Source organism: Microcoleus sp. FACHB-831, from assembly GCF_014695585.1.
Classification (GTDB): domain Bacteria; phylum Cyanobacteriota; class Cyanobacteriia; order Cyanobacteriales; family FACHB-T130; genus FACHB-831.
On sequence record NZ_JACJON010000036.1, the window covers coordinates 57,672 to 173,014 of the forward strand.

At 46.2% G+C, this 115,343-nt stretch carries 111 protein-coding genes and 1 tRNA gene (2 of these 112 cut by a window edge); 66 read left to right on the plus strand and 46 right to left on the minus strand.

Going from position 1 to position 115,343, the window contains the following annotated elements; translation table 11 throughout:
* Both H6F77_RS08280 and H6F77_RS08285 read right to left on the minus strand, forming a co-directional pair.
* Positions 1 to 15: the start of a ferredoxin thioredoxin reductase catalytic beta subunit gene (locus H6F77_RS08280; RefSeq protein WP_190487204.1), read on the minus strand. Its footprint begins 348 nt before the window's first position; the window shows 15 of its 363 coding nt (coding positions 1-15); it begins with the start codon at positions 13 to 15; the stop codon falls past the left edge of the window.
* Between the two features lie 134 nt (positions 16 to 149).
* The gene (locus tag H6F77_RS08285) at positions 150 to 1,313 is read right to left on the minus strand and encodes a DUF58 domain-containing protein (protein ID WP_190487206.1); all 1,164 of its coding nucleotides are present in this window, start codon (positions 1,311 to 1,313) and stop codon (positions 150 to 152) included.
* Positions 1,314 to 1,539: 226 nt separating this feature from the next.
* Here H6F77_RS08285 and H6F77_RS08290 point away from each other — a divergent pair, with 226 nt between their 5' ends.
* Complete coding sequence (locus H6F77_RS08290; RefSeq protein ID WP_190487208.1) at positions 1,540 to 2,757, plus strand: type IV pilus twitching motility protein PilT; 1,218 nt, start codon at positions 1,540 to 1,542, stop codon at positions 2,755 to 2,757.
* A 206-nt stretch (positions 2,758 to 2,963) separates the two neighbouring features.
* Positions 2,964 to 3,908, plus strand: a complete 945-nt coding sequence (locus H6F77_RS08295; RefSeq protein ID WP_190487210.1) for a S1C family serine protease — start codon at positions 2,964 to 2,966, stop codon at positions 3,906 to 3,908.
* Between the two features lie 249 nt (positions 3,909 to 4,157).
* On the opposite strand, the gene typA is transcribed toward H6F77_RS08295, so the two are convergent.
* Both typA and H6F77_RS08305 read right to left on the minus strand, forming a co-directional pair.
* Positions 4,158 to 5,948, minus strand: coding sequence for a translational GTPase TypA (typA, locus tag H6F77_RS08300; RefSeq protein ID WP_190487212.1), 1,791 nt, complete (start codon positions 5,946 to 5,948; stop codon positions 4,158 to 4,160).
* Between the two features lie 301 nt (positions 5,949 to 6,249).
* On the minus strand, positions 6,250 to 6,690 hold the full coding sequence (locus H6F77_RS08305) for a hypothetical protein (protein WP_190487214.1): 441 nt from the start codon (positions 6,688 to 6,690) through the stop codon (positions 6,250 to 6,252).
* Positions 6,691 to 6,810: 120 nt separating this feature from the next.
* Between H6F77_RS08305 and H6F77_RS08310 the strand changes: the two genes are divergently transcribed.
* The 6 genes from H6F77_RS08310 (at position 6,811) to H6F77_RS08335 (ending at position 10,179) form a co-directional block, all read left to right on the plus strand.
* Positions 6,811 to 7,032 (plus strand): helix-turn-helix domain-containing protein, encoded by a 222-nt coding sequence (locus H6F77_RS08310; RefSeq protein WP_190487216.1) that lies wholly within the window; start codon positions 6,811 to 6,813, stop codon positions 7,030 to 7,032.
* Positions 7,033 to 7,239: 207 nt separating this feature from the next.
* On the plus strand, positions 7,240 to 7,461 hold the full coding sequence (locus H6F77_RS08315; RefSeq protein ID WP_190487218.1) for a helix-turn-helix domain-containing protein: 222 nt from the start codon (positions 7,240 to 7,242) through the stop codon (positions 7,459 to 7,461).
* A gap of 92 nt (positions 7,462 to 7,553) precedes the next feature.
* The gene (locus H6F77_RS08320) at positions 7,554 to 7,802 is read left to right on the plus strand and encodes a hypothetical protein (protein ID WP_190487518.1); all 249 of its coding nucleotides are present in this window, start codon (positions 7,554 to 7,556) and stop codon (positions 7,800 to 7,802) included.
* Positions 7,771 to 7,959 (plus strand): hypothetical protein, encoded by a 189-nt coding sequence (locus H6F77_RS08325; RefSeq protein WP_190487220.1) that lies wholly within the window; start codon positions 7,771 to 7,773, stop codon positions 7,957 to 7,959. Before H6F77_RS08320 ends, H6F77_RS08325 begins: the two co-directional genes overlap by 32 nt.
* Before the next feature lie 166 nt (positions 7,960 to 8,125).
* Positions 8,126 to 9,514, plus strand: coding sequence for a serine/threonine-protein kinase (locus tag H6F77_RS08330; RefSeq protein ID WP_190487222.1), 1,389 nt, complete (start codon positions 8,126 to 8,128; stop codon positions 9,512 to 9,514).
* Between the two features lie 92 nt (positions 9,515 to 9,606).
* On the plus strand, positions 9,607 to 10,179 hold the full coding sequence (locus tag H6F77_RS08335; protein WP_190487224.1) for an HD domain-containing protein: 573 nt from the start codon (positions 9,607 to 9,609) through the stop codon (positions 10,177 to 10,179).
* Between the two features lie 66 nt (positions 10,180 to 10,245).
* On the opposite strand, the gene H6F77_RS08340 is transcribed toward H6F77_RS08335, so the two are convergent.
* Positions 10,246 to 10,659 carry a DUF6335 family protein gene (locus H6F77_RS08340; protein ID WP_190487226.1) on the minus strand — a complete coding sequence of 138 codons (414 nt, stop codon included), beginning with the start codon at positions 10,657 to 10,659 and terminating at the stop codon, positions 10,246 to 10,248.
* Positions 10,660 to 11,097: 438 nt separating this feature from the next.
* On the opposite strand from H6F77_RS08340, the gene H6F77_RS08345 reads away from it, so the two are divergent.
* From H6F77_RS08345 to H6F77_RS08385, 9 genes are all read left to right on the plus strand, one after another.
* Positions 11,098 to 11,535 (plus strand): DUF2267 domain-containing protein, encoded by a 438-nt coding sequence (locus H6F77_RS08345; RefSeq protein ID WP_199321233.1) that lies wholly within the window; start codon positions 11,098 to 11,100, stop codon positions 11,533 to 11,535.
* Positions 11,536 to 11,585: 50 nt separating this feature from the next.
* Positions 11,586 to 12,677 carry a DJ-1/PfpI/YhbO family deglycase/protease gene (locus H6F77_RS08350; RefSeq protein ID WP_190487228.1) on the plus strand — a complete coding sequence of 364 codons (1,092 nt, stop codon included), beginning with the start codon at positions 11,586 to 11,588 and terminating at the stop codon, positions 12,675 to 12,677.
* Positions 12,678 to 12,721: 44 nt separating this feature from the next.
* Positions 12,722 to 13,597, plus strand: coding sequence for an SDR family NAD(P)-dependent oxidoreductase (locus tag H6F77_RS08355; protein WP_190487230.1), 876 nt, complete (start codon positions 12,722 to 12,724; stop codon positions 13,595 to 13,597).
* A 125-nt stretch (positions 13,598 to 13,722) separates the two neighbouring features.
* The gene (locus H6F77_RS08360) at positions 13,723 to 14,451 is read left to right on the plus strand and encodes an SRPBCC family protein (protein ID WP_190487232.1); all 729 of its coding nucleotides are present in this window, start codon (positions 13,723 to 13,725) and stop codon (positions 14,449 to 14,451) included.
* A 158-nt stretch (positions 14,452 to 14,609) separates the two neighbouring features.
* Entirely contained in the window at positions 14,610 to 15,779 is a 1,170-nt protein-coding gene (locus H6F77_RS08365; protein WP_190487234.1) for a zinc-dependent alcohol dehydrogenase, read from the plus strand.
* A gap of 86 nt (positions 15,780 to 15,865) precedes the next feature.
* Entirely contained in the window at positions 15,866 to 17,035 is a 1,170-nt protein-coding gene (locus H6F77_RS08370; protein ID WP_190487236.1) for a zinc-dependent alcohol dehydrogenase, read from the plus strand.
* 387 nt (positions 17,036 to 17,422) lie between these two features.
* On the plus strand, positions 17,423 to 17,764 hold the full coding sequence (locus H6F77_RS08375) for a cupin domain-containing protein (protein ID WP_190487238.1): 342 nt from the start codon (positions 17,423 to 17,425) through the stop codon (positions 17,762 to 17,764).
* 316 nt (positions 17,765 to 18,080) lie between these two features.
* Positions 18,081 to 19,007: a manganese catalase gene (locus H6F77_RS08380; protein ID WP_190487240.1), complete on the plus strand. Its 927-nt coding sequence runs from the start codon at positions 18,081 to 18,083 to the stop codon at positions 19,005 to 19,007.
* A 440-nt stretch (positions 19,008 to 19,447) separates the two neighbouring features.
* Positions 19,448 to 21,187, plus strand: a complete 1,740-nt coding sequence (locus H6F77_RS08385) for a hybrid sensor histidine kinase/response regulator (RefSeq protein ID WP_190487242.1) — start codon at positions 19,448 to 19,450, stop codon at positions 21,185 to 21,187.
* 108 nt (positions 21,188 to 21,295) lie between these two features.
* Here the strand turns inward: H6F77_RS08385 and H6F77_RS08390 are convergent, their stop codons facing one another.
* The 3 genes from H6F77_RS08390 to H6F77_RS08400 all read right to left on the minus strand — a co-directional run bounded on the left by H6F77_RS08390 (position 21,296) and on the right by H6F77_RS08400 (position 26,064).
* The gene (locus H6F77_RS08390; protein ID WP_190487244.1) at positions 21,296 to 23,281 is read right to left on the minus strand and encodes a hybrid sensor histidine kinase/response regulator; all 1,986 of its coding nucleotides are present in this window, start codon (positions 23,279 to 23,281) and stop codon (positions 21,296 to 21,298) included.
* A 22-nt stretch (positions 23,282 to 23,303) separates the two neighbouring features.
* The gene (locus tag H6F77_RS08395; protein ID WP_375335926.1) at positions 23,304 to 23,771 is read right to left on the minus strand and encodes a response regulator; all 468 of its coding nucleotides are present in this window, start codon (positions 23,769 to 23,771) and stop codon (positions 23,304 to 23,306) included.
* A 109-nt stretch (positions 23,772 to 23,880) separates the two neighbouring features.
* Positions 23,881 to 26,064, minus strand: a complete 2,184-nt coding sequence (locus H6F77_RS08400) for a PAS domain S-box protein (RefSeq protein WP_190487246.1) — start codon at positions 26,062 to 26,064, stop codon at positions 23,881 to 23,883.
* Positions 26,065 to 26,305: 241 nt separating this feature from the next.
* Between H6F77_RS08400 and H6F77_RS08405 the strand changes: the two genes are divergently transcribed.
* From H6F77_RS08405 to H6F77_RS08425, 5 genes are all read left to right on the plus strand, one after another.
* A complete protein-coding gene (locus H6F77_RS08405; protein ID WP_190487248.1) occupies positions 26,306 to 26,527 on the plus strand; it encodes a hypothetical protein in 222 nt (73 codons plus the stop codon).
* A gap of 157 nt (positions 26,528 to 26,684) precedes the next feature.
* Complete coding sequence (locus H6F77_RS08410; protein ID WP_190487250.1) at positions 26,685 to 27,413, plus strand: class I SAM-dependent DNA methyltransferase; 729 nt, start codon at positions 26,685 to 26,687, stop codon at positions 27,411 to 27,413.
* 416 nt (positions 27,414 to 27,829) lie between these two features.
* Positions 27,830 to 29,860, plus strand: coding sequence for a hypothetical protein (locus tag H6F77_RS08415; protein ID WP_190487252.1), 2,031 nt, complete (start codon positions 27,830 to 27,832; stop codon positions 29,858 to 29,860).
* 53 nt (positions 29,861 to 29,913) lie between these two features.
* Entirely contained in the window at positions 29,914 to 30,576 is a 663-nt protein-coding gene (locus H6F77_RS08420) for an HAD family hydrolase (protein ID WP_190487254.1), read from the plus strand.
* 451 nt (positions 30,577 to 31,027) lie between these two features.
* Entirely contained in the window at positions 31,028 to 31,210 is a 183-nt protein-coding gene (locus tag H6F77_RS08425; protein WP_190487256.1) for a hypothetical protein, read from the plus strand.
* A gap of 200 nt (positions 31,211 to 31,410) precedes the next feature.
* Here the strand turns inward: H6F77_RS08425 and pdxH are convergent, their stop codons facing one another.
* Positions 31,411 to 32,055: a pyridoxamine 5'-phosphate oxidase gene (pdxH, locus tag H6F77_RS08430; protein WP_190487258.1), complete on the minus strand. Its 645-nt coding sequence runs from the start codon at positions 32,053 to 32,055 to the stop codon at positions 31,411 to 31,413.
* Positions 32,056 to 32,139: 84 nt separating this feature from the next.
* Between pdxH and H6F77_RS08435 the strand changes: the two genes are divergently transcribed.
* From H6F77_RS08435 to H6F77_RS08450, 4 genes are all read left to right on the plus strand, one after another.
* A complete protein-coding gene (locus H6F77_RS08435) occupies positions 32,140 to 33,288 on the plus strand; it encodes an AI-2E family transporter (RefSeq protein WP_242022006.1) in 1,149 nt (382 codons plus the stop codon).
* Between the two features lie 166 nt (positions 33,289 to 33,454).
* Positions 33,455 to 33,838, plus strand: a complete 384-nt coding sequence (locus H6F77_RS08440; protein ID WP_199321234.1) for a LapA family protein — start codon at positions 33,455 to 33,457, stop codon at positions 33,836 to 33,838.
* Positions 33,839 to 33,853: 15 nt separating this feature from the next.
* Positions 33,854 to 34,657: a segregation/condensation protein A gene (locus H6F77_RS08445; RefSeq protein WP_190487260.1), complete on the plus strand. Its 804-nt coding sequence runs from the start codon at positions 33,854 to 33,856 to the stop codon at positions 34,655 to 34,657.
* A gap of 182 nt (positions 34,658 to 34,839) precedes the next feature.
* A complete protein-coding gene (locus tag H6F77_RS08450) occupies positions 34,840 to 36,012 on the plus strand; it encodes a nucleotidyltransferase family protein (RefSeq protein WP_190487262.1) in 1,173 nt (390 codons plus the stop codon).
* Between the two features lie 318 nt (positions 36,013 to 36,330).
* Here the strand turns inward: H6F77_RS08450 and speA are convergent, their stop codons facing one another.
* Positions 36,331 to 38,259, minus strand: coding sequence for a biosynthetic arginine decarboxylase (speA, locus tag H6F77_RS08455; protein ID WP_199321246.1), 1,929 nt, complete (start codon positions 38,257 to 38,259; stop codon positions 36,331 to 36,333).
* 430 nt (positions 38,260 to 38,689) lie between these two features.
* Here speA and H6F77_RS08460 point away from each other — a divergent pair, with 430 nt between their 5' ends.
* Complete coding sequence (locus tag H6F77_RS08460) at positions 38,690 to 39,304, plus strand: hypothetical protein (protein ID WP_190487266.1); 615 nt, start codon at positions 38,690 to 38,692, stop codon at positions 39,302 to 39,304.
* Positions 39,305 to 39,409: 105 nt separating this feature from the next.
* A complete protein-coding gene (locus H6F77_RS28295; RefSeq protein ID WP_255515702.1) occupies positions 39,410 to 39,532 on the plus strand; it encodes a hypothetical protein in 123 nt (40 codons plus the stop codon).
* A 12-nt stretch (positions 39,533 to 39,544) separates the two neighbouring features.
* Here H6F77_RS28295 and H6F77_RS08465 read toward each other — a convergent pair whose 3' ends face one another.
* From H6F77_RS08465 to H6F77_RS08475, 3 genes are all read right to left on the minus strand, one after another.
* Entirely contained in the window at positions 39,545 to 42,025 is a 2,481-nt protein-coding gene (locus tag H6F77_RS08465) for a CHAT domain-containing protein (RefSeq protein ID WP_190487268.1), read from the minus strand.
* 400 nt (positions 42,026 to 42,425) lie between these two features.
* The gene (locus H6F77_RS08470; RefSeq protein WP_190487270.1) at positions 42,426 to 42,656 is read right to left on the minus strand and encodes a hypothetical protein; all 231 of its coding nucleotides are present in this window, start codon (positions 42,654 to 42,656) and stop codon (positions 42,426 to 42,428) included.
* Positions 42,653 to 44,449, minus strand: coding sequence for a S8 family peptidase (locus H6F77_RS08475; protein ID WP_190487272.1), 1,797 nt, complete (start codon positions 44,447 to 44,449; stop codon positions 42,653 to 42,655). The genes H6F77_RS08470 and H6F77_RS08475 overlap by 4 nt, the downstream gene beginning before the upstream one ends.
* Positions 44,450 to 44,614: 165 nt before the next feature.
* Here H6F77_RS08475 and H6F77_RS08480 point away from each other — a divergent pair, with 165 nt between their 5' ends.
* From H6F77_RS08480 to H6F77_RS08500, 5 genes are all read left to right on the plus strand, one after another.
* Positions 44,615 to 45,046 carry a hypothetical protein gene (locus tag H6F77_RS08480; protein WP_190487274.1) on the plus strand — a complete coding sequence of 144 codons (432 nt, stop codon included), beginning with the start codon at positions 44,615 to 44,617 and terminating at the stop codon, positions 45,044 to 45,046.
* Positions 45,047 to 45,872: 826 nt separating this feature from the next.
* The gene (locus tag H6F77_RS08485; RefSeq protein ID WP_190487276.1) at positions 45,873 to 46,382 is read left to right on the plus strand and encodes a hypothetical protein; all 510 of its coding nucleotides are present in this window, start codon (positions 45,873 to 45,875) and stop codon (positions 46,380 to 46,382) included.
* Positions 46,383 to 46,505: 123 nt separating this feature from the next.
* Complete coding sequence (locus H6F77_RS08490) at positions 46,506 to 46,898, plus strand: translation initiation factor (protein WP_190487278.1); 393 nt, start codon at positions 46,506 to 46,508, stop codon at positions 46,896 to 46,898.
* Positions 46,899 to 47,637: 739 nt separating this feature from the next.
* Positions 47,638 to 48,216, plus strand: a complete 579-nt coding sequence (locus tag H6F77_RS08495; RefSeq protein WP_190487279.1) for a hypothetical protein — start codon at positions 47,638 to 47,640, stop codon at positions 48,214 to 48,216.
* Positions 48,217 to 48,454: 238 nt separating this feature from the next.
* On the plus strand, positions 48,455 to 48,973 hold the full coding sequence (locus H6F77_RS08500) for a L,D-transpeptidase (RefSeq protein ID WP_190487281.1): 519 nt from the start codon (positions 48,455 to 48,457) through the stop codon (positions 48,971 to 48,973).
* 231 nt (positions 48,974 to 49,204) lie between these two features.
* Here the strand turns inward: H6F77_RS08500 and hemW are convergent, their stop codons facing one another.
* Positions 49,205 to 50,464 (minus strand): radical SAM family heme chaperone HemW, encoded by a 1,260-nt coding sequence (hemW, locus tag H6F77_RS08505; RefSeq protein WP_190487283.1) that lies wholly within the window; start codon positions 50,462 to 50,464, stop codon positions 49,205 to 49,207.
* A 122-nt stretch (positions 50,465 to 50,586) separates the two neighbouring features.
* On the minus strand, positions 50,587 to 50,709 hold the full coding sequence (locus H6F77_RS28300) for a hypothetical protein (RefSeq protein WP_255515703.1): 123 nt from the start codon (positions 50,707 to 50,709) through the stop codon (positions 50,587 to 50,589).
* A gap of 95 nt (positions 50,710 to 50,804) precedes the next feature.
* Between H6F77_RS28300 and H6F77_RS08510 the strand changes: the two genes are divergently transcribed.
* Together H6F77_RS08510 and H6F77_RS08515 are read left to right on the plus strand one after the other, a co-directional pair.
* Entirely contained in the window at positions 50,805 to 51,884 is a 1,080-nt protein-coding gene (locus tag H6F77_RS08510; protein ID WP_190487285.1) for a PIN/TRAM domain-containing protein, read from the plus strand.
* A gap of 4 nt (positions 51,885 to 51,888) precedes the next feature.
* Complete coding sequence (locus tag H6F77_RS08515; protein WP_190487287.1) at positions 51,889 to 52,077, plus strand: DUF8622 domain-containing protein; 189 nt, start codon at positions 51,889 to 51,891, stop codon at positions 52,075 to 52,077.
* Between the two features lie 37 nt (positions 52,078 to 52,114).
* Here H6F77_RS08515 and H6F77_RS08520 read toward each other — a convergent pair whose 3' ends face one another.
* Complete coding sequence (locus H6F77_RS08520; RefSeq protein WP_190487288.1) at positions 52,115 to 53,356, minus strand: vWA domain-containing protein; 1,242 nt, start codon at positions 53,354 to 53,356, stop codon at positions 52,115 to 52,117.
* A gap of 212 nt (positions 53,357 to 53,568) precedes the next feature.
* Between H6F77_RS08520 and H6F77_RS08525 the strand changes: the two genes are divergently transcribed.
* The 3 genes from H6F77_RS08525 to H6F77_RS08535 all read left to right on the plus strand — a co-directional run bounded on the left by H6F77_RS08525 (position 53,569) and on the right by H6F77_RS08535 (position 55,723).
* Positions 53,569 to 54,228 carry an ATP-dependent Clp protease proteolytic subunit gene (locus H6F77_RS08525; RefSeq protein ID WP_190487290.1) on the plus strand — a complete coding sequence of 220 codons (660 nt, stop codon included), beginning with the start codon at positions 53,569 to 53,571 and terminating at the stop codon, positions 54,226 to 54,228.
* Between the two features lie 88 nt (positions 54,229 to 54,316).
* The gene (locus H6F77_RS08530; RefSeq protein WP_190487292.1) at positions 54,317 to 54,910 is read left to right on the plus strand and encodes an ATP-dependent Clp protease proteolytic subunit; all 594 of its coding nucleotides are present in this window, start codon (positions 54,317 to 54,319) and stop codon (positions 54,908 to 54,910) included.
* A 204-nt stretch (positions 54,911 to 55,114) separates the two neighbouring features.
* Positions 55,115 to 55,723: a J domain-containing protein gene (locus H6F77_RS08535; RefSeq protein WP_190487499.1), complete on the plus strand. Its 609-nt coding sequence runs from the start codon at positions 55,115 to 55,117 to the stop codon at positions 55,721 to 55,723.
* A 44-nt stretch (positions 55,724 to 55,767) separates the two neighbouring features.
* Here H6F77_RS08535 and H6F77_RS08540 read toward each other — a convergent pair whose 3' ends face one another.
* A complete protein-coding gene (locus tag H6F77_RS08540) occupies positions 55,768 to 57,906 on the minus strand; it encodes a PAS domain S-box protein (protein ID WP_190487294.1) in 2,139 nt (712 codons plus the stop codon).
* 270 nt (positions 57,907 to 58,176) lie between these two features.
* Here H6F77_RS08540 and H6F77_RS08545 point away from each other — a divergent pair, with 270 nt between their 5' ends.
* The 4 genes from H6F77_RS08545 (at position 58,177) to H6F77_RS08560 (ending at position 60,632) form a co-directional block, all read left to right on the plus strand.
* Positions 58,177 to 58,854 carry a response regulator transcription factor gene (locus H6F77_RS08545; RefSeq protein ID WP_190487296.1) on the plus strand — a complete coding sequence of 226 codons (678 nt, stop codon included), beginning with the start codon at positions 58,177 to 58,179 and terminating at the stop codon, positions 58,852 to 58,854.
* Positions 58,855 to 59,142: 288 nt separating this feature from the next.
* A complete protein-coding gene (locus tag H6F77_RS08550) occupies positions 59,143 to 59,541 on the plus strand; it encodes a response regulator (RefSeq protein WP_190487298.1) in 399 nt (132 codons plus the stop codon).
* An 89-nt stretch (positions 59,542 to 59,630) separates the two neighbouring features.
* On the plus strand, positions 59,631 to 60,323 hold the full coding sequence (locus H6F77_RS08555) for a pentapeptide repeat-containing protein (RefSeq protein ID WP_190487300.1): 693 nt from the start codon (positions 59,631 to 59,633) through the stop codon (positions 60,321 to 60,323).
* 21 nt (positions 60,324 to 60,344) lie between these two features.
* The gene (locus H6F77_RS08560; RefSeq protein ID WP_190487302.1) at positions 60,345 to 60,632 is read left to right on the plus strand and encodes a hypothetical protein; all 288 of its coding nucleotides are present in this window, start codon (positions 60,345 to 60,347) and stop codon (positions 60,630 to 60,632) included.
* A 176-nt stretch (positions 60,633 to 60,808) separates the two neighbouring features.
* On the opposite strand, the gene H6F77_RS08565 is transcribed toward H6F77_RS08560, so the two are convergent.
* From H6F77_RS08565 to H6F77_RS08575, 3 genes are all read right to left on the minus strand, one after another.
* Positions 60,809 to 61,207: a helix-turn-helix domain-containing protein gene (locus H6F77_RS08565; RefSeq protein WP_190487304.1), complete on the minus strand. Its 399-nt coding sequence runs from the start codon at positions 61,205 to 61,207 to the stop codon at positions 60,809 to 60,811.
* Positions 61,191 to 61,490, minus strand: coding sequence for a type II toxin-antitoxin system HigB family toxin (locus H6F77_RS08570; protein WP_190487307.1), 300 nt, complete (start codon positions 61,488 to 61,490; stop codon positions 61,191 to 61,193). The genes H6F77_RS08565 and H6F77_RS08570 overlap by 17 nt, the downstream gene beginning before the upstream one ends.
* A 198-nt stretch (positions 61,491 to 61,688) precedes the next feature.
* Complete coding sequence (locus H6F77_RS08575; RefSeq protein WP_190487309.1) at positions 61,689 to 61,838, minus strand: hypothetical protein; 150 nt, start codon at positions 61,836 to 61,838, stop codon at positions 61,689 to 61,691.
* 276 nt (positions 61,839 to 62,114) lie between these two features.
* Here H6F77_RS08575 and infC point away from each other — a divergent pair, with 276 nt between their 5' ends.
* Positions 62,115 to 62,582 (plus strand): translation initiation factor IF-3, encoded by a 468-nt coding sequence (gene infC, locus H6F77_RS08580; RefSeq protein ID WP_309228820.1) that lies wholly within the window; start codon positions 62,115 to 62,117, stop codon positions 62,580 to 62,582.
* A gap of 113 nt (positions 62,583 to 62,695) precedes the next feature.
* Here the strand turns inward: infC and H6F77_RS08585 are convergent, their stop codons facing one another.
* Positions 62,696 to 62,923, minus strand: coding sequence for a hypothetical protein (locus tag H6F77_RS08585; protein WP_190487311.1), 228 nt, complete (start codon positions 62,921 to 62,923; stop codon positions 62,696 to 62,698).
* Positions 62,924 to 62,968: 45 nt separating this feature from the next.
* On the opposite strand from H6F77_RS08585, the gene H6F77_RS08590 reads away from it, so the two are divergent.
* Both H6F77_RS08590 and H6F77_RS08595 read left to right on the plus strand, forming a co-directional pair.
* Positions 62,969 to 63,199 carry a hypothetical protein gene (locus tag H6F77_RS08590; protein WP_206753451.1) on the plus strand — a complete coding sequence of 77 codons (231 nt, stop codon included), beginning with the start codon at positions 62,969 to 62,971 and terminating at the stop codon, positions 63,197 to 63,199.
* Positions 63,192 to 63,875: a pre-peptidase C-terminal domain-containing protein gene (locus tag H6F77_RS08595; protein WP_190487315.1), complete on the plus strand. Its 684-nt coding sequence runs from the start codon at positions 63,192 to 63,194 to the stop codon at positions 63,873 to 63,875. The genes H6F77_RS08590 and H6F77_RS08595 overlap by 8 nt, the downstream gene beginning before the upstream one ends.
* 85 nt (positions 63,876 to 63,960) lie before the next feature.
* On the opposite strand, the gene H6F77_RS08600 is transcribed toward H6F77_RS08595, so the two are convergent.
* Positions 63,961 to 66,066, minus strand: coding sequence for a WD40 domain-containing protein (locus tag H6F77_RS08600; RefSeq protein WP_190487316.1), 2,106 nt, complete (start codon positions 66,064 to 66,066; stop codon positions 63,961 to 63,963).
* A 22-nt stretch (positions 66,067 to 66,088) separates the two neighbouring features.
* The gene (locus H6F77_RS08605; protein ID WP_190487318.1) at positions 66,089 to 67,144 is read right to left on the minus strand and encodes a DUF1822 family protein; all 1,056 of its coding nucleotides are present in this window, start codon (positions 67,142 to 67,144) and stop codon (positions 66,089 to 66,091) included.
* Positions 67,145 to 67,339: 195 nt separating this feature from the next.
* Between H6F77_RS08605 and H6F77_RS08610 the strand changes: the two genes are divergently transcribed.
* Entirely contained in the window at positions 67,340 to 67,552 is a 213-nt protein-coding gene (locus tag H6F77_RS08610; protein WP_190487320.1) for a hypothetical protein, read from the plus strand.
* A gap of 100 nt (positions 67,553 to 67,652) precedes the next feature.
* On the opposite strand, the gene H6F77_RS08615 is transcribed toward H6F77_RS08610, so the two are convergent.
* Both H6F77_RS08615 and H6F77_RS08620 read right to left on the minus strand, forming a co-directional pair.
* Positions 67,653 to 69,032: a serine/threonine-protein kinase gene (locus H6F77_RS08615; RefSeq protein WP_190487323.1), complete on the minus strand. Its 1,380-nt coding sequence runs from the start codon at positions 69,030 to 69,032 to the stop codon at positions 67,653 to 67,655.
* A complete protein-coding gene (locus tag H6F77_RS08620) occupies positions 69,010 to 70,296 on the minus strand; it encodes a helix-turn-helix domain-containing protein (RefSeq protein WP_190487325.1) in 1,287 nt (428 codons plus the stop codon). Before H6F77_RS08620 ends, H6F77_RS08615 begins: the two co-directional genes overlap by 23 nt.
* 136 nt (positions 70,297 to 70,432) lie before the next feature.
* Here H6F77_RS08620 and H6F77_RS08625 point away from each other — a divergent pair, with 136 nt between their 5' ends.
* From H6F77_RS08625 to H6F77_RS08635, 3 genes are all read left to right on the plus strand, one after another.
* Positions 70,433 to 70,783 (plus strand): DUF6232 family protein, encoded by a 351-nt coding sequence (locus H6F77_RS08625; protein WP_190487327.1) that lies wholly within the window; start codon positions 70,433 to 70,435, stop codon positions 70,781 to 70,783.
* 48 nt (positions 70,784 to 70,831) lie between these two features.
* Complete coding sequence (locus tag H6F77_RS08630; RefSeq protein ID WP_190487329.1) at positions 70,832 to 71,059, plus strand: hypothetical protein; 228 nt, start codon at positions 70,832 to 70,834, stop codon at positions 71,057 to 71,059.
* Positions 71,060 to 71,216: 157 nt separating this feature from the next.
* Complete coding sequence (locus tag H6F77_RS08635) at positions 71,217 to 71,660, plus strand: hypothetical protein (protein WP_190487331.1); 444 nt, start codon at positions 71,217 to 71,219, stop codon at positions 71,658 to 71,660.
* A 185-nt stretch (positions 71,661 to 71,845) separates the two neighbouring features.
* On the opposite strand, the gene ndhD1 is transcribed toward H6F77_RS08635, so the two are convergent.
* The 4 genes from ndhD1 to H6F77_RS08655 form a co-directional block, all read right to left on the minus strand.
* Positions 71,846 to 73,420, minus strand: coding sequence for a photosynthetic/respiratory NAD(P)H-quinone oxidoreductase subunit D1 (gene ndhD1, locus H6F77_RS08640; RefSeq protein WP_190487502.1), 1,575 nt, complete (start codon positions 73,418 to 73,420; stop codon positions 71,846 to 71,848).
* A gap of 146 nt (positions 73,421 to 73,566) precedes the next feature.
* Positions 73,567 to 75,654, minus strand: coding sequence for an NAD(P)H-quinone oxidoreductase subunit 5 (locus tag H6F77_RS08645; protein WP_190487333.1), 2,088 nt, complete (start codon positions 75,652 to 75,654; stop codon positions 73,567 to 73,569).
* A 278-nt stretch (positions 75,655 to 75,932) separates the two neighbouring features.
* Complete coding sequence (locus H6F77_RS08650; protein ID WP_190487335.1) at positions 75,933 to 76,274, minus strand: thioredoxin family protein; 342 nt, start codon at positions 76,272 to 76,274, stop codon at positions 75,933 to 75,935.
* 86 nt (positions 76,275 to 76,360) lie between these two features.
* Positions 76,361 to 77,077, minus strand: a complete 717-nt coding sequence (locus H6F77_RS08655) for an NnrU family protein (protein ID WP_190487337.1) — start codon at positions 77,075 to 77,077, stop codon at positions 76,361 to 76,363.
* Between the two features lie 206 nt (positions 77,078 to 77,283).
* On the opposite strand from H6F77_RS08655, the gene H6F77_RS08660 reads away from it, so the two are divergent.
* From H6F77_RS08660 to H6F77_RS08680, 5 genes are all read left to right on the plus strand, one after another.
* The gene (locus H6F77_RS08660) at positions 77,284 to 78,306 is read left to right on the plus strand and encodes a LysR family transcriptional regulator (RefSeq protein WP_190487339.1); all 1,023 of its coding nucleotides are present in this window, start codon (positions 77,284 to 77,286) and stop codon (positions 78,304 to 78,306) included.
* Positions 78,307 to 78,498: 192 nt separating this feature from the next.
* On the plus strand, positions 78,499 to 79,950 hold the full coding sequence (locus tag H6F77_RS08665; protein WP_190487340.1) for a serine/threonine-protein kinase: 1,452 nt from the start codon (positions 78,499 to 78,501) through the stop codon (positions 79,948 to 79,950).
* Between the two features lie 27 nt (positions 79,951 to 79,977).
* Entirely contained in the window at positions 79,978 to 81,408 is a 1,431-nt protein-coding gene (locus tag H6F77_RS08670) for an ABC transporter substrate-binding protein (protein WP_190487343.1), read from the plus strand.
* 33 nt (positions 81,409 to 81,441) lie between these two features.
* On the plus strand, positions 81,442 to 82,419 hold the full coding sequence (locus H6F77_RS08675; RefSeq protein WP_190487345.1) for a PstS family phosphate ABC transporter substrate-binding protein: 978 nt from the start codon (positions 81,442 to 81,444) through the stop codon (positions 82,417 to 82,419).
* A 142-nt stretch (positions 82,420 to 82,561) separates the two neighbouring features.
* Positions 82,562 to 83,611 (plus strand): PstS family phosphate ABC transporter substrate-binding protein, encoded by a 1,050-nt coding sequence (locus tag H6F77_RS08680; protein WP_190487347.1) that lies wholly within the window; start codon positions 82,562 to 82,564, stop codon positions 83,609 to 83,611.
* Here H6F77_RS08680 and H6F77_RS08685 read toward each other — a convergent pair.
* The gene (locus H6F77_RS08685; RefSeq protein ID WP_190487348.1) at positions 83,608 to 84,303 is read right to left on the minus strand and encodes a Crp/Fnr family transcriptional regulator; all 696 of its coding nucleotides are present in this window, start codon (positions 84,301 to 84,303) and stop codon (positions 83,608 to 83,610) included. The genes H6F77_RS08680 and H6F77_RS08685 overlap by 4 nt on opposite strands.
* Positions 84,304 to 84,344: 41 nt before the next feature.
* Between H6F77_RS08685 and H6F77_RS08690 the strand changes: the two genes are divergently transcribed.
* On the plus strand, positions 84,345 to 85,256 hold the full coding sequence (locus tag H6F77_RS08690; protein WP_190487351.1) for a hypothetical protein: 912 nt from the start codon (positions 84,345 to 84,347) through the stop codon (positions 85,254 to 85,256).
* A 230-nt stretch (positions 85,257 to 85,486) separates the two neighbouring features.
* Here H6F77_RS08690 and H6F77_RS08695 read toward each other — a convergent pair whose 3' ends face one another.
* Entirely contained in the window at positions 85,487 to 86,359 is an 873-nt protein-coding gene (locus H6F77_RS08695) for a Cof-type HAD-IIB family hydrolase (protein WP_190487352.1), read from the minus strand.
* 144 nt (positions 86,360 to 86,503) lie between these two features.
* Here H6F77_RS08695 and H6F77_RS08700 point away from each other — a divergent pair, with 144 nt between their 5' ends.
* The 5 genes from H6F77_RS08700 to H6F77_RS08720 all read left to right on the plus strand — a co-directional run bounded on the left by H6F77_RS08700 (position 86,504) and on the right by H6F77_RS08720 (position 92,459).
* Entirely contained in the window at positions 86,504 to 87,475 is a 972-nt protein-coding gene (locus H6F77_RS08700) for a cation diffusion facilitator family transporter (RefSeq protein WP_242022007.1), read from the plus strand.
* 54 nt (positions 87,476 to 87,529) lie between these two features.
* On the plus strand, positions 87,530 to 90,490 hold the full coding sequence (gene polA, locus H6F77_RS08705; RefSeq protein WP_190487361.1) for a DNA polymerase I: 2,961 nt from the start codon (positions 87,530 to 87,532) through the stop codon (positions 90,488 to 90,490).
* A gap of 26 nt (positions 90,491 to 90,516) precedes the next feature.
* Positions 90,517 to 91,449, plus strand: a complete 933-nt coding sequence (locus H6F77_RS08710; protein WP_190487363.1) for a DUF4351 domain-containing protein — start codon at positions 90,517 to 90,519, stop codon at positions 91,447 to 91,449.
* Positions 91,446 to 91,715, plus strand: a complete 270-nt coding sequence (locus H6F77_RS08715) for a DUF4351 domain-containing protein (RefSeq protein ID WP_190487365.1) — start codon at positions 91,446 to 91,448, stop codon at positions 91,713 to 91,715. Before H6F77_RS08710 ends, H6F77_RS08715 begins: the two co-directional genes overlap by 4 nt.
* A gap of 171 nt (positions 91,716 to 91,886) precedes the next feature.
* Complete coding sequence (locus tag H6F77_RS08720; protein WP_190487367.1) at positions 91,887 to 92,459, plus strand: thermonuclease family protein; 573 nt, start codon at positions 91,887 to 91,889, stop codon at positions 92,457 to 92,459.
* A gap of 64 nt (positions 92,460 to 92,523) precedes the next feature.
* Here the strand turns inward: H6F77_RS08720 and H6F77_RS08725 are convergent, their stop codons facing one another.
* A complete protein-coding gene (locus H6F77_RS08725; RefSeq protein ID WP_190487369.1) occupies positions 92,524 to 92,787 on the minus strand; it encodes a LapA family protein in 264 nt (87 codons plus the stop codon).
* 77 nt (positions 92,788 to 92,864) lie between these two features.
* Positions 92,865 to 94,304, minus strand: a complete 1,440-nt coding sequence (locus tag H6F77_RS08730) for a phosphoglucomutase/phosphomannomutase family protein (RefSeq protein WP_190487371.1) — start codon at positions 94,302 to 94,304, stop codon at positions 92,865 to 92,867.
* 255 nt (positions 94,305 to 94,559) lie between these two features.
* On the opposite strand from H6F77_RS08730, the gene H6F77_RS08735 reads away from it, so the two are divergent.
* The 4 genes from H6F77_RS08735 to tsaB all read left to right on the plus strand — a co-directional run bounded on the left by H6F77_RS08735 (position 94,560) and on the right by tsaB (position 98,617).
* Positions 94,560 to 95,111 carry an Npun_F5560 family protein gene (locus tag H6F77_RS08735; RefSeq protein WP_190487373.1) on the plus strand — a complete coding sequence of 184 codons (552 nt, stop codon included), beginning with the start codon at positions 94,560 to 94,562 and terminating at the stop codon, positions 95,109 to 95,111.
* On the plus strand, positions 95,104 to 95,811 hold the full coding sequence (locus H6F77_RS08740; protein ID WP_190487375.1) for a hypothetical protein: 708 nt from the start codon (positions 95,104 to 95,106) through the stop codon (positions 95,809 to 95,811). Before H6F77_RS08735 ends, H6F77_RS08740 begins: the two co-directional genes overlap by 8 nt.
* Positions 95,812 to 95,939: 128 nt before the next feature.
* Complete coding sequence (locus H6F77_RS08745) at positions 95,940 to 97,790, plus strand: serine/threonine-protein kinase (protein ID WP_190487377.1); 1,851 nt, start codon at positions 95,940 to 95,942, stop codon at positions 97,788 to 97,790.
* Between the two features lie 140 nt (positions 97,791 to 97,930).
* A complete protein-coding gene (tsaB, locus tag H6F77_RS08750; protein ID WP_190487379.1) occupies positions 97,931 to 98,617 on the plus strand; it encodes a tRNA (adenosine(37)-N6)-threonylcarbamoyltransferase complex dimerization subunit type 1 TsaB in 687 nt (228 codons plus the stop codon).
* A gap of 1 nt (position 98,618) precedes the next feature.
* On the opposite strand, the gene H6F77_RS08755 is transcribed toward tsaB, so the two are convergent.
* The 4 genes from H6F77_RS08755 to H6F77_RS08770 form a co-directional block, all read right to left on the minus strand.
* Positions 98,619 to 98,957 (minus strand): hypothetical protein, encoded by a 339-nt coding sequence (locus H6F77_RS08755; protein WP_190487381.1) that lies wholly within the window; start codon positions 98,955 to 98,957, stop codon positions 98,619 to 98,621.
* Positions 98,958 to 99,311: 354 nt separating this feature from the next.
* Positions 99,312 to 101,132 carry an iron uptake porin gene (locus tag H6F77_RS08760; RefSeq protein ID WP_199321238.1) on the minus strand — a complete coding sequence of 607 codons (1,821 nt, stop codon included), beginning with the start codon at positions 101,130 to 101,132 and terminating at the stop codon, positions 99,312 to 99,314.
* A gap of 253 nt (positions 101,133 to 101,385) precedes the next feature.
* Complete coding sequence (locus tag H6F77_RS08765; protein WP_190487383.1) at positions 101,386 to 102,621, minus strand: ABC transporter permease; 1,236 nt, start codon at positions 102,619 to 102,621, stop codon at positions 101,386 to 101,388.
* 81 nt (positions 102,622 to 102,702) lie between these two features.
* Positions 102,703 to 103,575, minus strand: a complete 873-nt coding sequence (locus tag H6F77_RS08770) for an Npun_R2479 family HD domain-containing metalloprotein (protein ID WP_190487385.1) — start codon at positions 103,573 to 103,575, stop codon at positions 102,703 to 102,705.
* Between the two features lie 501 nt (positions 103,576 to 104,076).
* Here H6F77_RS08770 and H6F77_RS08775 point away from each other — a divergent pair.
* Positions 104,077 to 104,148: transfer RNA gene (locus H6F77_RS08775), tRNA-Gly, on the plus strand.
* A 21-nt stretch (positions 104,149 to 104,169) separates the two neighbouring features.
* Here the strand turns inward: H6F77_RS08775 and H6F77_RS08780 are convergent.
* The 4 genes from H6F77_RS08780 to H6F77_RS08795 form a co-directional block, all read right to left on the minus strand.
* On the minus strand, positions 104,170 to 106,188 hold the full coding sequence (locus tag H6F77_RS08780; RefSeq protein WP_190487394.1) for a sensor domain-containing diguanylate cyclase: 2,019 nt from the start codon (positions 106,186 to 106,188) through the stop codon (positions 104,170 to 104,172).
* Positions 106,185 to 106,796: a chemotaxis protein CheC gene (locus H6F77_RS08785; RefSeq protein WP_190487402.1), complete on the minus strand. Its 612-nt coding sequence runs from the start codon at positions 106,794 to 106,796 to the stop codon at positions 106,185 to 106,187. The genes H6F77_RS08780 and H6F77_RS08785 overlap by 4 nt, the downstream gene beginning before the upstream one ends.
* Positions 106,793 to 107,170 (minus strand): response regulator, encoded by a 378-nt coding sequence (locus tag H6F77_RS08790; protein WP_190487404.1) that lies wholly within the window; start codon positions 107,168 to 107,170, stop codon positions 106,793 to 106,795. The genes H6F77_RS08785 and H6F77_RS08790 overlap by 4 nt, the downstream gene beginning before the upstream one ends.
* Before the next feature lie 333 nt (positions 107,171 to 107,503).
* Positions 107,504 to 108,211, minus strand: a complete 708-nt coding sequence (locus H6F77_RS08795) for a uracil-DNA glycosylase family protein (RefSeq protein ID WP_190487405.1) — start codon at positions 108,209 to 108,211, stop codon at positions 107,504 to 107,506.
* Positions 108,212 to 108,399: 188 nt separating this feature from the next.
* Here H6F77_RS08795 and H6F77_RS08800 point away from each other — a divergent pair, with 188 nt between their 5' ends.
* Entirely contained in the window at positions 108,400 to 109,971 is a 1,572-nt protein-coding gene (locus tag H6F77_RS08800) for a Na+/H+ antiporter (protein WP_190487406.1), read from the plus strand.
* Between the two features lie 95 nt (positions 109,972 to 110,066).
* Here the strand turns inward: H6F77_RS08800 and H6F77_RS08805 are convergent, their stop codons facing one another.
* The 5 genes from H6F77_RS08805 to ribBA form a co-directional block, all read right to left on the minus strand.
* Complete coding sequence (locus tag H6F77_RS08805; RefSeq protein WP_190487407.1) at positions 110,067 to 111,485, minus strand: FHA domain-containing protein; 1,419 nt, start codon at positions 111,483 to 111,485, stop codon at positions 110,067 to 110,069.
* Positions 111,486 to 111,540: 55 nt separating this feature from the next.
* Complete coding sequence (locus H6F77_RS08810) at positions 111,541 to 113,046, minus strand: phytoene desaturase family protein (protein WP_190487408.1); 1,506 nt, start codon at positions 113,044 to 113,046, stop codon at positions 111,541 to 111,543.
* Positions 113,047 to 113,097: 51 nt separating this feature from the next.
* Positions 113,098 to 113,802 (minus strand): pentapeptide repeat-containing protein, encoded by a 705-nt coding sequence (locus H6F77_RS08815; RefSeq protein ID WP_190487409.1) that lies wholly within the window; start codon positions 113,800 to 113,802, stop codon positions 113,098 to 113,100.
* A 94-nt stretch (positions 113,803 to 113,896) separates the two neighbouring features.
* The gene (locus H6F77_RS08820) at positions 113,897 to 114,955 is read right to left on the minus strand and encodes a tetratricopeptide repeat protein (RefSeq protein ID WP_190487410.1); all 1,059 of its coding nucleotides are present in this window, start codon (positions 114,953 to 114,955) and stop codon (positions 113,897 to 113,899) included.
* Between the two features lie 67 nt (positions 114,956 to 115,022).
* Positions 115,023 to 115,343, minus strand: the final stretch of a protein-coding gene (ribBA, locus tag H6F77_RS08825) for a bifunctional 3,4-dihydroxy-2-butanone-4-phosphate synthase/GTP cyclohydrolase II (protein WP_190487411.1). It continues 1,359 nt past the right edge of the window; 321 of the gene's 1,680 nt are visible here — the last part of the coding sequence; its start codon lies off the right edge, out of view — the gene reads right to left on this strand; the stop codon is at positions 115,023 to 115,025.

Here is a 115,343-nt window from a genome sequence, read left to right on the forward strand (position 1 = left end):
CTCTGTTGGGTTCATGGGGGCTGGCTATAGGGACTTGAAAACGTGTTTATGCATTTTAACTCAAGGCTTTTCCCGATTGTAATCATCTGGGATCGGCGCCAGGGAAGTAGCTGGACAAGATGCCGGAGACACAAGATATAAGCTAGAAATTATATCCCACTCCCGCGGGATTGTAGTTGAAGCTGAAGCGGCTGTTCAGTCTTGATGACAAGGCCAGAGGAGTATTGATTTACAAGTTTGGCTGATTCATCAGGCAAAGCTTGAGGCCATAGCATCCAGCGACTACCTGTGGGTAGGGAGTTTAAACTACCAGGATTTTGAGTTAGCCAGATTAAAGGTAGGTTTGGAGTAGCTCCGGCAGAGCCTTCTTCTCCGGCGCGTGTCGCTGCTAAGGTTTCTAAGACGACACGGTTGCCCTGCAATAACCCTGTGGAAGCTGTCCATAGTTTAACGTTTAACTGCTGCCGACAAGCATAGAAGTACATAGAGGCTGCGGCAATTACGGCTTGTTCAAAATCCTCCGTAGGCCAGATAGCAGCGCTGTCGAGACAGATGATAATTTCTTGACCGCTGGTGAAGACTTCTAACTCGCGTACTTTTAGTTCGCCGTAGCGAGCGCTGGTGCGCCAGTGGATTAAACGTGTAGGATCCCCTATACGGTAGGGGCGAAGTGCTTTGGTGAGGCCAACGGTTGCTGCTTGGGACTGGCGATCGCGGCTGGAAAATTGGGCGCTATCTTCTCGCCCGATTTCATCCACTATGGGGCAGTGGCTAAGGGGTAAAACTGTGGGATAGACAATTGCTGTGGCTGGTACTTCGCGACTCCGCCGACACCAGAACAATCCTACAGGTGCGGCTGTTCTCACCTGAACTGCGTGCCATCGGTAAATACCCCGCCGCTCGGTCGGTTGCTCGTATACCCAGTTATGGGTGCTATAGGGGGGGATGTTTTCTATAGCCGTTTGCACGGGTTTGCCCAAGACGTAGGGCAGGACATCTTGTATTTGCAGCAGGGTTTTGGGCTGGTTGGTGGAATTTTCGATTTCGATTTCAACGGTCAGCTTGTCGCCTGCGGTGACGGGTAGGATGGAGTGACGGCGTACCGTGAGGTTGCGGAGGCTGCGAACTGGCAGAACCGCTGCAATTCCTAGAAGGGCAAAAGTGATGCCGCCGAGGGCATAGAGCCAGCCAACCATTGTATTAACTGCGGCTGCAATAAAACATACGGCGATCGCTCCTAAAAGCCAGCCCGCGTATGCTGGCGTACAAGCGCGAGTTTCTAGCCAATCAGCAATGCGATTAAAGATGCTCATAAAACTTGATAGTACCCCTGTATACCCTTCAGCACCTTAACAAAACTACCCCCGCCAAACCATGAGCAATTCTATCAACGGATAGTTATTGTTAAAATCAAGTGAATTCACGCATGATTCTAGACAAACTTTTCATCATCCGGGCAAGTAGACTGTGTTATTACTAATTCATTACTGAATAGCCATCCGTTGCAGTTAACCAGGGGTTTAGGAAAAGAGGGACAAAATGGATAAAATAAACGCCGCCACACCGCTTCAGGCTCAGGCTCATCCTTCTAATAGACCGCCAATGCCGCCCCCGCCGCCGCAAGCGCAGCAAAGGCAACAACCAACTGCCACCCCCGCAACTTCGATTAAGCAGATGGTTAAAGATGCCTTTACTGCAAAGGCATCTGACATTCATATTCGAGTTGGACAGGTTCCCAGGTTTCGGATTCGGGGTCAGATGACAACGGCTGAAAGTCAGCCGAAAACCACGCCAGAAATCTTTGAATATTATTTGCACGAGATTCTGACGCCAATTCAAAGAAAAAACTTTGCAGAAACCAAGGAACTGGATACGGCGATATTTTATCCCGGCTTCGTGCGTTGCCGGGTGAATTGTTTTGACTCCCTGACGGGCGGCGCGATGGTGCTGCGGTTGATCAGCCTGAACATCCCTAGTATTGATGATTTGGCGTTACCGCAAGTGCTAAAAGAAATTATTAGCAAGCCCCAAGGACTAATTTTAGTCACAGGTCCAACGGGTTCGGGTAAATCAACGACGATGGCAGCGATGATTCGTCATCTAAACGAGAACGTATCAAAGCACATCGTTACGATTGAAGACCCGATTGAATTCGTTCACAGCTCGCAACAATGCTTGGTTAGCCAGCGGGAAGTAGGTTTGCACACGCGGGAATTTCATGATGCGCTACGGGCAGTGTTGCGGGAAGATCCTGACGTAATTCTGATTGGGGAAATGCGCGATCGCATCACCATTAATACAGCCCTGCAAGCCGCCCAAACCGGACACTTGGTTTTAGGTACTCTACACACCCGTAGCGCCATCAACTCAATAAACCGCTTGTTGAATATGTACAGCGCAGACGAACAAGACGTCATGCGGATACAGATCACCGATTCCCTAGTGGCTGTAGTTGCACAACTGCTGCTACCAACTACGGATAGTCGGCGCGTAGCAGTCCATGACATCTTAGTTAATACACCTGCTATGCGCGAGTACTTGCTCAAGGGTAACGAGGATGAAGCATTCCGGATGATGGAAAGCGACACCCACGAGGGCATGCAGATTATGAACCAAGCGCTGTACGAACTACTGCTCGCTGGTAGGATCACCATTGAGGAAGCTGAAAAAGCATCCCTCGATCCAAGCGACCTGGATCGCCGCATTCGCACCGGAGGAATTGACGCCGCTGGCTCGGCGCGGGACTGGATGATGTAATATCAATTGCTCGTTGTTCATCAATGGTCAAGAGTTGCTAATTAGGCATAGAAATAGTGCAACTCAACCCTCCCTCTAAGGACTAAACATAACGGGGATTAGGAAATACTTCCAGTCCCCATTTTCTTTATGTAGGAACGCACCTCACGAGGCTGCGTCAGAATAGAAAGTAAGTTCTAAGTTAGACGACTTGAGTTTCTCCTCTTATGAGACTTGAACGCTTGCTGGTGTCTGCTTTTTCTACTTGTTTGATGTGCGTTCCTCTGGCAGTCAGCGTTCCTATTAAACCTGCACTCGCCCAATTTAGGGGTGAAGAACAGATAGGCATCGATGTCTACAAAATCGTTAGCCCTGCTGTTGTCACCATTAGCGTAGGTGAAGGTATAGGTTCTGGCAGTATTATTAGCCCTGAAGGGCTTGTTATAACTAATTTCCACGTTGTTCGGGCAGCTAGAGGCGGTCAAGTTGCCGTAAGAACAAGCAATGGCAAACGTTACGCAGGCCAGGTAATAGGGGCTGATCCGAATAATGATTTGGCTCTGGTGCGAATGGCAACGCAAGAGCGTTTTCCTACCGTGCGTCTGGCAAATTCGGCTGGCATTCAGGTAGGCCAACGGGTTTATGCTATTGGCAGTCCCTTCGGATTGTCGGGAACGTTTACCACAGGCATTCTTAGTCGCGTCGGTCGCAATGGAGATTTGCAAACGGATGCAGCAATCAATCCAGGTAATTCGGGCGGTCCGCTATTAAATTCACGCGGGGAATTGATTGGCGTAAACAAGGCTATTTTAAGCGCTGGAGGACAGGGAAATATTGGGATTGGGTTTGCTACAAGTGCGGTTATTGCTAGAGATTTTATTCAACAAAACCGTAACCGAAAAATCCCCGATTCAATAGCTATGCGTCGAGCGCCTTCGGGGCCACGCTTGGGGGTTAGTGTTGATTCTGGGAGCATGGTGATTGTAAACATAGAACCAGGTTCAATTGCTGCGAACTTGGGATTTCGACCCGGAGATCAGCTAGTAGCTATCAATGGTCGGCGTCTAACAAGTGTTGACCAATTGCAGGCGTTTTTGGAAACACGTCCGAGTTCAGCTATTTTTACTGTGGCTCGAAATCGCCGCTTAGGAAATGTTCGCGTGCGGTTTTAAAACTAGCAAAAGCGTGGAGCGTCCCAGCAGGCAAAGGATAAAGGCAAAAGTCAAAAAAAAGAATTTGTAGCCGTTTTTAGCCGCAATAATTAGCAGCGCTTTGATGTGCCCTTAAGCCTGGAAGTGCTTAAATTTTGCGAACAGCGGAGCCAAATATAATTTGATATTTAATTTGCCATACTCAAATAAAAAAGCCCGCATATGCGGGCTTTTTTAATATACAAGTTTCAACCTGCGCGATGCACGGGTTTAACGCTTGGCTAGCTTCTTCGTGACTTTCCGCAGACGAATTGACTTAGGCGTAACTTCCACCAATTCATCGGGGCCGATGTATTCCAAAGCACGCTCCAAACTCATATCTACTGGGGCTTGCAACTGCACCAACTCTTCACCGCCAGAGGCGCGGTGGTTTGTCAGCTGTTTGGCCTTGCAGAGGTTGAGTTCCAAGTCTTGAGGACGGTTGTTTTCGCCCACAATCATCCCCCTGTAAATCTTCGTACCAGGGGTAATAAAGAATACACCCCGGTCTTCAGCATTTTGGAGTGCGTAGTAGGTAGCGACTCCCTCTTCAAAGGAAATCAACACACCGTTGCGACGCGCTGAAATATCTCCGCTGAGGGGGCGATAGTCGAGGAAGCTGTGGTTCATAATCCCGTCGCCCCTTGTCAGTCGCATGAATTCACCCCGGAATCCCACCAAGCCACGCGCCGGAATTACAAATTCTAACTGGGTGCGACCGTTGCTGCCAATTAGCATATCCTGCATTTCGCCTTTGCGCTGCCCCAAACGTTCGATACAGCTACCTGCTGCATCTTGGGGAACATCGAGTACCAAGCACTCGAAGGGTTCGCAGGGTTGACCGCTGACTTCGCGGTAGATAACTTGTGGCTGAGATACCTGAAACTCATAGCCTTCGCGGCGCATGTTTTCAATTAGGATACCCAGGTGCAATTCACCGCGTCCTGAGACGAGGAATTTATCGGGGGAGTCGGTTTCTTCGACGCGCAAGGCGACGTTGGTTTCTAGTTCGCGGAACAAGCGATCGCGCACTTGTCTGGAAGTAACCAATGTCCCTTCCTGTCCGCAAAATGGCGAATCGTTGACGCTGAAGGTCATCTGCAAAGTGGGTTCATCCACTTTAATCAGCGGCAATGCTTGGGGTTCATCTGGACAAGTAATCGTCTCGCCAATGTTGGCATCAGCAAAGCCCGCTACTGCCACAATATTCCCCGCCGAAGCTTCTTGCAACTCAATGCGCTTCAGGCCTTCAAAGCCCATCAACTTACTAACTTTGGTCTTAACAATCGCGCCGCTTTCAGTCACCAAAGCAGCTTGTTGCCCAGCTTTGATAGTGCCGTTGTGGATTCTACCAATTACAATCCGCCCCACGTACTCAGAATAATCCAAGGTTGTGACTTGCAGTTGCAGCGGCTTGTTGGGGTCGCCGACTGGTGGTGGTACGTGGCGGAGAATTGCCTCAAACAGAGGCTGCATATCTGTCGCCTCACCCTCCAATTCTGCTTTAGCATAACCTGCTAAACCGGAGGCAAATAAATAGGGAAAGTCGCACTGATCTTCGTCTGCGCCTAGTTCTAGGAACAGATCCAAGACTTTATCTATAGCCTTGTAGGGTTCTGCTTGGGGACGGTCGATTTTATTGACGACTACGATAGGACGCAATCCCTTTTCTAGGGCTTTTTTCAGCACAAATCGCGTCTGAGGCATGGGGCCTTCGTTGGCATCTACAATTAGCAGACAGCCATCAACCATGCCCAACACCCGTTCGACTTCGCCGCCAAAATCGGCGTGTCCGGGGGTATCTACAATATTTACCAGCGTTTCTTTGTAGCGAACGGCTGTGTTTTTAGACAGAATTGTAATGCCCCGCTCCCGCTCAATGGCGTTGGAGTCCATAACGCAATCTGGAACTTCTTCCCCTTCGCGGAAGATGCCGGATTGTTTGAGAAGGGCATCAACGAGGGTGGTTTTACCGTGATCGACGTGGGCAATAATCGCAACGTTGCGGATCGGGAGGGACATAAAGACTGAGGTCTGAGTTTTTATACTGGGTGGGGGGATTCAATAACAGAATTTTTGCCAGAGTCTTAAGTCTGTAAAGAATCCTTAATAATTTTAGCTTATTATCAACGCTCTTGGGGCAGATAACGATCGCGATCGCATGCTAAAAAATAAATTTTAGCTTTGCTAGCAACTAGCATCATGTCTACGAAAAATTCACCATAGTAGTTCGCGTTCTTTTATGGTGGCGGAATTGCTACTCTTGGGCTGAGAATCTTAAGCTATAAAATTCAGCAGTCTGGGATGCTTAATGCTGCTGAGTTTAAAAATGTGCAAATGCGTATTTCTCGGCTGCATAAAAGCTAGCTAGTCTTTGTAGGCATGTGTTGGATAGCCCAAATTTGATCGCCGTTACCAGTCCTTTCCATCTGTACATTTCTTCTATGGTGCGCGATCGCCTAAACATCAAAGCATAGAACCCTACCCAAAATTCTGGCGCTTTGTGTCCGTTCTGTTTCCAGCGCTTGCGCCACGCAACCATATCTTTACCTTTGGGGGGCGCTACTTCTAATATTGGTGGAATGTCGGCGTAGCTGACAAATGTAGTTAGTCCTTCTGCTACAACTAACAGCACGTAACGCCAGAAGCGTATTTCCCGAATCTGTTCTATCTTTACCTTCAGGTGTAAAGCGATCGCGTCAGCTGTAACAAACCTCGACAGTTCGGGCAGTACTTCCGATTCATAGATAAATTTTGGTAACATAGTAGGTGCATCCCACTTTATGGGACTTTTTGTTTTACTAAGCGATCGCCCTACAGTTTTCCACGCCGTTGGGCGATCGCTTTTTAACTTATATACTAGATTAGTTGTTATATCAACTGTATGTCAAGAGGCGGATTGGTCAGGTTGCGAATTAAAGAGTTTGCCGCTAAAGAGGGGTGGACGCTTAAGGAAGTTTCCGATCGTTCAGGAGTCCCCTACGGCACGGTGAAAACTTACGCAGTTTCTTCGGGAATGGCGATGGCTGATGTTAGTGCATTATGCAAGTTGGCTCGTGCGTTTGATGTATTAATTGAAGACTTGGTTGAAGTTATTAGGGAGTAACAGCATGCATAATGGCGATCGCTCAGGTAGTTAGGAAAATCGCCAGCTCCCGCAGTACCCTTGATTGATAGATAAATTTTGGTAACATAGTAGGTGCATCCCACTTTATGGGACTTTTGTTTTACTAAGCGTTCGTCCACTGGTCTGCTAAACTGAAGGGCGATCGCTTTTCAATATCTAAAATATTTTAGTTTAAATTTAAACTCTATGTCAAGATCGGAATTAGTAAAATTGCGGATTAGAGAGTTTGCCGCTAAAGAAGGCTGGACGCTAAAGGAGCTTTCAGAACGTTCCGGGGTGTCGTACAGCACGATAAAAACTTATGCAGTTTCACAGGGAATGGTGATGGCTGACTTAGCAGCGCTACGCAAGTTAGCTCGCACGTTTGATGTGTTAATTGAAGATTTGTTAGAAGCGGTGGAAGAGTAGAAATTAGTCGGCGATCGCGCCTGAAGCGGGGAGTATTTCAGACTGTATAAAAATTCAGTTAAGCATCAGGAATTATTGTACTGAATGCAAGTATGTCGCACGCTAAAATTATTACCGAACTTACTCCCGAACAAGAAGCGTTGATTCCAGTTTATCGGGAAAAATGGAGAGAGATGGCTATCGCCTATCGCTTCGCTACCGCCCTCTCTACAGAACCAATAGCTCGTCAAAAAGCCAAAGAAGCATTAATTTTAGTTATTTTTCAGGCTATAACCAAAATAAACTTAAGCCTCTTTAGAAACAAGTATTATGACATTGAATCCAAGCATAGAAGAAATTAAAGCCGCCATCTTCTATCTGGCAGTCTCGGAAATTGTTGCGCTAATGGCAGATATTGAAGAAAGAGTTGAGACAGCTAGAATGATGCAACTAGCAGAGACAGGATTTCAGGAGTGGAACGATCGCGAGGAAGATATCTACAATTTAAAACTTGCTTGAGGGGATGGACATCAATAAGATTTTAGTAGCGATGTCGGAGATAATTGTGCCCTCAGCAGCGATCGCCGCTGAGATTTGGGGCTAAAATGCGATCGCGCTGGGCATACCCAAGTTGCTTCCTTCAGACTGTGGCACAATTAACGCTAGCCTCTCAAATTCGCGAACAATGGCTTGGGAAACTGGGCAAAATTTACACGGTGGTAGGTACATCATTGAAACGCCTCTAGGCGTTGGTGGTGTTGGCATCACCTATCTAGCCAGGGATAGAAAAGGCAATCGAGTTGTCATCAAGACACTGAAAGACGAAGTGCTGGACAATCCAGAAATGTCATCGTTTCGGGAGAAATTTCAGCAAGATTTCCGAGATGAGGCGTTACGTCTAGCCTTGTGCAGACACCCCCATATCGTGCAGATTGACAACGCATTCCATGTAGGCTCGCTACCCTGCATGGCGATGGAATATATTGAAGGCGAAGATTTATGGAAGCGCGTTAACAAGTTGGGCGTGCTGACAGAATTAGAAGCATTACACTACATACATCAGATTGGCGAAGCGCTGACAATAGTACACGATAAAGGCTTGCTGCATCGAGATGTCAAACCGCACAACATCCTGGTGCGATTGGATAAATCAGAAGCAGTTTTGATTGATTTTGGTATTGCACGGGAGTTTATTCCGGATCTTACCCAGCTTCACACCCAAGCACTAACGCACGGCTTTGCACCCATCGAACAGTATGCAGAAGAAGCGAAGCGGGGAGAATATACAGATGTGTATGCGCTAGCAGCAACACTGTATCATTTGCTAACAAGAAAAGTGCCGACTCCTGCATTTGCGAGAGCTGCTAAAGTTCAGCTTGATGCACCGAATAAAATCAATCCTAATATTAGCGATCGCGTAAATCAGGCAATTCTCAAAGGCATGGAGTTTGAAGCCGAGAATCGCCCTCAGTCAGTACAAGAATGGTTGCAATTATTAGAATTAGAAGCAAGCAGCCTTGAAGAAGAAGGCGATACTTTACCTCTACCAACTATTGAACCACCACCAACGACGCAAATTACTTGTTTCCCCCCAACAGTTGTCACTAAAAAAGTTAACGCTGACGATCTTAATTCAGAGGTAGGGATAGATTACTCTACACTGCAAGATTTACTAGCAGCTGGCAAGTGGGAAGAAGCAGATTTAGAAACTGCTGCTGTCATGCTGAAAGTAGCCAGGAGGGAAAAAGCAGGCTGGCTAGATTGCGAACACATGGAGAATTTTCCTGCTGAAGATTTAAGCACGATCGATCGCTTGTGGGTGAAATATAGCAACGGACGCTATGGCTTTAGCGTACAAAAATGCATCTATGAAGCGTGTGGAAAAGATTATGTTTTATTTGGCGATCGCGTCGGCTGGCGATTTAAAGGAAATTGGCTGTGGTGGAACGAGCTAACTTTCACATCTTATGCTCCCCCAGGACATCTTCCCGGTTGGCGGGTTGGCGGTTCCGGAGGTGTTTGGGGATGCTTTGTTACTGGTAGCGGTTTTCTACTTTCGCGACAAGATTTATAGGTTTTTGGTAATAGGTAATAGAGATTGCTCCGCTATTGTTAGCAACACTTCGCGATTAATAATTACCCGGTTTCCATCCCTGATTTCCTATTATGCTGACACAACGGTTTACTGAAGCGCTTACTTATGCAACCGAACTACACGCGAAGCAAATTCGTAAGGGTTCGGGAGTTCCTTATATATCTCATTTGTTAGGAGTGGCTAGTATAGCGCTGGAACATGGAGCAAATGAAGATGAGGCGATCGCTGCTCTACTTCATGATGCCATTGAAGACCAAGGCGGTGCAGCAACAAGAGAAGAAATTTGCCGCAGATTTGGCGATGTAGTGACAGAAATTGTCGATGGCTGCACCGATACGGACATTACACCAAAACCACCTTGGCGACAGCGCAAAGAAACTTATATCGCACACATTCCGACTGCTTCAGCTTCAGTACGTCTTGTTTCGTGTGCCGATAAATTGCACAACGCCCGTTCAATTCTTAATGATTATCGTATCTTGGGCGATTCACTTTGGGAACGCTTCAAAGGAGGGAAAGAAGGAACGCTTTGGTATTATCGCGCTATGGTAGAGGCATTTCGCATAGCGGGTTCTACGCCTCTAGTTGAAGAATTAGAGCGGGTGGTGGTAGAAGTAGAAAAATTAAGCAGCGATCGCCATTAATAACTAACAAATAAAGATTGTAGTGTCATTAATGCTTAAAACATAATGACACTACCGCTAGGGATACTATTCCCTGCGATCGCTATAATCTTCAGACGACGTAGGATCTAATTCCCAGCGGCTATCGTCACGCTGTTCTAAGATTTCATTGGTGCGAAGAAAGGCGCGATCGTCCATTTCCAACCCCACAGCTTTTTCCAATTCTTCAGTTACGTTTTGATCGGGAGTCGCAACGGTTCCACCAACTGCTTCATCCCCAACCGCATCTGCTTGTTCCCAAGCTGCATCAAGATCGCCGCCAGTAAGTGAAGGACTGGTGGATGTGTATAGCTCCAATTCATCCCGCAACATCTTGGAATCCCGATTATTTTGCGGCGCTTTAGGGACACCAGTTTCAACAGCAGTATTTTCCTGCGGCGGAGCCTCCTGGTTAAGTTCGTCGGCTTGCTTTTTAGTTTGTTGATCTGGTTTAGCGGCCATAATGGTTAATCCCTATTAGTATTTCCACATATGCAAAGTATCTAATTGGGAAGTAATGAGAAATCCTCAAATAGGTGGAAAAGGCTGGGGTTATTCAAGCAATTTTCTCATTTAATCAGGCATTATTAATTGCGACTTTATTTTACTTCACTATTTTTAATCTTCTTATAGCCTTTAGAGTGAATTACAGCTATAACTTTGGAGGTAAGTATAGCTATCAATATCTCTGTCTGTGGGTGAAAGCAGACCCTTGGAGCGAATGCATAGTCTTATGTTAAGAGGCTATTTGTGCGTCTGCTAGTGATTGCCAAATATTGCGCGATACACAAAAAAGCAGGCATCAACAGCAGCGATCGCGCCTTAAGTCTGTAAAGGTTCGTTTACAGCTAACCCCTGTGTCAACTATTTGGACACCAAGCCGTTTCCTAATGGGGTTTGATGACGAAGCAGGTAGATTGTTGCGTGTTTGTAGAACCAATGCAGGCCGTTTTAGGAGGGACAGATAGATTGAAATACGATCAGTTCATAAAACACGTTCGGACAGTTGCCCAGCGGACTTATCGTGAGGAGGCGGAGTGCGCCACGATAGCCACCTTGGAAACAATTAGAGACCGCATAGTTGGAGACGAAGCCAAAGACTTAGCTTCACAACTGCTAGCAGAACTGAAACAGTATTTGCACGGACGAGAGGGCGAAAACGGTAAATTCTTTTCTCTCGAAGAGTTAGTTAAGCGCGTAAGTGAGAAAGAAAAAATTCATATTCCGGCTGTATTCAGAGTTCTGCAACAAGCAATTACGCCAGGGAAGTTTGTCGATTTTAAGGCTAATTTTTCAGAGGATTACGCCGATATGTTCGCAGCTTTGAGCAAAGTTTAAAGCTGAATAGGAAAAACATATTTTAAAAAAGTTGATTAAGAGGAAAAATAATGGCACAATCTAACAATCAAGACACAAAAAAAAGAGTAGCCATTCTCATCGAGAACGGCGTTGAAGATGATGAGTTTCAAGTACCTTATAAAGGGCTACAAATGGCCGGAATTGAGGTAGTTGTACTCGGTTCTCGCACGAATGAAAACTATGCGGGCAAACAGGGCAAAGTGGCAATGAAAGCCGATGGCACGACAACAGAAGCGATCGCTTCTGATTTCGATGCTGTTATTATCCCAGGTGGCTATGCTCCAGACATGATGCGGACTAACCCAAATACAGTGCGTTTCGTACAAGAAGCAATGGAGCAAGGAAAAATCGTTGCTGCTGTTTGTCACGGCCCGCAAGTTTTAATTGAAGGCGATTTGCTAAGGGGCAAACAAGCCACAGGATTTATATCAATTCGCAAGGACATTATAAATGCTGGCGCTAACTATATAGATGAGCCATTAGTAGTTGATGGCAACCTGATAACTTCCCGTCAGCCTGGAGATTTAGCAATTTTCACTACAGCAATTCTCAGCCGTCTCGGTTATGGTGGGAAAGAAGTTGAAATGCCCCATGAGAGCGATGTTAGTGCTGAATGGTGGAAGCTAGCTAATACTTGGGGTGGGTCAACAAAGGGGGACATTGTTAAAGGTTTAAACACTGCACTTGCTGGTGAAAGATATTCGCGAGAAGCATTTACCAGCTATGCTGAAAAAACAACAGATGCGGAGTTGAAATCTTTTCTCCAAGACATGATTACCAACAAAGAGCAGCACATCCTCAAGTTGGAATCGCGGCTTAACTCTTTAGGCGAACAACCATCCATACCCGCCCAAAATGCTGATAAATATGCCAAGCTAAAAAATTCGCTACAGGGAACTGATGAAACATTCCTAATGCGTAGCACGCTAGGCGATTTACAGACGGGTATTGTAGACGTGAATAACCTGCGGAATAAATTCACAGATCCAGTAGCGACTGCAATTTTCAGTGAGATTGAAATCGATCTGTGCAAGTACGAACAGTGTCTAGCGCACCTTTATAAGGCGCGGTTAGGAGCAAAACCTGCCAAACCAACATCTGCTCCTGCTGTGAAAATGTAAGTTTGTAGCCCGGTATTACCGGGCTAATAATATGAGGTTTAAAGATGAGTAGAAGATTGGAAGGAAAAGTTGCCATTATCACTGGTGCTGGCACGGGAATTGGAGAAGCGATCGCGCACAAATTTGCTAAAGAAGGCGCTACTGTTATTGTCAGCGGTCTGCCCGACGATCCCATAAATAAGGTAGCAGAAGCGATTAAGCAATATGGCGGCCATGCTATGGCTTACGGGGGTGATGTGTCAGAAGAAACACACGCTCAAGCTTGTATAAAAGTTGCCATTGACTACTTTGGACGGCTGGACATCTTAGTAAATAATGCGGGTGTTTTCCTGGCGACTGCGGAAACTCAGGACTATCCGATAGACGTATTCGATCAAACAATTCGGATGAACATCCGTTCTGCGTTTTTGATGACCAAATACGCCCTGCCTTACCTGCAACAAACACGCGGTAATATTGTTTCTGCTGGCTCAGAAGCTGGTTTTAACGGACTTTCTCAGAACTCACCCTACGGCGGAACAAAAGGCTGGATGCATTCCTTTATGAAAGGAGTTGCTGTCGAGCAAGCAAAATATGGTATCCGCGCTAACTGCGTTTGTCCCGGTCCAATTGATACCGCTTGGACGCATAAAGAAACGGGGCCAATGGATTCCAAAATGGAGAAAATGCTGATTAATGCTACTCCAATGGCGCGACGCGGTACGCCGGAAGAAATGGCAAATGTTTATGCATTTATTGCCTCCGATGAAGCTAGTTATGTCACTGGTGCATTGTGGCTAGCTGATGGAGGTGTTACGGTTGCTAAAGGAGCAGTAGGCGAAGAAACACCGCAGAATCTCCGTAATGAACCGCAGGGGGAATTGCGTCTAGATCATGCTCAGGAAGGGTTAGAGAACAAAGATTTTCAAACAATTCGCTAAGGCGAAATTAGCCTAAAACTGCCTATTAACGCGATCGCTTGTTGGTCAGAGTTGGGATTAATAAAAATCTACTTTGCCGAACAGCGCCAATCATACAAATCCAAAATTCAGAATCCAAAATCGATATGACATCAACACCACAGGATAAAAGTAGCAATCAACCCAGTCAAAGCGGAAGTAGCAATGTCAGCGATGCCGAACGTTGGGCGTCGTTAATTGGTGGCGGCGCAATGGTGCTTTATGGTTTATCTCGCGGCTCTCTTCGTGGTGCTTTAACCGCGCTTGCAGGCGGAGGTTTAGCATATCACGGTGCGACTGGAGAAAAAAGTTTACCTGAAACTATAAAGGGCACAATACAGGACAAAGCGGGCATGAACCAAAGTATCAAAGTTGAAAAAACATTAACGATTAACAAGTCGCCAGAAGAACTTTATAACTTCTGGCACGACTTTGAGAACTTGCCCACATTTATGAAGCATCTCAAATCGGTGAAAGTTTACGATCAGAAGCGATCGCACTGGGTTGCAACTGCGCCGATGGGTGCTAGCGTCGAGTGGGATGCTGACATCATTAACGACCAACCAAACAAATTGATTGCGTGGGCTTCAGTTGAAGGCGCAGATGTTGATAACTCAGGTTTTGTGCGCTTTACACCAGCACCCGCAGATCGCGGTACTGAAGTAAAAGTTGTCATCGAATATAACCCCCCTGGCGGTGCAGTAACAGCAGCGATCGCCAAACTCTTCGGCGAAGAACCAGAACAGCAACTTGGAGACGATCTGCGCCGCTTCAAAATGCTCATGGAAGCTGGGGAAATTGCCACAACAGAAGGGCAACCCTCCGGTCGAAAGTAACAATTCCATTTCGCTTTAAGTTAGTAACAGATCCGCTTTAAACCCCCTCTCGTTCCCAGGCGCAGCCTGGGAATGTTGAGTGTTGGGGGAGCGTTATCTGGCGGCTTAAAGCAAAAACTTTATAATCCAAAATCCAAAATCTAAAATACAAAATCGAGATGAAAGCAGTTTGCTGGCACGGCGCTAACGATGTGAGGGTAGAAACGGTTCCAGATCCGAAAATACTCAACCCCCGCGATGCCATTCTTAAAATTACATCAACGGCAATTTGTGGTTCTGACTTACATATTTACGGCGGCTACATCCCTACAACGCAGCCTGGTGATATTATCGGTCACGAATTCATGGGGGAAATTGTCGAAGTTGGTAGCAAAGTAAAGAATTTACAAGTAGGCGATCGCGTAGTAGTTCCTTCCACAATCGGCTGCGGTCATTGCAACTACTGCTCCCGCGCTATGTGGTCGCTGTGCGATAACGCTAACCCCAACGCTTTCATACAAGAAGCATTGTTCGGGTTTCCTACATCAGCAATTTACGGTTACTCTCACGCATTCGGCGGTTATGCAGGCGCTCAAGCTGAATATGTGCGCGTACCTTTTGCCGATGTTGGTGTTGTCAAAGTCCCCAAAGACTTGCCCGACGAAAAGCTTTTATTCATCTCCGATGCCATCCCCACTGGTTACATGGGCGCGGAATTATGCGATATTCAACCAGGCGATACCGTAGCAGTTTGGGGCTGCGGTGCGGTCGGTCAATTTGCGATGATTAGCGCCTATATGATGGGTGCTGAAAAAGTTATAGCAATCGATCGCTTCCCAGAACGTCTGCAATTAGCTAAGGAATTTGCTAAAGCCGAAGTTATTAACTACGAAGAAGTTGATGCAGGCGAAGCGCTTAAAGAAATGACGGGCGGAAGAGGGCCAGATGCGTGTATTGATGCAGTCGGTTTAGAAGCGCACGGCGTTGGTTTGGAAGATATGTATGACCAAACAAAGCAGAAATTGCGCTTAGAAACAGACCGTCCCCACGTACTGCGGCAAATGATGGTTGCTTGTCGCAAAGGTGGCACGCTTTCTATCATGGGCGTTTACAGCGGCTTTGTTGACAAAATGCCTTTTGGTGCAGCCTTTAATAAAGGGTTGACATTCAGAATGGGTCAAATGCACGGGCAGAAATATATGCACAAGTTGCTGGATTTAGTTTTGGATGGAAAACTCGATCCCTCGCAGGTTGTTACTCATCAATTACCCTTAGAAGAAGCCGCGCACGGGTACAAAATTTTTCAACAAAAACAAGATAAATGCATCAAAGTTGTACTCAAACCATGATGCATTTTAGATTTTGCCCTTGAGGAGAAACTCCGCAGGGGCTGTTTTGGACGGAATTAGCAACTAAACTTAAGGAGAACAATTTAATGAGAGCACTTTGCTGGCATGGGGCGAATGATGTACGGGTTGATACAGTACCAGATCCAAAAATACTCAACCCCCGCGATGCAATTATCAAAATTACTTCAACGGCAATTTGTGGCTCGGATTTGCATATTTACGATGGCTTCATCCCCTCAATGCAATCAGGCGATATCCTCGGCCATGAATTCATGGGTGAAGTTGTTGAATTAGGCAGTTCAGTTAAGAATGTAAAAGTGGGCGATCGCGTTGTCGTTCCCTTCACAATTTCTTGCGGTAGTTGCTTCTTCTGCAATCGCGATTTATGGTCGCTATGCGATAACTCCAACCCCAACGGTTGGATGGCTGAAAAACTTTACGGTCATTCACCATCAGGGTTGTTTGGTTACTCCCACTTGTTCGGCGGTTACGCAGGCGGTCAAGCAGAATATGCCCGCGTACCATTTGCAGATGTCGGTTTGTTCAAAATTCCAGATGGATTGACAGACGATCAAGTATTGTTTCTAACTGACATTTTTCCCACCGGATATATGGCAGCAGAAAACTGCAATATTAAACCCGGCGATACAGTAGCAGTTTGGGGTTGCGGGCCAGTAGGACAGTTCGCTATTAAGAGTGCATTCATGCTAGGCGCACACCGCGTTATTGCTATCGATCGCATTCCCGAACGCTTGCAAATGGCTAAGGAACAATGCGGCGCGGAAGTCCTCAACTATGAAGAAATTGAGGTTGGTGAAGCACTCAAAGAAATGACTGGCGGACGCGGGCCAGATTCTTGTCTTGATGCAGTCGGAATGGAAGCGCACGGCACGGATGCTATGGCGTTTTACGACAAGGTAAAGCAAGCAGTGCGTTTAGAAACAGACAGACCTACAGCATTGCGGCAATTAATGGTTGCTTGTGGTAAAGGCGGTCATGTATCTTTAGCGGGTGTTTATGGTGGCTTCCTGGATAAGATTCCTATGGGTGCAGCTTTTAATAAAGGCTTGACATTCAAGATGGGACAAACGCACGTTCATCGATACTTGCAACCGTTACTCGATCGCATTCAAAACGGTGAAATCGATCCTTCCTTTGTGATTACTCACAAACTCAGCTTGGAAGAAGCACCGCACGGTTACGAGATTTTTAAGAACAAAAAGGAAAACTGCATTAAGGTTGTTCTTAAACCCTAAAGTTAACCTATCAACAAGGTAGCCCGGCAGTGCCGGGCTACTATTACAAAATGCCAAATCGATATGAAAGCAGTTTGCTGGTTTGGCAATAACGGGTGATACGGGGAAACGGTTCCCGATCCAATATGTCTATAATGGCTTCGTTCCCATAACGAAACCTGTTGACATTATCGGTCAAGATTTCATAAGGAAAGTGGTCGAACTTGGTTGCAAAGTGAGTATGTATATCACTCACTCCCTAAGTCTAGAATACGTGCTGCAAGCCTACGAGATGTTTAAGCACAAACAAAACGACTGCATCAAGGTTGATACTGAAACGGTCAACTATTTTCGATTGAATTTGCAATCTAAAAGTTGACCTACTAATAAATGCAAAAGGAGACAAATATGGCTGATACAACTGTAATGAAAGTAGATTCTAACCATTCTCCCAAGGGTGAATTGGGTCAGAAGTATCTCGCGTCAGGGAAAACTGTTTCCATGCGCCTTTGGGAAGACGAGGAACCAGACGAACCTAAAGAACCAGCAGCGCGGGATTATGAAACTGTTGGTTACGTTATCAAAGGTCGTGCCGAGTTGCACAGTGAGGGTCAAGTAATTTTGCTAGAACCTGGCAACTCTTGGACAGTACCAAAAGGCGCATCTCACACATACAAAATCCTGGAAACTTTTACGGCAGTTGAGGCAACATCTCCACCCGCCCAAGTTCACGGACGCGACGAGAATTAAGCTGCCGTTTTCAAACTAGGCTGTAAGCAATAATACTTGAAAACCCCGTTTTATTAAATAAAACGGGGTTTTTTATTAGGGCGATCGCGGCAGCTATATCTAGAATCTAAAAATTTACTATTTCATCAGCAAATAGATACCGTTCCCTAAGTCAATAGGCACAAAATATAGGTTGAAAGCACTCCTACTACAGGCTGAGGTATGTTCTTGATTTAAACAGTTAGCTAGGAAGAGGATGAAGATTACTCAAATGAAAAAAAAAGATTTGCTACATTTGAGAACTTCAGAAAACCAAATTTAATTTAAGGAAATTTCAATGTTTTATCACAAAAAGCCACTGCAATACTTTACTCCCCCGGAGAGTCCCGATCCAGTCTACGCCAAAAAAATTCAAGAACTCATCGGCGGTACTTTTGGTGAAATGACCGTAATGATGCAGTACTTATTTCAGGGTTGGAACTGTCGCGGCCCTGCCAAGTATAAGGATATGCTGCTTGATGTAGGTACTGAAGAAATCGGGCATATCGAAATGCTGGCGACAATGATTGCCCATTTGCTCGATAAAGCGCCGATAAAAATGCAAGAAGATGGCGCTAAAGATCCGATTGTTGGTGCAGTAATGGGTGGCTCAAATCCGCGAGATGTGATTGCAGCGGCGATGAACCCACAGCACGCAATTGTATCTGGTTTAGGTGCTACTGCTAGCGATAGCGTTGGCTATCCTTGGAACGGTCGTTTCATCGTCGCCAGCGGCAATTTGTTGGCAGATTTCCGTTCTAATCTGCATGCTGAATCGCAGGGAAGATTGCAAGCAGTGCGAATGTATGAAATGTCAAACGATCCTGGGGTGAAAGATACCCTCAGTTTTATGATCGCCCGCGACACCATGCACCAAAATTTGTGGTTAGCTGCCATTGAAGATCTGCAAGATTCAGGACTAGAAGACACTCCAGTTCCATCTTCCTTCCCACAAGAATTGGAGAAGCAGGAGTTTTCTTATCAGTTCTGGAATCACTCTGAGGGAACTGATAGTGCCGAAGGTCGTTGGGCTAAGGGCAAATCGATAGATGGTAAGGGTGAGTTTGAGTATGTGGCGAATCCCCAACCGTTAGGGCCAGAACCACAACCACCGCAGCCAGATCCGCGCTTGCACGGCACGGCTAAAACCCCGCAACCTCCTACCACTGATAAACCGAATTTAATCGAGCGCATCGGTGATATGCTTACTGGCGACAATGAGTAAAGTTGCCTGTCATAAAGCCTGAGCAAGATTAATATATCAAACCGACTGCAATGCAGTCGGTTTGTCATTTTTACTATCGCGATCGCAGGAAATTTAAGCTTTTCCAGATTTAATTAATCTATAGGCACTGGCCAAAAAATTTAAGGGTAGCTTTTCTTTATTTTGCTTTTAGATCCTTCGCTGCTATGGACGCTTTGCGCTTTTAACGTAGCTTTAGTGCGATCGCTCTCTTAAAGCTACAAAATCTCAAGTTTTATTCAAATATTCCAGCTTAGAGAAAAAGTTAGAATTTTTTTGGTTTCCTCTGCGTTCCTTGGGAATTTTTACGCAGTAAAATTACTCATTGGCTGAATTACTCAAAATTTCAGTCCCGGGATAGGTGAATAGAAACCTTAATAGCTGGGACTGTAAGAAAAGTGCTTAAAGACTAATCAACAACCATGTCCCAGAGCTGTCCGGAGCTGAGATTCGATAGAGACGCTCCCAGAATGGAAGATAAGACAAAAAGTGAACTCATCGATGAATTAGTGGCATTGCGCCAACGTGTTGCCTCATTGGAAAAACTAGAAATCCAATATCAGCAATCAGAGCAGGCTTTGCGAGGAAGCGAAGAACGCTTCCTCTTGTTGCTGGAAAACGTTAAGGACTACGCAATTTTCTTCCTCGACCCGGAGGGAACTATTATTCGCTGGGGCGCAGGCGCAGAAGAAATTTTAGGCTATCAGGAAGCAGAAATTCTGGGCAAATCTGGCTCAATTATTTTTACACCTGAAGACATAGAGCGCGGCGATGACCGCAAAGAACGAATAAAGGCACTTACAGAAGGTCGGGCTGAGAACGAACGCTGGCACGTCCGTAAAGACGGCAGACGTTTCTGGGGTAGTGGTATTGTCACCGCATTGCGAGATGAGAGCGGACAACTGCAAGGCTTGACGAAAATCATGCGCGACTTGACCAGTCGCAAACTAGCTGAAGACGAACGCGCCCAGTTTCTAGCGAGCGAACAGGAAGCACGCGCCCAGGCTGAGTCAGCAAACCGGATGAAAGACGAGTTTCTGGCAACGCTCTCTCACGAACTGCGATCGCCCCTGAATGCGATGCTGGGGTGGACGAGTCTTCTCCGCACTCGAAAATTTGACGCAGCTACTACGGCTCGTGCTATCGAAACCATCGAACGAAATGCACGCGCACAAGCACAGCTAATTGAGGATCTTCTCGATGTCTCGCGGATTATTAGAGGTCAACTCCGCCTAAAAGTTCGCTCAACGGAACTGCTGCCAGTTATTGAATCAGCTATAGATACTGTACGTCCAGCGGCTGATGCCAAAAGCATTCAACTACAGTCACTTATTGACCCCACAGTAGGTTCAGTTTTAGGAGATCCAGACCGCTTGCAACAGGTAGTATGGAACCTACTGACAAACGCGATCAAGTTCACGCCCAAGGGCGGAAGCGTTCAAGTCTGCCTGCAACACAATAACTCTCAAGTTGAAATTATAGTCAGCGATACGGGTCAGGGGATTAAGGCTGACTTTCTACCTTATGTCTTCGACCGCTTTCGCCAAGCTGATAACTCGGTTAGCAGATCTTACAGCGGACTTGGACTCGGATTAGCGATCGTGCGCCACTTGGTTGAACTGCACGGAGGAGCTGTTCGTGTCGAGAGTCCGGGTGAAGCACAGGGGTCAACGTTTATCGTGAGTTTGCCGCTGATGGCTGTCCGTTTGCCCGTAAGCGATGCCGAGAATCTACCATCAGCTGGGGGAGAAGTCCCATTCAGCTGCGGAACAGGACTTAATGGTTTGCGTATACTTGTTGTTGATGACGATGCTGACACGCGCGAGATTCTGGTGAGGATACTGGAAACGTGCGGAGCCGAAGTGATGGCTGTAAGTTCAGCACCGGAAGCGATCGCAGCACTCGAAGAGTTGAAGCCGGATGTACTCGTCAGCGATATCGGTTTGCCACAGCAAGATGGCTATGCTCTAATTCGCAGCGTAAGGCTGCTAGAAACGGAACAAGGAAAAATTCCTGCTGTAGCGCTGACAGCGTATGCCAGAGGAGAAGACCGCGAAGCAGCTCTTTCAGCAGGTTTCCAATCCCATTTAGCTAAACCAGTTGAGCCTAGTGAGTTGGTTGCGGTTGTAATATCTGTTGCAAGACGCAATAGAAATATCTAAATTTATAGCCATCAGGGTAGCATTTTTGACCCTCACCTTAAGAAGAGAGAAATGGATTTTACACCTGAATTAAGCAACGCCGTAAAATTTTCCCAATCCAAAATCGTCTTAGCTCCTGAAGTTGCGTCCAGCAAGGCTAGCAACTACTATTGCTAACTCGCTGGGATCGACTGGCTTAGGAATGTGTATTTGAAAGCCTGCTGAGAGTGCAGCAGTTCGATCCTCAGCTCTAGCATATGCCGTCAGCGCCGCAGCCGGAATTCTCCCTCCGCGCTCCGGCGATCGCGCTCTCACTTTACGCATCAGCGAGTAGCCATCTTCTCCTGGCATTCCAATATCGCTCACCAATACATCTGGCTTAAATAGTTCAAGTGTTGTAATTGCCTCGATAGCAGATGCAACTGCTGTAACTTCAGCGCCGCACTCTTGCAGCACTAAACTGAGATATTCACGACTATCAACCTCATCATCAACAATTAACACCCGCAAGCCCTCAAGGGGAGGATAATTATCAATTGCGATCGCGCCTTCTGCTGTTTGGGACATCTCTTTCGAGTCCCTTCCTTTAGTCGGTATAGACATCAGCGGTAGCTTTACGGTAAAAGTTGCCCCCAACTCTTCTCCCGGACTATCTGCAAAAACAGTACCGCCATGCAGTTCTACCAGATGACGCACGATTGCTAAACCAAGCCCAAGACCACCGTGCTTTCTAGTAGTTGAGGCATCAGCTTGGCGGAAGTAATCAAAAACATAAGGTAGAAAATCAGCTCTTATGCCTTTACCCGAATCGTTAACTTGGATTTGAGCATGAGAATTATCGCGTGAAAGTCTAATGACTACAACACCACCATTAGTTGTGAACTTGATCGCATTTGAGAGCAGATTCCATACTACTTGTTGCAAGCGGTTGCGATCGCCCGAAACTAGCCCAACTGTGGAATCAACCAAACACTTAATTTCAATTGACTTAGCTTCAGCCGCCAGACGCACCGTGTCAATTGCTGCCTCAATAGTCGATACTAAGTTGACAGGACTTACATTAAGGCTGATTTTTCCCTGAATGATCCGCGAGACATCCAAAAGATCGTCAATTAACTGTATCTGCACCTTAGCATTGCGCTCGATTACCTCAATTGCCTTCGCCGTAGTTGCTGGGTCAAACTTTCGGCTTCGGAGTAATTGAGTCCAACCAAGAATGGGATTGAGGGGCGATCGCAACTCGTGAGAAAGAACTGCTAAAAACTCATCCTTAATCCTATTTGCCCCAGCTAATTCATCAGCCTGTTGCCTTAGCCTATTTTCTAATTGCTTGCGCTCGGTTAAGTCTAAGACAAAACTAACGCCATGCTCAACAGATCCCTCAAACATCACGCCCCCCAACAGCACTGGGATGCGATTGCCATCTTTGCAGATATATTCTTTTTCTAGGGGAGGAGCCGAACCACGCTGCTTCATCTGGGCGAGCGACTGTTCGCTCCATTGCCGCTGTTCAATTGGGGTCATTTCTTTCCAGTTCAATTTCCCAGCCTGCAACTCTTCTTGCGTGTAGCCCACCATCCGCAAAAAGGCATCGTTGGCATCGGTAATTTGACCGCTGACATCCCAGAAAATGCAGCCAATTATATTAGATTCAACCAAGCGTCTAAACCGCGATTCGCTCTCTTTTAAAGATGCTATTAATCGAGTTGTTTCCGCTTCAGCCTGTTTGCGCTCTCTGCGTTCCTTAGCTTCGCGCAACGCCCGATGTACTGATGGCACAAGTCGATCTAGCCCTTGTTTTAGCACGTAGTCTGTAGCACCGCTTTTTAAAGTTTCGATCGCCAGTACCTCGCCTAAAGCACCAGAAACGAAAATAAACGGCACTTCTGGGCAAGTATTGCGGGCGATTTCCAGCGCAGAAAAACCATTGAACGAGGGCAGAGAAACATCTGAAAGAATTAGGTCAAACGAGTGTTGTTCTAGTGCTATCAGAAAGTCAGCGCGTGTTTCTACTCGCACCAACTCGCAGTTTATATCTCCAGCCGCCAAATTTGCCCCGATGAGTTCTGCATCTAGGAAGCTATCTTCGACCAGGAGAATACGCAGGACTTTCACTACATTTCCCACCTTTTATTTACTAGATATTGCGTGCGGAGGGCAAAGATCCAATCGGCGGCTGATTTACGACAGCCCAGAAAAGCCCTATTTCTTTGATAGAGTTAACAAATTCTTGGAAATGTACTGGCTTTACCACATAGGCATTCACGCCTAAATTGTAGCTACTAATGAGATCTTGCTCCTCCCGTGAAGAAGTCAGCATTACAACTGGGACTGGCTTCATGGCTGGATCGGATTTCAATTGTGCCAGAACTTCCAAACCATCAACTTTGGGTAATTTCAAATCTAGCAGTACTACGACAGGATTTCCTGCCATCCGCAGCTTAAACATTCCGCGTCGATAGAGATAATCTAGCGCTTCCTCGCCATCGCGCACTACTACAACTTCGTTAGCGAGATGGTTTTCTGCGAGCGCTGCTAGGGTTAACTCCACATCGTTAGGGCTATCTTCCACCAGTAAAATTCGTTTCAATTCCTGCATTCTCATTTCTTTTGGCAGTTCGATTTAATGTTGTAAGAAAATTAAGATTAACATTCGTATCGATCGCAGTTGCTAATTTAAATTCTTATCAAGGATTGAAGGTCAATTTTTGCATTCAATCCTCCTTTTCCAACATTTTTGGCAGGGAAAAGTAGAAGGTGGCGCCGCCCTCTACCGCTCCCTCTGCCCAGGTTCGACCCCCATGACGAGTGATAATTCGCCGGACGTTGGCTAGCCCGATGCCAGTACCCTCGAACTGTCGAGCGCTGTGCAAGCGTTGAAATACGCCAAATAGTTTGTGTGCGTAACGCATATCAAATCCTACGCCGTTATCGCGGATGAAGAAAGCGACTTCAGATTCATCAACAGTGCTGCCAATTTTAATTTCGGCGATCGCGCGCGTCCGCGTGTATTTGAGGGCATTTGCTATCAAATTTTGCAGTACTAGGCGTAACATGGCAAGGTCGCCTCTTACTTCTGGCAATTTTTCTATTTGCCATACAATAGTGCGCCCGTCGCTGTCTAGCTCAATATTCCTTTTCACTTCTTGCACCAGTTGATCCATATTTACATTTGTGCAAGACATTTCAGCGCGACCCATTCGGGAAAAAGCTAATAAGTCATCTATCAAAATTCCTGCTTGTTTAGTTGTTTCTGCGATGGTATTCAAATAACGGTTACTGGTTTCATCTAAAGTTGTTGTTAACGCCACCCGTTTTAGGAGTAAGTCCACGAACCCGCTAATATGGCGCAGAGGGGCACGCAGGTCGTGGGAGACAGAGTAGGAGAATGATTCAAGTTCTTTGTTGACTGCTTCTAACTGTGCTGTGCGCTCTTTAACTCGTTGTTCAAGGCTCTCGTTGAGTTGAAGGATTTGTTGTTCGGCTGCTTTGCGATCGCTGATGTCGCTGACTAAGCCTACATATCCCTCGATTTCCCCTTGGCTTCCCACTTGAGGAACGTATGTGGCACTTATGTAGCGCGTGCCACCATCTCTATAGGGTACTTTGCTTTCAAAAGTTATTTGCTGTCCTGATAATACTGCTTCGATATACGGGCGAATGCCTTCATAAGCAGTTTCGCCCAAAACCTCACGAACGTGCTTTCCCTCTACCTCTTTTGCGGAATGCCCGAACCATTGTGAGTAGGCTTTGTTATTAAAACGATAGCGCTGTTGGGAATCGATCGAGGCAATTAGGACGGGTAAGGCGTCGGCGATCGTCCGGAGTTCATTTTCTTTTTTTTGCAGATCGTCTTCAAGCCGCTTGCGTTCTGTAATATCAATTGCCACGCCTGCGATAAGTCGGCGTCCAGATGCTTGTTGGAGGGGGAACTTGAATGACATCCAATAGCGATCGCCATCTGCCTCCGGAGAAGTCTCCAGCAGCTCTAATGTTTTACCTGCCGCCAGAACAGCCGCATCGTTATCATGTAACTTTTTGGCCACCTCTGCTGGAAATAAGTCGAAATCGGTCTTTCCTACCCAATCAGCTAGCTTTCTATTAAAAATACGTTCAACTAATTTGTTGACATAGACGTAGCGCCCCTGTTCATCCTTGATAAAAGCTGTTGTGGGGCTGTTGCTCATAAAACTCTCGAACAGTTCTTGACTCTCTCGCAATGCTTCCTCGGCTTGCTTGCGTTGAGTCACATCCATAATCATCGCCAGCGTACCGCTGAACTCACCCGTTTCGCTAAGGATGGCATTGGTAGAGACACTTGCCCACAGAGTCGAGCCATCCTTGCGACGGAATCTGTCCGCCTGTTCATCCATAAACTCGAAAACAGAGCGGTTAAGTATTTCCTCTACGCTGTAGCCCAGCATTTCCGCCATCCGCTGATTAACGTAGTCTATTCTTCCTTCAGTATTTGTTGCCCAGATGCCTTCGCACGCAGTATCGACAAGGCGCCGATAGCGTTTCTCGCTTGCCTTTAGCTTCAGCATGCTTGCCTCAAACCTCCTATTTGCAGCGCGTAGCGCCTCGCATAGCGCACTGAAAAGTATGCCCTGAACCAGAAAGAGCAGCAGCCGCACAGCGTCGCTCAGATCGATAGCTAGGGAATAGAGTGGCTCTATAAAAAAGTATGTGCTGACTATGGCAGACAAGAAGGTGGCTAGCAGTCCCGGCCCCCTACCCCCACACCAGGCGCTCACCATTACAGCGCCAAAAAATAGTAGAAAAGGCGTCTTTGTCATGGCAAACCAGGGGTCTAGCAGCAGCATCAGCAGCAGTGATAGCACAACAGCTAATACTGCGACACCATAGCGCTGTAGCTGGGAGCGTGTTAATTTCAACATGAAACTTGCTTAATCAGGGAAATCGACCCACCTTTACAAAGACTTTTTTACCTTAAGGCTGATGACAATTTTTTTGCATTTACCCTAAGACTTATTTAATATGAAAGTGGGGTAAACCTCTAGGCTGAAAGATGTTAGACTGCTTAGAGCGCGATCGCATTACGAATAAGCCTATTACACCCCAGTAGGCGGTTGAATATATATTTCATGGTTCTCATAAATTGAGGTAGTTGTAGGTGCTATGCTCAACAAGCATGACGAATTATTACTAAAATATCTAAAACTTCAACCACTTTGGCTCCTATGGATATATGTAGTATTAGGAGTAGTTGCAGCAATTGCTGGATTCGTTTTTGAGAGCGGCAATCTTTCAAAAGCTGTTTGCCTTGGAGGTGGTTTTCTCATTGCTCTAGGAGCAGAGAAGTTGGTGACACGCAAAATTAGAAATCTGCACTTTCTCTAATTAAAAAAAGTTACTAATATCTATAATTTTTAATAAACATTCTAAGTAAATTGCTCTTTAAGTGCGCGTATTTGGGCAACATACAACTAGCTTTATTTATTTACGCCCACATACTTACCCTTTAAATTATTTAGACCATTAGGCAGTATTTGAGTGTATGACTCAAGGCTACGAAGAAGATCTGGCGTACATTCACGATGTTGGATTTGGAGATTTTTCCAAGAAATCCGCGCCTGGTTTACTTGAAATATTGCGCCAGAAAGGTATACAAAAGGGTCTAGTTATCGATATAGGCTGTGGTAGCGGGATATGGGCCAACGCTCTTACCGAAGCTGGTTATGATGTTTTGGGGATAGATATATCTGACGCAATGCTAGATTTAGCAAGAATAAAAGCGCCAAAGGCAAATCTACAAAAAGCATCTTTTGTTAAATTCAATTTTCCCAAATGCGATGCTGTAACCTCACTAGGAGAATGCTTAAATTATCAATTTGATGAACACGATAAATCCGAGCTAAAAGATATATTCGCCCGAATATACCAAGCATTAAGACCAGGCGGTATATTTATTTTTGATATCGCTCAACCAGGCTATGTAAGCGGAATCCATGCCCAAAAAAATTATTATGAAGGGGAAGACTGGGTAATTTTTCTTGAAAAACAAGAGGATACCAAAGAAAATAAATTAATTCGCAAAATCTCAATGTTTCGCAAAATTGGCGAGTTTTATAGAAAAAGCGAAGAAACCCACAGAGTCCAATTATATAAGAGTACTGAAGTTGCAAAAGAACTCCGTGAAGTTGGCTTTCGAGTAAGAATTATTCGCGGATATGGAGAATTAAAATTAAGAAAGGCTGTAGCTGGTTTTATAGCAACCAAAGCATAAAGGAGATTTTACAGGTAGTTTCCCTATCTCTGTCCACCAGAATATCTTAAGAGAAGTTTCCTGATAAATAAGGGCAATTTTATGGCGCTATCTTAAGGCATGGTTATTTTAATTGCCAAAAAAAATATTTTATTTATGATGTATTATCTTAATCCTTAATAGCGATTCATACAGCCGCACGCAGCCACTATAAATACGGTGGGGATATCTGTAGTGTGATTACAACTACTCCCCTTTGCACAATATGCTTTCCCGCCTTGTCTGTTTTCCAAGGTGTTGACCGTAGTTGCTGTAGCTAGCCGCGCTTTTATTAGCATAAAATTATAAAATTCGGGCGGTTCCCCCCCAAGACAGACGATATAGAGCGTTTTTACCTTTAAAGTTCGTTCTGGTAATCGATCGCTCATCGAGGCATCATGGTATCGACGAAGGTGTTGCCCAAAGTATTGCGCCCACTCCTCATACTTAGTTTAGTTATCTTATTCATAGGCTTTTTAGCCTTCCAAATTGAAATAGCATTTCCCGCAACACCCAGCGTCTATAACACTTACACGCCTTTAACCAAACCTGCGCCATCAGGGATTGGATCTTATGACGTACTGGGTAAGGTTGTTGATAAAGAGGAAGCAGCAAACTTATTGCAAACTGAGGAAGGACGCAAGCAACTTTCTCCTGAAAGTGGGGCTGTTGCTGTTACTGAAGAATTAATAAACCTCGGTCGCAAGAGTTTTTACTCAGAAACCTTTAAAGATCAAGTTTTCCAAACAGAGGTAGTTGGTGCGTTGAATGGGCCAATCAACCTCGTGACAATGACAAAAGCGATCGCGCGTCTTGGAGGCAAGCATACAACAAATTTGCAAATTCCTATTGATAAAGATGTCACTATAGGCGGTAAAACTTTTACAGCAGGTACGTTACTCAACACCGGGATGGACGTTCCCTCTGGTTCGATTATTCCCTTGGGAATGCGTACCAGCATCGAAAAAGGTAAAGTGCGAGTTGGCATTACCTGCGCCTTGTGTCATGCAACAGTAGATAACAACACGGGTCGAGTTATTGAAGGTGCGCCTAACATCGATGTCGATACTGGTTTACTATTAGCATTTGCCACCAACTCAGCAGCACTATTCCGCCAGACTGGAGTTAATCCTACAACATTGCCACCAGGCGATCGCTCCTACATCAACGCCAACGGTGAAACAGCGCATCTCCCCAACGCCAAAACTGTAGAAGATGCCGTCGATGCCGATTTATTATCTTGGCCTCCCGGTAGCTTTGATTCGACGGGCAACATGGTCAACAATCCCTCGCAAAATCCGCCCTCCTATACTCACGAAACTTGGCCTTATGGATGGAGTGGAAATGCTGCTATCGGCTGGTTTCACGGATTGACTACCCTCAATAGCAACGTTCACGGAACCAACTCAGACGCTACAACTGGGGCTGATTCCAGCGAACCGCTGCTGGGTATCGATAAAGAAACTTATTTGGGCGTAATTTTGCAAAATTCTGCAAATAAATCCTTCCGCTTGCCCCAAGGCGCAAGGCCATCAAAATTCTTTGACAAGATCGATCCCACGCCAGGGTATCCGGGGATGAATGAGGTGATCCCTATGCCTGGTTTTCCCAAAGGTTCGCCCTTTATCCTCGATGGGTTGATGGCTTCCTCACCAGGGTTCGACGTAGGCGAACAACTCAATGGAATGTCTGCGTGGCAAAACACCCTCGCACCACCACCCGTGCAAACTGCAAGTAGCGAGACACTCAAACGCGGTGCAGCAATTTTCACGCGGGCGAGTTGCGTTGAGTGTCATAGCGGGCGCTACTTCACCAACCATGAGGTAATTCCGGCTAATAAAATCGGTACTCAGCGATCGCGCGGTCCGGCGCAGTCTCCTTTCCCGCGCATCTTTACTTCGCCGGAGACTTATCCGAGTAACGTTGCAGTACCTTTACCGCCAAATCCCCCAACATTACCAGTGCCAACCGATCTTGTACCGCAGCAATCGCTAGAATTAGCCTTTGCTATCAACAACCCTGCTGGCGGCTATAAAGTACCTACCTTACTTGGGCTTGCCGTTACCGCACCTTATCTCCACGATGGAGGTGTGGCAGCTAGTGCTAGTGCGCTGAAGCCAGGTAAAAAGGGCTTTTTCGTTGGCGATCGCACCCAAATGGGTATGGCAGGCACGCTGATGAAAAACATTCAACCCGACCCCAGCGCGAGTCTGCGAGTGTTGTTAGATCGCAACTTGCGTAAGGCGGCGATCGCAGCTAATCGCGCTAATCCCGATTTACAACAATCAAATGTAGATGGCAGCGGACACAACTATTGGGTAGACAAGAAAGCGGGTTTCACTACTCAAGAACAAACCGATCTAATTCAATATCTTCTGTCGTTGGATGACGACCCGGAAGTGCTACCTAATGTAGCCTTAAAAGATTAGTTGAGTAGGTGGGGAATGCCCCACCTTACTTTTAGTTATTAGGAGATTTCACAATGGCATTGCAAGCAGTAATTCTCGATGTTGATGGTACCCTTATCCTCAGTAATGATGCTCACGCTCAAGCTTGGGTGGAGGCATTTGCAACTTATGGCTATGATGTGCCTTTCGATAAAGTCCGACCCCTCATCGGTATGGGTGGCGATAAAGTTATACCAAAGATGGTGCCAGGACTTAATAAGGAAGAAGGTGATGGAAAAGCTATTTCCCAAAAGCGCAAAGAACTGATGATCGAAAAATTTGCGCCTACGCTACCTTCTGCTAATGGAACGAGGGAACTTGTGTTGCATATGAAGGAGCAAGGATTGCGGCTAGTTATTGCTACTTCGGCTACATCTGAAGAACTTTCCCTCTTGCTTAAAGCAGGAAAAGTTGACGATTTGCTAGATGAAGCGACAACATCAAGCGATGCGAAAGACTCTAAGCCATCACCCGATATTGTGCAAGCTGCATTGAAAAAAATAAATATGGAGCCGAACCAAGCTTTGATGATTGGCGATACTCCTTACGATATTGAGTCTGCTAATAAAGCTGGAGTTAATGTTATTGCAGTACGCTGCGGCGGGTTCGATGATACTCAGTTAAAGGATGCGATCGCTATCTATGACGATCCAGGCGATTTATTAGCACGCTACGACGATTCCCCATTAGCTAAATAGAAGAACTTTGCAATTGCGATCGCCCGATAGTTGAATAACTTTAATTGTAATCCTAGATACCAACTACGCTGGCGTTCTCACGAAGCTGATTTTGGTAGTGGTTGCTTACGTCGTCACATCTCGATGACATAAGCAACCACATTTTTGTTATCAGGAGTTTACTATCTCTTAAGGTTTAATGATTGCGGGGCGATCGCCGATCTTACTACCTGAGAAAAATAAAGTGGGTGGGGGCTAGGAACCTTATAATTTATAGCTTTAAGTAATCAAAACAATTTATTAACTTAACCCTGAGTTAATGCTCAGGCTTGATTTCAACGCGCTTCATAAATTTTTGTGATGAAATGCAATGTTTTAAGTGCAAATCATACAAGTTATGGATGCCGATTGCATACTTTATAAAAGACCGACGAATCTCAACCTAGATTTTATCCAGCACAGGAATTTTTTTATGGAACCTTTAAATTGCTCAGTTTCAGCCTGTCGGTATTGCCAATATTACAACCCTCTAGGACGACGTGGCGGAACTTGCAACGTTCTCAACGTATCAGTTCAAGGTGAATGGAAAGCTTGCCGTTTAGCTAGCGGACAGTTTCCACTTTCTTTAAAGACTGCTGAACCTATTGTAGCTTAAGACACAGACAATTAGAAAAATATTAAGAAATAGTTTAAACCTAAAAAAATAGAGCGATCGCGTAGTTCAAAATAGAGCAAGCGATCGCTTTTTTGTTACCAAGACATCCTTGGCATTGAAGTTCGTTTGACTTCTGGATTTAGGAAAAAATTAGGTAAAACTCGTCAACATCCTATCCGGAAAACCAATACCTCTTGGTCTTATGGTGACAAACGTTCAATTACCCAAGCATCATTTTCAAGCCGCCGATAAAGCAAACGATCGTGCAGCCGACTGGGACGCCCCTGCCAAAACTCAATTGCTGTCGGTATAACCCGAAAACCTCCCCAGTGCAGCGGTCGAGGGATTTCCTTATTTTCATACTCCTGCTTGAGTTGCTGCAACCGAACTTCTAGCACCTCACGATTGGCGATGACTTGACTTTGATTAGACGCCCAAGCACCCAACTGACTTCCAGCAGGACGGCTATGAAAATAAGCATCTGACTCTGCATCAGCCACCTTTTCCACGCGCCCTTCAATGCGGACTTGGCGTTCGAGTTCAGCCCACCAAAAGACTAGAGACGCCCAAGGATTTGACGTTAATTCTTGTGCTTTGTAGCTCTCGTAATTAGTGTAGAAGACAAAACCCCGTTCGTCGAAGTCTTTCAGCAGCACCATCCTAGCCCTTGGCTTACCGTCGTTCGTTGTGGTGGCAACAGTCATAGCATTGGGTTCTGGCAATTGTGACTTGAGTGCCTGGTTGAACCATTTTTGAAATTGTCCGAACGGATTGGGGTCAACATCAACTTCAATTAGCCCAGATTGGGTATATTCCTTACGAAGGTCGGCTACGCTTGTGTCCATATGAGAGAGTTTAGAGTTTGGACTGTGGACTTTAGACTTTAGACTTTAGACTGTCTATAGTCCACAGTCCAGAGTCTAAAGGTTTTGAGTCGAGATCGCCCAGTTCCGCCCACAGCCAATGCTATAGGTTTTTTTGTGATGCGCCGATTTCCCAATGTTCAACGCCTCTTGATAGTGGGTTTTAGCGGCCCAATTATCGCTTTAAATATCTGGCTTTTGTCCCAGGCATTTCGCTATTTTGAGCATCTGATTACTGTCTTAACTATTTCTGCGATCCTGGCGTTTCTGCTTAACTACCCGGTGCGGATATTAGAGCGGTTTCGCCTGAAAAGAGATCAGGCTGTAATAATCGTTTTGCTGCTAACTTTAACGCTTTTGGGATTCTTGGGCGTGACCCTTGTGCCGATTTTGATTGACCAAACGGCGGAGTTGTTAAAGAATATTCCCGATTGGTTGAAAACAAGTAATGAAAATTTGAATCAGTGGGAAATTTGGGCACGCGAACGGCGTTTGCCCATCGATTTGAAGGGATTTATTACTCGCATCACCTCTCGTATTGAAAGTCAAGTGCAGGCTGTGGCTGCACAAGCTGTTGGATTAGCTTTGGGTACGGTGTCTGGATTGGTAAATGTGATTTTCGTCATAGTGCTGGCGTTTTATATGCTGCTGTATGGCGATCGCATGTGGCAAGGTTTGGTTAGTCTGCTGCCGCCTCAGATCGGTTTACCCTTAAGCGAATCGCTGCGGCTGAATTTTCAGAATTTTTTCCTTTCTCAACTGCTGCTGGGACTGTTCATGGTGGGAACGCTAACCCCAATTTTTTTGATTTTGAAGGTGCCGTATTCTCTACTGTTTGCCTTGCTGATCGGTCTTGCCGAACTGATTCCTTTTATCGGCGCTACATTGGGAATTGGATTGGTGACGCTGCTGGTAATGCTTAAAGATTTTTGGTTAGCAGTTCAGGTAGCGAGCGCAGCAATCTTCATGCAACAGATCAACGATAACTTACTAGCTCCTAAGTTAATTGGCGATTTTACTGGCCTCAACCCCATCTGGATTTTCATCTCCATCTTGACAGGAGCGCAGATTGCCGGACTTTTGGGCGTCCTTGTCTCAGTCCCCATCGCTGGCACTATTAAGGACACAATTGACACCATCCGCCGAATGCGCCAGCACGCAATTGTCAGAAACGATGTTCTTCCCAGCGATCGCGACAACGGAACGATGCCTTAAGCTGTTGCAGCCTTCTGCTAACTAAAAAATTTATAGTATTTTATCATAATTGCTATTTTTGGTAAATACAACAAAACGCCAAGATACAGATAAGTAGATAATTTTGCCAGCAATTAGAACTGCCTTGTAAAATTGGCAAGTGATCTGCATTTGTTGGAGAATTCATATGATACGAGCGCTTAACTTTTTGATGATCTTCCTTGTTTGTTTAGCCTTAGTGCTATTCAGCTTGCAAAATACTGAGTCTGCTTCCATTCAACTTTTGCAGGGAGTCCAAGTTCAAGCACCCATATGCATAGAACTGATTGTGGCAATGGGCGTGGGAGCTATTCTGGCATGGTTTTTCAGTCTATGGACGCGGTTGCAACGGGCTATGATATCAAGAAAGGAAATTCGTGTTGTTCGCCAGAAAGATGAACGGATTCAGGAACTAGAACAAAAAATTGAACGTTATCAGGCTGAGATTCAAGAGCCACAACAACTGCCGCCTAGTGCTGAAACACAAACCGAAGCGACACCAGCAACAGAGCTATTGGCTAACAAAATTTAGAATTATTTCAGGCTTATGACGGTTTCTTCGACAGCTCAGGAAGCGATCGCGCTTTTGATTGACACCGCCCAGCGAGGGGAAATTGACCCTTGGGACGTTCAGGTAATTGAGGTTATCGATCGCTACTTGAGTACGCTGAGTGTAGACACCGGGGGGAGTCAAAGCACTTTTGAAGCAAATCTGTCCCAGTCCGGACAGGCTTTTCTGTGGGCGTCTATGCTGGTGTTGCTCAAAGCAGACACTCTCTCAAATCAGTCAACGCCAGAAGAGGAGCAAGAACCCATCGATGAAGACCTTGCGGATGACTTTAGTAGTCAATTTGGCCAGTTGCCTTCAAATCTAGAGCGCCATATACGACGACGCCCAAGCGCAATGCCGCCCCAAAGACGGCCAGTAACGCTACAGGATTTGATCGAGCAGATCAAACAAATAGCAGACATACTCGAAGAAAAAGTTCCCGCGCCAAAGATTCGCCGTCGCATTACCCAGTCTTCCACTCAGGCAGCAAGAGCGATCGCCGCCCTAGCTCACCAAGAAAATCTCACCGAAGTAGCAGGACAACTCGAACGCCTGCTAGCCGATCATTGGCCGCTTCTTCCCCCCGGACAGGATTGGCTGCATCTCGATCAACTGGTAAACTTGTGGGCTAAGACCCCCGCATCTGTTGAGGCAGGGCATCTACCAGAGGCTGGTTCTCATCGCTCGCAGTCCAACGATCGCGTGGGTGTGTTTTGGGCACTGCTACTACTATCGGCTCAGTCTAAGGTAGAGTTAGCTCAAGAAGAGTTCTATCAAGACATCAAGATTCGTGCTTTGTAAAGCTGCATTGGGCGAATTTTCCTAGTAGAGCAACTTTGTATATAACAGTCAGAACCACTAGAATATCCACAGTGCTGGATAGATTTAGCGCTCCTGCTATCAAGCGGTTAGCCTAATCTATCTATTAACTACTAATTGATAACACAAGAGCGAAGTGGCCAAGGGTTGAGGAACAAATATTCATGAAAGCCATGATTCTGGCAGCTGGTAAAGGAACCCGCGTTCGTCCTATTACCTTCACTATTCCCAAACCGATGATTCCCATCATGCAAAAGCCCGTGATGGAGTTCTTACTGGAACTGCTCCGGAGGCATGGGTTTGATCAGATTATGGTCAATGTCAGCCACCTGGCCGATAAAATTGAGAACTATTTCGGCGATGGGCAGCGGTTTGGCGTAGAAATTGCCTATTCTTTTGAAGGCAGCATTGTTGAAGGCGAAATGGTCGGTAAGGCGCTGGGTTCTGCGGGCGGTATGCGCCGCATCCAGGACTTCTGGCCCTTTTTTGACGGTACCTTTGTGGTTCTCTGCGGCGACGCCTTAATTGACTTAGACCTAACGGCGGCGGTGAAGTGGCACAAGGAAAAAGGCTCCATCGCCACGGTGATTATGAAAACCGTGCCCAAAGAAGAAGTGCCTAGTTACGGTGTTGTGGTGACAGACGAAGAAGGCCGGATTAAGGCTTTCCAAGAAAAACCCTCAGTGGAAGAAGCCCTCAGCACCAGTATCAATACGGGTATTTACATTTTTGAACCAGAAGTTTTGGATTACATCCCCTCTGGTGTCGAATATGATATCGGCAGCGAGTTGTTCCCCAAGCTGGTGGAAAATAATGCCCCGTTCTACGGGATTGCGATGGACTTCGAGTGGGTTGATATTGGCAAGGTGCCAGACTACTGGCGGGCGATTCGCAGCGTACTGCTGGGGGAAGTAAAAAATGTGGCGATTCCTGGGCGCGAAGTTTTTCCTGGCATCTACACTGGTCTGAATGTTGCGGTGAATTGGGATAAGGTGGACATCACCGGGCCAGTATATATCGGTGCGATGACGCGCATTGAAGATGGAGCAAAGATTGTTGGCCCGAGTATGATTGGGGCTAATTGCTGGGTTTGTAGTGGGGCAAAGGTAGAAAACAGCGTCATTTTTGAGTACTCCCGCTTAGGCGCAGGAGTACAGTTGGTGGATAAGTTGGTTTTTGGGCGCTACTGTATTGATAAGACGGGGGCGGCAATTGATGTTCAAGCAGCCGCACTCGATTGGTTAATTACCGATACCCGTCAGGTTCTGCCATCTAATGCAGCGCTAGAAAGTCAGACGATAGCAGAACTGCTAGGAAGTGAGGCGATTAAGCAGTAATTGTTAGCGGTTAATTAGTAATGGGTAGTTGGTAAAAATAAATTACCAACTACCCATTATTTATATGCTGCTAATTGGCTTGGGAATATTTGGCGATCGCGGCTATTAAACCAAGAATATATTTTTATGCACAAATACTGCTTGTGCTGATTTATAAAAAAGCGCGATCGCCCTACATAATTATGCTTTTAGCCTATTGGCAATAGCAGATTATCAGCAAAACTCCCTATCCCTCTAGCCAACAAGAATAAACAAAGAAAAGGCGGATGCTTTGACTCATTAAATATTACTGCATCCACCTTCGCAATTCCTTTAGTGCTAGGGAGACAGATAAGTATAACGACCGAGACTGCGCTCGTAGTTTTGCAGCAAAAGTTGGGATTCCTGAATCGTAATCCGCTTGTCTTGCAAAGCTTGCTCAGTCCGCTGTCGGATACTCTCAACTAAATCTTCAGCGTCGTACTGCACGTAACCAACCACTTCGCTCATCGTGTCACCCTTAACAACGTGTTCGATTTGGTATCCCTTGGGCGTAAGTTGGATATGCACCGCATTGGCGTCGCCAAACAAATTGTGATTGCTCCCCATAATTTCCTGATAAGCACCGTTGAGGAACATCCCTAAATAGTAGGGTTCTCCGGGCTTGAGGGTATGCAACTCTAAAACCGACTTAACATCGCGCAGGTCGATAAACTTGTCGATTTTGCCATCGCTATCGCAAGTGAGGTCTGCCAAAATTGCCCGCCGCGTGGGTTCTTCATCTAGCCGATGAATGGGCATGATAGGGAATAACTGGTCGATAGCCCAGCAATCCGGCGCAGATTGGAATACTGACATATTGATGTAGTAAATCGACGCCATGATTTTTTCGAGTTCTTCCAGGTCGTCAGGAACATATTCCTGCTGTCTGATAATGGCGAGAATTTTCTCACAACACGCCCAGTAAAGCCGTTCTGCTCTGGCTCGTTCTGTAAGTCGCAGTATTCCCAAATTAAAGCGGCTGATGGCTTCTTCTTTGAACTGAGAAGCGTCGTGGTACAGTTCTTGGAAATTATCGCTGTTGATGGATTCGTAGGTTTCCCAGAGGTAGCGAATAACGGGGGGTTCTCCCTCTTGGTAGGGGTCGGGACGCCCGGAGGGTACGTCGCTGGTGCCGAGAACGTCAAAAATGAGGACGGATTGATGGGAAGCGATCGCGCGTCCGCTCTCACTAATTAGCGTCGGTACGGGCAAACGATGTTCGCCACACGCCTCTTTCAACTCTGCCACGATGTCGTTGGCATAGTTCTGCATGTTGTAATTTTTCGAGGCGTAGAAGTTGGTTTGAGAGCCATCGTAATCCACTCCCAAGCCACCGCCGACATCGATATACTTCATATCAGCTCCCAGTTGAGCTAACTCGACGTAGATCTTGCTGGCTTCTTGGATAGCGTCTTTGATCACATTGATCGCAGATATTTGAGAGCCGATGTGGAAATGCAACAACTGCAAGGAGTCAAGCAGATCGGCTTCACGCAAGCGATCGACCGCCTGGATAATTTCTGGAATCGTGAGGCCAAACTTAGCGCGATCGCCGCTAGAAGTTCCCCAGCGTCCCATCCCTTGTGTACTCAGCTTGGCACGTATGCCCAAAATTGGCTTAATTCCCAGCGTGCGGCTAGCTTCGATCGCCAACTGCACTTCTTCAACCTGCTCTAGCACGATAATCGGCGTATGCCCCAGGCGCTGGGCTAAAATCGCCGTTTCGATGTATTCCCTGTCCTTATAGCCATTGCAGATTAGCAAAGCTCCTGGAGTATCCAACATCGCCAGAGCAATCATCAGTTCAGGCTTAGAGCCAGCTTCCAGACCAAATTGATGGGGTCTGCCAAACCTCACCAAATCTTCAATCAAATGCCGCTGTTGATTGCACTTGACTGGAAACACGCCCCGGTAAGCACCAGGATAGTTGTAACGAGCGATCGCCTTATTCATGCAGGCATTCAACCGCTCGATCCGGTCTTCTAAAATATCAGAAAAACGGATTAACAACGGCAGCCCTAGATTGCGCTGCTTGAGAGAATTGACCAGTTCAAACAGATCCAAACTGCCACCGCGATCGCCTTTGGGCGAAACTGTGATGTGACCTGCGGCGTTTATCGAAAAATACGGTTCGCCCCAGCCTTGAATCCTATAAAGATTCTCGCTATCCTCAATCATCCAATTTCTGCCTTGTGCATCGGTGCGATTAATTCTCGCCAAAGCCATTTGTGGTTTCGCCGCACCGCGCTCCTTACGGGCAAGGGCGCCCGGGCGGGGATTGTTTGACGACTTTTCTACCGCAGCTTCATCTGATGGTTCTTCGCTAATCTGCGTTACCTCTACACTCATTTTTTATTTCCCCTCGCTATCCCCTACGAAGTGCTAGTGTATCGCATTCGGCTAGAAGACTGATTGTTGTAGTGTTGTAGGCTACTGTTTTTTTCTGCTGCCTTATTGTCTCTATTTTTTTAAGGTATTAGCTTATCTCCCTAGATGGAATCTAAAGTTAAAATGGCAGAAAATTTTTGTCGAATTGCAATCGATGGTTTAATCGTAGTTGACCAAACTTTGATATAAATGCATAACGGTACTTTCGTTCGGCAAGAGCGGAAACTCAAGTCATACGCCGTCCAAGTAGTCATAGTTGAGGGCATCGATGCTCAACCCGTCTGATAACCGTCCCGCACAGCGCTTAAATCTTGATGTTCTCATACAGCTGAGCAACAAGCGCCCGATTGCCTTTTGGGGAGGACTGTGGGCCTCTATAATTCTGGTTGCCGCTATTGCCGCAACAGGGCTGATTAGTACTGGCCCCCCCGAACTGGAGAAAGCTGAACCCAAACCAACACCAACACCTGTATTCACGCAAGGCTCCAGCCCCGAACCAATTGCGATCGCTTCTGGCCCAGATGCCGCTAGCGAAGGATTGCCTATGTGGTTGTACGGCGCGATCGCTACAAGCTGTGCAACTGGAACTGTGTTAATCTTAATTGCCCTACGCCTGAAACCCTCCCGCCGCCGTCGCCAGCCCCTGAAGCGTTCAACTACTGCGCCCGCCGCCGTCCGCAAAAAACGCCCGCCGTCGCCAAAACGTCGTCCGGTTTCAAGTCGCCCGATGCAAAACCCACCAGTAACAACTTTTTCACCGCAACCCGTTGTTACTATCTTGCCTCCAGAGGAAACTCATCCCCTCGATTGGGGTGACGATAGTTTGGCAGACATGATGGACATTCGCAAGCGGCAGTCCTTGTCTTCCCTCATTGATAAATAGTTCATAAGTTCAAGATTGCTGAATTTAGTTTTTAGCTTGTATGTTGGGAAATCTTGACTTTAAGGAAGAGGTAATTTAACTAGAGTTAAATTACCTCGACTAAAAATGACTAATAACCCATTACCAGCCTTGCCTATAAGGCGAGCAGGTAATGGGTTTAATATGAGCGATCGCGTGCTACATTCAAACACTTACATGAAGATAGCAGCGCGGTTTAAGGCAATTTAAAAAGGTAATTGCCTAGCCTTTTGCTGTTTGGAGCGATCGCCAATCTTTAATCGCTTTTTCTGTCCACAACCAGTTTTTACTAAGCGCATTCGCTTGAAAATTAACAGGATCGTCAGACATCACCTTTTGGCTCATCTTCTTCGATGCATTTAGCAAAGTCCCCCGCTTTTCCGGCGGCTGTTTTTGAGCCGATTGCTTTAGGGCCAGTGCTAACCCAGCGTAAGTGTTCAACGCATCTTTTTTAGACAACGCTCCAGCCGTTGAACCTGCTGGCTTATCTTCAACCTTAGACAGCGCCTCAAACCAAACTTTAATAGCCTGATCGAACTTGCCTTCAGCATAGTAAGCAAAGCCGAGAGCGTTGAGATAACTACCAGTATTGGGTTGCTTTTTATCAGCAAGTTCCCAGTAACGACGGGCATCATCTATACTGAAATCCTTCGCTCCCGTTTGCACAGACTGCCACGCCAAACGACCCCGGAGAAAGCTAATTTTAGGGTTATCAAGTTGCTGTTTGGGTACGGCGGCAAGTGCTGCCTCAGCCGGCTTTAGTGCCTCTCTGTTCAGCAGTTCTTCGACAGCTACAACACCCCCGTTTAAGTCTCCGCGACTAAACTGGTCAACAGCAATTCCTGTAACAGCGTTGGTTTCAGCTTTCTTCAAATTGAGGTTTTTGGAGTTTTCAACCTGACTTTGGGAAAGCGACGCTGGAAGGTTAGCCCTACGCAATAACTCATCTGGTTGGGGATCGCGGTTTTGCAACAACCAAAAACCCAATAGAGCGATCGCTGCTAAGCCTAAAGCCCCCAAACCCATAAAAACAACCGGAACACCTTTGAAGCTTCGTTTCCAGCCCTTTTGTGACTTAGAATTCCCCAGCAGGGAGCCAGAAGCTTTTATTTTTGAATTCTCTAAACCAGGCGTTTCCCCTTTTGGGGTTTGACTTTTTGCGTCTGGAGTTTGTATCGGGGCTTTTAAACTCTGATTTCTAGATTCTGCCCCAGATGGCAACCGATTTTCTAAGTTAGAAGCCTGCGCTACCGATTGCTCTGTTGCGGCATTCGGCTTAGGCAACTGCCGAAACAAATCTGCAACCAGCGCCTCTGCATCGTCGTCGCCCTCATCCAAAAAACCTGGCGGTGCGTCATCGTCATAGCCAACCCAGTCATCCTCCGGCAGCAAACCCAAGTCATCATCATAATCAAGGAACCTAGATGCAGCTAAAGCGGGCGACTCTTCGGGCACTTCTTCCTCCCAAGCTGCAATAGCTTCACTTGGATCGGGTAAAGCGAGGCGTTTTGCTAATTCCGCTGGGTCATTACTCCTGGTGAGCAATCCATCAAATTTTGAATCGAGATATAGAACAGGCAAAGCCCAGTACAGATTGTTGGACCCATAGGAAGAAATTAACCCCTGCCGCGCCCGACTCAAACTCAAGTCAATGGGATAACCTTCTTTGAGGTTGCGGTAAAACAGCCGGGTGAGAGTCAGCGCTACCTCATCGGGAATCCGTTCTGCCATTGCTAAGACGCTGGGAATCCTGCGCTTGACTAATGCTTGTATGAGGTTTTGTTCTCTCCCGGTGTCTGCGTCCGATCCCGATGCTGTATAGGCTCCTCGGCATGAATTAAAGACTGCCATTTGGACGCCATTATTAACCAGCAATCCAGCAAGGTCGTCTCCGCTTAACGTCTCAGTTAATCCGGTTCTGCCGCTAACGAGGTATAAATCGCCGCCGGATACGCCCAGGTTGCTGTGACCTGCGTAGTGGAAAACGTTGTACTGGCCTTGTTCTAGGGCTTGGGTTAGTTGCTCGCGTCCTGGCTGTTCGAGAAGTTCGAGTTCAATGGTGGGCGAGTTCTGACTAGAATGGCGGCGGAGTTCTTCTTGCAAGTGGCTGGCTTCTTGTTTGAGTGCCAGAGTTTCTTGATCGGTGGGACCAGCGATCACCATCAAAATTTTTAGCGGTTGATTGCGATCGCCTGATAGGGTTGAGGTTGGAGTCCTCAATCCTGTTGTCAGTTCGTAGCGAGAAAAAGCTACATCAGTGCCCGTCGCTAGGGGGCGATCGTCTGCGTGCAAGACTTCCCAAGGCAGGCGGAGCAAGCGCGTGTCTTTTAGTCCCAGTCCCAGACGCAGCCGCAAAACCGAGCGATCGCGCTCTGCTAGGGCTTGAGCTATCAGCCAGCTATCTCGCAGGCTGTCTTTAAATAAAGCGTCGTGAAGTTCCTGTCCCAGCGCCACTAAATTTGGAGAGGATGAATTTCCCAGCCAGTCTCCATTTCCCCCTCGTGAGGGCGCAGCTTGCAGCAACTCAGATAAGGGGTCATTCATCAGTTGCCCCGCGATCGCCAACCAATCATCTACAGGCCATCTCACCTGCTCTTGGGCAACGGGAACCCCCGGTGCGCCCCATTCTCTTCGCACCAGGTATTCGTCTTGCGCCTTTAAAGGAGTTACAGAGATATTAAATTCGTGGGCTACTGGTGACATGCACTCTTTCTTCAGATATAAATTTTATAGAAATTTTGGAAACGGCCTTAGCCTTGAGAAAGAATTGTTCCCTTCTATTTCTAGATTGATACAACTTGCTCAAAGTTTCCAGTTGGGCTGCATTCAATCTGTATAACTGTCAACGCTAGATTTTCTTAAATATCCTGATAGTACTAACAAAGCTTAAAAAATTTTGATTTTTATAGCATTCCGCATCGAGTTCGGCGACTAGACGCGAAATTTTCTGGCAAGCTATCCGGATCTTGTCCCTAACTGACGAACAGTAGATTGGTAGATGCACCCTGATTGACTTCCCCTGGCTCACCGGTTTGAGCCGGGGATTTTTTTATTTCGGATTTTAGATTTTGGATTCGATTAAAAATCCAAAATCTAAAATAGCCTAGTCTGAACTTACTACATCAAAGGATTTGACTTCCAAAACGGGGCCAATCATGGCGAAAGTCATAACATCCTTACGCACCTCACCTTTGACTTTCACTTTGAGTCCCGATTTCCGCAACTCAGATGGGGGGTCCTTGAGTTCGTAAGTTTCGCCCGACTCTGCAACCAGTGCCCAAGTGCCTGGGCCGAATCCTTTGCGTTCGATAGTACCGTCTACGCTGATACTCATGCGGTTTGGTGTTCTCCTTTGCTTGCTAAGTAGGCGATTCCAACACACAGCAAAGCATTGACGATTAGGAAGGTGCGAGCGATCGCGCCATCACCCAACCACAGCATTGCTGGATCTACAACCGCACTCACTGCTAAACAGGATGCCACACCCACCGCCGATCCAATCGCCAACCATTTCCAGCTTTGGTGTCCCAGCAACAGCACTACTAAAATCAAGGGAACCAACACGCTGGCTAAAATCGGATTCAACAGAGTACTTCCCTGAACCGCGCCACCCAATTCGGGAATAGAACTGCCCATTACTCGGAAGGGCCATTGGGGAAGGTCAAAGATATAAAATCCGCGTAGGAAAAATAAGCCAGAACTACCTGCAATCAGTCCGGTGTGTAACTGAATTACCCCCATTCCTGCCCAAGGGAAATAATTCCGCAAGAACCAGGCAAGCATATAAGAACCCAACACCATCGCAATCTTGGGCAACAGCGCCACAGCACCGCCATCCAGCCAAAAGCGGGGGCTGAGATAGCCGTTATCCCGCAGCCAGCGGAAGAAGTCCTTGAAGGTAATTTGTCCCCGCAGCGCGAGTTTGACCGCTGCACCTGCATCCAGATGACCCGAACCGAAGTGGTTCAGCGGATCTTCGGCAACAGCCCGTGCTGACTGCTTGAGGACGCTTAAAACTTCATCGGGTTCGGTGATTCCAGAGGCTTTCACCAACGCTGCAACACCCGCAACGTGGGGCGCTGCCATACTTGTGCCTTGGTAAGCGGCAAAGTTGGTGATGATATTGCCCTCGTCATCGTAGCCAATGGTTTCTTGCAGAATCCCACCTAATTGATTCTTGCTGGTGTCTCCACCGGGGGCTGAGATATCTACACCTGCACCGTAGCTGGAGTAGAATGCTTTTTCACCCGCAGAATTTAAGGCAGAAACCCCAATAACGCGGGGATATCTGGCTGGGTAGGAGGCTTCATTTTCGTCGGAGTTGCCTGCGGCTGCTACTATGACAACGCCTTTGCTGTGGGCGTATTCGATTGCTTCTTGCATGAGTTGGCTTTCACCGCCACCACCCAAGCTCATGTTAATTACGCCAGCACCGTTGTCGGCAGCAAATTTAATTGCTTCTGCAATATCGGAAACTGTACCGCCCCCACTCCCACTCAATACTTTGAGGGGCATGATACTGGCTTCGTAAGCAACGCCAGCTACACCATAGCCGTTGTTGGTGGCTTGGGCTACTGTACCCGCAACGTGGGTGCCGTGTCCGTTATCGTCATCGGCGTTTTCTTTGTTGTTAACGAAGTCGTAGCCTGGGACAAATTTGGTGTCTTTTAAGTCGGGAACGACGCTAACACCTGTGTCGATGACTGCGACGGTGACGCCTGCGCCTTTAGTTTCGTCCCAAGCTGACTCGACGTTTATGCTACGCAGGTTCCACTGTTTGCTGTAGTCTGGATCGTTGGGAACGCCATAGGCGTTGTAGATGTAATTTGGCTCGATGAATTCCGTTTGCTTTGCTATGTCGGACTTTTTCAGGGCGTTGAGTAGTTTGCGATCGCCCTCAACTATATATACGTGGTCTTTTGCTGAAAACTCGCTGTTGAAGATCGGTTCGACGTTGTATTGTCTTGCGATCGCTGCTATTTTCTCGTCTAGCACTGCTGCTGGAACATCGTCGCGGAAGTCCAGCACAATGCTGTCAAATTTGCCCTGAGTTGCCAGTCCCTTGAAGTTAAACAAGGCCCAGCCTAACCCTAATAAAAACAAACACGCTATGAAAACCTTTCTCATACCAACACGTTACCCTTAGTGCCAGTTTATTTATAGTCAATGCTTAAAGCTGACTCGTTTCCGCTTTGAGCTTTGCTATGATCCACTACCATAACTCAGAGCTACCTGTATCTGGTAGTAATATTTGATGATAACTAATTTGTTTTTTAGAGTGTAAGTTTTCTAATGGAAAAGGGTCTTCTCTGGTTACCTCTCCTGGGAGCGTTTATCTGGCTAGCCCAGCAAGGGTGGAACGAGTATCAAAAAGTTGAAGCTTATCGCAACTGGGCTTCTGGGTTCGAGCGGGCTAAATATGATATCTATGCTGTCCTCGGTCAAAAAGACAGCGATTTGACTTGGGGAAAACCTACGCGCCAAGGGCCAGTAAATTTAGCAACATTTTCTCTTAAAGAGGTGCAATCGATTCGCTTGCTTGTGGATGAACAGCCAGTTGATATGCAAGCGCCGCCGGACAAAGGTCGTGCTGTTGCTTTGGAATTTTTACCCTCTAATACCTCGGCTTCCATCAAAATTCCTTTTACAGAAATTCCTCTAGCAGCAGAATGGGGTAAGTTTTTACAAAAGGAATTGCATCAGTTGCAGTCTGAGCCAAGCTAGTGAAGTTATTAATTTTGTAGATAAAAGCGATCGCCAATAAATTCTCAACTTCAAAGCCCGCGCGATCGCTCTGATCAGGCAATTGCTTTTTTTAAGTCTTTCCCAAGCTTATCTATGTTTTTTTTAACGTAGAAGCTATATTCTTACTTGTTATTATTTCTTATATAAACTTTTTTAATAAAGCTTTTTATCTAGTTATTTAGACGCCAAATAATCTTCTCTTCTGGAAGAGGCGATCGCTAAAGTCGCATGGCGACGCTGTAAAAGTTGAAGAAGAAAATTTAGTATGCAGGCAATTATAAATATTATTTGAATAATATTCCTGGGAGGTCTGTAAATATTATTGCGGACAGGCACTGTCCAAAAGTCTTGAAACCTATAGGTTTTCTTGCTTTGTGTTTTAACTTTTTACTTGCTTAGTAGGTGGTTCAAGTAAGCTTATTGCAGTTAACATTTGTAACTTATTGACCAGACACGCTTATTAAGTGGGCGTTGGAAATAATCCTAAAAATAGTGTGTACCCAGCCCCCTTTTCAAAGCAGAAAACCTGGTTTGCTGTTTTCAGGTTAGTGGCGATCGCCTACTTACTCACTTACACGATATTCCCTTGGGATGAACTACCACTATCAGAAACTTCTATCTAGGGCTAGATAAATTTATTGTCAAATTTTAGAAAGATCTATATAAAAGCAAATCCTGTGCTGTTAAGGCCATTCAGCAGTGGCCTTATAATTGTTTGCATTTACTGGCATTGTTGTAGTAGCAGCGCAGGTTCGCAAACGGCCCCATAACATTTCGTCGTATAGCTCCGCTATCAGGTGATGCAATGAATCAAGTTTACCCAGAGCGTAGAAGATTAATGCGTATAATGGCACTGGTGCTTTCAGCGCTGCTATCAGTTCCTTTTTTGACTGCCTGTGGAGGAGGAGAACAAAGTTCTGCACCACCTCCCGTTGACGCTCCTGCTGCTAATACCCGCAGAGCGTCCAATCCTCCCCCCGCACGGCAACCCCAAGCCAAGAAAGGATTGTCAACAGGCCAGAAAGTTGCAATCACCTTAGCGGGAGCTGCTGCCCTTTACTATCTCTACAACCAGCACAAGAACAAGCAAGGTCAAGGGGCGCAGGGCAAATACTACCTCTCTAAGAACGGGCGCGTTTACTACCGGGATGCTCAGGGTAAAGCTATTTGGGTAACGCCACCAAAAGAAGGAATTCAAGTACCCCCAGAGGAAGCGGAAAGATATCGAGATTTTCAGGGCTATAACAACAGATCCACAGGAAAAGATTTAACTGAGCTGGGATCGGATGCGGTACCAGCACAAACAGCGCCGTAACTGTTGTTAAGCTCGACGTTGTACAGATGCGACGATAAAACACAGAACAACACAACGGCCATAGAGAATAAATCTTTACCCTCTACACAGCCGTTCCATACCGATTTAGTAAGGAGAACAATCATGGTAGATGGGTTTTTTAAAAAGGTACAGGATGCCGTCTTTGGCTCCCAAGATGAGGGATACGATCAAAACGCCGAGTACGATCGCGAGGTTCGCCCAGCCAGCGAAGATCCATATGGCGATCCCGCAGACTTTGGTGAGTTTGGCGACGTTCGCCCAGCCAGCGAAGACCCCTACGGAGATCCCGCAGATGAATATGGGCAGTTTGCTGACATTCGTCCAGCAAGTGAAGATCCCTACGGAGATCCGGCAGATGAATATGGGCAGTTTGCTGACATTCGTCCAGCAAGTGAAGATCCCTATGGAGATCCGGCAGATGAATACGGACAAATTGCGGATATCAGCCCAGCCAGCGAAGATCCATATGGCGATCCGGCAGATGAATACGCCTAGTTAAGTTGGTCTACGATTTTGGGCGATCGCTTTGATCTAGCGGCGAATATGTAGTTGGTTTTAAAGCTGTTAGCAATAAATAGCAAAGAAGGCAGTGGCGTTACTCGTCACTGCCTTTTGTTTTATTACCATCGCTTCTAAGTGGCGAAACTTGTACCATCAGGCAGGTTCAGTAATTTAGCTATTGCCAAGCATAAAAAAGTCATTTGGGCTGGTCTTAATGCAGTCTTAAACTCGCTCTACGTTCCGTTTAGGTGTTAGCCTAGCCTATCACTTGCTAATGGGGTTTCTGAGCCAATAGCACCACTGCTTCGCTTCTCGTGTGTTTCCCTTTGCTCAACCTGACAAGTGTAAAAGCTTTAGCCGAATTGTACGCATATAGGAAGATTTGGACAAATGGTTAAGTGTAAAAATACGCCGATTCTCCCTAACCTCATATCTTTCATGGCGTGGCATTTATTTAATTAGTTTTTAAGGAATTTAAAGAGAGCAATTTAGTGTAATAAAAGTTTGTATTTATGGATACTCACTACATTAATACGATCCAGAACTTTAGGCGGACGAGTATAAAAAATAAGATAGTTAAATTTTAAATAAGAGCTGCAACAAATTTTTTCCAATTTTGCAAAAAAAAAGCAATTTCATTACATTTTCAATTTGTTGCTCATCAAAAAAGTTTGTTTTTACCAAGATTCCATAGAATATCGGAATTTATTTCGCATAAAACAAGGAAATTCCCATGAACGTACAAAATCAGAAAAAACTGTCAATCAAAAATTTGGCGATCGCCGCCGGAGTTGCTACGGCTAGCTTGATTTTTAGCGTGCCAGTATTAGCTCAAGGTACATCAGGAAGTGGCCAATTAAATAACGGTGGCTCCACAACCAACGGCGGGCAATTAAATAACACTCCCTCGGCTCCTGCGACAACAGACGATGGGCAAAGGAATACCGGCGGCTCGACCACAGGCGGCGGTCAAAACAATACAGGTGGCTCCACAACCAACGGCGGGCAATTAAATAGCACTCCCTCGGCTCCTGCGACAACCAACGGCGGGCAATTGAATAACGGCGGAGCGACCACAGGTAGCGACCAAAACAATACAGGTGGCTCCACAAACAACGGCGGGCAATTAAATAACAGTCCCTCGGCTCCTGCGACAACAGACGATGGACAAAGGAATACTGGCGGCTCGACCACAGGCAGCTACCAAAACAATACAGGTGGCTCCACAACCAACGGCGGGCAATTGAATAACGGCGGCTCGACCACAGGAAATGGTGGCGCTAGCGGCGGCGCTGTAAGAGCGCTCTGGTAATTTCCAGACAGTCTTTCTACCCATAGAAAGACTGCCAAACCTGTGAAGCTTATTTTATTTATCGCTTCACCTTTTTAATATCACTTCCGTTTAAGCACTTGGGTAATAAATAGTCTCTTTGTACTTAGCAACTCGCGCAGACACTAGCCGAGAAACCCAGGTTGCTTGCGGAAGTGATATAAAATTTTTCTAATTTCAGTTTTAATGGAGAAATGTTGCATTTAAGCTAATTTTTAATATGCTAAAAAAATCGCTATTTTTTGCTAGTTTAATATTAATATTTGGCTTATTATCTAGCCCTCAAGTATCATTAGCTGCTGAAATACTTAGAGAAGTTACTAATAGTGAATCTAATTTTATTAGTCAACCACTCCGTTTAGAGATCAGCCTACGCCGCCGCCGAGTAACCGTTTATTCCGAAAACAGGCCAATTAAAAGTTACCCGATTGCAATAGGCCGCGCAGGTTGGAGAACCCCAACTGGTAATTTCCAGGTAATGCAAATGTTGGAGAAACCGGGTTGGATCAACCCACTAACGGGGCAGGTTATTCCAGGAGGAACTAAAGAAAATCCTCTAGGGAAATATTGGATTGGATTTTGGACAGATAATACCAATTGGATTGGTTTTCACGGTACGCCTAATCCTGAGTCAGTAGGGAAAGAAGCATCTCACGGTTGCATTCGGATGTATAACAAGGATGTTGAAGAATTATTTTATCAAGTTAGTTTGGGAACGCCAGTAACAGTAGTACCATAGCTGTGTTTTATACAAAATATTAACAACTGAGGTGTATAAAATTGCCCAGTTGGCTAACAAGCTTTAGTTTTAGCTTCCAGCGGGACATGGCAATAACATAGCGCTAACTGGTACTCATAGGCTTAGTCTAGGGCGCAAAGTATTGCGACAGTACGGATTTATTTGGGAATTGAGAATCGCTATATAGAATTTCGCTAGCGGGAATTTTTATCAGCAATTTCGCCCTCTAAATTACCCCAGTTCGCTGAACAAATCAGCAAGAATAGTATTAGAAAACAAAAATCCATCCGGATCGTTTAACCTAAGCTGCCCAACTGTTGGAAGTTTTTTGGCATCAATATCCAGCACTTCTACTGACGGGGTAACTATTTCCACCCAACCTTGTAAGTAGTATGGCTGCAAACAAGCCCAAATGCGTTCCAAAGTTTTTTCGCCGAAATCTTCAGCCAAGGTGGACAAACTCAAACCTTCTGCCAAACGCAACCCCAACATTAAGGTTTCTAACAGTACGTCAATTGCAGATATTTGAGGGCAATCCAGCACGCCACCAGCATCAATTAATTCTTGCACCCATTCGTAGTATTCTCGCGTTTTGCGGGGGCGGGTGAATCGTTGCCTATTAAGGTAGCTTGCGGCTCCCATTCCAAAGGCATAGTAAGGATGATTTTCCCAGTAAACTCGATTGTGACGGCACTGATGTCCGGGCTGGGCATAATTAGAAATTTCATAGTGTTCGTAACCGCCAGCGTTGAGGACTTGTTTTGCCAGTCGGTACATCTGCGCTGTGGTTTCATCAGTCGGTAGCGGTTTGGCACCGGGTTGATACTGGCGACCGAAGGCGGTGACAGGCTCGATTTGCAGGTCATAAATTGAGATATGATTGCTAGCGATCGCCACCGCCATTTCTAAAGACTGCTGCCATTGTTCTAATGTTTGATGCGGCAAGCCAGAAATTAAGTCTAAGCTGAAATGTGCAAAGTCTACTTTGCCAATTAGCTCAACTGCTGCGAATATATCAGGTACAGAGTGCGATCGCCCGCACACTTGCAAAAGTTCTGGCTGAAAAGCTTGCACCCCCAGACTGATGCGGTTTACTCCGGCATCGCGATAGCCTTTGAGTTGTTCCCAGTCAAAAGTACCTGGGTCCATTTCCATAGAAATCTCAGCATCGGCGGCAATGCCAAAATGCCGTTCAAGCTTATCAAGTATTTGTCCTAACTGCGTCACCGACAAAAGCGACGGTGTGCCCCCGCCCAAGAAAACCGTTGCTAACGGTTTCCCAAAAGTTGGGGTAATGTTAATTTCCTGACACAGAACATCGACATAGTTGGCGATCGCTCCAGAGTTGTTACCAGCCTTGCGATCCCCAACTACAGAGATAGGAAAATCACAGTAATAACATCGACGGCGGCAGAAGGGAATATGGACATAGGCGGAACTGGGAATACCAAAACCTATGACTTTTTCATCTTTATTTAAAGGAGCTAACACGTAATTTACAACAATACTGGGGCTAGACGATCAATTCTTAATCGGGTGATTAATACTTGTTAATTTACTAAAATTTTTAGGCGATCAAACTGCTCTAGGGACGCAAAAGCGAGTTCAGGCATTTAGGCGATCGCAAGGCAAAGGCTGATGGATAAAGCACTTTGGTCTTGAGTTAAGCCGCGATGGCGATCGCTAAATATTAACTTGCTCCTCCGGCGTCGGTTAACCGAAAAGAGCTGACCCACCTAAAAGATATAATGAATGTGCAAACAGAATCTAGTTTTATTTTTTGTTTGAATTCCTACTTAGGAATTACCACCATTATCAATTGGAGCAAAAAATGCTCGATGCCATCATAATTATTTTACTCATCATAGCAGCGGCAGGTATAGGATTCGACAGCATTGAATTGCTGCCGCAAGATATGCTCGCTAAAGTAACCAATCTGGACGCTTTGCGCTTAGTCACAGCGGGGTTTGGTGCCCTAATTGGAGGTGCGATTGGCTTAACCGTACAAACAGCCTATCGTCGCCTGGAAGCGCAAGTCCGTCAAATGCCCGTCGAAGTTATATTAACCCGTTCCATCGGCTTAGTTATTGGCCTTTTAATAGCTAACCTGATGCTGGCTCCAATTTTCTTGCTGCCAGTGCCGATAGACTTTGCCTTTACTAAGCCCCTAGTTGCTATTCTAGGTAGCGTGATGTTCTCCTACTTGGGTGTCACCCTAGCCGATACGCACGGTCGCTCCTTCTTGAGACTAATAAATCCCAACTCTGTTGAGACGATGCTAGTAGCTGAAGGGACGCTCAAACCAGCAATTACCAAAGTTTTAGACACCAGTTGCATCATCGACGGTCGTCTCGAACAACTTCTGGACACTGGATTTATCGAGGGTCAAATCCTCGTACCGCAGTTTGTATTACAGGAGTTGCAACAGCTTGCTGATGCCTCCAACGACCAAAAGCGGGTTCGGGGACGCAGGGGGCTGGATATCCTTAACAGGATAAAGGTTGCTTTCACAGAACGTATTGTCATTCATCCAGACACCTACGATGACGTTCCGACAGTTGATGCCAAATTAATTCGTTTCGCGCAAGAAATTAACGCGACCCTGTTGACGAACGACTACAACTTGAGTAAAGTCGCTTCGTTACAAAAGGTGTCGGTTCTGAATATCAACGATTTAGCGCAGGCGATTCGTCCGATTTATCTGCCTGGTGACAACATTGACCTGAAAATTCTTAAGGAAGGCAAAGAACCAGCTCAAGGCATCGGTTATCTAGATGATGGCACGATGGTTGTTGTGGAAGAAGGACGCGGCTACGTTGGCGGGGAACTAAGGGTTGTTGTAACCAGTGCCTTGCAGACTTCAGCAGGACGAATGATTTTCGCCAGACCTCAAGCTTCTGTGGTTGCTTAAGCTAATGCCTCGGCCAATTCGAGTCAAAAACTGCGATCGCTGCGGGCAAAACGCAGCGATTCTTTATAGGGTGCAGTGCGATGAGTCGGGTGAATGGATTTTTGCGTGCGAGAAGTGTTGGCCTTACTTAAGTCAAAATAATCCTTTTTATGCCTACGGCGGTACTTGGAAAGCTAGGAAAAAGCGCTCTTAAAGAAAAATAAAGGTGGGCAATGCCCACCTTTATTTTTTCATTCCTGCAAAATCGTTTTAGAGACAATGCGGGTTTTCTTTTTATCAGCTTCCGAGAGTTCCTGGCCTGATTGTAAGCGCGTGGCGCTGGTTTGCAGGACAGTTGCTGCTCCTTTGTCTCCCATTTGCAGGGCAGTTTTGGCGGCAGTTTGTAACATTGTGGCAGCACCAGCGCGATCGCCCTGTTGCAATTTAGCCTCAGCCATTTGAGTTTGCCTATACTTAGCCAATGCCAGGATAGACTGTTGCACGTCTTGATTGGGAGCGGGTTGGTAAGACCTGACAAAGTTTGCCTCGATGGGCAGGAGTTCGGTGAGTAACCCTTCCTTGCCAATAGCAGGGTGATCGTAGCGCACTTGCACGTTGGCGATCGCTTGTCTACCTTCCGGCAACTGCCCCAGGTACAGGGTAGCCAAAATCACCCTTTCTACATCCTTCATCAAGTCGCCCAGCCGCACGACTAATTTGCTGCCTTCTTGTTGCACTGGGAGTTCAATCGTGTCCGGTGCTACTTGAGCGATGGGTTTGAGTTCAGCCAGACGCACCTTGGGCATCAGATCCAGTAGCAAATAAGCATTGGTTAAGGCGACGGACTGAGCGCGGTTGAACAGACGCCCAAACTCATTTAATGCCTGTTCTGGATGCTCAATGTAAGCTAGAGTTCCGCCTGCTCCATCGGCAATTTTTTCTAAAATGTCCTGGTTCCAGTGTTCGCCAAATCCCAGAGTATTTAGAGTCAGTTTATACTCAGTCGCAAGTTGAGCTAATTTGAGACATTTTTTGTTGTCACCGTGTTCGTTCTCGCCATCTGTCAGTAGAAATGCTTGGGATACGGTATCTTTTTTACCCTTAGCCAGTTCTTCAATTGCCAGCTTCATCCCTTCATCGATAGCCGTGCCACCATCAGCGCTTAGAGAAGCAATCTGGTTTTTCAGTTTGGCGGTATCATTTACGACTTGATTGGGGACGATGACTTTGGCGCGGTGATCGAAGGCGACAACAGAGATGCGATCGCCAGGGTTAAGACGCTCGATCAGGCTTTGTGCTGCCTGTTTGACAATTTCCATAGGGCGCCCCCTCATCGAGCCGCTGCGATCGAGAATCAGGCACAAGTTAAGCGGCACGTTCCGTTCTGTATCGCCAGCAAGAGCCGACAGAGAAATCGATAGTTGACGCTGGCTACTTGCTTGAGTGGCATCAACATTGGCATCATTCAGAGCAGGCTGCAAACCAACTTTCATGGGATAAGACTCCAGTTAAGGCGAGAAGATATACGAATAACCTCACGGCAAAACGCCGCTTCTACGGAAGAAAATTTGTAAATTAGCGTACACATACTACTGACAGTAGGCTGCCTTCACAGCCGTCAGTGCAATCGGGTGGTATGCCACAGCCACGTTCAAAGCGCTACTATTTTTAAAGATAGCGCCATTATTGCAGCGAACCAAAGGCTATGGACTCACCTATAAAGGCTGTTCAATCTCCCTACTACGGCGATAACTTTTACCGGACACCGCCACCAGACTTACCCTCTCTGCTTTTAAAGGAGCGGATTGTCTATCTGGGAATGCCATTGGTGGCAGCGGTAACGGAACTGATAATCGCTGAACTGCTGTATTTGCAGTACGAAGACCCAGACAAACCGATCAAAATATACATCAATTCCACTGGTACATCGCGTTACGACGGCGAACCGATAGGTTTTGAAACCGAAGCCTTCGCCATTTGCGACACGATGAACTACATTAAGCCGCCTATCCAGACCATCTGCATCGGTTCGGCGATGGGAATGGCGGCGATGTTGCTCTCCGCTGGCACTAAAGGCTTTCGCGCCAGTCTCCCCAATGCCACGATTATCCTGCACCAAAGCAAGAGCTATGCTCGCGGTCAGGCGACGGATATTCAAATCCGCGCTAAAGAAGTGCTGGCAAATAAGGCAACCATGATTGATATCCTGTCGCGCAACACTGGTCAGAATACTGAAAAAATTGCCAAGGATATGGATAGGTTGTTGTACTTGACACCCCAGCAGGCTAAGGAATACGGCTTAATCGACGTGGTTCTAGAGTCGGCACAAGATTTGCCTACGCCGCTGCCCGCGGGTGTCCTCTAGGGGCTAGTGGTTCCTTTTTTCAAAAGCGATCGCATTTAACGATCGATAATCAACAATCAACTCAAAACTGATTTCGGAGTGCCGTATTATGCCTATTGGCGTCCCTAAAGTTCCGTATCGGCTACCTGGAGAGCAATATACCCAGTGGATTGATATCTACAATCGCCTCTACCGAGAACGGATTATTTTCCTGGGCAAAGACGTTGATGATGAACTGGCTAACCAGATAATTGCCGTCATGCTTTATCTGGATTCTGAAGATCCAGGTAAGGATATTTTTCTCTACATCAACTCTCCTGGTGGCGTAGTCACGTCGGGCATGGCTATCTATGACACCATGCAGCACATCAAGTCAGACGTTGTGACAATTTGCGTCGGTCTGGCGGCTTCTATGGGTTCATTCCTGCTGACAGCTGGGACAAAAGGCAAAAGGCTGGCTTTGCCCCACTCGCGGATTATGATCCACCAACCCTCTGGCGGTACGCGCGGACAAGCTACAGATATTGAGATTGAAGCGCGGGAAATTCTGCGGATTCGTCGGCAGCTAAATCAGATTTATGCTGATAAAACTGGTCAGCCGCTAGCGAAAATCGAGAAAGACATGGATCGTGACTTTTTCTTGTCTGCACAAGAGGCGATGGAATACGGGCTAATTGACCGCGTGATTGAAGAACGCCCGTAGAAGTTCGCTTTCCCCCATACCAAGCCAATTGGCGTATAGACGATGGACTATCGACAGTGGACAATGGGTAAGGGACTGGTCTAGAGTTTATAGTCTGAAGTCCAAAGTCTAAAGTCTGTAGAGGCTTTGCCTGCAACGTCTCTACAAATTAGATTGTCCATTATCCAAAATCTGCTGATAGCAGGAAGCTGCGCGATCGCTCTAATGAATCTGGCCGATTGCTATCGCTTGTTGGGATTAAGATCGGGATCTTCCGCGACTGAAATCAAAGCGTCTTATCGTCGTCTGGCATTTCAGTATCATCCTGATGTTAACCCTGGAAACAGGCAAGCCCACGATAAATTTATGGAGCTGACGGAGGCTTACAAGTTCCTCCTCAGCGTGGTAACTGCATCTGGGGCTAGGCAGACATCAAGCCAGCCCCCAGACGCTGATATTTTGTACGACCCGGCGGTGGCGACTAAGGTGACGCCGAAGCCGCCGCCCGTGCCAAATAGTCCACCGTTATCGCCAAGCGATCAAAAGCTAAAGTGGAATTCTTACCAACAGTTGCAGCAACTGCTTAAGTCCCGCAAGTTTGCCCGCGCGATTGCCCTGGCAGAAGGTTTAGCGCAGCGGTTTCCCCAAGATATGGAAGTGCGTCAGTGGCAGGCGATCGCATATCAACGCTGCGGTCATCAATTGGTAAATGAAAAGCAGTTGGACAAAGCTAGGAATTATCTCAAAAAAGCCCTGAAGACCGACCCCCACAACCGTTCTCTCTGGGCTGAGGTAGAACGAGATTTCCGCCGCATTGAACAGATATTTCGCTAATACTGAGTTAAGTTTTGAGTTTTGAATTAAGAATTCTTCTAACCTCATAAGTCATAACTCTCGCACTCGCCAGCCCAAGGAATTGTGACACTAAACGTGCTGCCAACTCCCACTTCACTTTCCACATTAATACTGCCGCCATGTAAATCCACGCACTTTTTCACAACCGCTAGCCCTAGCCCCGTTCCCACAACATCACCTACATTTGTGCCGCGCTGGAAGGCTTGATAAAGCTTTGGCCGATCTTCTAGCGGAATGCCAATACCCTGGTCTTGAACCTGCAAAATAGCTTTTCTCGCTTCACAACTAAGGGTGAAATAGATATTGCAGTTAGATGGTGAATATTTAATTGCATTGGCAAGTAAATTTGTGACAATAGACCGTAGCAGCTTTTCATCCAAACAAGCTTGTTCGCATGGGTTTTTGCTGGTGAAAGTGATACGACTCTTAGTGCGATCGCTCAACTCTATTTCTTCTACTATGTGTTGACAGAAGCTATCTAAATTCAGCGGTTCTGGATTAAACTCTAACTTGCCTGCTTCTGCTCTAGTCAGCGTCAAAATATCCGTTAAGAGCTGAGTCATAGTTTTTGCCGCTCCTTGAATGCGATATATATTTTTAAGCGTCTTCTCCTTCGGCCATTCTTTAGTGCAATTTTCTAGCAACTGAGCCGAAATTAAGATTGTGCTTAAAGGGGTGCGGAACTCATGAGAAGCCATTGAGAAAAAGCGCAGTTTTAGTTCGCTAAGTTCTCTTTCTTTTTCCAAAGTGCGGCGAATTTCTTCCGCCTGCTTCCGTTCGGTGACATCCTCTGTTACTCCAGCCCGTCGATATACTTCCCCAGCAGCATTTTTAATTGGAAAAGCGCGATCGCAAATCCATCGGATTACACCGTCTGGCTTGACAAGCCTATACTCAATTTCAAACTCTGTTTTAGCGTTCTTTTCCAGATTGACAACCACTCGCTCCCGATCCTCTGGATGGACGACTTCTAAGAAAGATTTAGGATTTGCATACAAACTCTCGCAACTACGTCCCCAGATTTTTTCATATACAGGATTTACATATAAAACTTCCTTCAGATCGGCATCGCTCATCCAAAATATTTCATGAATATTTTCCGCGATTTGGCGAAATTTTTCTTCGCTGGTTCGTAGCGCATCCTGTGCTTGCTTTTCTTCAGTAATATCACAAGCTAAAACCAGCCTTGCTCTCCGTCCGCCAAAAATTAATTCATGAGAAGTAATTTCGACATCAATAATAGTTCCATCCCGCTTTATATGTCTTTCTATGGCTACTCTCTTAACGCCGCGAGGAAGAGTTGAAATAATCTCTAGGAAAGCAGGCACATCTTCTGGAAGATGAATGTCCTTCATCGTCATCGTTAAAAACTCTGCTTGCGAATACCCGTAATGTTTTATTGCTAGATCGTTAACAGTAATAAAAGCTAGAGTTTCTAAATCGTAAACCCACAAAGGATGAGGATTAACCTCGAACAAGTTGCGGTATCGTAGTTCACTCTCCCGCAAATTCTGCTCTACTTTCTCGCGCTTAGTGATTTGTCGGATTAGAAGCCAGTAGACTGCAAAAAGCAGCGCAAAGCTTAAGCAAGAACCAGTGATATCCATGAGGATCGTCTCTCGGAAACTTTCTTGTGACTCCGCTGCGCGACGTAGCAAGAGCGATCGCTCCTCGCTTTCCATTTGGGCAATCTCTTTCCAGATTGCATCGTGCAGCATCAACCCTCGATCCGTGAGGGATATTTGAACCGCCGCGTTAGATTTATTCTTTTTGTACAACTCAACAGACTTTTCTATCAAAGCCACTCTTTCGGCAATTAGCGGTTCAAGGATATCTAGTCTTTGCTGGTGCTTGGCGTTATCAGCCGTGGAGCGCCGGAGTTCCTGGAATTTTGGATTAATATTTTCAATAGAAGTTTTGTAGGTGTCTAAATATAGCTCTTTTCCCGTAATTATATACCCCCGTCGCGCCCTCTCGGCATCGCGCACAGTAGTCAATACATCCCTAACTTCTTGCAAAACTTGGTAAGTATATTCGACCTTTTTTTGTCTTTCAAATAGTCTATTCATGTTGTGATACGAAACTATGCTAACGATGCTGAGGATTAGCATCGCCAGCCCCAAGCCGCCAGCAACGATTTTTTTTTCGAGGAGCCATTTCATCTGGGGTAATCTTTGAATGTTAGAAAATATTATTATCGTTTGGCTGCAACTTAGATTAGCGTTTTAATAAAACTTGCTAAAAATCCTGGTTAGATTAGCTAGAGTTTAAAAGGAGGTAAAACCATTTTTGCCTATGCTCCAATTTGCAAAATTGCACAGATATGCTACACGCGCATTATTAAAAAAGTCCATTAACAACATTATGATCGAGTTTTTTTATGAGAATGTATCTGGATGTTAGTTGACTGTTCCAATTAGGCCATTGTGACTATGCGGATTATGCTTGTTGAAGATGATGCCTGTCTGGCCGAAGCGCTGGCTGAAGCGCTCAGCGACCAGCTTTATGTCGTGGATGTGGTTAAAGACGGAGAAGCGGGCTGGGAGTATGCAAAAGCAATAGCCTATGACTTGATTTTGCTCGATGTAATGCTTCCCAAGCTGGATGGGGTGAGTCTTTGCCAGCGACTACGCACGCATGGCTATCATTTACCAATTCTTATGCTGACTGCTAGGGACACCAGTACGGATAAAGTCTCTGGTTTAGACGCTGGAGCCGATGACTATGTGGTTAAACCGTTTGATTTGCAAGAGTTATTAGCGCGAATCCGTGCTTTGCTGCGTCGAGGCAGTTGTCCATCTACGCCAATTCTAATGTGGGGGAACCTCACGCTCGATCCCAGTACCTATGAAGTAATGTACGATAAGCAACCCGTTCACGTGACGCCGAAGGAGTATAGTCTCCTCGAACTGCTGCTCCGCAACGGTCGCAGGGTGTTGAGTCGTTCTGCGATCGTTGAACGTCTCTGGTCTTTGGAGAATCCGCCAGAAGAAGATACAGTCAAGGCTCACATTAAAAGCCTGCGTCATAAACTCAGAGCTGTAGCTGCTCCTGAAGACCTAATTGAGACTGTTCACGGCTTGGGGTACAGATTGAAACAACTTGCGTAAAATATCAAGTTTTCGTGGCTTCTGTGGGTTATCTTTTCCACAACCAGACAAACCCGCTTCAGTGTAATGCGATCGCCAGTCTTTTAGCTTCTTCCCGATTTCTTCCCGAAATTTTCTCAATTTATTCCCGATTCCTTTCCTAATTTCTATACTTCTATGTTGTAAATTAATAATGTATAAAAGCCCCGCTAGGTTTTTGATGGTGTAATTTACACAAAAAGAAGTCTAGTCTGCTGACTACCTTGCTTGAAAAGTGAAGATTAAATAAAGATGCATAGCGGAAGCAAAATGCATGAAAAAGTTCTCGTTATTGAAGATGCTCCAGACACTTTAACCAGCCTTCTTGACTTGTTAGAGTCTGAGGGTTTCCAAACTCTAGGCGCTAAAAATGGTTTAATTGGTTTGCAATTAGCCAAAGAACAGATGCCAGATTTGATTGTTTCTGACATAACTATGCCTGAAATGAATGGTTACGCGGTCTTAGACGCATTGCGGCAAGATCCCAAAACAGCGGAAATTCCTTTCATTTTTATGACAGGAGAAATGACCAATACCGATCGACGCCGAGGTTTGGAATTGGGAGCGGATGACTACTTGACTAAGCCAGTTATGCCAAATAAATTGATGGGGGCGATCGCGCTTCAGCTGAAAAACCGCGATCGCAAGTTTAAGTCATCAAATTACTGACTCAAACTGTTAATAAAAATCAGTGCGTGCATTGAAACAAGTACAAAGATACAAATGTTGAAATGCTTAAAAGGAATAGAAGTGAAATTATGAAAAATTACTCGCCTCAACAACAAGACTATATTCAGAAAAAAATAATTGAGAAATCCCTAAATGGCGTGGATTTGAGTGACGCTGACTTGAGCGAAGTGGTATTAAGCGGAGTCGATCTTAGAAAAGCCAACTTAAGTAGAGCCAACCTGAGCCAAGTAGATCTGCGTAAGGCTAATTTAAGAGGAGCCGTACTCAATCAGGGAGATTTAAGTGATGCAAATCTATTTCAAGCAAATCTGCGAGAAGCAGATTGCCGCGAGGCGAATTTGTGCAAAGCTAACCTGAGCGATGCTGATTTGTCGCAGGCAAATTTATGTGCGGCTTCGTTGTGGAGGACTACATTATCTAGAGCTAATTTATGGGCAACTTCCCTGTGCGAAGCCGATCTGAGCGAAGCCGATCTGAGCGATGCCAAACTGATGGAGGCGTCGCTTATTGGAGCTAATCTTGTTAGAGCCGATCTAACTGGAGCAAAGCTATGCGGAGCAAGGCTAACAGAAGCTAATTTGAGCCAAGTAAACTTGACTGGCGCAGATCTCAAGGGGGCAAATTTAAGCGGTGCAGATTTAACGGGAGCAGATTTGCGCGGGGCAAATTTGTGGGGGGCAAATCTGACGGATGCAACGCTTCATAAGACAATAATGCCTGACGGAACAATGCACAGCCACAAACTTGTAGTACCTCTATAGACGGGTATGGAAAATTGACTTATGGACGCAAGAAAGTCGTATTACGCTTGGTTTATTGATTTGGTTCCAGAGACAGCGGGCTACTCGTTTAAGTGTTGGCTACCTGAGAGGAACAGCTTAGTGAGCGATCGCACTGTTTATCCTAGTTTTGATGCGGCGCTGATAGCCGCTAAAGAACGCGCAGATCTAGAGGTTGCTAGTTGGGCACTATCGCATTTTCTCAATTACGTTCAAGCTAAGGGCACGATCAGCGCAGAAGAACGCGAGTCACTAGCGGCTTCAGTTATGGAAGTAGCTGGTATTGGCTAACATAATCTAGCCCAGAGTTTGACATATAATTTGCGCTTGACAAGCGCGATCGCGTGTTAACTGTTAACAACACCTGCATAGGAAACATAGGTAACAAATAAAAAGGGCGATCGCGCATTATCTTTTCACTTTTCTTTATCCCAATTCCTTAAGTAAAGACCAATAGATACTTGTCGTCAGATAAACAGGCTAGGCGACACCTTAAAGTAATCGCTAAGCGCCTTGGCTTGTGCCTTACTAATCGATCGCTTGCCATTTACAACTTCAGACACCACGCCACTCGATCCAATAACACCCACCAAGTCAGTTTGACGGGTACCACTGGCTTCCAAGAGGTGTTGGAGGATCTCATGAGGCGCCGATTTATCCATCGGATAGTTCTGTGTCTCATACGCTTCAATCAGCGTCACTAGCAACTTGTGTAAAGCACGCTCTTCGGGAGTTCGGTTTTTCGCAAACGTTAGGCGCTCTGCCACTGCCAGGGCGCGATCGTACTCCTCTTCTGTCTCAATGACTTGAGGAGCGAATTCAGCTAATAAATTGCGATAAACAGCTTGGTCAAAAGTAAGGGTCATTCTTCCATTTTCCCTTGTCGTATTCAGCATGAGTTAGAAAGTATTTGTAGTAAACTGTTTGGTCTTCGTAGTCCATACCGACAACCAGGCGATAGTCGTTGCCTTTTATAGTGAAGACAGTGAAACTTCCAACTGCTTCAGCATCGCGGTAAATCTTACGAACGTCCTCCAAACTCTGCCATTCCGCTTTTTTGACAGTTGCATACCAGGCGTCGATTTGCTTCTTGACATCGGGGTATTCGCCAGCATCAGTGCGGAGGTTCCGAATGTAAATTAGGTGCATTTATATTGAATTTTATAAGAAGCAATAAATATATAACTATTTTCTTATGCTCTCAAAATGAGAGTATTCTGTCAAAAAGTGATGTCTCCATCTGGAAGTTTCCGAGATCGGGTGCAAGATGAATAGCGAGTGAGTGGTGCAAGGGCGATCGCTGGGGTTTACATTCGGCAAACAGTTTTAAAGTCTACAAAACTATCCTTATCTCTCTTCGCTTTCAAGACGTGTAGGAGTGTATCGCTGTAACAATTCTTCTTGTGCAGCAATATTTTCAGCAAAAGCTGGTTGCAGCAGCCATGTCCGAGAGGTGGCGATCGCTACACTACACGCAGACAAGAGTAACTGTTTCATGGCTATAACATCTTAAAGAGGGAAATTTCGCACATCTAGGCGGTAATTGCCCTATGGCGCTGGGTTACGCGCGACCGCTCTTAGTTTAGCTAGGGAACCGGGCGATGTGGCGAAAATCCCGGTGTAACTTTGATGATGGAGCGCGATCCCAACGCCTGGGTTCTTGATACACCTCAAACCTTAGTGCTACTTAGGAAGCACTGCGCTACAATAGTATTGTTTGCTTTTGTCAAATATAGACTTTAAGAGAGAATCATTATCGCTCCCAAACAACTGATTAACAATCAAATCAAGTCTGCTCAGGTTCTTTTGATTGACCATGAGAACAACAATCGTGGCTTGATTGATACCCGTGAGGCTCTAGAAATAGCTGAAAATGCAGGACTAGATCTTGTCATAGTCTCCGAAAGTAAAGATGCTCCCGTAGCTAAAATTTTGAACTACGGCAAGCATCAGTATCAACAGAAAAAACGTCAGCGCCAAAGTTCTCAACCAACGGTTAAGGAAGTTCAGCTCCGTCCCAATGTTGGTGAATCTGATTACACCTTACGCATCGAGAGAGCGACCGAGTGGTTGAGTAAGGGTAATTCAGTTAAGTTTCAGATTCGTTTACGGGGCAGGGAAAATCAACATCGCGATCGCGCTACAGAACTGCTAGACCGTGTTGTAGCTGACCTAGCTAAAGTCGGTAAAGTTATGTCTTTTGATAAACGGTCGCTAATAGTTCAGGTCATTCCAGCCTAGATTAAGTTTCCAGGAATCTCCCAGGAGGTTCCTGGATGAAAAAATTGCACCAAAAACTTTGTGTCAAGAATGCCCCACTCTGCATAGACGTTCTGACATATGAGTTAAATATTTCAAAAGCGATCGCTGTGCTTTTTCTCTGTAGAATTACAGCTATGTAAATAGCAAGAGGCTTGTGCAATGGCGATCGCTATTCCACGAATTTTGGCAACCCTGGGAGAATGTCGATTTTCAGCCAGTATTGCAGCATTCAACGGTTGCGCTTCTTTCAACTTCAGCTTTAAAAGGCTAAATCCAGGAGCCGTCCCCGCCGTTAATTCTGCCTGAACTGAACTCAACAAAGGATATCGCTACTCTCTTCAACTAAAGAGCGATCGCTTGTTAATTTGTTGAACCGCCAAGACGCCAAGGACGCCAAGTTAAGAGAGGAGAAAGAGGGCGATCTGCTGCGGTCTGCGAGGGGTGTCACGCGGGTGGACGAGGCTGTTCAAAAGACTTTCCATTTGGCATCGGCATTTTCTGTGGGATATGCTTGTCAAGATCAGCATATTTTTCGTCTGTGCGGCTTTCCACTTCAGCTGGGCAACTTTGTTAAAGGCGGTCAAATAAATGAATGAGAGGGATCGAAGAAGTTCATCAAATCACAATCAAAACCCTCAAGGGCGGCAGAACCTCGTATTTATTTTTTCCGGGATTATTCTTGTTACTGCAATAACTGCATCTCTAGTTACTTTCGCACTTCTAAAACAAGATGAGCTATTCGGTCGAATAAACGCTACTCCATCACCGACTGCTACCCCCACTCCAGCGTCCGCAGCATCGCCGACTCCCACTCCCACTCCAACAGCCACAGAATCACCGACTCCCACTCCCACTCCAACACCTACTTTAGCGCCACCTTCTTCAGCTTCCTCCCCGGCTCCTGATCCGGGCAACACTATGGGTCAAGCTCTCAATCTGGGCATCCTCAAGGACACTCGCACCTACAATGATTTTGTGGGGAGTGTTGATGTAGTTGATTATTATCGCTTCCAATTAGACACAACCAGCAATGTCGCTGTCAACCTCAGCAGCCTGAACGCTTATACTCACGTCGAATTGATTTTAGACCGCAACACTAATGGTCAGGTTGATAATGGTGAGGTTCTATATCAAAACGCTCGTTCTTCCTCAGCTTCGATCGGTCAGCCGTTGGGGGCAGGCACTTATTTTATCCGGGTGTATCCCGACAGCCGCAACGAGAACACTACTTATACCATTGAAGTCGCGGCTACTCCAGTGGGAACCAAGTGAAACGCTTCGGGGAGTGGTTCGTAAAGAACTTAGTGCGATCGCGCTTTTGGTGTTGTAGTAGATAAAGGAGCGATCGTGCCCAAAGTCAGGATGACACGCGCCAAATCTTTACTGTCATGTCCGCACTCCCACTAACTAAAGTTTGTCCATCAGGGCTAAAAGCGATCGCATAAACCTTGTTTGAATGTCCCAGGGTTTGGAGCATCTGCCCAGTGCGCCATTTCCAAATTCTAATGGTGTTGTCACTACCACCACTAGCGAGAGTCTGATTATCGGGGCTAAAGGCCACACACTCAACCCCGCCTGAATGTCCCGTGAGGGTGCGAAGCAGTTCTCCAGTGTCAGAACGCCATAGCTTAATTTTCTTCTCCTCATCACCACTAGCCAAAATCTCCCCATCCGGGCTGAAGGCAACCGCATTAAAACCACCAACCCAGGTGTTAACCCAGTATTGAGCCGGATTAAACCAGCCTGAAGATCCATTGAGGGTGCGGATTTCTTGACGTGTCCGCAAATTCCAAATCTTGATTGTATTGTCCTGAGCGCCACTGGCTAGTAGGGGCCCGTCGGCGCCCGCCCCCCCATCGGGGCTGATGGCGACGCAACTAACCGGATATACAAAATGCCCCCTGAAGTTGTACAGCAGTTGCCCTGAACCCAAATCCCACAGCTTGATTGTACCGTCCATAGTACCGCTGGCAAGGGTGCGGCCATCGGAGCCACCAATTGCCACTGACAGTACGCTGTCCGAATCTTGAGCTAGGGCGCGGAGCAATTCCCCGGTGGGCAGACGCCAAACTTTGATCGTCTTGTCCTCACTGCCACTGGCTAGTAGGGGCGGCGAGGTGCCCGCCCCAGCCTCCTGGCTGAAGGCAAGGGAACGAACTGAGCCTGAATGCCCCGTGAGGGTGTACAGCAGTTCTCCAGTGTCCAGACGCCACAGCTTGATTGTAGCGTCCGCACTACCGCTGGCAAGGGTCTGGCTATCCGGGCTAATCGCAACTGACATAACTGATTTGGAATGACCTGTGAGGGTGTGTACGCATCTCCAAGTTCCATCCGCAAGACTAGGGGTTCTATTCTCCCGTCCACCCATTTCTAGCCAACTTAGGGGGACTACAGTCGGGTTCTGCCAGATTGTAGCTAACCCAGCTGCACCAGGAAATTCATTATCACAGCCTTCATCACCCAATCTCTTTTTGGCGTTTCGCACCGCCAAGTATAAAGACTCCCCACTCGAAAAGGCTGTTAGGAAATACTTCAAAAACTTTTGGGCAACTCGATCCGGAACAGGTTCCCGCATCACAATCACTTGCGGAATATTCAAATCAGCTAAATCCTCTGCTAATTTCAACCCATCACAAGAGTTGAAAATAGCTAACTGCAAACCATGTTCAATTGCTTTTCTTAAGCCATTCTTTAAATTTGTAATTGTCAGCTTCTCTGTTTTATTGATAGAAATAATACCGCTTTCGCCTTCCCTAGAACTATGTCCAGCAAAAAATAAAATATCCCAGTCTTGTTCCCACAAGCGATCGCTCACTTCCGGGCGTGTTGGTTGTGGAAGAAAGAGCGGAGGTATACCAGTCGGCAAGGAATTTAGAAAATTCCGATCTGCCTCAACTTCAATTCCGTCGCTATTGCCCAAAATTGCCAATAGTCTGACTTCTGTTTTGCTGACCAGTCGTTTTGATATATAAACTTGTTCATAGTTGCATGGAATTAAAGCTATTTCTACCTTTGTATATTTATCAAACAAATCCCATTCACTCCAAGGCAGTCTCCTGAGCAAGTCGTCTTCAGTTTTAATCAACACCCTAACTTCTTCTTGTCGTTCCCGGCTGTCCCGTAACTCTTCCCTTAGTCTCTCCCTGATCTCTTGAAACCTACTATGATCAGATTTTTTTAGCCAATCTTTAATGTTTTCTCTAAATTGTTCAAATAATTCGTGACATTCATCGCGGAGTCTGCCTACATCCGGTATCCGTCGTCCCGTCCGTTGTCGCTTTGCTTGTTCTCGGAAACACAACTCTAGGTGCAAATACTTTAATTTCCAACTATCATATAACTCCGGGATATGTGGAGCAGGGGGCAAGTTACCGTTAACTTCTCCGGACGGATACCGCAAATTTACGCTAAAACCATAATTGAAGCAGCCGTTATTGATATTTAAGAACAATAATTTAGTCATGGCGGTTTTGACAAATTACTACTCATTCATATGAAAAATATTCGGTAATGCTGTCATCACCTAAAGAAAGCTGTACCCTGAACTGTTCTCCTGATGAAAAAAATAATTCTTGGATCAGACCCTGAGAGTTTTTAGTGACGGGGATTTCTAAAGGTTCTTCTGATTCAATGAATATAGCGATTTTGAGATTTTCAGGCAGATAAGTTTGCTCACCAAGGGGATAAACACCCAGAAATGTACTAATTTCTCCATCTTCAATTTGCTTCAAATCGAGAATTAAAGCTAATGCGCGATCGCCCACCTGAATCTGTTTAGCTCGTTTAACAGCATTTGACCTAAAAGCTGGACTTCTTGTTCTTATACCAAAAATCTCTTCAATTGTCTGCCAGCCAGCCTGAATTGCCTCAACAAAGTTATCCTGAAACCACTCGCCTAAATTCACTGGTGTAGCAGATTGTATTACCGACTCCAGTTGCACATCCAAAACGGGTACACCTAATAACTCTGTCAACTCCCCAGTTCTGAACAACTCCTGAATCTGCTCAAATCCTTCTTGAGTACCATCAAAGACTAGCACTATACTACCCTCCTCAATTTTTTCTACTCTTAGGGAGGCATTACCCATAATTCGTCTCAGCAGATCGAGAATTGCTTCTAACTGGAGGTTGTGAATATGAGGGATATCAATCGTCAGTCTCCATTTTGCCCTTACTTCTCCATTTGTGGGTGGATCAAACGGGCTTCTTTTATATCCTAAATTTTCCAGCAATCTAGGAATATTTGACCATTGTATCCTTACGGCCTCATTTGTTTTACTTTGAATAAGGGTTTCAATATATCGATACAAACCTCTAGATAAATCAACATTTATACCCTCCGGGTTGACACCGAGAAGTTTAGCAATTTCCCTGGGCTGCTTATTACAAAGTAATGCACAGAGGCAGTCTGATTCTTTTTGTGAAAGTGTCTGTTCTCTTTCGCTATTCGTAAAAACTTGCTTGGCCTCGCTCAATTCTTTACAGATTTTTTCTATTTTCCAAGTAGCATTTACTTGTTTGACCAGTTGATTGATGTTCATTTTAATGCTTCCTTAACTAAGGAATTAACACATTTTCCTAAACTACCTAATAATTGCTAATGCTTGTTAGGTAAATATGCCATTATACTAAGTTTTGCTAATGCCTTGATATTAACTATTAGTTACATACGAATGAGTGCCTTTGTTAGGTTGTAATTGCATTCACCAAAACCTAAAAAGGAAGCTTAATCAACCATGATCAGTAATTTGGAAAAATTCGTGTTTACAGTCGTGACATCATTGCTCATGCTAGCTACCTCAAACTTGGGCAATAGCAATAATCATAAACCATCAGAGACATCTGCGATCGCCACTTTTAGCACTTTAACTGGACAGATGGCTGAGACTCAAGGCGAACTACCGATCAAAGCTAACGAGAAGTGTGAGAATGGCAAAACTGTCCCCTAGCAGTTAAGGCTAACTTGCCATTGTTAGTTAAAAGCCGCGATCGCACTCAAGAGGATGTCTAAATTCGGCATCCTCTTATTTTATTTATATTTTGACGGTTTTAGTTACCTTTCCTCTCGTAGCGATCGCGTTCCATTAGCGCCTTGTTCAGATTTTTCAGTAAGTCTTCCTTCACTTTATTATCGGTCGTCACTTGCAGACCTTCCTTAAGTACCTCAACAGCTACCCCATAATTTCCTTCTAAAGTCTCCAAGCGTCCCAACTTATTGTAAGCTTTGCCGAAATTAGACAGTTTGATAGACTTCTCGTATTCAGTACGAGCATCCTGAAGTTTTCCCTGCTTTTCGTAAAGCGAACCCCGATTATAGTGAGCTTTCCCATAATTCGGGTTTAGTAGTAATGCAGATTTGTAGAAACCCTCTGCTGTACCCAATCGATCTTGCAGATGGTTTTCTACTCCTATATCGTTGAATACAACAGCCATTTGAGGCGATGAAAACCATAAGCCAGTAAGCCCCAGCACCATTGATGCTGCAACCCCAATTTTAAGCTTAATCGATTTAATTTTTGTGGTGTGGGCATCTTGTCTGCCTGACTCTGTTAAGGACAATTCAGTAATTATCCCTATAGCTTTACAATCTGCGATCGCTTCCAAACATTGCCCAATAATTTCTGTATTTTGCGGTCTTTGGCCTGGCAATGAAGCCATTAGCAAATCAATTAAATCAGCAAATCTAGGCGAAATTTGAGGAGCATTTTCTCGCCAATTAAACTCCCCTGTATGATAATCCATCAACTCAGATGGGTGTTTACCTGTCAGCAAATGTACAAAAGTACGCCCCAAAGCAAAAAAATCCGATTGCGGCAAAGCCACACCATCAAATTGCTCTGGGGGAGTATAACCTGATGTTCCAATTCTTGTCACCCCGCATCTGCTAGCGATGTTGATTAGGTAAGTATCAGTAATTAATCTGACTGCACCAAAGTCAATCAACACCAGCTTTCCATCAGGTTGCAACATGATGTTAGATGGTTTAATATCCCGGTGTATGTATTGCTGCTTATGGATGCACTCTATAATTCCCACCAGTTGTTTTAACCAGTCAAATGCTTGCTCTTGGGTGATGGATTGATTGTTGCGACCGCTCTGCCATTCTTCTAAATTGCAACCATCAATTTTTTCCATTACTATGCAGTGCCAAAGCTTATTGGCTTCATCTTTCCAAATGAAATCCCCGTCTGGCTGCACTCTGGGAATTCCTGGATGACGCAGCAATTTTAATGCTTCGGCTTCTCTCTCAAATAAGCTTATATGCTTGCTAGAGTTTCTGAGCAGAATTTTTAAGACTTTGGGCGTGCCGAATTCGCACACCTCAAATATCTCAGCAAATCCGCCTTTGCCTAGCGATTTAATAACTCGATAGCGCTCTTGCAGTAACGTTCCCGGATGAATCATGTTAACGGTATTGTTTAATAACATATTTTGCTACTACGGGTTGCAGAGTGAACAAAGTTTGACTTGATGCTGTGACTTTTTCCAAGAGCGATCGCCTCCCTAAATCTTCCAACGCCTTGACTAATTCTGTTGAGGTTTTTAACTGCATCTCACCTCGCAAATCGCCCAATGATAATGGCTGTTGTTGAATCGCTAATTGGTACATAATTTTTTTTTCTAACTCTGACAACCTATTAAACTGATCCTCTAACACTTCTTCAAAATCACCCAAGTACAGTGAATTGCTTAAAAATTCACCAACCCTATTACCATATACATCTCGAATTGTGGTACAGACTATCATCAACCACAGGGGATTACCTTGGTACAGTCTAGTAATCTCTGACCATCTCTCCTCTTCAGATAAACCTCTTTCTCTGAAAATCTCTCCTGCTTCTATATCCTTCAATCCACCCAATTTCCATACTCGAACTGGTTGATTATCTGCTTGCCGTAACGCCACATCTCTAGGTGTTTCCCGACTTGTCAGCAATAAGCAACTCTGATGCGGTACTTCCCCGATTTGTTTGAGTAGTTCCCCATAATTATGATAACCTTCAAGATAGTGTCCTGCTGGCTTTCCCGGTCGCAAAATCGCTTCCACTTGATCGATTACCACCAGACACCGATGCTGTTGTAGATGCTTAATTAGGTGCGAAATAGTTGCTGAGTTATCACTTTCCCGGCCATCATAAAAAAATGAAATTAAATCTTCTAGAAGTTGCGTGAGGGGTGGAGAATTGCGGAGACTTCGCCAAATGACATACTCAAAATGATGGTGAATCTGTTTGGCTAACTTCACACAAAGAGAAGTTTTGCCAATTCCGCCTATACCCAACAGTGTTATTAAACGACAGCGATCGCGCACAATCCATTGCTCTAGTGTAGCCAGTTCATCAGTGCGCCCGTAGAAACTGGAGACATCCACCGCCTCACCCCAATCCAAGCATCGGCTGGCAATCCCCACAAAACTAGAGTCACTCGCCTCTAGTTCTAGCTTGCCATTGCTGCAATCATCAGGTAATTGAGTAAATATTTGCGTTAGTTCCCCCGGTGCCACCCCTAACGCCGTTGCAATCTTCTGAAGCGTTATCGGTTCAGGACTAGCAATTTCACCGCTAGCTAGTCTGCTGATATGGTCTCTTCCTATGCCAGCCTCTTTTGCCAGTTTGTATTGCGAGAAACCCTTTTGCGCCAGTAGTTGTGTAAACGCCTTTCCAGAATGCCGATTTTTCTTAGGTTTTGGCACAGCGACTATTCCTCAACGTTCAACGTTGTTCAATCATCGCACATTCAACTCGTTGCGTAAGTTCAACTATACAATCAGCTGCAAACTGCTAAAAAATATAGCTAAAGCTTGAAAAAGTTGATTTAGGAGTTGGCAAATGTCAGAAGTTGCGTTTTACGACAATGGCATAGTTAAAGTTACAAGAACCTTATTTGAGGTTCCTGGTACGCAATACCCAATTCGCAACATCGGTGCAGTTAAAACATCGATAGAAACTCCTAGTCGCACAGGGCCACTCATTTGCCTTGTTATTGGAGTTATCCTGCTAGTCGCTTATGTGGGTATTCTGGTAATCGCGTTGGCAATTTTGTGGTCGATTTCTCAAAAACCTACTTATTGGATTGTCGTAGTTTCGGCTGGAACTGAATCTAGAGCTTTTTCTTCTAGAGATCCCAATCAAATTAGAGAAATTCAATCAGCCATAAACGCGGCACTAAGTCAGCATTAATCAAAGCAATCGGGCAAAATACAACCTAAACTCGCAGGAAATTTAACAATGATCACAGTAAAAGTTTTCTATAAAGATTCTGGCAAACCCGCAGATAGTAAGAAGGTTGCTCTTGGAATTGATGGTTTTTTTAGTGGAGGAGTTACTAAAGATCAATGGACAGACGAAGATGGAGAAGCGCATTTTGATACAGAATCATGCACTGGCAGAATCTTTGTGAACGGTTCAATCAAGTATGAGGGTAGAATAGCTGGTCGAATGGTGGTTTATATCTGATTTGAGAGGTGGAATAAGCAAGCATTTGGACAGCCTAAAAATCCAGTGAAGCAAAATAAGTGGTTGTCCGATGCTTTGCCATTAATTGAGATAGTTGTTTGTATTGGAAGACTTTTGGGCGGGCATATCTGTAAAAATCTTAAACTCTAACAACTCTATGGCTCTTGATCTCGATTTGTTTTCAAACTCTAATTTCCGCAACACAATTCAGCGCTATTGTAACCAACTGGGATGGGGAATTAACGATATCAATGCTCGTCGAGCAATTTTGAAGTTCACTGCTAACTCTGGCAACACTCAAACTCTTTTTATCATTCGGTATGAAAACACGCTGGAATTCTCTGTCCCCAGCGGTATCAAGTTCAACAGCGCAGAAGATGTGCCGGGATGGATGTCTAATATGCTTCTGTGCAAGAATACTGAATACAAAATCGGCTTTTGGTGCATAGAGGATCTCGACAGTAGAAAAATATTTTCAGTCATGCACAATGCTGAAATCAGCCTGATAAATGTAGAATATTTTGGCAAAGTTGTCTTGAAGTTAGTTAATGAATGCGACGAATTTGAGCAATTAGTTGCCAAAGCTCTCCGGGGTTATTAGTTGAAATAAAACCTGTATGCGTAGCCTAGTCAGTTGTGGTAATTGCTAGGCGCGATCGCACTTCATAACCCTTGATTGGCAGGTTTTGTTTCTATAGCCGCGATGAACAATCGCCAGGGCAAAACCCCAAGAAAAAGGCTCCCCAACATCGAGGAGCCTTTTTATTTAACTATTGTTAGCGATCGCTAACTACCACCGATACTCGGCGCACGCAAAGACACCGTTTCCGCTGTCTGTCGCTGCTGCGCCAAAGTTGGCACAGAATCACGCAGCCGTTCCGTCAACTGTATCGTTGTCGCATCGTAAATCTGCGTCAACAACTTGGGATAAAAACCAATCCCAATAATCGGCACCAACAAACAAGCAATGATAAACACCTCACGTGGTTCCGCATCAATCAAAGCTTCGTGTTCAACTAACTCTTTGTTCTCCGAACCGTAGAAAATTTCCCGCAGCATCGATAGTAAATAGATGGGCGTAAGAATAACACCAACTGCTGCTAAGAAAACCACCACAACCTTAAACGTAGAGTTATAAGCATCGCTCGTAGCAAAGCCTACAAACACCATTAATTCTGCTACAAATCCGCTCATCCCAGGCAACGCCAAAGATGCCATAGAACAAGCAGTAAACATGGCGAAAATTTTACGCATCTTCTGACCGACGCCGCCCATTTCATCAAGCATCAGGGTGTGCGTGCGGTCGTAAGTTGCTCCTACCAAGAAGAACAAACTCGCCCCAATTAACCCGTGAGATACCATTTGCAAGACTGCACCGCTTAAGCCCAAATCGGTAAACGAGCCAAGGCCAATTAGCACAAATCCCATGTGGGAAATCGAGGAATAAGCGATTTTGCGCTTAAGATTTCGCTGGGCAAAAGACGTAAGAGCCGCGTAGATAATGTTGGTAACGCCCAAAATCACTAACACTGGCGCAAAGACAGCATGAGCGTCGGGGAGCATCTGAGCATTCATCCGAACTAAGGCGTATCCACCCATTTTCAAAAGAATACCAGCCAGCAACATATGCACGGGTGCTGTAGCTTCGCCGTGAGCATCGGGAAGCCACGTATGTAGGGGAATGATGGGAAGCTTGACGCCGTAGGCAATCAAGAAACCAGCGTAGATCAAGAGTTGAAAATTGAGGGCGTAATCTTTAGCGCCCAGCGCTCTCATATCAAACGTTAGCGTATCGCCGTAAAACGCCATCGCCAACGCCGCCACCAAAATGAACAGCGAACCGCCTGCGGTATACAAAATAAATTTCGTCGCCGCGTACAGGCGCTTCTTGCCACCCCAGATTGCCAGCAGCAAGTAGACGGGAATCAGTTCCAGTTCCCACACCAGGAAAAACAACAGCATATCCTGGACGGCAAACACGGCAATCTGACCGCCATACATTGCCAGTATCAAAAAGTAAAACAGCTTTGGCTTAAATGTAACGGGCCAAGCTGCCAAAGTTGCCAATGTAGTAATGAAGCCAGTGAGTAATACCAAGGGCATCGATAAGCCATCCACACCCAACGACCACTTTAAGTCGATTTGGGGTACCCAAGAGTAACTTTCCACCATTTGGAGATTGGGGTTAGAAAAGTCGTACTGGGTATAGAAGGCATAAACCATTACGGCAAAATCAATCAACCCGATAATCAGCGCGTACCAGCGCACTGTCCGACCATCTTTATCGGGAATAATCGGTATTAGAAGCGACGCCGCAACGGGAAACAAAATGATGAAAGTTAGCCAAGGAAAATTTTCAATGTTCATAGGTAATTGGTAATTGCTCATGCGGCAATGGGAGTCCGGAGTCCGAATTCCGGAGTCTGGGGAGAAGGGTTAAAACCCATTCCCCATTCCCTATTTCCCATGCCCCTAATCCCCTAAAGGGGGCGCCGAGTTCCCCACTATCAAGTCACGCTAAAGACAATTACTCCTACGAGAACTGCCCCAAACACAATCAGCGCATAGAATTGGGCGCGACCTGTTTCAAAGTATTTCAGACTTTCACCACTTAAGAGCGTAGCCAAGCCAGTCAAGTTAACTGCACCATCGACAACCCGAAAGTCTACTTCCATAACTTGCCGCGCAACTCGGCGAATGCCTTGAACGAAGACAGCGTTATAGATGTCGTCGAAGTACCACTTGTTGAGAGATAGTTTGTACAGAGCGGGGATTTTAGCAGCGATCGCAGCCGGGTCGATCTTACCCCGCAGATACATCAGCGAAGCTAAGGTAATCCCAATCAAGGCAATTCCCACCGAATTACCCGCCATGATCAGAAATTCCGTCAAGTTAAACTCAGCCGCGTGTTCCAACACCTCAGCCGTCGATTCCGAAGGAGCATGAATAAACTCCTCGAAGTAGTTGTTAAACGGCGTTCCTACCAAACCAATCAGCGCTGAAGGAATAGCCAAAATCATCAGCGGCAGAGTCATCGTTATCGGTGACTCATGGGGAAACTCGCTGTGGTGATGATCTCCATGCTCGTCATGACTGTGGCTGTCATGTCCCTTTGAATGCAACTCTCTGGTATCCATCGCACCAGGGCCAAAGGCTAACTCAGCCGGAGCCTCTCCTGCTCCCGCTAGGAGTTGCTTGCGAATATCCATCTCATTGCCCCGGAACTTGCCCTCAAACGTCCGGAAATACATCCGGAACATATAGAACGCAGTCATCCCCGCCGTCAGCCAGCCGATGCCCCACAGAACCGGATTGGCTGCAAAGGCAGAACCCAGGATTTCATCTTTCGACCAAAACCCTGCAAAAGGAGGAATCCCCGAAATCGCCAACGTTCCGATCAAAAACGTGCTAGCGGTGATGGGCATATACTTCCGCAATCCACCCATCAAACGCATATCCTGCGCTAAGACGGCATCGTGACCTACGACATTTTCCATGCCGTGAATTACCGAACCACTACCCAAAAACATCATCGCCTTGAAGTAGGCGTGGGTCATCAGGTGGAAGAGTCCAGCACTGTAAGCACCAACTCCCAGCGCCATCACCATGTAGCCTAGCTGGGACATTGTGGAATAGGCTAGGCCCTTCTTAATGTCATTTTGGGTAATGGCAATTGTTGCCCCCAAGAAGGCAGTTAGAGCACCCGTCCAAGCAATGACGTTCATTGCTAGGGGGATGCCTTCAAACACGGGGTACATCCGTGCAATCAGGAAGACACCAGCGGCCACCATCGTCGCCGCGTGGATTAGGGCTGAGATGGGCGTGGGGCCTTCCATCGCATCTGGCAGCCAAACGTGCAAGGGGAACTGAGCGGATTTAGCCACTGGCCCCATAAAGACCAAAATCGCAAACAAAGCGGCGAGACCTGCACTTAAGTAGCCTTGTTCGACGAAGGCATGCAGGCGATCGCCCATGATATCAAAATCAAAGCTTCCGGTTGCCCAGTACAGGCCGAGTATCCCCAAAAGCAGGCCAAAGTCGCCTACGCGGTTGGTGACAAAAGCTTTTTGGCAAGCATCGGCTGCGCCCTTGCGATCGTACCAAAAGCCGATCAGCAAGTAGGAACACATACCGACCAGTTCCCAGAAGATATACACCTGCACGAGGTTGGCGCTAACTACAAGACCCAACATCGAGGAGCTAAACAGGCTCAGGTACGCATAGAAGCGCACGTACCCCGGATCGTGAGCCATGTAACCATCGGTGTAGATCATCACCAGGAAAGCGACGGTGGTAACAATTACCAACATCAAGGCGGTGAGATGGTCGATGGTGTAGCCCATACTCAGGTGAAAATTTCCAGCCGCTGCCCATTCCAGGCTGCGGGTGTATGGCTCGTGCCCTTGAATTTGACTCCAGAGAAGGGCAAAGGAGTAAGTCATCGCTGCCCCGATTAGCGAGACGATGAAGACGGCGTTTAACTGCCGCAAACGGTTGGTCAACCGATTAATCGAGATTAGTCCCAAACCGACCAGCATTGCTCCAGCTAGTGGCAGGACTGGGATTAACCAGGCATATTGATAGAGCGGTTCCATCAGTTAGGCTAACTTTAATTTTCTTTACTATTTTGGCAATACTGTTACCAATTGTGACCTATTGCTAGGTTAAAAAAGGTTTATGAATTATGTACAACAAGGAAATAAGCTGACAAATAAAAAAAACACCAGCCTTTTATGCCGGTGGGAAGAAGAATATTTCCGGAGTATGCCGTAAGCTTTAGCCTGAAAGCGAGTCAGCAGTTAGGAGTACGAATTCACGCATTGCAAAACTCAAAAACCTTGAAGCCTTCTGACGCTGCCCAGAACGCACCTGACTAAGCCGAAGTTTGTAAGGAAGTTACCATAGTATTTTCTAGCGCCCGAAGCAAATCCTCCCGTCCGTTAAAGCCTTCGAGTCGGTGAACGACTTTGCCGTTCTCAAACAAGATTATTGTGGGTAGGGTTGTCAGCCGATACGTGTTTGCGAGCTTTAAACTTTGATCGGCATTAATTCCGACTAATTTGACTTTTGCGCCCCAATCTGACTGAAAACGCATCAGTAGCGGATTAATTATCCGACAAAGGCCACACCAGGGCGCCCAAAAATGAACTAGCACTGGAGTGGAAGATTCTAAAACTTCTTGTGAAAACGTGCGATCGCTAACAGTCAGCACCATGCTCCCTCGAGTTTTATGTATTTTTACTATTTCTTGGGATCATGTTATATCCATTTGGGATCATCTGGCTAAGCCTAATTACGGAATTACAAGTTGACATTTGCGGTTACTCGTAATAGAAACGGGTGCGCCCACCACAGCAGGAAGACAAAACCAGCCACACCCACGTAGGAGGGACGGAGAAACTCCCGCCATTCGAGGGTTTGGCGCCCTTGGAAAATGGCAAGAAAGGGGACGATGGATGTGCGGGCTTTTACAGCTTCAAAGGCTTGCCCGTAGCGGCTACTCAGACGCCTGTCGCCATGCCAGACACCGAAAGCGTGGTGCAGGACAAGCCCGATGGATGTCACTAGGGTAAAGGTGGTGCCAATCCAGAGAGTGTGGGCGATACACCAAATTACTTGTCCTACCATTTGGGGGTGTCTGGTGATGCGGATGATCCCAGTTTCGTAGAGGTGGACTGCGGGTTTTTGGATGGCGGCAATTTCGAGTAGGTTAAAGGTCGCCGGGTAAAGAAATAAGAAGGAAATTGCCGACAGTATCCAGACGGTGGGTTTTACTCCTGGTACGCCTTGAGCTTGCCACAACTGCAAGCCGTCATAGCGATGATTAAAGAAATAAACAATCAGCACGACTGCTAAAGGTAGGCTGACTAAGGCAAAGAGAACGCGATAGAGGCGGGGGCCGATTTTAGTTTCGCCCCAAGGTCGGAGGGAAGCAAGGCCGCTATGAGCTAGAGCAAAGCCTAGCAGCAGTCCCAGCATAATCAAATGGCTATCCAATTGCCAGCGGTCAAAACTCATCAATGTTTAAGTAAGTTTAAAGAGGGTAAATTTCACTACAGTCAACGCCTCTTGGTATTCCCTGAGAGACTTGATCTCGTGTTGTGTTACTGTCGATTTCTGAGAGGCTTTACAACGGAGTGGGCAATTAATCGCTTGAGCGTCGGCTCCATCTCCAAAATTGTTGGTTGCCTCAGTCGCTCCTTTCGCCTTTTAGGTTTAGTCGTATGTCTGACCTTCCTTTCACTCTAGATCAACTCCGCATTCTCAAAGCGATCGCCGCTGAGGGGAGCTTCAAGCGTGCCGCCGATAGCCTCTATGTCTCTCAACCCGCCGTTAGTCTGCAAGTGCAAAACTTAGAACGGCAGCTAGATGTGCCGTTGTTCGACCGGGGGGGACGACGGGCACAACTGACAGAAGCAGGACACTTGCTCCTCAGCTACGGCGAAAAAATCCTGACACTTTGTCAGGAAACCTGCCGCGCCATCGAAGACCTGCAAAATCTCCAGGGTGGCACCCTGATTGTAGGCGCTTCTCAGACGACAGGAACCTATCTGCTGCCCCGCATGATCGGGTTGTTCCGGCAAAGTTATCCGGATGTGGCCGTGCAATTGCACGTTCACTCGACTAGGCGCACCGCCTGGAGCGTCGCTAACGGTCAAGTTGACCTAGCGATCATTGGAGGAGAAGTGCCTTCGGATCTGCAAGACGCCTTAGAAATTATTCCATATGCGGAAGATGAACTAGCCCTCATCTTGCCAGTTTTTCATCCCTTGGCCAAAATCCCTACCATCCAGAGAGAAGACCTTTATAAATTGCAGTTTATTGCCTTAGATTCCCAGTCAACCATCCGTAAGGTAATTGACAACGTGCTAATTCGCGCCGATATTGACCCCCGCCGTCTCAAAATCGAGATGGAACTAAACTCAATTGAGGCGATTAAAAATGCCGTACAAGCAGGATTGGGAGCAGCCTTTGTATCGTTGGCGGCAATCGAAAAAGAGTTGCAGATGGGCGTACTCCACAACGCTCACATTGAGGAAGTGACTATAAAACGGATGCTGTCCGTAATTGTCAACCCCAACCGCTACCGCTCGAAGGCAGCAGAAGCCTTTAGCCGGGAAATATTACCCCAATTTGCCACGCCGGGATGGGAAAAGCATCTGGTGCAGCCGCCTTCGCTGGAAACGGATGTCTTAAAGGCAGCGGCGGCACATCCACACAGAGGAACGCCTGCTAATGGCAGTTAATCAGAAAACAAAAGTATACATTGTGAAGTATGAAGTCAGAAGTGTGAAGTAGGAAGTAGTAAATAAGAAGTATCAGACATTGCCTGTAGCAACGCACGATCCGCCTTTAGCCTACTCTTGACCCCCTCACCAGCGGGGGGTAGTGGTTCTTTATCCTTTAGCCTTCATCTTGCTCGCCTTCATGGTTCTCACATGGAAATTTACTGCACCCGTCCAGGCTGCCCGCGTCCTCTCAATTTTTTTGCCGATCTCGATGACAGCGCTACTCTGAGGACGGCACAGAGGAAGTTTTGCACGACCTGCGGGATGCCGCTGATTTTACAGGAACGCTATCTGCCTTCAAAGCTGCTAGGGCGTGGGGGTTTTGGGGCGGCGTTTTTGGCACGCGATCGCTTTATGCCCAAGATGCGCCAGTGCGTTGTTAAACAATTTCAGCCCTCTGGCGATCTCAACCAAGCTCAACTCGAACAGGCTCAAAAGTTATTTGAGCGCGAGGCAGAAGTTTTAGAGGATCTTGGCCACCAAAACGACCAAATTCCCGACCTTTTTGCTTTTTTCCCGTTGACTGTTCCCAACTGGCCAGCGGGTAACAAGCAAGAACAGTTATTCTATTTGGTGCAGCAATTTATCGATGGTGAGACTCTAGAGGAGGAATTAGCTGCAAAAGGACAGTTTTCAGAAAACGAGGTGTTGGAAGTTTTAGGGCAAATTCTTCCTGTGCTGAAGTTTGTCCATGAAAACGGCTCGATTCACCGAGATATCAAGCTGTCTAATATCATGCGCGATCGCAAAGGTCGGCTTTATCTGTTAGATTTTGGCGCAGTCAAGCAAGCGGCTAAGGTTGTGCCTGGTGGTGCTTCGACAGGAATTTATACACCTGGGTACGCTCCTCTTGAACAAATGACTGGAGGGCAAGTATTTCCATCAACCGATTTATACGCTTTCGCTGTCACTTGCTTGGTGTTGCTGACTGGCAAACAGCCAAACGAGCTATTTGACACTTTCAGAAATTCTTGGAACTGGAGAACCGAGGCGCAATGTAGCGGTAGCGAAGCGGTAGCGCCCTTGGCGCCTCGCCTCGCAGACATTTTAGACCGGATGCTCTTAAGCGCTCCCAACGAACGCTTTCAATCAGCCCTAGAAGTCCTCGAAGCCCTCACCCCTAAAGCATCGCCACAACTACACACCCAGCCGCCACCGCCACCGCCACCGCCACCGCCACCGCCACCAGCCCATACACAACAAGCCCATCCCATAACCCCACCAGGCACAACGTCGGGCGGTAATGTTGTGCCACCTCCTCCTAAACCGAGATTTTCTTTGGTGGAAGTATTAGGTGCAGCGGCCTTTACGGGGTTTGAGGGGGGCTTGCTGTTTCTAGGTATTGGTACTTTAGTGCCATTAGCAATTAAGGCGGGATTAGTGGGAATGATTTTAGGTGGTTTGGTATTTGCACAATACCGTCGCCTGATTGAAGGTAAGGATTTGCCGATTATTGCTGGCGTGACGCTGGGTATTGTCTTGTTTTTGCTACGGAACCAGATTCAATTTGTCTTGATGGTGGCAATTGTCGCAGCAGCGGGAGCGATCGCGGTTACGGCTCTATTTCGCCTAATTTACAAGTTACTATCTAGTTTCTTATAAGCCAGTCGCGGAGATTGCTAACTCCAAATGTCTCAACGTAACGAAACAACTATTCTGCTCTTGACTCTAATCGCAACGATTGGATTAGTGGCGGGGGGTGTATGGTTATTTACCAAAGGTATCCAACCACCGCCTCCAGGGTCAACTGATTCAACAACTCCATCACCATCCCAGCCTGTGGTGCAAGACAACATCAGTTTTGGAGAAGAAATTTTAGTCACAAAAGAGGTTAGTAACAATCCCCCCTTTGTAGATTTAAAGCAAAAGGGAGTAACAGCAATTGCAGGAAAAAATTATAGTCAAGCAGTTTCCTATTTGCAAGCTGCGCTCAAGCTCAACCCTAACGCACCGGAAACACGAATTTATCTCAATAATGCTCAAATTGGCGAACAGAAATCTTACACAATTGCCGTAGCCGCGCCTATTGGTAGCGATGCAGACGGAGCCTTGGAAATTTTGCGCGGCGTGGCGACGGCTCAAAATAAAATTAATCAGGCTGCGGGTGGAAATGGACTGCGGCTAAAAGTAGCGATCGCCAACGATAATAATCAAGAAACACAAGCCCAAGAAATTGCCACAAAATTAGTTAATAACTCCGAAATTTTAGGAGTTGTAGGTCATTGGGCGAGCGGGATAACTTTAGCCGCAGCACCAGTTTATGACTCTGGAAAACTCGTCACCATTTCCCCCATCAGTACCTCTGTAAAATTAAGTAATATTAGCCGCTATGTTTTCCGCACTGTTCCCAGCGACTATGTTGCTGCAAGGGCATTAGCAAATTATATGTTGAAATTACAGAGGAAAAATGCCTTTGTTTTCTTCAATTCTCAGAGCGATTATAGTAAATCTCTTAAATCGGAGTTTTCCACCGCTGTTTCCTTACAAGGCGGACAGGTATTAAGTGAAATCGATTTATCAACTTCAGCTTTTAATGCTGCTCAAAGCGTGGAGCAAGCGAAGAGGCAAAAAGCCGATGTGCTGATGCTAGCAGCCGATACAAATAAACTAGATCAAGCTCTACAAGTTGTTCAGGTTAATCAAAAACAGTTCAATATTTTGGCGGGAGATGATGTTTATGGAATCAAGACTTTAAAAGATGGCGGAGCAGCAGCAGAAGGAATGGTAGTGGCTGTTCCTTGGCATAGTGACGCAGAAGCTACACAGTCAGATTTTCTCCGTCAATCCAAACAACTTTGGGGTGGCGCAAATGTGAACTGGCGCACTGCTTTATCATATGATGCAGTGCAAGCTTTAGTTGCTGCACTAGAACGCAATCCCACACGTTCGGGAGTGCAAGAAGTTTTGTCATCACCAGAATTTTCTACTCAAGGAGCATCTGGAACTATTAGATTTTTACCTTCAGGCGATCGCAATGCGCCCGTCCAGCTAGTAAAAATTATTCCGTCTAACTCTTCTCGTTCTGGCACTGGTTATGATTTTGCGCCAGTGTCACCATAGATATAGTAATTTGATAAACCAGCAACGGCAATCATGTCACAAAAAAATGAAACAACTATTCTAGTTTTAGCTGTCTTAATCACAGCTGGTTTAGTGGGTATTGGCTTTTGGCTGCTTGCTCCTAAGTCTGGCGTTGACACCAGTAATTCATCTAACAATCAATCCCCACAATCAACAAGTGAAACTTTTGCCCAAGTTCACGGTGTCCCCAGCGGTTTATTTAACTATGGTGGTAGCTCAACTTGGGCATCTGTTCGCAAAGAAGTAGACGCAGATATTCAAACAGTATGGCCTAAGTTCCAGCTACGCTATACTAACCCCCGCAAAGGCGCACCTAGCTCGGAAACTGGTATCCGGATGTTGTTAGAAAATCAACTTGATTTTGCCCAGTCCTCAATCCCTATACCAGATAAATATTATCAGCAAGCGCAACAACGGGGTATTGGACTTAAAGAGATCCCAGTAGCAATAGACGCGCTGGCAGTTGTCGTACATCCTAGCTTAAATATTCCAGGTCTGACTGTAGATCAAGTAGATAAAATTTATGAAGGCAAGATTACTAATTGGAATCAAATTGGTGGCCCCAATCTAAAAATTAAGCCTTATAGTAAAACAGAACAAAAACCTGGTTCCCATGTTCAATTTGCTTCAACTACAACCGAGGCTCTGCGCGGGGTTGCTATTAATCCAGCGGGTATTTTCTACGCATCAGCACCGTTGTTAGTAACTCAATGTAATGTTAAGCCGCTACCGCTGGGCCGTAACGCTAATGAACTGGTTGCCCCTTACAAAGAGCCGCTTGTGCCCATAAACCAGTGTCCAAATAAGCGTAACGAATTGAACGTTGATGCTTTCAAAAGCGGTGAATATCCAAATACTCGTCGGTTGTTTGTAATTATTAAACAAGATGGGCAAATTGCCCAAAAAGCAGGTGAAGCTTATGCTAATTTGATGCTAACATCTCAGGGACAGACGGCACTTGCAAAAGCTGGGTTTGTCAGCATTCGATAAAAGTTGTTGTTAGGTTAATTATTGATTGTTTGGTGTTCGTTGCTATGAAACATTAATAACTATCTTTGGAGGAGCAATAAATCGGACGCGATCGCCCTAAAGAGTTTTCCCCCCTGACACTGTTTAATTCAATAAACGGCATATGTCTCAAAAAAATGAAACTCCTGTTTTGATCCTAGCCCTCTTGATTACAGCTGCATTATTAGCTGGCGGATTTTGGTGGTTTACTAGCAAGTCTGGAGTTAATAATAGCGGTAGTTCATCTAACTCCAACTCCAGCGATTCTGCATCCATTCAACAGGGGCAATCTAGGGGCGAAGGCTTTGCCCAAGTGCAAAATATCCCCACTGGATTGTTTAGCTACGGTGGCAGTACTTCTTTTGCCCCGCTTCGACTTGCAGTAGACTCAGCCATACAAGCGGCAAGACCTGAGTTTAAACTACGCTATGTTAATCCCATCAGCGGCTCTGCAAGTTCTGGTAATGGCATCAAAATGTTATTAGACGGGAAACTCGATTTCGCGCAATCCTCTCGCAGTATTTCCGATCGGGAGTATCGACAAGCACAGCAACGCGGATTCAGCCTCAAAGAAATTGCTATTGCTATTGATGGTTTGGCCTTAGCTGTTAACCCAAACATGAATATTCAAGGTCTGACTTTAGACCAGCTAAAATCTATTTACACTGGCAAAATTACTAACTGGAAACAAGTTGGTGGCCCGGATGTGCCAATTAAACCCTATACGCGCAAGCAGAACGGCGGTACGGTGGAACTGTTTGTTGAAGAAATTCTGGGCGGAGGGAATTTTGGTGCGAATGTAGAGTTTGTGCCTGACACTACTGCGGCGCTGAGAAAACTCGCTAGCAACACTGGTGGAATTTACTTCGCGTCTGCGCCAGAGGTGGTGCCGCAGTGTAGCATCAAGCCTTTACCGCTGGTGAGCAAAGCAGGGGAATTTGTGATGCCCTACCAGCAACCATTCGTATCTCCTCAAGAGTGTCCTGGCAAACGCAATCAGCTGAATATAGCAGCTTTCCAAAACGGTCAGTATCCGATTACTCGCAAGCTGTTTGTGATAGTTAAACAAAATAATCAGAGAGAGCAGCAAGCAGGGGAAGCCTATGCAAACTTGCTACTATCGGCTGAAGGTCAGGAAGCGATCGCTAAGGCTGGATTTGTGAGAATACGTTAACGAGACGCAACAGAATCTCCAGGTAAACAAATCAAATTATCATCTTGATTTCGGATTAACCCATCTTTGCGTAACTTGCCCATCAAACGGGTGACGGTGACGCGGGTCGAACCAATAGCGCTGCCAATTTGGGCGTGAGTCAAAGGAAACGGCAGACAGTAACCTTTATCGCTAGGTTCTCCATATTCTTCAATCAATAGCGTCAGAAATCCTAACAATCTATCAATTGTCCGTCGCTGTCCCAGCGTACTCAGCCACAGTAGCTTGCGCTGATGCTGATACCTAAAGGCATCTAATACTTCCCGCCGGAAGTGAGGCCAGTTGTCCAGGTCGTGCCAGTACATCCACAGCACGGAGGTCTGATCGACATGGGCGTAAGCTTGGAGTGTAAATGGAGACTGGGCTACAATTTCAAACGGCTGTCCCGCGCCCACGAAGCCTAAAAAGGCTTCTTCTGGCAGCTGTTGATTTTGCAATTGAGACGTTGGCTTGCTTTTGCGGGCACTGACTTGGGCTGTACCTACTAAGCGGATGGCTCCGCGTTGCACTAGATACAGCAGTCCAGATCTAGCGGGAATTCGCTCATCTTTGTTGAAGGTGCGAAATCGATAGTGTTCTTGTGCCCAGTCTAAAATCCTTTGCCAAGTTAAAAAGGGTCGAGATGCCTCTGATTCAGGGGATAGTGAATGCATAGATAGAGAGTTAAAAGACGTGCGTCCTTTTTTGATCTTACATGGAGTCCAAGGTAGCAAAAAATACTTCCAATGAGGAGTTGTTATCTCTAAATTCCTCGTTAAATTGGCCTGCGATTAAGCAGTTATTGCAGCAGCAGGTGCAAGTGGCAATCGATTTATACACGCAAAGGTCGGGAATGCGGTGTGTTCCGCTTGATGCCTCGTCGATTCCCCTGCAAGGGCTGAACGATAAAATCGGCCTGTACCGATGCGCGATCGCACTCAAACTCTCGAACCTCTGGCATCTTAATGCTATCGAAATCGCTAGCGGGCTGGTTGACTGTTTGCCAACTTGCAACATAACGACAGGTCGATTTGTATTAGAATTTACCGTCGAAGTCGTTCCCCCCGGCTGGATTAACTTCCAATTGACCGCCGAGGGAATAGCCGCTTGGTTGCAACACACACTCATGGAGGCTGAGCCTCGCTATTATCGTTCTCAGGCTGAGCCTGGGAACGAGGAGGGGTGGGCTGCTGCATCCCGTGCCAAAACCACTCTCTTCCCGCTACAGTATGCCCATGCCCGCTGCTGTTCGCTACTGCGCTTGGGGCATAGGGAAGGCTTGATCGAACTCAGCAACCCTAACCCCGATATTCCAGCGTTCCAAATAATCGACCCAGCGCCGATTCCCTGGCTGGATGGTTTGCAGCAACTCCGATTCGTGCATCCGGCTGAACTACGCCTAATTGCTTGTTTGTGGGCGATCGCAGAGGAGTCCAGTGGCAATAGCAAGATTCACCTTGCTATTGCTTTCGAGAGCTTTTACAGCAGTTGTCGCATTTGGGGCGAAGTGAAGACGCAGGCGCGCGAACTGGCGATCGCTCGCTTGGGTTTGGTCGCAGTCTCTCAATTGCTACTTTCCTTGCTAATGCAAGAATTCTGGGGCATTTCGGCACCGATAGAACTTTAGCGAAGATACAATATTATAAAATTTTTATAATATTTATAAAAAATATTGACAGTGTGGAAAAAGTCGGGTAGTATTGCATTTGTGTGAGGAGCGAACCAGTAAGGGGACCGAGACGAAACACGGCCAGTCGTCGGTCCTCTTTCTGATCTAAAGCAAGATTTGATGAGCGAAAACAACCCGCATCTCTGCAAAAACGGGGTTGTTTAAATAAAAAAATTAGAACGCGGATACTAAAGCAGGAAAGCTTCAATTGCGGCAGCGGCTCCATCTTCCTCAACAGTGGGAGCGACCCATTGAGCGATCGCCTGTACATCGGCTGGTGCATTGCCCATCGCAACACCAACGCCAGCGTACTCCAGCATTTCGAGATCGTTGAAGTTATCGCCAATAGCCATAACATTGGCGGCTTGCAGTCCTAGCATCTCTTCGGCTAGGTAACGCACAGCCGTCCCCTTGCTCACGAGGGGATTAGCGGCTTCAAAAAAACTTGCAACCGAAGTAGTGAGATAAAGTTCAGCAGGAGTGTAACGCGATCGCAGAGTACCAAGGAGATTGGTAATAATTGCAGTATCGTCGCACAGAGCTAAAACCTTCGTGGGTTCGGTATCCAAAGCATTACGCAAGTCACCAACTGCAATTGGCACGATCCCGGAACGTTCGGCGTAAAGAGCAGTTGTAGGCGTAATTTCGCGGACATAAAGCTCGTCGTTGATGTAGAAATGAACAGAAAGCAGCGATCGCAGTTCAGGCTCCTCGAAGTGGTCTAATAATTGCAGGGCAGTTTGTTTAGAAACAGGCCAGTGGCGATGAACTTGCTGAGTTAGGGGGTCTTTAATCAGCGCTCCTTGGTAAACTAACAGCGGCAGCGTAGAGCCAACTTCTTGATGGAAGCGCAAGGCAGAACGATACATACGACCAGTGGCGATCGCCACTTGAATGCCCTTAGCCTGAGCTGCTTTAATCGCTTGCTTGACAGGTTCGCGGATATTGTTCGACTCCCCAGCAATAGTGCCATCAATATCTAGCACGAGCAATCGAATATCTATAGAATTGGCACAAACAGCGCTTGGGTTCAGAGAGTGAGCGGCGGGTGTTATCTGCATAATTGCTTTTTCGTCCGGCTGCTGAAAAGACCGACTTGGCCAGTGATTTAACGAATAATGCCAGTAAGAGGTTAGCAGGTTTAGCTCGCTCCTCGTTAGAGCTGCCTAGAACGAATACTCCCTATATAAAAGGAAAACCTGATAATGACCGATAATGTTGTGGATAATTTGCGTAATAGCGTTCCCCCCATGACAAACGGACAAAATCGCTATCGGGCGAGTCGTTTGGTATTAGTTGCAACGCTTTGGCTCACATTGTTCGTATTGTCAGTCAAAGTTTCAGCAGCATGGGTGACGCGATCGCTCAGTCTTTTGGCAGAATCGTTGCACACCCTAATTGCCAGCTTCAGTACCCTTGTAAGTTTACTCGCTCTTACCGAAACAGAACGCCCAACGGGGAGCCAAGTATGGGGTCATGGCAAGCGGGAAGCGGCGATCGCGATCGCGATCGCCGCTTTTTTGGGCTATGCAACCATAAATTTATTTGGGATGTCCGTTTCTCAACTTGCTGGGGTGGGGGGAAGAGTGTCTCCCTTTACCGTCCGCGTCAGTCTACCCCTGCTTCAGCTCTTGGGCGTCGTTGTCGCCGCCAGCCTGGGGTTGGCCTTTATGGGCGTCTACCAAGCCAAAGTCCTCAACAGCCCACTGCTGCGTTTCAACGCTGGACAATTACTAAGGGATGCGTGGCTGACGGTTCTGGCGCTGCTGGCGTTGTTAGGAGTTGGGTGGGGTGTAATGTGGCTAGATGTCGTGGCGGCAATATTATTTACTTTTGTGGCTATTACAAGTTTTTGGCGAACGCTCAACTGGCAGCTACCTTTATTGGTACAGCAAACAGCGATCGCGCCAGAAGTGCTAGCTCAAATCGCCCGTTCCGTTGGCGGCGTCACGCACTGTTATCAAATTCGCTCGCAGGGAATAGTAGGGCGCATGGTGTACGTGCAGATGCATCTGATTTTGCATCCAGACTTTAACCATGCTGCTAATGCGATCGCAGAACGCATAGAGGGAGCCATCCGCGATCGGTACGGTTCGGTACAGACAACCTTCTATATTGATGATGAGCTTACTGAGGCGCAAGAGAACGACCAAGACGACCTCTACAGCAACAATTAATACATACAAATCCAGCCGACCATCGATAAGACCCGGGTGGGTAAAATAAAAATTATGTCGCAATCCAATTCTGTCTCCCCGGAAACTCTGCCCCTGTTCATCCTCGTGGATGGACACTCCTTAGCCTACCGTTCCTACTTCGCCTTTGCCAAAGGGAGAGACGGAGGTTTAAAGACAAAGACTGGAATTCCTACCAGCGTATGTTTTGGCTTCATCAAATCGTTGCTAGAAGTAATGGCATCCCAGCAGCCACAGGCGATCGCGATCGCCTTTGACCTCGGTTTGCCCACTTTCCGCCACGAAGCCGACGATACATATAAAGCCGACCGCGCAGAGACGCCGGAAGACTTCATCGAAGACCTCAAAAATCTCCACGAACTGTTGGATGCCTTCAACGTGCCAATTGTAACGGCTCCCGGCTTTGAGGCGGATGATGTGTTGGGAACTTTGGCTCAACGGTTCAGCGCAGCAGGTTATCGGGTGAAGATAGTAACAGGCGATCGCGATTTATTTCAACTCGTTGATACAGCAAAAGGAATTAGCGTTTTATATTTGGGGCAAAATTTTTGGCAGCGCAGCAGCAGCGCAGGGCCAGTAGAATTTGGGCCAGAACAAGTTAAAGCTAAACTAGGTATAGAACCAGCGCAGGTTGTAGATTACAAAGCTCTGTGCGGCGATGCTTCAGATAACATCCCCGGAGTTAAGGGAATTGGTGATAAAACAGCCGTGAAGTTGCTGACAGACTACGGCTCGCTTGAGGGAATTTATGCATCTTTGGATAAGATTCAAGGTGCCGTTAAGAAAAAGCTGGAAACTGGTAAAGAAGACGCTTACAAGTCGCAGCACTTAGCGCAAATAGTTGTTGATGTTCCCCTGGAGATTAGTTTAGAAGACTGCCAGCTAAAGGGATTTGATAGCGAGCCGCTTGTCCCACTTTTGGAGAAATTAGAATTTAGGTCTTATGTGGCTAAAGTTAAACAACTCCAACAAGCATTTGGTGGCAAAGTTGAAGAAGAAAACTCGGCTGCGGACGGAGTTTCATCCGCAACTTCTGCTTCTCAAGTTGAGGATAGTCAGCCTGCAATAGATGATGATTATGATAATGATTTGTGGTTTTTCAGTGCAGCCGATACCGCAGCCGCTGGGAAGAAAGAGCCATCCTTAATTAATCCCCGGATTATTGATACTCCAGAAAAACTTACCGAACTGGTTAAACTTCTGCAAACTTTCACCAATCCGGCGACACCAGTTGCGTGGGATACAGAAACAAGTGATTTAGAGCCGAGAGATAGTGATTTAGTAGGAATTGGCTGTTGTTGGGGAACGGAGAAAGACGCGATCGCCTATATTCCCCTCGCTCACAAAACGGGCAACAATTTAGATAAGACCGCTGCTTTAGAAGCATTGCGTCCGATTCTGGAAAATACAGAATATCCCAAATCGTTGCAGAATGCAAAATTCGATCGTTTAGTTCTCCGCTGTCAGGGAATTAAACTGGCTGGGGTTGTGTTTGACACGATGCTTGCTAGTTACGTGCTGAATCCAGAGGGTACTCATAATCTAACCGAACTATCGCAGAGATATTTGGAAGGAGTAAGGGCAAAAAGTTACAAAGAATTAGGATTAGCCAAAGGCAAAAATATCTCCGACTTGGATATTCCCACTGTCGCAGAATACTGCGGTATGGATGTATATACCACGTTCGCGCTAGTTCCTAAACTTCGCGAAGAACTTGATAAAATTCCCGTGCTACACAAGCTGCTGCTGGAAGTAGAGCAGCCTGTAGAGCCAGTTTTAGCTCAAATGGAGTATTTTGGCATTAGGGTTGACGCCGCATATCTTAAAGAACTCTCACAACAGTTAGAAAAAGATTTAGCCTCCCTTGAGGAAAAAGCTTATGAAGTAGCTGGGGAAAAGTTCAATTTAGGTTCGCCCAAAAAGCTGAGTCAGCTACTATTTGATACGCTCAAATTAGACACCAAGAAATCTCGCAAAATTGCGACGGGTTATTCTACTGACGCGGCGACGCTGGAAAAACTGCAAGGAGATCACCCAGTTGTTGATGCGATTTTGGAGTATCGTACTTTATCTAAGTTAAAGTCTACTTATGTGGACGCGCTACCCCTTCTGATACGTGAAGATACTGGGCGGGTGCATACAGATTTTAACCAAACTGTTACAGCGACGGGGAGATTATCTTCTTCTAACCCGAATTTGCAAAATATTCCCATACGGACGGCGTTTAGTCAGAGGATTCGCGGAGCATTTTTACCACAACAAGATTGGTTGTTGGTGGCGGCGGATTACTCGCAAGTTGAGTTAAGAATTTTGGCTCACTTGAGTCAAGAACCAGTGTTGGTTGAAGCTTATCGGAATAATCAAGATATTCACACTGTCACTGCTAGGCTAATTTTTGATAAGGAAGATATCACATCAGAAGAGAGACGATTGGCGAAGACAATTAATTTTGGCGTGATTTATGGGATGGGTGCGTTGAGGTTTGCGCGTTCAACTGGGGTGGACAAGAACAATGCTAGCGAGTTTATTAAGCGATTCAACGATCGCTATCCCAAGGTATTTGAGTATTTGCAAAGAGTGAAGAAAGAAGCGATCGCGCACGGCTATGTTGAGACAATTTTAGGACGGCGCCGCTATTTTAAATTCGAGGGTTCTAGCCTGAATAAACGTCGCAACCCAGATGAAGTTAATCTTTCTGAACTCAAAAGAATTAGCGGTAACGACGCACAACTTTTACGCGCCGCAGCCAATGCACCGATTCAAGGTTCTAGCGCTGATATTATCAAAATTGCGATGGTAAAATTGCACGAAATTTTGCAGAATTATCAAACGCGGTTGCTATTGCAAGTTCACGATGAATTAGTGTTTGAAGTCCCTCCTTCTGAATGGGAAGAATTACAGCCTAAGATTAAGTCAGCGATGGAAAATGCTGTTTCTCTGAGCGTTCCTCTAGTGGTTGATATCCATTCTGGACAAAATTGGATGGAGACTAAGTAAGTTTAAACTCAACATGTTAGAGATGAATGATTGACCACGATCGCTTGTTTAAGGAACTCCTTACAACTTTTTTTGTGGAGTTCCTAGAATTGTTTTTTCCAGATGTCGTAGCTTATCTGGAACGCGACTCTATAGAGTTTGTAGATAAGGAAGTTTTTACTGATGTCACCGCTGGGGAAAGATATGAAGCGGATTTAGTGGTGAAAGCTAAATTTCAAGGTCAGGATTCTTTCTTCTTGATTCACATAGAAAACCAATCCCGACATGAACTTGATTTTAGCCAGCGGATGTTTCGTTACTTTGCGCGACTGTATGAGAAATTCGCCATTCCTGTATACCCCATAGCTATATTTTCTTACAACCGACCAAAAAGCCAACAGCCGAATTTTCATCAAGTCGGATTTCCTAATAAAGTAGTTTTGCAGTTCAACTATGATGTCATTCAGCTAAATCGGCTAAATTGGCGAGATTTCTTGCAGCACCAAAATCCAGTAGCCAGTGCGCTGATGGCTAAAATGAACATAGATCCGCAAGAGCGCCGTCAGGTGAAATTGGAATGTTTGCGTCTGCTGGCAACATTGCGATTAGATGCAGCGCGAATGCAATTAATTTCCGGGTTTATTGACACTTATCTGCGCTTGAGTCGAGAGGAAGAACTGCTTTTACGAGCCGAGATTGCTAGTATGGAGCCAGTTGAGCAGGAGGTAGTTATGCAAATCGTCACTAGCTGGATGGAAGAAGGTATTGAACAGGGGCTACAACGAGGAAAGCACGAAGCAATGCTGTCGCTGATTATGCGCCAACTTCCCAAGAGAATTGGTGCAGTTAACCCATTGTTACAAGAGCGCATTGGCCAGTTATCGCTGACTCAGTTAGAAGATTTAGCAGAAGCGTTGCTTGATTTCTCTTCTGTTGCTGATTTAGAAGCGCATTTGCAAGGACTCTCAGAGGAGGGATGAGCGTTATGCAAATCGTTACTAGCTGGATGGAAGAAGGTATTGAACAAGGAAAGCAGCTAGGAAAGGAGGAAGGAAAGCAGTCAGAGGCGCTGTCGCTGATTATGCGCCAACTTCCCAAGAGAATCGGTGCAGTTAACCCATCGTTACAAGAGCGCATTGGCCAGTTATCGCTGACTCAGTTAGAAGATTTAGCAGAAGCTTTGCTTGATTTCTCCTCTGTTGCGGATTTAGAAGCGCATTTGCAACGAATCGGCGAGGAGAAATGAGCGCGATCGCAGATGTAGAGCAACGCACTAGCTTGCTTGCTAGTAAGTTTGGTTATATTCGTTCAAATACCTTAAATAAGTGGCGGTTAAAAGCGCGATCGCACGCTGGAACTATGCCACGATGGAAAACATCTGTGCTGCTAAAAGTTTCCTTAGCGATCCATATCTATAATGACCCGCACTCGCAAACTAATCAAACACTCCCTCCAATATCTCGGTGTCGGTATCCTCATTCTTAGCTTAGTTGGATGTAATAACCTTTTTGGGCCACGCGGCTACTCGGTTAAGCGTGTTAGCGACGGCGACACTATCGGCGTGATAGATCCCAGCGGAAACAACATCAACGTCCGCTTCGCGTGTGTCGATGCACCTGAAATTGCCCATACTAATGCAGAAAAGCAAAGCAAAAAAGCTGTTGATAAAAATCAATTCAAGTGGGGCGAAAAAGCCCAAGCGCGATTGCAACAGCTTATAAACCAAGGGGGCGATCGCGTTGTTTTGACTGTTGTCGATACCGACCGCTACGGACGCAAAGTAAGTGAGGTGCGCCTACCCGATGGCACTTTTGTGCAGGAAGTCTTGGCAAAAGAGGGGCTAGTAATGGTCTACAATCAATACATCAAAAACTGTCCCAGCGCCGCCGCCGTTCAGCAAGCAGAAGCCTTAGCAAAAAAGAGCAAACGCGGCATTTGGAGTGACTCCAAATTTTTGGAACCTTGGGAGTATCGGAAGGAAAGTAAGTAGGTAATAGCTAATGGTGATAGTCCATAGTTCATAGCAATCAACTATGAACTATGAACTATCACCATCAAAAATCATCCTCATTCTCTAAGCGATCGCTCTGCGATCGCGTCTGTCTGTTGTCATTCTGCAAGAAAAGTGGCGCGAGCGCTCCCCCCAGCAATCCCACACCCGCACTAAATGCGAGGATGACACCCACTGGTATTTGTATTGACTGGAAAACCAACAACTTTAGCGACACTGGCGTGGCATTTTGGACGGATAGTATAGCGATCGCTGCAAGGGCGATCGCTACAACTAGAGACACTAACAGATTGGCAATAATTTTCATATTTGTAACCGCAGATGAACGCAGACTGTAGCAGGTACTTATCTACTCTATCTACGTTCATCTTTGGCGTTCAGTAATTAAACTCCTACAGGTTCTAACTGATTAATCGTTTGTTCCATCTTCTCGGCAATTTGCGTAACTTTTTCTGGCGTGTTAGTTTCCAGATAAACGCGCATCAGCGGTTCAGTTCCCGATGGACGCAACAGTATCCAGCTACCTTCTTCTAAGTAGAGTTTGATGCCGTCTTTGCGCCCTACTTCCTTAACCTTAATTCCGGCAACTTCTGCGGGTGGATTCTTAGTAAAAGATTCGATAACAGCAGCTTTGTGGGCATCCTCTAAGTGCAAGTCTAGGCGCTTGTTGTACAGAGGGCCATCTGCTTCGGCGATCGCTTCTTCGACTAACTGACTCAGCGGTTTCCCTTCATAGGCGATCGCTTCTGCTACTAACATATCGGCTAATATTCCATCTTTTTCTGGAATGTGCCCGATGATGCTTAAGCCGCCCGATTCTTCGCCGCCAATTAGTACGGTGGTTTCGCGCATCTTGGCGCCGATGTACTTAAAGCCTACGGCTGTCTCATAAATTTGCAAGCCGTATTTACCAGCGAGATTATCCAGCAGATGCGTGGTAGCAACCGTGCGGACAATTGCGCCGTTTTTGCCTTTGTTTTTGACTAAGTGACGCGCTAGCAACAGCAGCACGGTATTGGGGGTGAGGACGTTGCCTTGTTCGTCTACAATGCCGAAGCGATCGCTATCTCCATCCGTCGCCAAGCCTAAATCTGCTTTATCTTTCTTGACGGCTTCCACCAGTTCAACCAGTTGTTCTCCCTTGGGTTCTGGCATCCCCCCCCCAAACAGCACATCGCGGTAGGTGTGGAAGGATTCTGTAGTGCAACCGCAGTGTTCCAAAACAGTATCTAGGTAGCCGCGAGAGGTGGAATACAGAGCATCGTACTTCACCTTCAGTCCGGCGCTACGAATCCGCTCTACATCAAGCAGGGTGTAAATAAACTTTAAATATTCTGGCTTGGGGTCAAAGGTAGAAATCTTTTCAGCATTGCTGCCTTTCGGCGGTGCATCTGATGCACCTTCGATGTTAGCGACAATTGTATCGGTAATTTCTGGCGTAGCAGGGCCAGCGTAGTCGGGGATATACTTGATGCCACAGTAAGGGGCGGGGTTGTGGCTGGCGGTAAACATCAGCGCCCCAGCTGAGTTGAGAATCTTGGCGTTGTAAGCTATTACAGGAGTTGGGCAATCGCGATCGACAATTTTGACAGTCCAACCCAAATCTGCCAGCACAGAGGCGGCAGTACTAGCGAACTGATCGGCTAAAAAGCGAGTATCATAGGCAACCAATACGGGGCGGTCTTTGGAGTAGGCGGTTTCGAGATAACTTGCGATCGCGCGTGTAGCTTTACACACGTTGGCGAAAGTAAAGTCATCTGCAATAATCCCCCGCCATCCATCGGTGCCAAATTGTATCTTCTTTGAACTGCTGACTGCACTCATTTTGACCACTTCCTCGTGATTTCACAATCATCGTACTAAATCACAATTCGTTCTTAGCGCGATTGTGCCAAAATCATACTCTCATCCAAATGCCCGATTCCGCTAACAATTGCTGGATTTATAAACAGCCCTTAAATCAGGTGTCAATTGCTCTTGCAAATGGTAAATTAGGCGACAAGGAATAAAATGCGTCATCTGGTGTGCGTCCCCCCCCCTGCGATTGAAACAATCATCTTCTTTGGAGCCTGAGTCATTGTGAACCCGACTGAAACCCAGACCCTACCATCTCTTCAAGTTGAGGTGTCTCGCCTGCGCGAAGAGTTGCAGATGCGAGACCAACTGGTGCAACAACTGTCTCAAGAACTATTCCGGCTCGTCAAGGGAAATGCCACCTTCATGCCGAAGCCGGAACTTTCTGAGCGCCACCTAGCGGAACTCCGCCTCTTGCGAGAACAATTGCAAGATGTAGAACAGCAGGTGACGTTTTATCAGGAGCAAATTTCCGCTCGCGATGCCGAAATTTATCAATTGCGGCAGTCTGTCCAAGAACTGTCAGATCGCAGCCGGATGCTGGAGCAGGTAGTACAAGAGTTACCGCAGCTTTATCGTCAAAAATTTGCCGAACGCATGATTCCCGTGCGGGAGAAGGTCTCTCAACTGCAACGGGAAAACCGTCAACTCCACGCCGAGTTGCAAAGTGTCAGCTACCGTCTGGCTGTGAGAAGTCGTAATATAACGCGGCTTGATTTGCCCAGCTTCCCTCGTCCTGGTGGTGGTGGCCCAATTCCGACTTTTGGCAATGTCTAGGATTTTGATTGTGGTCGATGCTGATGCGGCATCGCCCACAACCGAGCTTATGGTGTCAGCGATAAGGCAGGCGATCGCTGCTCATCCCCCTTTGCTTCCAGAAACACACCCTACAGTTGAAGTAGTCTCAATAGATACTTTATCCACCACAAATACCGAAGAAAGTGGCGATAAATATTTAACGTTGACGTTGAACGTGCCGGATGCCCTCAATCTCCCAGGAGCTTCAGTTTACAAGGCTTGCCGCGATGTCGTCGGTTTGCGCCAAGTTGTCGAACAGATGGGATATCCAACGGGTGCTGGGTGTTTCTGGTTGCCCTTGGTGCTGACTGCCAAAGGGCCAATTTACGGTGAAGTAATTGGTCTGGCGGAAGAATGTACGGGCAAAGAAATATCAGAAGAATTATCTCTATTTAACCTTAAATATCAACAACCAGTGCATCTAGCTGATGCCAAACGGCAACCGCTTTACCATCTGGGATACCGTCTGCTGCAATATTTATCAGCACCACCCGCGACATACTTATTACAGTTTGGGTTTAAAGACGAAAAAATAGTATTTGACAGACTTTGGCCGTATCCAGCAGCACCAGCGATCGCCAGTATAAACATACAAGAACCAGATTTATTTATCTGTCACTGGCACTGCTTAACTGCAAAGCCAATCTTTGACCTGACAATCACCCCATCGCTTAGTTAACATTAAGCCTGAAAAATTATTTCAGATAGATTGGCGGGGTTGAACCTACTTACTCCCAAGCGTTCGAGATTTCAAGGCAATTGTGGGGAAGAGTTACTATAGACTCAATCTGCCGATATTTTGCCAGTATGCAGCTCTGCCTTAATACCGCTTGCGACAAGCCGCAAAATCCTGATAATAATAAATTTTGCCAGAATTGCGGTTCAAAATTGCTATTGGGCGATCGCTACCGCCTTCTAAAAGTGATTAGTCAGGGCGGTAAAGGTCGCACGTTCTTAGCTGTCGATGAGTCATCCTCATCCAAACCCCGCTGCACGATCAAAGAATTTTTACCCAAAAACCAAGGTACGGTAAATCCCCAGAAAGCATCTGAATTATTCAATCAAGAAGTAACCCGACTTGCGGAACTCAGCCAACATCCTCAAATACCCCAATTGCTGGGGTATTTTGAGATAAAAGAGCGCCAATATTTAGTGCAAGAATTTATCGACGGGCAAAGTTTAGCTCAACAACTCGCAATAGAGGGCGCTTTTAGCGAAACGCAGATCCGAGAATTACTCAATGAACTCCTGCCCATCTTGCAGTTTGTCCACGATCGCGGCGTCATTCACCGCGATATTAACCCCGAAAATATCATTCGTCGTCCCCCAGATAGTCAACTCGTTTTAGTCGATTTTGGCGCAGCAAAAATCACCACAAAAACGGTTATGGCAAAACCGGGAACTGTAATAGGCTCCGCTGCTTATACTGCTCCCGAACAACTAATGGGTCAAGCCTTTTTTGCCAGCGATTTATATAGTTTGGGCGTGAGTTGCATTCATTTAATCACTCAGATTCATCCTTTCGATTTGTACAATAATCTAGATAGAAAATGGGTTTGGCAAGATTATTTAACCTCACCCGTTAGTAAGGAGCTAGCCAAGATTTTAAACAAATTGCTGGCGACAACTCCCAAGGATCGTTACCAATCAGGGTCAGAAGTTCTTAAAGCCTTGAATCCAGCAGTAATACCTAGAAAGCCAGCAGCAGTAGCGCTTAAGTTACCAATAGCTGTGCCGATATGTCTCACCCCAAGTTGGAAGTGTGTAGAGACTTTTTATGGACATTTAAGTTCAATTCACGCGATCGCTTTTAACCCTAATAACCAAACTCTTGCTAGTGCTAGTGCAGATAAGACTATTAAAATCTGGAATTTAGATGGGACGGGTTTGGCACTTTCTCTATCGGGACATTTAAGCTTAATTGATACAGTTGCCTTTGGCCCAGACGGAAATATCCTTGCTAGTGGTAGTTGGGATTACGCAATTAAAATTTGGAATTTAGGGGCTGACTGTAAAGATAAATCCTTGGTGAATATTACACGCACTTTACGCGAACATACAGGTTGGATTAGGTGTGTTGCTATTAGCCCAGATGGAGAAAACCTTGTCAGCGGTAGCGAAGATAAGACCATCAAGATTTGGAATTTAGCAACGGGAGAACTGCGTAAAACGCTGTTTGGGCATTCCAGCGCTGTTAATGCGATCGCCATTAGTCCCAATGGAAAAATTATCGTTACTGGCAGTGCCGATAAATCTATAAAAATTTGGAATTTAGCGACTGGGGAACTACTCTACACCATCGAAGGACATTCAGATGAAGTTAACAGCATTGCCATTAGCCCAGGCGGTCAAATAATTTTTAGTGGAAGCGCAGATAACACTATTAATAAATGGAATTTGGGAAGCGATAAATTGCTAGGTAGCTTAAGCGGACATTCCTCGTCTGTCAAATCAGTTGCTATTAGCCGTCAAGGTACTATTCTTGTTAGTGGCAGCGCAGATAAAACTATCAAAATATGGCATCCTGGTAGTGGCGAGCTAATAAACACCCTCAGCGGACATTCAGACGCAGTTACAGCCGTCGCCATCAGTCCGGGCGGTAGGGCGATCGCCAGCGGTTCTCAGGATAAGACAATTAAGATTTGGCGATTTGAGTAATGCACCTATAGAATTGCGTTTTTATACCCATTTTGGGAAACTTAATATCAACAGAACTTTCGCTTGTTTCAACCTTGATGGTAAAACTATAGCGATTGGAAGTTATACCAACCTAATCAAAATTTTCCGGCGCGATCGCAATGAATAAATACGGTTTGGCACTACACACTAGCACTCCAGAACTGGGCTTAGCTATCAGCAATTTTTCTACTGATAGGCGCTCTTTAAATTGGGATTTGGGACGCGATATATCTACGTTTTTGCATCAATATTTAGTTGACTTTATAGCGCCGCAAACTTGGGCAGATTTAGCGTTTATTGCTGTAGCAAAGGGGCCTGGTGGCTTTACGGGTACTCGCATCGGCGTTGTTACTGCTAGAACGCTGGCGCAACAGTTGAATATTCCCTTGTTTGCGATTTCTACTTTAGCAGCGATCGCGTGGGAGAAGTGCCAGCACTCAGAAGTCACCGCCAATAATTCCGAACAAGAGCCATCTAACATCCAAAATAAAGCGATCGCTCTGCAAATGCCTGCCCAACGCGGTCAATTATTTGCTGCTATCTATCAACTATCCCCAACTAATTCCACACTCAATCAGCTATTCCCAGATACCGTAATAACACCGTCAGCATGGCAACAAACTCTAGACACTTGGCCAACTCCCTATCAGCTAATTGATATCCCCGCCGGGGTTGGAATGGGTGCATCGGTTACAAGTCTGCTAGAACTAGCTTATCTCGATTGGCAACAAGAAAAGCGCCCCCAATGGTCAGAGGCGCTTCCTTTTTATGGTCAAAGTCCTGTAGACGATAAAGCAGCAAGGTAGGCTACTGTTCCATAGTAGGTGTAGCGAAAATTCTGCTAGGTAAAGGCTCCCGCTGATTAGGTTTAACCGTAGTTACAGCTATGTTGGAGCCGGAATCTGAGGCTTTATTACCAGCTTCAGAGACGACAACGCGATCGCTATTGGTAGAATTTAAAGCAGGATCGGCCACAAATTGAACGCTAGCAGCCGACGCAGGAATTTGCTCCAAAGATAATAAATTTATATTATTAGCGCCTTGAGCGTCTGATTGAATAACAGTTTGGGCAAAAGAGGGATCTGCGATCGCGCCAGAAATTCCAACGAAAACAAGAAATAGCAGATAACCAATACATTTAGTCATTGGGTTACAAACCTTATTAGATAATAACAAATAGATACACTCAGGCACGGAAAAACTTGCGATTGTTGTAGAACAACAGCGCCAAAAGTTGATAGTAAAGCTATAAATTCTCCCGCTGTATCTGCGTCTGCGAACAGATTTATACAGCCCAATTAACCAATAAGCTTAATGTAAAATATGTTGTTTTTAAAAGCGAAAATTTACTGAAACATTTGCTTCAGCGTTTGTTTGTTAACCAAAAAACCTATAGTGAATCTACGTTAGTGGATCTACCGTGTAATCTAATTAATTTTTGCCGATTAAATAAAGTTTTGATAAATTCCGCTCGCCGTGAAAGTAAGTTGCAAGCAAAATTTAGAAGCTGAATGAAGTCCGCACAGTACCAATGGTAATCGGCTCGCTCGCGGGTGTATGTCCGGGCTGAAAAATAAAGATCGCCCCTGGCGTAATGCTGATGTTGTTCGTTACCTGGAAGCGATAGAAAACTTCTACATGGGTGGTAGTTCCTGGTTGTTCTCCTTTGCGTCCCAAACCCGTGTTAATTGAGTCTGGTATGTTGTTTCCAGAGGGTAGATTACTGCTAACAATCTTTGGTGGTTGTCCCACATAAATTCCTCCCAAGTTCCCTTTTTTAAACAAATCGGGGAAGTTGAAATACGCCATATAGTTTGTCGTCTCTACATTTCCCGATCGCCCTGGAATGTGAGAATTGGTATAGCCAGCCCAACCACCTAATGTGATGCGAGGGGTGATGCGCCAGTTTAAAGTAGCACCAATAGAATTTGTTTGTAGCGAGGCTGATTTACCAGTAAGCGGATTAACAGCAGTAATCTGTTCGTCTCCAGCGCCTGTGAGCAAATTACCATCGGGAGAATAATCATTAACGTAATACAAGGCAATATCAACGGGATCTGTTGGGGTAAGGGCTAGTTGGACGCCTGCTGTATTGTGTCCCCTTGACCGTTCTCTGCTATGGAAAAATCCTGGAACAGTGGTGGAGTAAACTGCCTGCAAACTGGCTCGTTTAGCAAATTGCCAATCAAAACCAACGCCCCCACGACCAAAGCCCATATTCAAAATAGGATTTCTTTGGGCAAAAACAGAGAGTGGCCCAGAAGCAGCGCTTTCCACGCGGTTTGGCCCTCGGAAAGCGTAAGCCATATTAACCCCTTCTGTCCCTACAATTCCCGCCAATTTATTACTAATGAGGAAGCGGTAATTCAGGTCGCTTAAAATCAAGTCGTTATCATTAAATAACTCATAACTAAGTAGAACATTATTAGTTAATCGGGGGTCAGTTGTACCTTTACTGGCTTGAAGACCTGCAAACAAATAACTGCGATCGCCAAATTGGGTAGTTAGATATAGCTGATTAAAGTTAATGACGTTGATGTTCGTACCGGGATCGCTTGTATCTCTTTTACCATCCCTGGGAAACAGATCGGCGCGATTGTTGCTACGTCCTTGCACGCCAACAATTGTCAATCCGCTGAGTTTGGTGGTTGTGGAAAATTGAGTTCCTTCTAGTTCACCTGTGCGAGCTTGCAGGCTATCTACGCGACCCCTAAGCATTGTTAGTTCGAGAACAAATTGTTCTTGCAACTGCTGCAAGTTTGTTAAATCTTCTCGCCTAACTAAGTCGGGGGTTGCTGTTGCAATCAATTTCTCAATTTGCCGCAAACAAGCATTTACTCCAGCGGCAAATTCATATCGTGTTAAACTGCGGTTGCCGCGAAATGTGCTATCGGGATAACCAGCTATACAGTTGTAGCGTTCGACGAGCGATCGCAGTGCTTCATAAGCCCAATCTCCCGGTTTCACGTCCCGCAATTGGGAGACGTTGGTAATTTGAGACATGGGATCGCTCTCTGAATCAGCCGCATCAGGGTTTTCCTGCGATAGCCGCTGCACGTCTTGCCAAGTCTCATCCTTGCTAGGCTGGGTGTAAGGCTCTAATAACTCTGGTGTCTGCGATAAGGGTGGATTTTCTGTGGGCGATGGTGGGGCGTTAGCAAAGCGGCTCCTCCGGAGCATCGCTATCTGCGGTGGTGCGACTTCATCTGAGAAAGATTGCTCTAAGAGTAACTTCGGCGCTTGAGAGGCGAGCGATCGCGGCGTTATATCGAGAGCCACAAGCGTCGCCACCGTGCAAATACTAAGATTCAGGATACGCATATATAGAGTGCTTAAATTACAGTTCACACGATCGCACCAGCTTTTTTATAGCCGATAATGTGGCATCATTTGACACACCCTATGTCCTATCCACTAATAAAAAATTATGTTATTCAGGTGGCAAACTTTTAGTTAAGTGTTGTTAAAACTCTGCGTTCCTAATTGAACAATAAAATACACCATCTGCGTGCCCCCACACAGATGGCGATCGCGGCTTCAATGTAAAAACCGCCACACTTAATTTTCCAAACCACTACCGCCGTAAACTGCGCGGATCGAGAGCATCCCGCAAGCCATCACCCAGCAAATTAAAAGCTAGCACGGTAAGAATAATCACTAAAGCCGGAGGCCAAATCAACCAAGGCTGCAACACCAAAATTGAAGCATTAGTCGCCAACGACAGCATATTCCCCCAAGACGGGTCAGGCTGTTTAATTCCTAGCCCAATCAAACTCAATACCGACTCAGCCCCAATAAACCCAGGCACTGCCAGAGTCGCAGAAATAATCACATAGCTAGTTGTCTGAGGTAAAACGTGGCGAATGATAATATACAGCGGGCTAGCACCCATAGCTCGTGCCGCTTGTACAAATTCGCGCTCTTTAATCGAAAGCACTTGCCCGCGAATCACCCTTGCCAACCCAGCCCAGCCAACTATTGAGGTAATCACCACAATTAACAAAAATCGCTGGGCGCTGCTTAACGAAGCTGGCAACACGGCGGCAAGAGCCACCAGCAGATAGAGGCTGGGAATAGTCATCAGCACTTCCACCAAGCGCATCAAAGCACTATCCACCCAGCCCCCGAAATAGCCGGAAATCCCTCCAACTAACATTCCCAACGGGAAAGAAATCGCAACTCCCACCAGGCCGATGCTGAGGCTGATTCTGCCTCCGTGCAGCAAACGGCTGAATTGGTCGCGGGCTTGCTCATCTGTTCCCAGAAGGTTAATCTTACCTTCGCCAGCAGCTCCGAATAAATGCCAATTGCATGGAATGCCTGATAAAAGTTCCACATCCTTCCACTTCAGCGTGTATGCCTGCTTAGATTGTGGTTCCTTGTCGGCATTGTCTGTTTTACTTGGCTCTGCTGCCAAGGGAGACGAGGCGGGCGTGGGGATGGGGGCGACCTGATTTACTTTTTCCCATTTCGGTAGTGGCAAACGAGTCTGAAACAGACGGTAGGTAGAACCCTGGACAAATAGCCGCAGCGGTGAAGGTTTTTGAAAGTCTACAGTGAGTTTGCGATCGCCTGTTTCTACAAGCGTCGGCCCTTGGGTTGTCGGATATACGTGCGGCCCGATAAACTGTCCTTCCTGGTTGCGAACGTAAATCCGCGTGGGTGGTAGGAGAGAGCCATCTAGCTGCGAAGCATATGGATCGTAAGGGGCAATGAAATCAGCGGCAATGACTGCCACATAGAAAACCAACAACAACAACGCCCCAAAACGAGCCAAGGGATTTTTCTTTAGTTTCTGCCACCAGTCCATTTATTTTCGATGATATTTTGGCTGAAGTATAAATTATGAAAGGTATCATCCTTCATACTTCATCCTTGATAGTTCATAGGTTTACTTTAGCTGTTCTGCTAATTGCCGCTGTACGTCCTCGGCACTTTCGTGTTCAACAGTAAATACATTCGCATATAGGTTGGCAATGATCTGTTTCCCTTGCTGTGTCAGCGACAGGTAGCGTAAGGCATCCTGAATGTAAGGAAATACGCCATACCAGTAGAACTTGGGATAATTTCTCCGCAAATCTCCGGGATGCTGATAGCCCAAAGCTTTATTCACGCCAGTTTCTTCAAACTCATAGTACAGCGCCCCAATTTTATTGAGATAGCGCTGATCGCTCAACTGGCCAATCAAGTCAGAGGCACGCACCAAGCCGGGGAAGCTAATTGTGTCTTGATGATCTTCGGCTTTTGGCACGGGGAAACGGGTCAGTTCAATATTGCGCTTGATCACCTCAGCGTCAATTAGTTTATGACCGCCAAAGCGTTCCTCAATAAACAGTTTTGCCCGATCCACATGATAAGGCGTCAAGCTGGCATCCGAGCCGCCGCGAGGCACGTGAATCATTTCGCCATCTTGGCCTGTGGCGTACATCCGTTCCATGTCTCTATCTTGTCTGCACACTCCCTTGACGTAGCCGATGTCATGGCAGACTACGGAGATAATGAAGTGCAACCAGTCGTCCGGCGACACCCCACCTTCGCGGATATGTCTGCCCCGTAGGATTTCTTGTCCCACAAGTGCTACTAAGATGGAGTGTTCTACGTTGTGATATAGGGCGTCGCTGTTGGCAATGTTTTCTAGAGCCATGCTCCCCGCCCAGGCGATAATATCTTCGTAGTGAGGGTTTAACCCTCCGTATGTGCGGCGGTAGCCATCTCGAATCTTTTGCACAAAAGAGTCGATGAGAATTTCGGTTGCGTTAAACATCCTTGGTACTAGCTCGTACTGAGTGCAATGTAAGGGGTGGTTCTGAATCTAGGATGCAATAAAATTTGTCTTGCGTCTCTGCGAACTGTCACGATCGCGTTGTGTTTGTTATCACAAGCCGTTGCTAATCCTTTCAGGGCGGCGATCGCGCTCTTTTAGAAACGCCTCATACCTTGCGTCTATTTACCTTTGGTTATAGGTAATTCAATTATCCTCAAGAGCAGCTACCCCTCCCAGGAGCCTAAGTTAACCTAACACAATTCATTAAAATTTATAGTTCCTTCCATCATTCTACAAATAGCCAATTTCCTCACGGGCTACTTTGTTAGCAATTTTTGACAAAGCCGCCATCTTCCTAGCAAGGAAGCCGGGGAATTTTGTAAAGACTCTCAGCATCTAACTTGACAAAGCAAAAGACGCAGTTGATAGTAGCAAATAGTTTATAATGTATAAACATCAGCACCAGCTTTATAGTGAGTGCCGATAGCAAAACAACCGCAAGCGGGCGTAATTCAGTGGTAGAATGTCAGCTTCCCAAGCTGAACGTCGTGGGTTCGAGTCCCATCGCCCGCTTAAACCATATTTCTATTTCTTTCATTGATATCCCATAGCGATCGCGTTTGGCGGTGCTGGTTTATGCAATTGCCAATCTGGAGCTGCATATACTTGCACGCGATTCCGACCAGCCGCCTTTGCTTGATAAAGCGCTTCGTCAGCAGCCGCAATTAGCCTGGTTGGTGAAGAGTCTTGTCTGGGAACAGTGGAAGCGACGCCCAAACTTACCGTGACATAATCGCTCACCAACGAAGCGCCATGAGCAATCTGCAAAGCTCTTACTCTAACAAGGATTTTAATCGCCACTCGAATGGCACCAGGGGCGTCTGTGTAAGGTAAAACAAGCGCAAATTCTTCTCCCCCGTATCGAGCCACTAAATCGGCGGGACGTTTCGCACCTCGATTTATGGCTCTGGCAACCTGCCGCAAACACTCGTCTCCAGCTTGATGACCGTAGGTATCGTTATAGGCCTTGAAACAATCGATATCGCACAGAATCAAAGATAGGGGCATTTGCTCCCTCACCAAACGCCGCCATTCTACATCTAGATATTCGTCAAAGCGACGACGGTTGGCAATCCCAGTAAGGCTGTCAAGAGTAGCTATACGCTGTAACTCTTGGTTTGCCGCCTCCAACTGTTGATAGAGTTCCGCTTGTTGGATAGCGATCGCCAATTGAGTTGCCAGTTGCTTGAGCAAGTCAATCTCCAACTGCTGCCATTGCCGCTCTCTGCTACAGTGATGGGCAATCAGCAACCCCCACAACTGCGGATGATGTCTTTTGGATTGTCCATTGTGGATTGTTTTTTCCCCTTGAATAATTGGAACCACCAACTTCGATCTGACACCACACTCCTCCAGTAAATTAATGTGATTTGGGCATAGGCCCGCTGAATAGATATCCTCCACAACGAGTATGCGATCGTGTTTAGAAGGTTCGATATAAGTTTCTTCAAAGTAGGGATCGTAAATGCTAGCTCCCAGCATCGGCGTCACATCAGCAACTACCGATTCCACAGTTACAACGCCGCTCCAATCTGGATTAAAGCGCAAAACGCTCACTCGGTCAGTCTGAAGAAACTCTCGCACTTCAGTCACCGTAGTATGGAGAATTTCTCTAAGGTTCAGAGACTGGCGGATGTGCTGTGTAATCACCCCCATCAATCGTTCCCTTTCAGTCTGCCAACGCAGAGCCTCTTCTGTACGCTTGCGGTCGGTTATGTCTTGAGCTGTCCCTAAAATCTGTTTGGGCACGCCTTCAGCAGTTCTGCTGAAAACAAGCTCGCGACTGTGAAGCCAGCGCCATTCACCGCCTTTGTGCTTTATTCTGTAATCGCACTCAATAATCTCACCATCGCGGGCAGCAGCAAATTTTTCCTGATGCTTTCTTAAATGGGCAAAATCATCAGGATGCATTAAACTTGGCAGCACTCCTGCTGCCATTTCTAAAATTTCTTCTAATGTATAGCCGAGCAGTTCGCCGATTTGGCGATTCACATACACGTTGCGTTGTTCGCTTAAATCATATATATACATCAAATTCGGAGCGGTGTCGGCAATTTGCTGGATGAAATGCTGGCTCTCTCGCAGTGCCTCCTCCACACGCTGGCGCTCCTGTATTTCTTCCAAAGCCTGATCCCGCATCTTCCGGTAGTCTTGCAGGCGGGATGTTAAATCAGTTACATCCTGTATCCCTAAAAGTGCATAGAAACCGACTCCGCTGACTGTCGGTACTGCTGTCACTGTTGTTTGCTGTATGCGTAGCTGACCCTCACCTATCTCTGCGGGAATAATATACTTGTGCAGCTGTGAAGAAAAAATTGTCGGCGGCCCACCTTCAAAAATTGGCTTCAGGCGGCTAGAGTATTTGGGCTGATTCAGGTGGGGAAAATGGCCAATAATGTTGGTTCCTAATATTTCGCTCCGAGGAATTTTCGTCCAGTCTTCGAGGCAACTGTTCCAAAACAGAACAACAAAGTCTTCTCGTAGAACGCACATGCCGACAGGGACGCGATCGAGAACACCGAACTTTTCCTCAGCCAGCTTGATGTCGTTCATAAAGCCTCCTCAACCGCGCTATCGATAGCTTTTATCAAAGCGTCGAACGACCCTACATTGAAGATTAGAATAATGTCTCCAGAAATTTCCAACTGTTCAAGAGTAAAATGTGTTTGAGCTAGGAGGATAGTAGCGTGGGGAGCAAAATCGCTTGAAGGCCAAAGGTTGTCAACAGTACCCTCTTTATAAGAGGGCAGCGAGTAGTCAAGCCGCTGTTCAAACACGTTACTGATCGAACCCATCACGCCGTTAAGAACAATATTGCCAACTTCGCTCAACGTCCCAATCTTTACTGAATCAAGATCGGGGCTACCGGGTTCCTCTCCCGTGAGAATAGCTACCAACATGGAAGCGCTATCTGTTGGGAATACCAACTGTGCGTTGCCGGCAAAGGAGCCTCTGAAGCCAAGCCCAACAGCGGAAACCCTTTCTCCGTCGAGTCTTTCTTCCAGTTTATCTTTCAACTGGTCGGGTAAAAGTATCTTTATGCAAGGAATCTGTAAGCGAATGTGAGTACAGAGCATCTCATCCAAGACCCCCGCGGCTCTGCCAACGCCGATGTTGACAACCTCCTGCAATACATCCTGCTGGTAAGCGGTCAGGTTCATGGTGCTGTCTCCTGATGGAAACTCAGAGCCGTTTTTAGCGCTTGTAGTATTTCTGGGGGTTGGGAGGGCTTGTTGATAACGGCGATCGCTCCTAGTTCTAAGCATTGTTGACGAGTACTTTGTTGGATGTCTGCCGTTATCACCACTATCGGTATTTTCGACCCCTCATCCTGCAAGGTTTTAAGCACATCCAAACCGTCCACTTCTGGCATTAAGAGGTCTAAAAAGATACAGTCTGGGTTGTGCGTGCGAACCATTTCCAGACCTTCACGGCCATTGGTTGCCTGCAATATTGTGTGACCGTCGTTTTCCAAAACTTTGCTCATCATCCGGCGGCTTAACCAGGCATCTTCTACAACTAGAATTAAAGCCACTTCTTCTTCTCCCTTAAGTCTTTAAAGCCGACCAAGCATGCATTAGAGCATTTAACAACTGGCGAGACAGTCACTATTTTCATTAAAATTAACATTCAACTTGTCTTAAATATAAGCCAAGTAAATGATGTTTTGTAAATTCTGCTTTAATAAAGGTCTAACTTATTAATACTACTTAATTTAGCAGAAAATACTTTTAAATGCTTCAGTCAAATTTATTATTTTTTTACTACAAATGGCGCTTTCTGTATAAAAGCATTCTAGCTCTGATTCTTGCTTTAATATCAGGGCATACCGCGAATCAGCGATCGCATTCAGCCGAACCGAGTAATTCTATGAGTTTTCGGTGAATATTTCCGCAAGGCGCTGCTGAAGCAGCTGGGGAAATTGTGCATAGTACTGTTGATTTAGAGGCGAAGGGTGGGGCAGTGGCAAAAGATTTATTACCCGTTGATGCAAGTTTCCTTGGTTATCTTTTGTTGGCAGCGTAACCTGAATACTGGAAGTATAGCGATCGCTTCTTTCAAAAAATTTTTTTAACTCCCCTTTAGCAGCATATGGGGCAAACCAATTAAATGCTTCATTCCCCAGAGTGATAATTTTATCGCCTTGCCAGTGTATTATCAGCAACCGCTCTAGGAAGGGACGAAATCGTTTTTTTACCGCCTCAGTGTATGCTTTGTTACCGGGTGGTTTGTAAGGTACTGTGTTGGTAAGTAGAACGTGTTCAAGAACAACTTGCAAATCGGTATTTTTAGTAGGTTCTTCGCCAGCGATCGCCCTATATAAACCCCGGCGCACGAGTATCCCCGCTGCACCGTAAAGTGGCTGACGTGCGTGTACTTCATCTTTTCCCAAATCTCTTGCAAAAAAGCACAATTTGCTTTCTAAATTGCCTGCATAGAGAATTGGCTGACTTGGCTGCAAACCCGCCGCCAAATAAACTGGTTCATCAACAGGAAATGCAGCACTTTCAGCTTCCTGTTGGATCTCGGCAATTAATTCTATCCCTGATAGGGATTTAGGGTTATTGTCAGTCATGTATATTTAGAAGATGCTGCCTTTTAAATTATACCAAAGTTTGCACCAATTTTCAGATAAGCGATCGCGCCTTATCGTTAAGTTAAGTCATTTTAACTCGGCAATATTCCATCCCCTATAAACTCTAGATATCCTTGCCCTTTAAAAACATACAGACTTTTAGCAGTACGACGAATTTGGATATACCCATGATAGAAACTACAATTGGCGAAGAAGCAATTAAGCAAAATCTGGAACAATTTCTGCTCGTACTTTCAGTTTCCTTGAGCGTAGCGACTCTATCGCAGGTTTTCAGTTGGTTGCGCCAAATTCCCTACACCTTGCTACTGGTAATTGCCGGGTTGTTTCTGGCGTTTGTGGATGTGCGGCTGGTGAATCTATCGCCAGAATTAATACTTGAGATTTTTTTGCCGCCGCTTTTGTTTGAAGCCGCCTGGAATATCCGCTGGAAAGAACTGAAGCGGGATTTGCTACCAGTCAGTTTGTTTGCCATCGTTGGCGTCATCATTTCCGTTGTTGGCATTGCTTTCCCCCTCAACCTGGCGACTGGACTTCCTTTGGCAACTGCACTACTTGTGGGTGCTTGCTTATCTGCAACCGATCCCGTTTCTGTAGTGGCGTTGTTCCGCGAACTTGGCGCTGGCAAACGCCTCACAATGTTGATGGAAGGAGAGAGTTTATTTAATGATGGCGTGGCAGTAGTAGCCTTTACTCTGCTAGTAGGAACCCCGTTAGGAACCCAAGCCTTATCGCTTCCAGCTACGATTGCGGGTTTCTTAACGTTTGTCGGCATTGGCATTGGAGTTGGCAGCCTAATTGGTTTTGGCATTTCCTACCTTACTCAACGCTTCGATTTGCCTTTAGTAGAGCAATCACTAACTCTAGTTTCAGCTTACGGCACTTATTTAATAACAGAGGAATTGGGAGGTTCCGGTGTAATTGGCGTTGTCACAGTAGGCGTTATTTTGGGTAATTTTGGTTCTCGTATCGGCATGAACCCGCGCACGCGGCTACTGGTTTCTGAATTTTGGGATTTTTTGGCATTTTTTGTTAATTCAATTGTCTTTCTATTGATTGGCGACCAAATCAACTATGGGCGTTTAGAGCAAAATTTTGGGTTGATTGGCGTGACAATTGCAACAGTGCTTGCGACGCGAGCCGTTGCCATTTATGGATTGGGTGGATTGAGCAATTGGTTGTTTAAGTCCGAGATTGGCTTGCGAGAGCAGACGGTACTTTGGTGGGGCGGATTAAGAGGTTCTGTCTCGATTGCTTTGGCTCTAAGCGTACCAGCTATGCTCTCAGGGCGAGAGGAAATTATTGACATAGTATTTGGCGTTGTCTTGTTTACTCTGTTAGTTCAAGGTTTAACTACTCGGCTATTTTTAGAAAAACTGGGGCTAATAAAGGACCAGCCGTTCCGCCAGGAATATTCTGAAGCAATTGCCCGCCGTACCGCCCTAAAGCGGGTGCTGAAATATCTATTAGAAGTTGTTAAGGAAGAAGAAATAAATACAGAGTTTTACCGCTACGAAAGAGAGTTGGTGCAAGGACAACTCAAGAGTGTTGAGGAGGAAATTCAGCAGATGCAAAATATACATCCTGAACTCCGGACTTTGGAAATGGAACAATTGCGAGAAAAACTATTAGATATTGAAGCAGACACTTACGCAGAATTTATCAGATCTGGGCGTTTGGATAATCGGCTTTCGCCTATGTTGCAGGAAATTTTAGCGGAAGCAACCGAGGATGAACTATGAACGGCTTTATGCTAAGGCAGAAGACGGTTAGCCCCTGAGAAAATAGGCGAGCTATAGCCCTATAGCTTGCGTACTTTCTATGCGTATCAATAAGTTTAATTTGCCTGTCCTTTTCCTGATTGTTCTTGTTGTTTAACTTCGGTTGGCGCTTGCGGGCCTTTTCCAGGCAACCAAGGTGATTCGCCCAACTGTGAAGCTGGTTCTTTTCCGGGCAACCAAGGTGACTCCCCCAACTGTGAAGGCGGTTCTTTTCCAGGCAACCAAGGTGAATAGGTTGACTTTGACCCTTTTTCTAATTGCTGCTGTTGCGATTCGGCTGAATTTGCTGGTTGTGTAACTTCAGGCTGCTGTGTTGGTTCAAGTAGCTTTGCCTCCTCTTTAATTTCAGGCTGCTGTGGTGTTGGCAGTTCCAGTTGAGTTAGGGGTTCGATTGGAAGCACCGGTTGGGCTGTCGGTGACGGTGCTTGTGATGGGGTTGAGGGCCGATCTTTTAGGGCAGCTTCTTGCAACTGCTTTAGTTCAGCTTCCAACTGCTGTTGTTTTTTAGCCTGTGCTTGTCGTTGTATTTCGGCTTCCACCAAGTTTTTGATTTCAGCGTCTTGCTGTTGCTGTTTTTCAGGTTCTAGCAGACCTATTTGTTTGCCCAGCGCCTGACGTTGTTTTTCAGCTTTTAGCTTGTCTTCTATTTCAGTTTTTAGCTGTCGTGCTAGTTCAGCTTCTAGTTTCTGTTTGTTTTCAACTTCTAGTTTTAGTTGTTGTTCGGCTGCGATCGCATCAGCTTTCTTTGGATCTGGTATCGAACTATTACTAAATCCTGGTTGTGCCGATCGCTTTGTTGCTGTATCTCTTGGACTTAAATTCGACTGTCCCGATGGCGTTAGTGTTGGAGTAGCTTTTGGTTTTAAATTCTTAGCTTCTAGCTGCGATCGCTGCCAGCCTTCACCAGCTACTAAACTTACTACAGTGGCAATACCTAACCCTATCAATAGCACTGAGCTATGAGAGCCTTGCTTATCGCGATAATAGCTTGTACGCGCATAAACCTCTGGCTTGGCAGGAATTTCTTCCTCCTGCGTGGGTAGGGTATATACGGGCGCGATATCTAGAATCTTTTTTGGTTCTACTGGTTCTTGAGGCGTGGCTTCCTTTGGTTGCGTTTCTTCCCCTACCTGCGGCGACTGCTTGATTCGCATGGCTGTCACCTTCATCTCGGTTTGCCCAAACTGCAAACTGCTGCCTTTTGCGATCGCCACTTCATCAGTTTCTAGGCGTTCTCCATCGAAAACTATAGCGTTGCTCTCGCTCAAACAACGTAAATAAAAACTACCCTGCTCTCGATCAAAGAATATCTCTGCTTGCAGATCCGATACCGTCGAATCGGACAAAACAATATCGCACAGTTCTGGATCGCGTCCAATACGGATGGTTCCAGACGTTTTACTGGATTGTCCCTCGCGGATCGTCTGCGTCCTCAGATCCTTATTCTCTAACCAATATAAAGTCAACTCATTCATTACTTTATACCTGGATGAAATTAGCTCTTAAATCCAAAAACCACGCTTATCCCGTTTAACTATCCAATAATTTCGCCGTTTCTTGAGGCGTCACCAAAGTATTAGCACACAGAATACCAGAAGCAGCAACAGCAGGAACGCCAATTCCAGGCATAGTGCTATCACCTACTCTATACAATCCAGGGATGGGCGTATGCGTCCCTGGAAACATACCTTTTCCCGCTACGATGGCAGGGCCATAAGTTCCGTGATGTCGGCGCAAATAATAAGCATGAGTCAAGGGCGTACCAATAAGTTCCAGGACAATGCGATCGCGGATGTCTGGAATTATACGCTCTAAGGCATCAAATAGAGATTGCGATCGCTCTTTCTTCCTCTGAATATAACTATCATCTCGCAGCCATCCCTCATAAGGTTCGAGCGTATAAGCGTGAACTACATGATGTCCCGGTGGCGCTAAATTTGCATCCCACACAGTTGGGATAGAGATCATGCAAGTATTCCCCGGTTCCGCAATATCCTTATCCGCATCGCGGACAACAACATGATGACCAGTAAGATTTTCCAGCCCTTCAGCCCGGATGCCTAAGTGTAAATGCATGAAGCTATCTACCGCAGGCGTTGCTAAAGATTGTTGGCGATAGGATTGGGGTAAATCTTCTTCGCGCAACAACTTAGTATAGGTATCCCAGATACTTGCATTAGAAATAACGCACGGCGCGTTGATAATTTCTCCATTCTTCAACCGCACGCCCGTTGCTTTGCCAGATTCCACTAGAATTTGCTCAACATGAGCATTCAACCGTAACTCACCACCCCAACGCTTTAACCCCCGCACCAAGGCATCAACAATTGCGCCACTCCCCCCAACAGGATATTCCACCCCAGCGCGGCTACGTTCGCCCAACATAAATGCAACTTCAGGGGCAATTGTTCCGTGCGCTTTTAGCCCAGAAAGCAAAAAGCATTCTAAGTCAATTAAACGCCTTACCCAAGGATCTCGCACCTCCCGATCCATCACATCTCCTACAGAACCTTGGATAATGCCTAGTTGGGGTAACATTTTTAAGACTGAAGGCAGATAGCGCCCCAATATGACAGGAATTAACTGCCAATCTGCCCTCAAAGCAATAGTGGGAATACCCCGGAGAGATTCATAAAGAGGTAATAAGCGTTGCTCAAATCGCTCCAGTTCCCTTGCACCCCCGGGCGTAATTTGTGCAACTGTTTGCCGATAGCGGCTAGCGTCGCTGTAAACGGGAAAGGTTCCTTCTGGGAAGTGGTAATGTCCCAAGGGATCGTAACGAACTGCTTGGAGAGATTCTCCTAAAACTTCCAGCACTTGTTGTAGCGGGTTCAGACCGCTACCCTGACTTAAACCGCAATAGAAAGAGGGGCCAGAATCGAAGTGAAACCCGCCACGAGAAAAGGTGTGAGCAGCACCGCCAGCGATCGCGTGACTTTCGCACACCAACACTCGCTTACCATACCGAGCAAGTAAGGCAGCGGCTGTTAAACCACCTATTCCACTGCCAATCGCGATCGCATCAAAACTTTTCATTGCTCGTTGCTCATTGTTGATGGTTCATTGCTCGTGGCGATTAACCCTTAACTACTTTTGCTGAGTTTCCGGTATTCCTGTAGGCACGTTTCCGTTGTTTCTATTTTCTCGGGGTTCCCCACGTCTGGGTGGCGTTTTCTGGCTGGGAACAACTCTAGATCCGCCCGATTCACGTCCATCGGGCGTGCCGCTGCCTGGTGGTGGCGTGAAAGGGCCTCGCGTCGTTGCCGCTCCTGGGAGATCGAAGGGCAGACCTGTTGCACCTGTCAAATTGGCACCAAGTAAATTTGCACCGTTCAGGTTAGCGCTACTCAGGTTAACGCCAACCAAGTTAGCACCATCTAGCTCGCTGTTAGTTAGATTGACATTCATCAGCGTGGCAGCGACAAGATTGGCATATCTCAAATCGGCACTAATTAAATTAGCATTGCTCAGGTTCGCCTCAATCAGGTTTGCTCCCATGAGAATTGAGCGACTCATTTGAGCATTGCTCAAGTCAACTCCAACCAAGTTAGCGCTCATCAAATTGGCACGCTCCAAAATAGCATTGCTCAGGTTTGCGCCAATCAGGTTAGCTCCTTGCAAGTCGGCATCGCTCAGGTTAGCTCCCTTTAAGTCGGCACCGCTAAGATCGCACTTTGGACATTTATTTGTTTCTTGTAACTGTTTTACGTGGGCAGGATTTTCGGCAGTCGCAGGCGTTGCTAGATACAGTGGCGCTAGCAGTAGAGCAAAAAATAGAATTTTTACTTTCATTCGATCTAGTAAATGCCTAGCCTAGCGTAGCCTAAGACACCGCATTCGTCCTGCGTAGCTGTGAAAGGGCTAAAAAAGCGATCGCGTAGCTTTGTTACTGCTGAATTCGTCTAAGGAGTTCAACTGCTTTTTGATAACTATCTGTCTGCTGCTGTGAAGAGAAAAGTCTGGCAGCAGTTCGCAAATCTTCAATTGCTGCATCGCGGTTTCCTTCTTCGTAGCGGAGTAGTCCTCTATTGCCATAAGCTCTAGCAAAGTCGGGATCGAGACGAACTACTTGAGTGTAATCGGCGATCGCTCCTTTTTTATTGCCCTGGAGGTGGTAGGCAATAGCTCTGTTGTAATAAGCTCCTGGCTGGTTGGCAGCGATTTCGATTGCTCGATCGTAATCGGCGATCGCTCCTTTAATATCTCCCAACTGGCGACGCGCTACTCCTCGGTTTTCGTAGGCTACAGCCATCTTGGAATCGATGCGTATAGCTTGGGTAAAGTCAGCAATGGCTTGTTGAGATAGCCCCCAATTTATGAGGGTACGTCCCCGATTCACGTATGCGCTGGCGTAGTCTGGCTTGAGACGAATCGCCTCGGTGTAGTCCTCAACGGCTCCTTTATTATCGAGCAGGCGATCGCGCATGGCACCGCGATTGTAGTAAATGCTGGGGTCGGTTGCGTTGAGTTTAATTGCCTGGGTGTAATCTGCAAGCGCTTCCTTATTTTTTTCCAACTCAGCGTAGACAAGCGCCCGATTTAGGTAAGAAGCAACATCTTTGTTATTCAGTTTTATTGACTGAGTATAGTCTGCGATCGCGCCTTGACTATCCTTGTTTCGGTAACGCGCCAGTCCCCGGTTATAGTATGCTTCTGCCATTTTGGGCTGCAAGCGAATTGCCCCGGTAAAATCAGCGACGGCGGCGGTGTATTCTCCTACCTTAAACTTATTCGCCCCTTGGTTTAATAAGTCTGTCGCGCTCAATTGAGCTATTAAATTTTTTTGATTTCTTGAATCCTCAATTGCTTTTGTAGAGACGCGAGCGATCCCGTCTTCCTGTTCTTCAGAATTATTGAAAGCGCTTGCAGTTCCAATCTGACCTAAAACAGCCAAAACCAAAGCTGAGGAAATATAGCCGACTTTTATCAGTAGGTAGTGTTTCATAGTTTATCGTTCATCGTTCATTGTTCATGGCTCATCGGTCAATGAACCATGAACTACCAATTATCAACTAACAACTGAAGCTGTAGATTTTTTGAGTTTCCAAACCCTCGCATACCGAAGAAGGCAGTTGACTGAGGGGGAAACTTTGGCGATCTAGCTGCACTTGCAAGCCTGTTAGGGGATCGAGTCCAGAGGATACCAAAAATTCCAGGCGTTGCAGTTGCGGCCAAGTTGAGAGGTTGTCTAAAATTGCCGCGATCGCTTGCACGTAGGGATGATTGCCATTCTCGAACCAATCTGGGGAAGCGAGATTGGGTTGGTCAAAGCCTAAGTGAAATGTCAGCGAGGGAGTACCAAAAAGAGCGATCGCCACTGGTCTTGCTTCTTC

Coding starts and splice junctions, on each gene's coding strand:
- H6F77_RS08570 (WP_190487307.1), bottom strand. CDS start 61,490: ATGCACCTAATTTACATTCGGAACCTCCGCACTGATGCTGGCGAATAC.
- H6F77_RS08440 (WP_199321234.1), top strand. CDS start 33,455: ATGATACGAGCGCTTAACTTTTTGATGATCTTCCTTGTTTGTTTAGCC.
- H6F77_RS08690 (WP_190487351.1), top strand. CDS start 84,345: ATGGAGTCCAAGGTAGCAAAAAATACTTCCAATGAGGAGTTGTTATCT.
- H6F77_RS08700 (WP_242022007.1), top strand. CDS start 86,504: ATGACCGATAATGTTGTGGATAATTTGCGTAATAGCGTTCCCCCCATG.
- H6F77_RS08290 (WP_190487208.1), top strand. CDS start 1,540: ATGGATAAAATAAACGCCGCCACACCGCTTCAGGCTCAGGCTCATCCT.
- polA (WP_190487361.1), top strand. CDS start 87,530: ATGTCGCAATCCAATTCTGTCTCCCCGGAAACTCTGCCCCTGTTCATC.
- H6F77_RS08545 (WP_190487296.1), top strand. CDS start 58,177: ATGCGGATTATGCTTGTTGAAGATGATGCCTGTCTGGCCGAAGCGCTG.
- H6F77_RS08410 (WP_190487250.1), top strand. CDS start 26,685: ATGACTCAAGGCTACGAAGAAGATCTGGCGTACATTCACGATGTTGGA.
- H6F77_RS08725 (WP_190487369.1), bottom strand. CDS start 92,787: ATGAAAATTATTGCCAATCTGTTAGTGTCTCTAGTTGTAGCGATCGCC.
- H6F77_RS08515 (WP_190487287.1), top strand. CDS start 51,889: ATGCCTCGGCCAATTCGAGTCAAAAACTGCGATCGCTGCGGGCAAAAC.
- H6F77_RS08555 (WP_190487300.1), top strand. CDS start 59,631: ATGAAAAATTACTCGCCTCAACAACAAGACTATATTCAGAAAAAAATA.
- speA (WP_199321246.1), bottom strand. CDS start 38,259: ATGGCTTTGGCGAGAATTAATCGCACCGATGCACAAGGCAGAAATTGG.
- H6F77_RS08365 (WP_190487234.1), top strand. CDS start 14,610: ATGAAAGCAGTTTGCTGGCACGGCGCTAACGATGTGAGGGTAGAAACG.
- H6F77_RS08500 (WP_190487281.1), top strand. CDS start 48,455: ATGCTAAAAAAATCGCTATTTTTTGCTAGTTTAATATTAATATTTGGC.
- H6F77_RS08800 (WP_190487406.1), top strand. CDS start 108,400: ATGATAGAAACTACAATTGGCGAAGAAGCAATTAAGCAAAATCTGGAA.
- H6F77_RS08670 (WP_190487343.1), top strand. CDS start 79,978: ATGTCTCAACGTAACGAAACAACTATTCTGCTCTTGACTCTAATCGCA.
- H6F77_RS08565 (WP_190487304.1), bottom strand. CDS start 61,207: ATGACCCTTACTTTTGACCAAGCTGTTTATCGCAATTTATTAGCTGAA.
- H6F77_RS08820 (WP_190487410.1), bottom strand. CDS start 114,955: ATGAAACACTACCTACTGATAAAAGTCGGCTATATTTCCTCAGCTTTG.
- H6F77_RS08475 (WP_190487272.1), bottom strand. CDS start 44,449: ATGAGAAAGGTTTTCATAGCGTGTTTGTTTTTATTAGGGTTAGGCTGG.
- H6F77_RS08525 (WP_190487290.1), top strand. CDS start 53,569: ATGGACTCACCTATAAAGGCTGTTCAATCTCCCTACTACGGCGATAAC.
- H6F77_RS08445 (WP_190487260.1), top strand. CDS start 33,854: ATGACGGTTTCTTCGACAGCTCAGGAAGCGATCGCGCTTTTGATTGAC.
- H6F77_RS08510 (WP_190487285.1), top strand. CDS start 50,805: ATGCTCGATGCCATCATAATTATTTTACTCATCATAGCAGCGGCAGGT.
- H6F77_RS08675 (WP_190487345.1), top strand. CDS start 81,442: ATGTCACAAAAAAATGAAACAACTATTCTAGTTTTAGCTGTCTTAATC.
- typA (WP_190487212.1), bottom strand. CDS start 5,948: ATGTCCCTCCCGATCCGCAACGTTGCGATTATTGCCCACGTCGATCAC.
- H6F77_RS08450 (WP_190487262.1), top strand. CDS start 34,840: ATGAAAGCCATGATTCTGGCAGCTGGTAAAGGAACCCGCGTTCGTCCT.
- H6F77_RS08635 (WP_190487331.1), top strand. CDS start 71,217: ATGGCTCTTGATCTCGATTTGTTTTCAAACTCTAATTTCCGCAACACA.
- H6F77_RS08530 (WP_190487292.1), top strand. CDS start 54,317: ATGCCTATTGGCGTCCCTAAAGTTCCGTATCGGCTACCTGGAGAGCAA.
- H6F77_RS08785 (WP_190487402.1), bottom strand. CDS start 106,796: ATGAACCTGACCGCTTACCAGCAGGATGTATTGCAGGAGGTTGTCAAC.
- H6F77_RS08710 (WP_190487363.1), top strand. CDS start 90,517: ATGATTGACCACGATCGCTTGTTTAAGGAACTCCTTACAACTTTTTTT.
- H6F77_RS08480 (WP_190487274.1), top strand. CDS start 44,615: ATGGAAAAGGGTCTTCTCTGGTTACCTCTCCTGGGAGCGTTTATCTGG.
- H6F77_RS08645 (WP_190487333.1), bottom strand. CDS start 75,654: ATGGAACCGCTCTATCAATATGCCTGGTTAATCCCAGTCCTGCCACTA.
- H6F77_RS08815 (WP_190487409.1), bottom strand. CDS start 113,802: ATGAAAGTAAAAATTCTATTTTTTGCTCTACTGCTAGCGCCACTGTAT.
- H6F77_RS08630 (WP_190487329.1), top strand. CDS start 70,832: ATGATCACAGTAAAAGTTTTCTATAAAGATTCTGGCAAACCCGCAGAT.
- H6F77_RS08345 (WP_199321233.1), top strand. CDS start 11,098: ATGACGAAGCAGGTAGATTGTTGCGTGTTTGTAGAACCAATGCAGGCC.
- H6F77_RS08460 (WP_190487266.1), top strand. CDS start 38,690: ATGCTCAACCCGTCTGATAACCGTCCCGCACAGCGCTTAAATCTTGAT.
- H6F77_RS08745 (WP_190487377.1), top strand. CDS start 95,940: ATGCAGCTCTGCCTTAATACCGCTTGCGACAAGCCGCAAAATCCTGAT.
- H6F77_RS08665 (WP_190487340.1), top strand. CDS start 78,499: ATGGAAATTTACTGCACCCGTCCAGGCTGCCCGCGTCCTCTCAATTTT.
- H6F77_RS08350 (WP_190487228.1), top strand. CDS start 11,586: ATGGCACAATCTAACAATCAAGACACAAAAAAAAGAGTAGCCATTCTC.
- H6F77_RS08780 (WP_190487394.1), bottom strand. CDS start 106,188: ATGAACGACATCAAGCTGGCTGAGGAAAAGTTCGGTGTTCTCGATCGC.
- H6F77_RS08695 (WP_190487352.1), bottom strand. CDS start 86,359: ATGCAGATAACACCCGCCGCTCACTCTCTGAACCCAAGCGCTGTTTGT.
- H6F77_RS08320 (WP_190487518.1), top strand. CDS start 7,554: ATGTCGCACGCTAAAATTATTACCGAACTTACTCCCGAACAAGAAGCG.
- H6F77_RS08680 (WP_190487347.1), top strand. CDS start 82,562: ATGTCTCAAAAAAATGAAACTCCTGTTTTGATCCTAGCCCTCTTGATT.
- H6F77_RS08740 (WP_190487375.1), top strand. CDS start 95,104: ATGTCTAGGATTTTGATTGTGGTCGATGCTGATGCGGCATCGCCCACA.
- H6F77_RS08770 (WP_190487385.1), bottom strand. CDS start 103,575: ATGTTTAACGCAACCGAAATTCTCATCGACTCTTTTGTGCAAAAGATT.
- H6F77_RS08310 (WP_190487216.1), top strand. CDS start 6,811: ATGTCAAGAGGCGGATTGGTCAGGTTGCGAATTAAAGAGTTTGCCGCT.
- H6F77_RS08560 (WP_190487302.1), top strand. CDS start 60,345: ATGGACGCAAGAAAGTCGTATTACGCTTGGTTTATTGATTTGGTTCCA.
- H6F77_RS08575 (WP_190487309.1), bottom strand. CDS start 61,838: ATGAAACAGTTACTCTTGTCTGCGTGTAGTGTAGCGATCGCCACCTCT.
- H6F77_RS08405 (WP_190487248.1), top strand. CDS start 26,306: ATGCTCAACAAGCATGACGAATTATTACTAAAATATCTAAAACTTCAA.
- H6F77_RS08335 (WP_190487224.1), top strand. CDS start 9,607: ATGCTGACACAACGGTTTACTGAAGCGCTTACTTATGCAACCGAACTA.
- H6F77_RS28295 (WP_255515702.1), top strand. CDS start 39,410: ATGACTAATAACCCATTACCAGCCTTGCCTATAAGGCGAGCAGGTAAT.
- H6F77_RS08385 (WP_190487242.1), top strand. CDS start 19,448: ATGTCCCAGAGCTGTCCGGAGCTGAGATTCGATAGAGACGCTCCCAGA.
- H6F77_RS08755 (WP_190487381.1), bottom strand. CDS start 98,957: ATGACTAAATGTATTGGTTATCTGCTATTTCTTGTTTTCGTTGGAATT.
- H6F77_RS08520 (WP_190487288.1), bottom strand. CDS start 53,356: ATGAAAGTTGGTTTGCAGCCTGCTCTGAATGATGCCAATGTTGATGCC.
- H6F77_RS08490 (WP_190487278.1), top strand. CDS start 46,506: ATGGTAGATGGGTTTTTTAAAAAGGTACAGGATGCCGTCTTTGGCTCC.
- H6F77_RS08660 (WP_190487339.1), top strand. CDS start 77,284: ATGTCTGACCTTCCTTTCACTCTAGATCAACTCCGCATTCTCAAAGCG.
- H6F77_RS08370 (WP_190487236.1), top strand. CDS start 15,866: ATGAGAGCACTTTGCTGGCATGGGGCGAATGATGTACGGGTTGATACA.
- H6F77_RS08315 (WP_190487218.1), top strand. CDS start 7,240: ATGTCAAGATCGGAATTAGTAAAATTGCGGATTAGAGAGTTTGCCGCT.
- H6F77_RS08765 (WP_190487383.1), bottom strand. CDS start 102,621: ATGGACTGGTGGCAGAAACTAAAGAAAAATCCCTTGGCTCGTTTTGGG.
- H6F77_RS08395 (WP_375335926.1), bottom strand. CDS start 23,771: ATGAGAATGCAGGAATTGAAACGAATTTTACTGGTGGAAGATAGCCCT.
- H6F77_RS08600 (WP_190487316.1), bottom strand. CDS start 66,066: ATGACTAAATTATTGTTCTTAAATATCAATAACGGCTGCTTCAATTAT.
- H6F77_RS08595 (WP_190487315.1), top strand. CDS start 63,192: ATGAATGAGAGGGATCGAAGAAGTTCATCAAATCACAATCAAAACCCT.
- H6F77_RS08540 (WP_190487294.1), bottom strand. CDS start 57,906: ATGAAATGGCTCCTCGAAAAAAAAATCGTTGCTGGCGGCTTGGGGCTG.
- tsaB (WP_190487379.1), top strand. CDS start 97,931: ATGAATAAATACGGTTTGGCACTACACACTAGCACTCCAGAACTGGGC.
- pdxH (WP_190487258.1), bottom strand. CDS start 32,055: ATGGACACAAGCGTAGCCGACCTTCGTAAGGAATATACCCAATCTGGG.
- H6F77_RS08360 (WP_190487232.1), top strand. CDS start 13,723: ATGACATCAACACCACAGGATAAAAGTAGCAATCAACCCAGTCAAAGC.
- H6F77_RS08330 (WP_190487222.1), top strand. CDS start 8,126: ATGGCTTGGGAAACTGGGCAAAATTTACACGGTGGTAGGTACATCATT.
- H6F77_RS08380 (WP_190487240.1), top strand. CDS start 18,081: ATGTTTTATCACAAAAAGCCACTGCAATACTTTACTCCCCCGGAGAGT.
- H6F77_RS08720 (WP_190487367.1), top strand. CDS start 91,887: ATGACCCGCACTCGCAAACTAATCAAACACTCCCTCCAATATCTCGGT.
- H6F77_RS08610 (WP_190487320.1), top strand. CDS start 67,340: ATGATCAGTAATTTGGAAAAATTCGTGTTTACAGTCGTGACATCATTG.
- H6F77_RS08470 (WP_190487270.1), bottom strand. CDS start 42,656: ATGAGTATCAGCGTAGACGGTACTATCGAACGCAAAGGATTCGGCCCA.
- H6F77_RS08615 (WP_190487323.1), bottom strand. CDS start 69,032: ATGTTATTAAACAATACCGTTAACATGATTCATCCGGGAACGTTACTG.
- H6F77_RS08535 (WP_190487499.1), top strand. CDS start 55,115: ATGAATCTGGCCGATTGCTATCGCTTGTTGGGATTAAGATCGGGATCT.
- H6F77_RS08295 (WP_190487210.1), top strand. CDS start 2,964: ATGAGACTTGAACGCTTGCTGGTGTCTGCTTTTTCTACTTGTTTGATG.
- H6F77_RS08650 (WP_190487335.1), bottom strand. CDS start 76,274: ATGGTGCTGACTGTTAGCGATCGCACGTTTTCACAAGAAGTTTTAGAA.
- H6F77_RS08285 (WP_190487206.1), bottom strand. CDS start 1,313: ATGAGCATCTTTAATCGCATTGCTGATTGGCTAGAAACTCGCGCTTGT.
- H6F77_RS08805 (WP_190487407.1), bottom strand. CDS start 111,485: ATGAATGAGTTGACTTTATATTGGTTAGAGAATAAGGATCTGAGGACG.
- H6F77_RS08340 (WP_190487226.1), bottom strand. CDS start 10,659: ATGGCCGCTAAACCAGATCAACAAACTAAAAAGCAAGCCGACGAACTT.
- H6F77_RS08655 (WP_190487337.1), bottom strand. CDS start 77,077: ATGAGTTTTGACCGCTGGCAATTGGATAGCCATTTGATTATGCTGGGA.
- H6F77_RS08760 (WP_199321238.1), bottom strand. CDS start 101,132: ATGCGTATCCTGAATCTTAGTATTTGCACGGTGGCGACGCTTGTGGCT.
- H6F77_RS08415 (WP_190487252.1), top strand. CDS start 27,830: ATGGTATCGACGAAGGTGTTGCCCAAAGTATTGCGCCCACTCCTCATA.
- H6F77_RS08305 (WP_190487214.1), bottom strand. CDS start 6,690: ATGTTACCAAAATTTATCTATGAATCGGAAGTACTGCCCGAACTGTCG.
- H6F77_RS08420 (WP_190487254.1), top strand. CDS start 29,914: ATGGCATTGCAAGCAGTAATTCTCGATGTTGATGGTACCCTTATCCTC.
- H6F77_RS08810 (WP_190487408.1), bottom strand. CDS start 113,046: ATGAAAAGTTTTGATGCGATCGCGATTGGCAGTGGAATAGGTGGTTTA.
- H6F77_RS08400 (WP_190487246.1), bottom strand. CDS start 26,064: ATGTTGAAATTAACACGCTCCCAGCTACAGCGCTATGGTGTCGCAGTA.
- H6F77_RS08685 (WP_190487348.1), bottom strand. CDS start 84,303: ATGCATTCACTATCCCCTGAATCAGAGGCATCTCGACCCTTTTTAACT.
- H6F77_RS08730 (WP_190487371.1), bottom strand. CDS start 94,304: ATGAGTGCAGTCAGCAGTTCAAAGAAGATACAATTTGGCACCGATGGA.
- H6F77_RS08355 (WP_190487230.1), top strand. CDS start 12,722: ATGAGTAGAAGATTGGAAGGAAAAGTTGCCATTATCACTGGTGCTGGC.
- H6F77_RS08715 (WP_190487365.1), top strand. CDS start 91,446: ATGAGCGTTATGCAAATCGTTACTAGCTGGATGGAAGAAGGTATTGAA.
- H6F77_RS08325 (WP_190487220.1), top strand. CDS start 7,771: ATGACATTGAATCCAAGCATAGAAGAAATTAAAGCCGCCATCTTCTAT.
- H6F77_RS08550 (WP_190487298.1), top strand. CDS start 59,143: ATGCATGAAAAAGTTCTCGTTATTGAAGATGCTCCAGACACTTTAACC.
- H6F77_RS08425 (WP_190487256.1), top strand. CDS start 31,028: ATGGAACCTTTAAATTGCTCAGTTTCAGCCTGTCGGTATTGCCAATAT.
- H6F77_RS08485 (WP_190487276.1), top strand. CDS start 45,873: ATGAATCAAGTTTACCCAGAGCGTAGAAGATTAATGCGTATAATGGCA.
- H6F77_RS08495 (WP_190487279.1), top strand. CDS start 47,638: ATGAACGTACAAAATCAGAAAAAACTGTCAATCAAAAATTTGGCGATC.
- H6F77_RS08465 (WP_190487268.1), bottom strand. CDS start 42,025: ATGTCACCAGTAGCCCACGAATTTAATATCTCTGTAACTCCTTTAAAG.
- H6F77_RS08375 (WP_190487238.1), top strand. CDS start 17,423: ATGGCTGATACAACTGTAATGAAAGTAGATTCTAACCATTCTCCCAAG.
- H6F77_RS08625 (WP_190487327.1), top strand. CDS start 70,433: ATGTCAGAAGTTGCGTTTTACGACAATGGCATAGTTAAAGTTACAAGA.
- H6F77_RS08795 (WP_190487405.1), bottom strand. CDS start 108,211: ATGACTGACAATAACCCTAAATCCCTATCAGGGATAGAATTAATTGCC.
- H6F77_RS08605 (WP_190487318.1), bottom strand. CDS start 67,144: ATGAACATCAATCAACTGGTCAAACAAGTAAATGCTACTTGGAAAATA.